Annotated in this window: 100 protein-coding genes, 4 tRNA genes and 1 pseudogene (2 of these 105 cut by a window edge); 34 read left to right on the top strand and 71 right to left on the bottom strand. The window is 61.6% G+C overall.

Going from position 1 to position 114,365, the window contains the following annotated elements:
• On the bottom strand, positions 1 to 541 hold the 5' portion of the coding sequence (locus tag MRBLMS1_RS28785) for a heavy metal response regulator transcription factor (RefSeq protein ID WP_128140556.1). 170 nt of this gene lie to the left of the window's left edge; only the first 541 of its 711 coding nucleotides appear in the window; the start codon lies at positions 539 to 541; the stop codon falls past the left edge of the window.
• Between the two features lie 142 nt (positions 542 to 683).
• On the opposite strand from MRBLMS1_RS28785, the gene MRBLMS1_RS28780 reads away from it, so the two are divergent.
• On the top strand, positions 684 to 1,178 hold the full coding sequence (locus MRBLMS1_RS28780) for a GlcG/HbpS family heme-binding protein (RefSeq protein WP_485883769.1): 495 nt from the start codon (positions 684 to 686) through the stop codon (positions 1,176 to 1,178).
• Between the two features lie 16 nt (positions 1,179 to 1,194).
• Positions 1,195 to 1,605 carry a hydroxyisourate hydrolase gene (uraH, locus tag MRBLMS1_RS28775; RefSeq protein ID WP_034754375.1) on the top strand — a complete coding sequence of 137 codons (411 nt, stop codon included), beginning with the start codon at positions 1,195 to 1,197 and terminating at the stop codon, positions 1,603 to 1,605.
• Positions 1,606 to 1,612: 7 nt separating this feature from the next.
• Here uraH and MRBLMS1_RS28770 read toward each other — a convergent pair whose 3' ends face one another.
• Positions 1,613 to 2,311, bottom strand: a complete 699-nt coding sequence (locus MRBLMS1_RS28770; protein ID WP_128140559.1) for a glutathione binding-like protein — start codon at positions 2,309 to 2,311, stop codon at positions 1,613 to 1,615.
• 178 nt (positions 2,312 to 2,489) lie between these two features.
• Here MRBLMS1_RS28770 and MRBLMS1_RS28765 point away from each other — a divergent pair, with 178 nt between their 5' ends.
• The gene (locus MRBLMS1_RS28765; RefSeq protein WP_139091988.1) at positions 2,490 to 2,915 is read left to right on the top strand and encodes a hypothetical protein; all 426 of its coding nucleotides are present in this window, start codon (positions 2,490 to 2,492) and stop codon (positions 2,913 to 2,915) included.
• 1 nt (position 2,916) lies between these two features.
• Here the strand turns inward: MRBLMS1_RS28765 and MRBLMS1_RS28760 are convergent, their stop codons facing one another.
• A complete protein-coding gene (locus tag MRBLMS1_RS28760) occupies positions 2,917 to 4,563 on the bottom strand; it encodes a methyl-accepting chemotaxis protein (protein ID WP_485883766.1) in 1,647 nt (548 codons plus the stop codon).
• 312 nt (positions 4,564 to 4,875) lie between these two features.
• Between MRBLMS1_RS28760 and MRBLMS1_RS28755 the strand changes: the two genes are divergently transcribed.
• Entirely contained in the window at positions 4,876 to 5,241 is a 366-nt protein-coding gene (locus MRBLMS1_RS28755; RefSeq protein WP_046683244.1) for a hypothetical protein, read from the top strand.
• On the opposite strand, the gene MRBLMS1_RS28750 is transcribed toward MRBLMS1_RS28755, so the two are convergent.
• Positions 5,235 to 5,657, bottom strand: a complete 423-nt coding sequence (locus tag MRBLMS1_RS28750) for a hypothetical protein (protein ID WP_485883764.1) — start codon at positions 5,655 to 5,657, stop codon at positions 5,235 to 5,237. The two genes, MRBLMS1_RS28755 and MRBLMS1_RS28750, sit on opposite strands and share 7 nt — an antisense overlap.
• A gap of 170 nt (positions 5,658 to 5,827) precedes the next feature.
• Between MRBLMS1_RS28750 and MRBLMS1_RS28745 the strand changes: the two genes are divergently transcribed.
• On the top strand, positions 5,828 to 6,670 hold the full coding sequence (locus MRBLMS1_RS28745) for an AraC family transcriptional regulator (RefSeq protein ID WP_456147997.1): 843 nt from the start codon (positions 5,828 to 5,830) through the stop codon (positions 6,668 to 6,670).
• 46 nt (positions 6,671 to 6,716) lie between these two features.
• Here the strand turns inward: MRBLMS1_RS28745 and folE are convergent, their stop codons facing one another.
• Together folE and nudC are read right to left on the bottom strand one after the other, a co-directional pair.
• A complete protein-coding gene (gene folE / locus MRBLMS1_RS28740) occupies positions 6,717 to 7,283 on the bottom strand; it encodes a GTP cyclohydrolase I FolE (RefSeq protein ID WP_034754386.1) in 567 nt (188 codons plus the stop codon).
• A gap of 76 nt (positions 7,284 to 7,359) precedes the next feature.
• Entirely contained in the window at positions 7,360 to 8,193 is an 834-nt protein-coding gene (gene nudC, locus MRBLMS1_RS28735; protein ID WP_485883761.1) for an NAD(+) diphosphatase, read from the bottom strand.
• Between the two features lie 294 nt (positions 8,194 to 8,487).
• On the opposite strand from nudC, the gene MRBLMS1_RS28730 reads away from it, so the two are divergent.
• From MRBLMS1_RS28730 to MRBLMS1_RS28710, 5 genes are all read left to right on the top strand, one after another.
• Positions 8,488 to 10,821, top strand: a complete 2,334-nt coding sequence (locus tag MRBLMS1_RS28730; RefSeq protein WP_485883759.1) for a catecholate siderophore receptor Fiu — start codon at positions 8,488 to 8,490, stop codon at positions 10,819 to 10,821.
• Between the two features lie 391 nt (positions 10,822 to 11,212).
• Entirely contained in the window at positions 11,213 to 12,526 is a 1,314-nt protein-coding gene (locus MRBLMS1_RS28725; protein WP_128140565.1) for a dicarboxylate/amino acid:cation symporter, read from the top strand.
• A gap of 108 nt (positions 12,527 to 12,634) precedes the next feature.
• Positions 12,635 to 13,627, top strand: coding sequence for a porin (locus tag MRBLMS1_RS28720; protein WP_485883756.1), 993 nt, complete (start codon positions 12,635 to 12,637; stop codon positions 13,625 to 13,627).
• Positions 13,628 to 13,736: 109 nt separating this feature from the next.
• On the top strand, positions 13,737 to 15,647 hold the full coding sequence (locus MRBLMS1_RS28715) for a sensor histidine kinase (RefSeq protein ID WP_034754394.1): 1,911 nt from the start codon (positions 13,737 to 13,739) through the stop codon (positions 15,645 to 15,647).
• Positions 15,640 to 16,983 (top strand): sigma-54-dependent transcriptional regulator, encoded by a 1,344-nt coding sequence (locus MRBLMS1_RS28710; protein WP_128140567.1) that lies wholly within the window; start codon positions 15,640 to 15,642, stop codon positions 16,981 to 16,983. The genes MRBLMS1_RS28715 and MRBLMS1_RS28710 overlap by 8 nt, the downstream gene beginning before the upstream one ends.
• Here MRBLMS1_RS28710 and MRBLMS1_RS28705 read toward each other — a convergent pair.
• Both MRBLMS1_RS28705 and MRBLMS1_RS28700 read right to left on the bottom strand, forming a co-directional pair.
• Positions 16,976 to 17,722 (bottom strand): metallophosphoesterase family protein, encoded by a 747-nt coding sequence (locus tag MRBLMS1_RS28705; protein WP_139091996.1) that lies wholly within the window; start codon positions 17,720 to 17,722, stop codon positions 16,976 to 16,978. The genes MRBLMS1_RS28710 and MRBLMS1_RS28705 overlap by 8 nt on opposite strands.
• Complete coding sequence (locus MRBLMS1_RS28700) at positions 17,719 to 18,273, bottom strand: GNAT family N-acetyltransferase (RefSeq protein WP_252867081.1); 555 nt, start codon at positions 18,271 to 18,273, stop codon at positions 17,719 to 17,721. The genes MRBLMS1_RS28705 and MRBLMS1_RS28700 overlap by 4 nt, the downstream gene beginning before the upstream one ends.
• Before the next feature lie 189 nt (positions 18,274 to 18,462).
• On the opposite strand from MRBLMS1_RS28700, the gene MRBLMS1_RS28695 reads away from it, so the two are divergent.
• Complete coding sequence (locus tag MRBLMS1_RS28695) at positions 18,463 to 19,311, top strand: porin family protein (RefSeq protein WP_456148003.1); 849 nt, start codon at positions 18,463 to 18,465, stop codon at positions 19,309 to 19,311.
• A 6-nt stretch (positions 19,312 to 19,317) separates the two neighbouring features.
• Here MRBLMS1_RS28695 and MRBLMS1_RS28690 read toward each other — a convergent pair whose 3' ends face one another.
• Together MRBLMS1_RS28690 and MRBLMS1_RS28685 are read right to left on the bottom strand one after the other, a co-directional pair.
• The gene (locus MRBLMS1_RS28690) at positions 19,318 to 19,824 is read right to left on the bottom strand and encodes a hypothetical protein (RefSeq protein WP_485883752.1); all 507 of its coding nucleotides are present in this window, start codon (positions 19,822 to 19,824) and stop codon (positions 19,318 to 19,320) included.
• 148 nt (positions 19,825 to 19,972) lie between these two features.
• Positions 19,973 to 20,752 (bottom strand): acetoin reductase, encoded by a 780-nt coding sequence (locus tag MRBLMS1_RS28685; RefSeq protein ID WP_034754412.1) that lies wholly within the window; start codon positions 20,750 to 20,752, stop codon positions 19,973 to 19,975.
• Positions 20,753 to 20,984: 232 nt separating this feature from the next.
• Between MRBLMS1_RS28685 and MRBLMS1_RS28680 the strand changes: the two genes are divergently transcribed.
• Positions 20,985 to 21,401: a hypothetical protein gene (locus tag MRBLMS1_RS28680; protein WP_128140571.1), complete on the top strand. Its 417-nt coding sequence runs from the start codon at positions 20,985 to 20,987 to the stop codon at positions 21,399 to 21,401.
• On the opposite strand, the gene MRBLMS1_RS28675 is transcribed toward MRBLMS1_RS28680, so the two are convergent.
• Both MRBLMS1_RS28675 and ssb read right to left on the bottom strand, forming a co-directional pair.
• Positions 21,398 to 21,880 (bottom strand): DUF1203 domain-containing protein, encoded by a 483-nt coding sequence (locus MRBLMS1_RS28675; RefSeq protein WP_139092000.1) that lies wholly within the window; start codon positions 21,878 to 21,880, stop codon positions 21,398 to 21,400. The two genes, MRBLMS1_RS28680 and MRBLMS1_RS28675, sit on opposite strands and share 4 nt — an antisense overlap.
• A gap of 209 nt (positions 21,881 to 22,089) precedes the next feature.
• Entirely contained in the window at positions 22,090 to 22,605 is a 516-nt protein-coding gene (gene ssb / locus MRBLMS1_RS28670; RefSeq protein ID WP_034754418.1) for a single-stranded DNA-binding protein, read from the bottom strand.
• Between the two features lie 381 nt (positions 22,606 to 22,986).
• Between ssb and uvrA the strand changes: the two genes are divergently transcribed.
• Complete coding sequence (gene uvrA / locus MRBLMS1_RS28665) at positions 22,987 to 25,836, top strand: excinuclease ABC subunit UvrA (protein WP_034754422.1); 2,850 nt, start codon at positions 22,987 to 22,989, stop codon at positions 25,834 to 25,836.
• A gap of 276 nt (positions 25,837 to 26,112) precedes the next feature.
• On the opposite strand, the gene MRBLMS1_RS28660 is transcribed toward uvrA, so the two are convergent.
• Positions 26,113 to 27,984, bottom strand: coding sequence for a phosphoenolpyruvate carboxykinase (GTP) (locus MRBLMS1_RS28660; RefSeq protein WP_485883748.1), 1,872 nt, complete (start codon positions 27,982 to 27,984; stop codon positions 26,113 to 26,115).
• Positions 27,985 to 28,341: 357 nt separating this feature from the next.
• On the opposite strand from MRBLMS1_RS28660, the gene MRBLMS1_RS28655 reads away from it, so the two are divergent.
• The gene (locus MRBLMS1_RS28655) at positions 28,342 to 29,355 is read left to right on the top strand and encodes a D-2-hydroxyacid dehydrogenase family protein (RefSeq protein WP_485883746.1); all 1,014 of its coding nucleotides are present in this window, start codon (positions 28,342 to 28,344) and stop codon (positions 29,353 to 29,355) included.
• Here the strand turns inward: MRBLMS1_RS28655 and MRBLMS1_RS28650 are convergent.
• Entirely contained in the window at positions 29,343 to 30,116 is a 774-nt protein-coding gene (locus MRBLMS1_RS28650; protein ID WP_485883744.1) for an L-asparaginase, read from the bottom strand. The two genes, MRBLMS1_RS28655 and MRBLMS1_RS28650, sit on opposite strands and share 13 nt — an antisense overlap.
• A gap of 163 nt (positions 30,117 to 30,279) precedes the next feature.
• Here MRBLMS1_RS28650 and MRBLMS1_RS28645 point away from each other — a divergent pair, with 163 nt between their 5' ends.
• Positions 30,280 to 30,765 carry an asparaginase domain-containing protein gene (locus MRBLMS1_RS28645; protein WP_034754431.1) on the top strand — a complete coding sequence of 162 codons (486 nt, stop codon included), beginning with the start codon at positions 30,280 to 30,282 and terminating at the stop codon, positions 30,763 to 30,765.
• Positions 30,766 to 31,286: 521 nt separating this feature from the next.
• Positions 31,287 to 34,016: a TonB-dependent receptor gene (locus MRBLMS1_RS28640; RefSeq protein ID WP_128140577.1), complete on the top strand. Its 2,730-nt coding sequence runs from the start codon at positions 31,287 to 31,289 to the stop codon at positions 34,014 to 34,016.
• 136 nt (positions 34,017 to 34,152) lie between these two features.
• Here the strand turns inward: MRBLMS1_RS28640 and MRBLMS1_RS28635 are convergent, their stop codons facing one another.
• On the bottom strand, positions 34,153 to 35,049 hold the full coding sequence (locus MRBLMS1_RS28635) for a recombination-associated protein RdgC (protein WP_034754435.1): 897 nt from the start codon (positions 35,047 to 35,049) through the stop codon (positions 34,153 to 34,155).
• Between the two features lie 118 nt (positions 35,050 to 35,167).
• Positions 35,168 to 36,352 (bottom strand): DNA polymerase IV, encoded by a 1,185-nt coding sequence (gene dinB, locus MRBLMS1_RS28630; protein ID WP_485883741.1) that lies wholly within the window; start codon positions 36,350 to 36,352, stop codon positions 35,168 to 35,170.
• Between the two features lie 142 nt (positions 36,353 to 36,494).
• Between dinB and MRBLMS1_RS28625 the strand changes: the two genes are divergently transcribed.
• The 6 genes from MRBLMS1_RS28625 (at position 36,495) to MRBLMS1_RS28600 (ending at position 40,107) form a co-directional block, all read left to right on the top strand.
• Complete coding sequence (locus MRBLMS1_RS28625) at positions 36,495 to 38,663, top strand: S9 family peptidase (protein ID WP_485883739.1); 2,169 nt, start codon at positions 36,495 to 36,497, stop codon at positions 38,661 to 38,663.
• Positions 38,664 to 38,762: 99 nt separating this feature from the next.
• A tRNA-Val gene (locus MRBLMS1_RS28620) sits at positions 38,763 to 38,838 on the top strand.
• 54 nt (positions 38,839 to 38,892) lie between these two features.
• Positions 38,893 to 38,969 (top strand) — tRNA-Asp (locus MRBLMS1_RS28615).
• Positions 38,970 to 39,186: 217 nt separating this feature from the next.
• Positions 39,187 to 39,262 (top strand) — tRNA-Val (locus MRBLMS1_RS28610).
• Between the two features lie 57 nt (positions 39,263 to 39,319).
• Positions 39,320 to 39,396, top strand: a tRNA-Asp gene (locus tag MRBLMS1_RS28605).
• A gap of 363 nt (positions 39,397 to 39,759) precedes the next feature.
• A complete protein-coding gene (locus MRBLMS1_RS28600) occupies positions 39,760 to 40,107 on the top strand; it encodes a CzcE family metal-binding protein (protein WP_485883737.1) in 348 nt (115 codons plus the stop codon).
• Positions 40,108 to 40,175: 68 nt separating this feature from the next.
• Here the strand turns inward: MRBLMS1_RS28600 and ahpF are convergent, their stop codons facing one another.
• The 23 genes and pseudogenes from ahpF to MRBLMS1_RS28485 all read right to left on the bottom strand — a co-directional run bounded on the left by ahpF (position 40,176) and on the right by MRBLMS1_RS28485 (position 68,230).
• A complete protein-coding gene (gene ahpF, locus MRBLMS1_RS28595; RefSeq protein ID WP_436483783.1) occupies positions 40,176 to 41,771 on the bottom strand; it encodes an alkyl hydroperoxide reductase subunit F in 1,596 nt (531 codons plus the stop codon).
• Between the two features lie 98 nt (positions 41,772 to 41,869).
• Positions 41,870 to 42,433: an alkyl hydroperoxide reductase subunit C gene (gene ahpC / locus MRBLMS1_RS28590; RefSeq protein WP_092717461.1), complete on the bottom strand. Its 564-nt coding sequence runs from the start codon at positions 42,431 to 42,433 to the stop codon at positions 41,870 to 41,872.
• Between the two features lie 187 nt (positions 42,434 to 42,620).
• Positions 42,621 to 43,019, bottom strand: a complete 399-nt coding sequence (locus MRBLMS1_RS28585) for a DUF3597 domain-containing protein (RefSeq protein ID WP_034753903.1) — start codon at positions 43,017 to 43,019, stop codon at positions 42,621 to 42,623.
• A 169-nt stretch (positions 43,020 to 43,188) separates the two neighbouring features.
• Positions 43,189 to 45,990 carry an EAL domain-containing protein gene (locus MRBLMS1_RS28580; protein ID WP_485883733.1) on the bottom strand — a complete coding sequence of 934 codons (2,802 nt, stop codon included), beginning with the start codon at positions 45,988 to 45,990 and terminating at the stop codon, positions 43,189 to 43,191.
• Positions 45,991 to 46,124: 134 nt separating this feature from the next.
• Positions 46,125 to 46,517, bottom strand: coding sequence for a D-ribose pyranase (gene rbsD, locus MRBLMS1_RS28575; RefSeq protein ID WP_034780878.1), 393 nt, complete (start codon positions 46,515 to 46,517; stop codon positions 46,125 to 46,127).
• Between the two features lie 4 nt (positions 46,518 to 46,521).
• Positions 46,522 to 47,430, bottom strand: a complete 909-nt coding sequence (rbsK, locus tag MRBLMS1_RS28570) for a ribokinase (RefSeq protein WP_485883731.1) — start codon at positions 47,428 to 47,430, stop codon at positions 46,522 to 46,524.
• Entirely contained in the window at positions 47,427 to 48,485 is a 1,059-nt protein-coding gene (locus MRBLMS1_RS28565; RefSeq protein WP_485883729.1) for a LacI family DNA-binding transcriptional regulator, read from the bottom strand. The genes rbsK and MRBLMS1_RS28565 overlap by 4 nt, the downstream gene beginning before the upstream one ends.
• Before the next feature lie 9 nt (positions 48,486 to 48,494).
• A complete protein-coding gene (locus MRBLMS1_RS28560; protein ID WP_070303783.1) occupies positions 48,495 to 49,466 on the bottom strand; it encodes an ABC transporter permease in 972 nt (323 codons plus the stop codon).
• Between the two features lie 18 nt (positions 49,467 to 49,484).
• Positions 49,485 to 51,038 (bottom strand): sugar ABC transporter ATP-binding protein, encoded by a 1,554-nt coding sequence (locus MRBLMS1_RS28555; RefSeq protein WP_485883727.1) that lies wholly within the window; start codon positions 51,036 to 51,038, stop codon positions 49,485 to 49,487.
• Positions 51,039 to 51,117: 79 nt separating this feature from the next.
• Positions 51,118 to 52,077 carry a sugar ABC transporter substrate-binding protein gene (locus tag MRBLMS1_RS28550; protein ID WP_139092010.1) on the bottom strand — a complete coding sequence of 320 codons (960 nt, stop codon included), beginning with the start codon at positions 52,075 to 52,077 and terminating at the stop codon, positions 51,118 to 51,120.
• Between the two features lie 208 nt (positions 52,078 to 52,285).
• Positions 52,286 to 53,167: an EamA family transporter gene (locus tag MRBLMS1_RS28545; protein ID WP_485883724.1), complete on the bottom strand. Its 882-nt coding sequence runs from the start codon at positions 53,165 to 53,167 to the stop codon at positions 52,286 to 52,288.
• Positions 53,168 to 53,327: 160 nt separating this feature from the next.
• Complete coding sequence (locus tag MRBLMS1_RS28540; RefSeq protein ID WP_485883722.1) at positions 53,328 to 54,416, bottom strand: zinc-ribbon domain-containing protein; 1,089 nt, start codon at positions 54,414 to 54,416, stop codon at positions 53,328 to 53,330.
• An 8-nt stretch (positions 54,417 to 54,424) separates the two neighbouring features.
• On the bottom strand, positions 54,425 to 55,549 hold the full coding sequence (locus tag MRBLMS1_RS28535) for a hypothetical protein (protein ID WP_485883720.1): 1,125 nt from the start codon (positions 55,547 to 55,549) through the stop codon (positions 54,425 to 54,427).
• A gap of 65 nt (positions 55,550 to 55,614) precedes the next feature.
• Positions 55,615 to 56,340: a hypothetical protein gene (locus tag MRBLMS1_RS28530; RefSeq protein WP_128140589.1), complete on the bottom strand. Its 726-nt coding sequence runs from the start codon at positions 56,338 to 56,340 to the stop codon at positions 55,615 to 55,617.
• Between the two features lie 49 nt (positions 56,341 to 56,389).
• Entirely contained in the window at positions 56,390 to 57,400 is a 1,011-nt protein-coding gene (locus MRBLMS1_RS28525; protein WP_485883718.1) for a zinc ribbon domain-containing protein, read from the bottom strand.
• A 281-nt stretch (positions 57,401 to 57,681) separates the two neighbouring features.
• The gene (locus MRBLMS1_RS28520; RefSeq protein ID WP_485883841.1) at positions 57,682 to 59,943 is read right to left on the bottom strand and encodes a YgiQ family radical SAM protein; all 2,262 of its coding nucleotides are present in this window, start codon (positions 59,941 to 59,943) and stop codon (positions 57,682 to 57,684) included.
• Between the two features lie 244 nt (positions 59,944 to 60,187).
• Positions 60,188 to 60,466 (bottom strand): DUF4404 family protein, encoded by a 279-nt coding sequence (locus tag MRBLMS1_RS28515; protein ID WP_034753883.1) that lies wholly within the window; start codon positions 60,464 to 60,466, stop codon positions 60,188 to 60,190.
• 11 nt (positions 60,467 to 60,477) lie between these two features.
• Positions 60,478 to 60,690 (bottom strand): VF530 family protein, encoded by a 213-nt coding sequence (locus MRBLMS1_RS28510; protein WP_034753881.1) that lies wholly within the window; start codon positions 60,688 to 60,690, stop codon positions 60,478 to 60,480.
• Between the two features lie 109 nt (positions 60,691 to 60,799).
• Positions 60,800 to 62,953: a M3 family metallopeptidase gene (locus tag MRBLMS1_RS28505; protein WP_485883715.1), complete on the bottom strand. Its 2,154-nt coding sequence runs from the start codon at positions 62,951 to 62,953 to the stop codon at positions 60,800 to 60,802.
• Between the two features lie 229 nt (positions 62,954 to 63,182).
• Positions 63,183 to 65,324, bottom strand: a complete 2,142-nt coding sequence (locus MRBLMS1_RS28500; protein WP_485883713.1) for a M3 family metallopeptidase — start codon at positions 65,322 to 65,324, stop codon at positions 63,183 to 63,185.
• A 193-nt stretch (positions 65,325 to 65,517) separates the two neighbouring features.
• Positions 65,518 to 65,625, bottom strand: a pseudogene (locus MRBLMS1_RS28495) (Tn3 family transposase); the annotation flags it as partial.
• Between the two features lie 27 nt (positions 65,626 to 65,652).
• Positions 65,653 to 66,627, bottom strand: a complete 975-nt coding sequence (locus tag MRBLMS1_RS28490) for a sensor histidine kinase (protein ID WP_485883711.1) — start codon at positions 66,625 to 66,627, stop codon at positions 65,653 to 65,655.
• A 232-nt stretch (positions 66,628 to 66,859) separates the two neighbouring features.
• Positions 66,860 to 68,230, bottom strand: coding sequence for a sigma-54-dependent transcriptional regulator (locus MRBLMS1_RS28485; protein ID WP_485883709.1), 1,371 nt, complete (start codon positions 68,228 to 68,230; stop codon positions 66,860 to 66,862).
• 197 nt (positions 68,231 to 68,427) lie between these two features.
• On the opposite strand from MRBLMS1_RS28485, the gene MRBLMS1_RS28480 reads away from it, so the two are divergent.
• The 3 genes from MRBLMS1_RS28480 to MRBLMS1_RS28470 are packed head-to-tail and all read left to right on the top strand — an operon-like array spanning position 68,428 to position 72,913.
• Entirely contained in the window at positions 68,428 to 69,720 is a 1,293-nt protein-coding gene (locus tag MRBLMS1_RS28480) for an efflux RND transporter periplasmic adaptor subunit (RefSeq protein WP_485883707.1), read from the top strand.
• Between the two features lie 27 nt (positions 69,721 to 69,747).
• The gene (locus MRBLMS1_RS28475) at positions 69,748 to 70,458 is read left to right on the top strand and encodes an ABC transporter ATP-binding protein (RefSeq protein ID WP_485883705.1); all 711 of its coding nucleotides are present in this window, start codon (positions 69,748 to 69,750) and stop codon (positions 70,456 to 70,458) included.
• A gap of 13 nt (positions 70,459 to 70,471) precedes the next feature.
• Entirely contained in the window at positions 70,472 to 72,913 is a 2,442-nt protein-coding gene (locus MRBLMS1_RS28470) for an ABC transporter permease (RefSeq protein WP_485883703.1), read from the top strand.
• A 319-nt stretch (positions 72,914 to 73,232) separates the two neighbouring features.
• Here the strand turns inward: MRBLMS1_RS28470 and MRBLMS1_RS28465 are convergent, their stop codons facing one another.
• Entirely contained in the window at positions 73,233 to 73,451 is a 219-nt protein-coding gene (locus tag MRBLMS1_RS28465; RefSeq protein ID WP_485883839.1) for a SlyX family protein, read from the bottom strand.
• A gap of 160 nt (positions 73,452 to 73,611) precedes the next feature.
• Here MRBLMS1_RS28465 and MRBLMS1_RS28460 point away from each other — a divergent pair, with 160 nt between their 5' ends.
• Positions 73,612 to 74,010: a type II toxin-antitoxin system RelE/ParE family toxin gene (locus MRBLMS1_RS28460; RefSeq protein ID WP_485883701.1), complete on the top strand. Its 399-nt coding sequence runs from the start codon at positions 73,612 to 73,614 to the stop codon at positions 74,008 to 74,010.
• The gene (locus MRBLMS1_RS28455) at positions 73,994 to 74,350 is read left to right on the top strand and encodes an addiction module antidote protein (RefSeq protein WP_485883699.1); all 357 of its coding nucleotides are present in this window, start codon (positions 73,994 to 73,996) and stop codon (positions 74,348 to 74,350) included. The genes MRBLMS1_RS28460 and MRBLMS1_RS28455 overlap by 17 nt, the downstream gene beginning before the upstream one ends.
• A 7-nt stretch (positions 74,351 to 74,357) precedes the next feature.
• Here MRBLMS1_RS28455 and MRBLMS1_RS28450 read toward each other — a convergent pair whose 3' ends face one another.
• Complete coding sequence (locus MRBLMS1_RS28450; RefSeq protein ID WP_051991465.1) at positions 74,358 to 76,418, bottom strand: UvrD-helicase domain-containing protein; 2,061 nt, start codon at positions 76,416 to 76,418, stop codon at positions 74,358 to 74,360.
• A 209-nt stretch (positions 76,419 to 76,627) separates the two neighbouring features.
• Here MRBLMS1_RS28450 and MRBLMS1_RS28445 point away from each other — a divergent pair, with 209 nt between their 5' ends.
• Positions 76,628 to 77,113 carry an SRPBCC family protein gene (locus tag MRBLMS1_RS28445; RefSeq protein ID WP_046683204.1) on the top strand — a complete coding sequence of 162 codons (486 nt, stop codon included), beginning with the start codon at positions 76,628 to 76,630 and terminating at the stop codon, positions 77,111 to 77,113.
• A gap of 1 nt (position 77,114) precedes the next feature.
• Here the strand turns inward: MRBLMS1_RS28445 and MRBLMS1_RS28440 are convergent, their stop codons facing one another.
• Together MRBLMS1_RS28440 and MRBLMS1_RS28435 are read right to left on the bottom strand one after the other, a co-directional pair.
• A complete protein-coding gene (locus MRBLMS1_RS28440; RefSeq protein WP_485883697.1) occupies positions 77,115 to 78,236 on the bottom strand; it encodes an HD-GYP domain-containing protein in 1,122 nt (373 codons plus the stop codon).
• Positions 78,237 to 78,402: 166 nt separating this feature from the next.
• Positions 78,403 to 79,851, bottom strand: coding sequence for a dihydrolipoyl dehydrogenase (locus MRBLMS1_RS28435; RefSeq protein WP_485883695.1), 1,449 nt, complete (start codon positions 79,849 to 79,851; stop codon positions 78,403 to 78,405).
• A gap of 129 nt (positions 79,852 to 79,980) precedes the next feature.
• Here MRBLMS1_RS28435 and MRBLMS1_RS28430 point away from each other — a divergent pair, with 129 nt between their 5' ends.
• A complete protein-coding gene (locus MRBLMS1_RS28430; RefSeq protein WP_485883693.1) occupies positions 79,981 to 80,871 on the top strand; it encodes an ArgP/LysG family DNA-binding transcriptional regulator in 891 nt (296 codons plus the stop codon).
• On the opposite strand, the gene MRBLMS1_RS28425 is transcribed toward MRBLMS1_RS28430, so the two are convergent.
• Together MRBLMS1_RS28425 and hemE are read right to left on the bottom strand one after the other, a co-directional pair.
• Positions 80,872 to 82,932 carry a primosomal protein N' gene (locus MRBLMS1_RS28425; RefSeq protein WP_485883691.1) on the bottom strand — a complete coding sequence of 687 codons (2,061 nt, stop codon included), beginning with the start codon at positions 82,930 to 82,932 and terminating at the stop codon, positions 80,872 to 80,874.
• 840 nt (positions 82,933 to 83,772) lie between these two features.
• On the bottom strand, positions 83,773 to 84,858 hold the full coding sequence (gene hemE / locus MRBLMS1_RS28420) for a uroporphyrinogen decarboxylase (RefSeq protein WP_071075009.1): 1,086 nt from the start codon (positions 84,856 to 84,858) through the stop codon (positions 83,773 to 83,775).
• Between the two features lie 198 nt (positions 84,859 to 85,056).
• Between hemE and MRBLMS1_RS28415 the strand changes: the two genes are divergently transcribed.
• The 5 genes from MRBLMS1_RS28415 (at position 85,057) to MRBLMS1_RS28395 (ending at position 94,331) form a co-directional block, all read left to right on the top strand.
• Positions 85,057 to 87,000: a dipeptidyl-peptidase 5 gene (locus tag MRBLMS1_RS28415; protein WP_485883689.1), complete on the top strand. Its 1,944-nt coding sequence runs from the start codon at positions 85,057 to 85,059 to the stop codon at positions 86,998 to 87,000.
• A complete protein-coding gene (locus MRBLMS1_RS28410) occupies positions 86,997 to 91,166 on the top strand; it encodes an SNF2-related protein (RefSeq protein ID WP_485883687.1) in 4,170 nt (1,389 codons plus the stop codon). Before MRBLMS1_RS28415 ends, MRBLMS1_RS28410 begins: the two co-directional genes overlap by 4 nt.
• 69 nt (positions 91,167 to 91,235) lie before the next feature.
• On the top strand, positions 91,236 to 91,724 hold the full coding sequence (locus MRBLMS1_RS28405; protein ID WP_070303742.1) for a hypothetical protein: 489 nt from the start codon (positions 91,236 to 91,238) through the stop codon (positions 91,722 to 91,724).
• A 141-nt stretch (positions 91,725 to 91,865) separates the two neighbouring features.
• Positions 91,866 to 93,725 carry a DUF885 domain-containing protein gene (locus MRBLMS1_RS28400; RefSeq protein WP_485883837.1) on the top strand — a complete coding sequence of 620 codons (1,860 nt, stop codon included), beginning with the start codon at positions 91,866 to 91,868 and terminating at the stop codon, positions 93,723 to 93,725.
• 171 nt (positions 93,726 to 93,896) lie between these two features.
• Entirely contained in the window at positions 93,897 to 94,331 is a 435-nt protein-coding gene (locus MRBLMS1_RS28395) for a hypothetical protein (RefSeq protein ID WP_485883684.1), read from the top strand.
• Positions 94,332 to 94,415: 84 nt separating this feature from the next.
• On the opposite strand, the gene tatC is transcribed toward MRBLMS1_RS28395, so the two are convergent.
• From tatC to MRBLMS1_RS28265, 26 genes are all read right to left on the bottom strand, one after another.
• Entirely contained in the window at positions 94,416 to 95,171 is a 756-nt protein-coding gene (tatC, locus tag MRBLMS1_RS28390) for a twin-arginine translocase subunit TatC (protein WP_128140601.1), read from the bottom strand.
• A complete protein-coding gene (gene tatB, locus MRBLMS1_RS28385; protein WP_485883682.1) occupies positions 95,168 to 95,701 on the bottom strand; it encodes a Sec-independent protein translocase protein TatB in 534 nt (177 codons plus the stop codon). Before tatB ends, tatC begins: the two co-directional genes overlap by 4 nt.
• Before the next feature lie 48 nt (positions 95,702 to 95,749).
• Positions 95,750 to 95,986, bottom strand: coding sequence for a Sec-independent protein translocase subunit TatA (tatA, locus tag MRBLMS1_RS28380; protein WP_034753854.1), 237 nt, complete (start codon positions 95,984 to 95,986; stop codon positions 95,750 to 95,752).
• Positions 95,987 to 96,066: 80 nt separating this feature from the next.
• Positions 96,067 to 96,438: a histidine triad nucleotide-binding protein gene (locus MRBLMS1_RS28375; protein WP_128140603.1), complete on the bottom strand. Its 372-nt coding sequence runs from the start codon at positions 96,436 to 96,438 to the stop codon at positions 96,067 to 96,069.
• A 15-nt stretch (positions 96,439 to 96,453) separates the two neighbouring features.
• The gene (locus tag MRBLMS1_RS28370) at positions 96,454 to 96,825 is read right to left on the bottom strand and encodes a phosphoribosyl-ATP diphosphatase (protein ID WP_034753849.1); all 372 of its coding nucleotides are present in this window, start codon (positions 96,823 to 96,825) and stop codon (positions 96,454 to 96,456) included.
• Positions 96,822 to 97,259, bottom strand: a complete 438-nt coding sequence (hisI, locus tag MRBLMS1_RS28365) for a phosphoribosyl-AMP cyclohydrolase (RefSeq protein WP_034753847.1) — start codon at positions 97,257 to 97,259, stop codon at positions 96,822 to 96,824. Before hisI ends, MRBLMS1_RS28370 begins: the two co-directional genes overlap by 4 nt.
• Positions 97,260 to 97,279: 20 nt before the next feature.
• Entirely contained in the window at positions 97,280 to 98,041 is a 762-nt protein-coding gene (hisF, locus tag MRBLMS1_RS28360; RefSeq protein WP_034753845.1) for an imidazole glycerol phosphate synthase subunit HisF, read from the bottom strand.
• A 60-nt stretch (positions 98,042 to 98,101) separates the two neighbouring features.
• Complete coding sequence (hisA, locus tag MRBLMS1_RS28355) at positions 98,102 to 98,875, bottom strand: 1-(5-phosphoribosyl)-5-[(5-phosphoribosylamino)methylideneamino]imidazole-4-carboxamide isomerase (protein ID WP_034753842.1); 774 nt, start codon at positions 98,873 to 98,875, stop codon at positions 98,102 to 98,104.
• 55 nt (positions 98,876 to 98,930) lie between these two features.
• Positions 98,931 to 99,569: an imidazole glycerol phosphate synthase subunit HisH gene (hisH, locus tag MRBLMS1_RS28350; protein ID WP_072457435.1), complete on the bottom strand. Its 639-nt coding sequence runs from the start codon at positions 99,567 to 99,569 to the stop codon at positions 98,931 to 98,933.
• 35 nt (positions 99,570 to 99,604) lie between these two features.
• Positions 99,605 to 100,195, bottom strand: coding sequence for an imidazoleglycerol-phosphate dehydratase HisB (gene hisB, locus MRBLMS1_RS28345; RefSeq protein WP_010402123.1), 591 nt, complete (start codon positions 100,193 to 100,195; stop codon positions 99,605 to 99,607).
• 19 nt (positions 100,196 to 100,214) lie between these two features.
• Positions 100,215 to 101,309, bottom strand: coding sequence for a histidinol-phosphate transaminase (hisC, locus tag MRBLMS1_RS28340; RefSeq protein ID WP_485883677.1), 1,095 nt, complete (start codon positions 101,307 to 101,309; stop codon positions 100,215 to 100,217).
• 22 nt (positions 101,310 to 101,331) lie between these two features.
• Positions 101,332 to 102,273 (bottom strand): DNA-methyltransferase, encoded by a 942-nt coding sequence (locus MRBLMS1_RS28335; protein ID WP_485883675.1) that lies wholly within the window; start codon positions 102,271 to 102,273, stop codon positions 101,332 to 101,334.
• Positions 102,270 to 103,595: a histidinol dehydrogenase gene (gene hisD / locus MRBLMS1_RS28330; protein WP_319993537.1), complete on the bottom strand. Its 1,326-nt coding sequence runs from the start codon at positions 103,593 to 103,595 to the stop codon at positions 102,270 to 102,272. The genes MRBLMS1_RS28335 and hisD overlap by 4 nt, the downstream gene beginning before the upstream one ends.
• A 26-nt stretch (positions 103,596 to 103,621) precedes the next feature.
• On the bottom strand, positions 103,622 to 104,290 hold the full coding sequence (gene hisG, locus MRBLMS1_RS28325; protein WP_070219646.1) for an ATP phosphoribosyltransferase: 669 nt from the start codon (positions 104,288 to 104,290) through the stop codon (positions 103,622 to 103,624).
• A 12-nt stretch (positions 104,291 to 104,302) separates the two neighbouring features.
• Positions 104,303 to 105,553: a UDP-N-acetylglucosamine 1-carboxyvinyltransferase gene (gene murA, locus MRBLMS1_RS28320; RefSeq protein WP_034753826.1), complete on the bottom strand. Its 1,251-nt coding sequence runs from the start codon at positions 105,551 to 105,553 to the stop codon at positions 104,303 to 104,305.
• A gap of 4 nt (positions 105,554 to 105,557) precedes the next feature.
• On the bottom strand, positions 105,558 to 105,794 hold the full coding sequence (locus MRBLMS1_RS28315; protein WP_034753824.1) for a BolA family protein: 237 nt from the start codon (positions 105,792 to 105,794) through the stop codon (positions 105,558 to 105,560).
• Between the two features lie 58 nt (positions 105,795 to 105,852).
• Positions 105,853 to 106,614: an ABC transporter permease gene (locus MRBLMS1_RS28310; protein WP_034753822.1), complete on the bottom strand. Its 762-nt coding sequence runs from the start codon at positions 106,612 to 106,614 to the stop codon at positions 105,853 to 105,855.
• The gene (locus tag MRBLMS1_RS28305; protein ID WP_139092029.1) at positions 106,611 to 107,528 is read right to left on the bottom strand and encodes an ABC transporter ATP-binding protein; all 918 of its coding nucleotides are present in this window, start codon (positions 107,526 to 107,528) and stop codon (positions 106,611 to 106,613) included. The genes MRBLMS1_RS28310 and MRBLMS1_RS28305 overlap by 4 nt, the downstream gene beginning before the upstream one ends.
• Positions 107,529 to 107,739: 211 nt before the next feature.
• Positions 107,740 to 108,087, bottom strand: a complete 348-nt coding sequence (locus tag MRBLMS1_RS28300; protein WP_070219654.1) for an STAS domain-containing protein — start codon at positions 108,085 to 108,087, stop codon at positions 107,740 to 107,742.
• 52 nt (positions 108,088 to 108,139) lie between these two features.
• On the bottom strand, positions 108,140 to 108,775 hold the full coding sequence (locus tag MRBLMS1_RS28295; protein WP_128140606.1) for an MlaC/ttg2D family ABC transporter substrate-binding protein: 636 nt from the start codon (positions 108,773 to 108,775) through the stop codon (positions 108,140 to 108,142).
• Between the two features lie 71 nt (positions 108,776 to 108,846).
• A complete protein-coding gene (locus tag MRBLMS1_RS28290; RefSeq protein WP_485883669.1) occupies positions 108,847 to 109,728 on the bottom strand; it encodes an MlaA family lipoprotein in 882 nt (293 codons plus the stop codon).
• Positions 109,725 to 110,195: an outer membrane lipid asymmetry maintenance protein MlaD gene (gene mlaD / locus MRBLMS1_RS28285; protein WP_034753810.1), complete on the bottom strand. Its 471-nt coding sequence runs from the start codon at positions 110,193 to 110,195 to the stop codon at positions 109,725 to 109,727. Before mlaD ends, MRBLMS1_RS28290 begins: the two co-directional genes overlap by 4 nt.
• Before the next feature lie 80 nt (positions 110,196 to 110,275).
• A complete protein-coding gene (gene mlaE / locus MRBLMS1_RS28280) occupies positions 110,276 to 111,058 on the bottom strand; it encodes a lipid asymmetry maintenance ABC transporter permease subunit MlaE (RefSeq protein ID WP_046683187.1) in 783 nt (260 codons plus the stop codon).
• Positions 111,055 to 111,864 carry an ABC transporter ATP-binding protein gene (locus MRBLMS1_RS28275; protein WP_485883666.1) on the bottom strand — a complete coding sequence of 270 codons (810 nt, stop codon included), beginning with the start codon at positions 111,862 to 111,864 and terminating at the stop codon, positions 111,055 to 111,057. Before MRBLMS1_RS28275 ends, mlaE begins: the two co-directional genes overlap by 4 nt.
• Positions 111,865 to 112,123: 259 nt before the next feature.
• On the bottom strand, positions 112,124 to 113,587 hold the full coding sequence (locus tag MRBLMS1_RS28270) for a glutamate synthase subunit beta (protein ID WP_485883664.1): 1,464 nt from the start codon (positions 113,585 to 113,587) through the stop codon (positions 112,124 to 112,126).
• A 79-nt stretch (positions 113,588 to 113,666) separates the two neighbouring features.
• A protein-coding gene (locus MRBLMS1_RS28265; protein WP_485883662.1) for a glutamate synthase-related protein crosses the window boundary here: on the bottom strand, positions 113,667 to 114,365 show its 3' portion. It continues 4,002 nt past the right edge of the window; 699 of the gene's 4,701 nt are visible here — the last part of the coding sequence; the start codon falls outside the window, past its right edge; it ends in the stop codon at positions 113,667 to 113,669.

The raw sequence follows: 114,365 nt of genomic DNA, 5'->3' as shown, positions 1-114,365 counted from the left end.
ACACTTGCGAGGCGATGATGGAACGCGACAACACCTCGCCCTGGCGCCGCGCCAATAAATGCAGCAAGCCGAATTCCTTCGCCGTCAGGGTGATGCGCTGGCCTTGCCGGCTGACCTTGCGCTTCATCACGTCGATTTCCATGTCGCCGATGCGGATGACGTCATCTTCGCGCGGCGGCCCGCGCCGCAGCAGGGTGCGGATGCGCGCCACCAGTTCGGCAAACGCGAACGGTTTCACCAGGTAATCATCGGCGCCCAGCTCCAGCCCCTTGACCCGGTCCTGTACTTCGTCGCGCGCCGTGAGGAAGATCACGGGCACGTCCGCTCCGCCCTCCTGCAAGCGCAGCGCGCGCAAGACTTGCCAGCCGTCCATGATGGGCAGCATGACGTCGAGCACGATGAGATCGGGTGACTCCGTACTTGCCATGTGCAAGCCGTCGCGGCCATTGCGCGCCAGGCTCACCGTAAAGCCGGACTCGGCCAGGCCGCGCAGCAGATAGTCGCCCGTCTTCGGTTCGTCTTCAATGACCAGGATGCGCATGGGTAGGGGCTTTCTTGTGGGAAGTTGAACCATTTTACGCCGCGTGCAAACCGCTGCGGATGATAAAAATGTCATGCAGCGATCATCTTCTCGTAGGGCAACACTGGCCATACTGGCGTCACTTTACTCAACGGACAGCCACATGAAAACCCTGTTACTCGGCAGTACCCTGCTGTGCCTGCTGGCCAGCCCAGCCCACGCTCAGCTGCGCAAGGTCGATGACCTCTCGCTGACAGCGGCCAACAAGCTGGCCGACGCGGCCATGGCCGCATGCCAGGCGCAAGGACGGCACATCGTCGTCACCGTGCTCGATCGTGGCGGCAATATTGTCGCCGTGCAGCGCGCCGATGGCGTTGGGCCGCACAACACGGATGCCAGCCGGCGCAAGGCCTACACAGCCCTGTCGACGAAAAACGATACCCAGGCGCTGGCCGTGGCCGCGCGCGGCAATCCCGACATGGCCAATTTGACGACCGTGCCGGAACTGTTGCTGCTGGGCGGCGGCCTGCCCTTGCGAGCCAAGGGCGAAGTGGTCGGCGCCATCGGCGTGGCCGGAGGCGGCGGCGCCCTGCAAGACCGCGCCTGCGCCCATGCCGCCCTGGCCGCCATCCCTGAACTCGATTCCCCTACCCTTTAAACTGAAAGATACGACGATGAGCACACTGAAACAAATCACCGCCGCCCTGGCCTTCGCCAGCCTGTCCAGCATGGCCCTGGCCGCCGCCAATCCCTTGAGCGTGCACATTCTCGACTTGCAGAGCGGACAGCCGACGGCCGGCGTAACGGTCACCCTGGAGCAAAAGAACGGTGAAGGCTGGCAACAACTGGGCAGTGCCGTGACGAATGCGCAGGGGCGCATCGCGGCCATGTATCCGGTGGATGCGCCCATGCAGGCGGGCGACTACCGCATCGTGTTCAAGACAGGCGAGCACTATGCACGCCTGAAACAGGAAACTTTTTTCCCGGAAATCCCCGTGCAATTTCATGTGGAAAAGACTGACCAGCACTATCACATTCCCTTGCTGCTCAGCCCTTTCGGCTTTTCCACTTACCGGGGCAATTAACCGTTGATCAGGCTACCGTCTTCGCCGTCTGCCCGAACAGCACGCTTTTCGCGTCGCCGCTGACGGTCGGCTGCACATTGATTTCCGCCGCTCGCGCATACGCGCGCACGGTGGCGGGACGGGCGGCAATGGCCGCGAACCAGCGCGCCAGATGCGGGAAATCTTCCAGCTTCTGGCGCTGGCGTTCGTGCGGCACGATCCACGGGTAGATTGCCATGTCGGCGATGGAATAGCTGTCGCCTGCCACGAATGCACGGTCCGCCAGGCGCTTGTTCAGCACGCCGTATAGCCGGTTCGTTTCGTTGACGTAGCGCGTGATGGCGTAGTCGATCGGTTCGGGCGCATATTGCACGAAATGGTGGTTTTGCCCGGCCATGGGGCCCAGGCCGCCCATTTGCCAGAACAGCCACTGCATGACTTCGGCACGTCCCCGCACGTCGGCCGGCAGGAATTGCCCGCTTTTCTCAGCCAGGTATTGCAGAATCGCACCCGACTCGAACAGCGACAGCGGCGCGCCGCCATCTTCCGGCGCCTGGTCGACGATGGCGGGGATGCGGTTATTCGGCGCGATGGCGAGAAACTCGGGCTTGAACTGCTCGCCCTTGCCGATATGCACGGGAATAAGGTTGTAGGGGATGCCCGCTTCTTCCAGGAACATCGTCACTTTGTGCCCGTTGGGCGTGGTCCAGTAATACAGGTCGATCATCGTGGTCTTTCCAGGTAGATAAGTAGGGGCAGGCGAACTTGGCATAACTATTGTCGCGCCGCAACTGATATGCATGGATATAATGCCACGTAAGCGAAAAACAAGGCGGCGCAAGCACCCACTCGCGCCGTTACGCAGGCATCCCGACATTCCCGAGCACAAACAAAGAAAGCCGACCATGCGCAAACTCCTGATCGTCACGCTGTCCGTCCTGCTGTCAGGCTGTGTCCAGGACTTCGCCATCTACATGTTCGATGGGCAAGACCATTCCCTGACCGTGCGCCGCCAGCAACGTTATTTTTGGCAAGATACCGTGGAAGTGCAGCTAATGGCGACGAATCTGCCGCAATGCCAGCGCCTGCATACCCTGTCGACGGATGCGCCGGCCGACGTCACCGTCGAGCTGTTCGCGGCCGGCGATGGCATCTGGAATATCCGCATGGGCAAGCAGTTGTGGCAGGCGGAAACGAATACCTGCAATGAGCTGACGGAAATGGAAAACGACCCGAAAGCCGACCTGGGCCAGCCGGTCGGGCAATTCGTGGTCGTCGATGACAAGCTGGAATTCGAACCGGCGCCGCCAGCGGCGGCACCAGCCCAGTAAATCAGCGCGCCGCCAGGCTGCGCAGCGGCTTTTTCGCCACGGCGCGTGGCGCGCCAGTCGAAGTGGCCGCCAGGCGCGGCGCCGTGCCCGATTCCTGCGCCGACAGTTTGAAACGCGCCACCAGTTGCGCCAGCACGGCCGCCTGGTCCTGCATGCTCGACGCTGCCGCCGCCGCCTCTTCCACCAGTGCCGCATTTTGTTGCGTCACGCTATCCATTTCCGTGATCGCCTGGTTGACGTGGCCGATGCCCGTGCTTTGCTCGTGCGACGCGGCCGTGATGTCGGCCATGATGTCGGTCACGCGCGAAACGGAAGCGACCACCTGATCCATGGTCGTGCCCGCCTGTGCGACGAGCGTGCTACCGGCCGCGATGCTGTCGACGGAAGCGCCGATCAGCTCCTTGATTTCCTTCGCCGCACCGGCCGAGCGCTGGGCCAGATTACGCACTTCAGATGCCACGACGGCAAAGCCGCGGCCCTGTTCGCCAGCGCGCGCCGCTTCCACGGCCGCGTTCAAGGCCAGGATATTCGTCTGGAAGGCGATGCCATCAATGACGCCGATGATGTCGACGATCTTGCGCGACGAGGCGTTGATGGTGTCCATGGTGCCGATCACTTGCGCCACCACGGCACCGCCCTGGCGTGCCACGGCGGAAGCGGACTGCGCCAGTTCATTTGCCTGCACGGCGTTGCCCGCGTTTTGCGTCACGGTCGAGGTCAATTCCTCCATCGAGGCAGCCGTTTCTTCCAGCGAGCTGGCTTGCATTTCCGTGCGCGCCGACAAGTCCATATTGCCGCTGGCGATCTCGCTCGACGCCGTGGCGATCGTCTCGGCGCTATGGCGGATTTCGCTGATCGCATCGACCAGGTTGGTTTGCATGGTTTTCATCGCATACAGCACGCTGTGGCGATCGTTCGCATGCGTACGCACGACGCCGCTCAAATCGTTATTCGCGATCTTTTCGGCCACGTCGGCCGCATACTCGGGATCACCGCCCAGCGCATGGCGCAAGCTACGGTTGATCACCACGACGACGGCGGCCAGCAGGCCGCATACGAGCACCAGCACGCCCAGCGAGGTCAGCAGCGACTGGCGGAAGGCCGCGTCGATATCGTCCATGTACACGCCAACCACGATGGTCCAGCTCCACGGCTTGTAGGCCACTACGCGGCTCATCTTCGGTTCGGGGGTCTTCTGGCCGGGGCGGGGGAAATAATAGTGGACGAAGCCCTTGCCCGTATCGCTCTTGCCGACGGCCACGATGTCGCGGTACAGATAGGTGCCGTTGGCATCCTTGAAGTCCGACATGTTCTTGCCATCGGTTTGCGGCGCGGCAGGATTCATCACGACGACGGCGTCGAGGTTGATGATGGACAAATAACCGGTCTCGCCGAAACGCATGCTCTTGATGACGGCCGTGGCCTGCTTTTGTGCTTCTTCCTTCGTCAAGGCGCCGCTGGCGGCCAGGTCGCCGAACATCTTGACGGCGCCCAGGCCCAGGTCGGCGGCATTGCTCAGGTCGGCGCTGCGTTCTTCGATGCGGATCTTGCGCACTTCCAGGGCGTTATAGACAAAAATAACGGTGATGCACAACAGGCTGCAAATCAGGGGAATCCATAACTTCTGCTGGAACGTCAATTTCTTCATGCTGTGTCTCCAACTATCTATGTGCGGCGAAAGGCGTGGTCCGCTTCCAGCCCGGCAGGCCAGGAATGCGGCGGCGACGGTGCTCGGACGGCACCGTTCAGACGACACCAGCATACGCTTGAAATACCGATATTTACAATGCTGGAAAGCAATGATTTTTGCCGGGTGTTGTTAATGCGTTGCGACAATTGATGAGAATTGATGCTGCATTGCAGTAAAAAAGCATGCAGATAGGGGGCGGCAAGGCAGGCGGGGGTGGCGTGCCTGTGTCAAAATGCAGCCCGGATATACGATGAATCACGAAAGCACAGCATGACCAAGAATGAAGCCATGAAACGCATCAACGACCGCCTGGGCAAACCCACCTTGACGGACAAGAACACGCATTTTGCCAGCGTCGCCAGCTATGGCACGGACGAAGGCTGGTGGCTGAAGATCCCCTTCCTGACCTTCAAGCAGGAATTGCATTTTATTCTCAACAATGAGAAAACGAAAAGCTTCCAGCACCTGAAAATCGGCGCCAACCAGATCCTCAGCCCCGGCATGAAATTTCGCAGCACGGGCGGCGCCGCCGACGCCTTCATGTCGGCCTCGGCGCCGAAGCGCCTGGTCGACTTGCTCGACGGCGGCAGCAAGTACAACTTCACCAAGCATTTTATTAACGATTATCGTTACTGATGCGCGGCCGTGCCGCCGTCGGCTGGCGGCAGCCACGCCTTGATCAAATGCTGGGCGATGTCGAGCGCGTCGTCGCGGCTGATGCCGAAATGCAGGGGGTAACCCCAGAACTTGCCGAACATCACGGCAAAAGCCTTGCCGGCCAGGCGCTTGGCGGCGCTCGGTTCGACCAGCACCATGCCCTGGATATAGGCGCGGATGGCCGCCTTGTTCTGCTTCATCCAGAGTGACGCCCGCTTGCGCTCTTCCTGCGGGTGTTCATGCCCATCCTCGTCAAAGCCTTCCTCGCTGAGAATGACAAACGCCTGGCGGCGCGCCAGCAGCGCGTCAAACTGGGCAAACAGAATATCGGGCTGGGCAGGCGCTGCCTCGCGGCGCATCCAGACGAGGGGAAAAGCGGATAGATCAAGCTGCATGATGATGACTCCTTCAAGGGGTTGCCGTTCCTCCTTACCTTCATCAGAACACTGGCGGCGGCGGTTGCCGTTGAAGCGGGGCTGCGGATGCCCATACGATAGCGCTGGCGGTGCTGTGCGTCATTGCATAAAATAGCCACAATATTATTCAATCCAGCCAAAGTGTTCTCATGCCCCATCCCCTCTTGCCCAGTGTGCTGACGGCCCAGCTGGGCCTGGACCCTGGCGCCTCCCTCATGGATTTCGACATCGATGGCGTGTTGCGTCCGCTGCTGGCCGTGGGCCTGGCCAGCGTGTCCGAGGAGGCGGAGCAGGCGCCGCACCAGCACCGCAAGGGGCAGTTGCTGTATGCGACGCGGGGCGTGATTCATTGCGAGGTGGACAGCGGCGTATGGATCGTGCCGCCCCAGTGCGCCGTGTGGATACCGGGCGGCCTGATGCATTCCGCGCAGGGCGTGGGTGAGGCCCAATGTTATTGCCTGTTTGTCGAGCCGGCCATGGCGCCGGCCTTGCCCACCGTCTGCTGTACCGTCGCCGTTTCGCCCCTGCTGCGCGAACTGATCGCCAAGGCGGCCAGTTTCCCCACCCTGGCCACGCTGCATGGCGCGCAGGAACGCCTGGTGCTCACCCTGCTCGATGAACTCGCGGCCGCGCCCGTGGAAGACTTGCATCTGCCGATGCCACGCGATGCGCGTTTGCGCCGCCTGGCCGCCCTGCTGCTGGCGCAGCCCGCCGATAAAAGCACCCTGGCCGAGTGGGCCAGCCGCATCGGCATGAGCGAACGCAGCATGACCCGGCAGTCACTGGAGGAACTGGGCATGAGCGTGGGCCGCTGGCGCCGGCAATTGCACGTCATCCTGGCCTTGCGGCGCATGGCGCAAGGCCACAGCGTGAAGGCGGTGGCGCTGGAACTCGGTTATGAAAACACCAGCGGTTTCGTCACCATGTTCCGCAAGGCCGCGGGCAAGCCGCCGGCGCGCTACCTGGCGGAACGGGAATCGGGAAGAACATGAAAAAAGGCGGCATCTGCCGCCTTCGTCAAGCATCGCCGCTGAACAATCAGCTTTCGCGCGCCAACGCCAGAAATTCCGTGCGCAGCGCCAGGTTCGGCTGCATCTCGCCCAGCATGGCCGAGGTGATGGTTTCTTCGCCCGGCGTACGGATGCCGCGGCTTTCCATGCACAGGTGGCGGCAGCGTACGACCACGCCCACCGATTTCGGTTCCAGCACTTCCATCAGGGCATTGGCGATCTGCATCGTCATGCGTTCCTGCACTTGCAGGCGCTTGGAGAAGCAATCGACGAGGCGCGTCAATTTCGACAGGCCGACGATCTTGCCGTTGGGCACGTAGCCGATGGTGGCCTTGCCGAAAAACGGCGCCAGATGGTGTTCGCAATGGCTGTAGACGGGAATCCCGCGCACGACGATGAGCTCGTTGTACTGTTCCGCGCCATCTTCAAAGGCCTTCAGCAAGTCCACCGGATCCTGGCCATAACCGGACGTCCAGTGCTTCCACGCCTTGGCCACGCGCGCAGGCGTTTCCAGCAAGCCGGGACGCTGCGGATCTTCGCCAAAGCTGCTGATCAGCCGGCGCCAGTCGTTTTCGGAGAATTCTTCTTGAGACATGCTACACCACCCTAAAATTTTCAATTGCCGCCAGTATATAGAAAATGCGGCAGGCTGCCCGAGCAGCCCCGGCTTTCTATGCCGTTGGCGGACGGTGAGCGCCGACCAGCAACGCGGAAATCGACACGCTCGAACTCGCTTCCGGCCACGCATCGCCGGGACCGAACCAGCGCGCTTCGGCAATCTCGTTCTCGTCGAGGCGGATCTCGCCATCGAGGTAATCGGCCGTAAACGCGATCATCAGCGAATGGGGAAACGGCCAGGACTGGCTCATGAAGTACTGCAGGTTGTGCACGCGCAAGCCCACCTCTTCCATCACTTCGCGGTGCACGGCTTCCTCGATCGATTCGCCCGCTTCCAGGAAGCCGGCCAGCGGGCTGAAGCGCTGCGATGGCGAGTGCTTGTGCATGGCCAACAACACCTGCTCGCCCTTGCGGATGAGTACCATCATGGCCGGCGAAATGCGCGGATACGCGAGCATGCCGCAGGCGGCGCAGGTGAAACAGCGTTCGCCGCGCGTGCGCTGCATGGGCATGGCGCACACGCCGCAATGGCGGTGCGTGCGCGCCCACTCGGCCAGTTGCACGGCGCGGCTGGCCAGACCCAGGAAAGCGTCGTCGACGGCATTGAACAGCGAGCGCATGCCGTGCCAGGCCAGGCCGGCACCCGGTGGCAACTCTTCGTCGGTCCAGACCGTCTGGCAATAGCGGCCCTGCCACAAGCCCACGGGCTGTGCGCGGCTCAGATCGATATCGAGCGCGGCCGCCTCGGCGGCCGTGGGCAGGGATAACTCGGGCGTACGCAACAACAAACGCCCGCGGTGAAAGACAAACGTCAGCGTATCCGTGGCGGACGGGGCCGGTTCGGGCGCATCGATCAGGGGGACAAAGGCATCGGGAGTCTGCAGCATTCTGAAAGGAAATTTGTAAAGGTTGCTCATCATACTCCCGCCGGCGGACGCTTGCGCGCATAGCAGCGGCCAGGCCGCAAAGCAAGCATTCATCAGCCATGACAGTGTTTTTTTTGCGGCACGCCCAATCCGTTGCGTAAATGATACTGATAACGATTCTCATTTACGAAATAGCGCCCAGTTATTACAATGTGGCCTATTCCGTCTCCATCGCCAGCCACTTGCCCGCGTGCCCAAGCACTGCGGCGCAGAGCCAGCCAGGAACCACTACCCTGACCTTTTCGAAAGAGCAAGATGGCAATCAAGAGCCGCAAACACGCCCCCACCCGTTTCAACCAGCACATCGGCGCCGCCCTGGCCGTGATGCTGCTGCCCGTCGCCGCCCAGGCGGCCGACCCGGCCGGCCAAAGTGCCCCGGCATCGCAGCAAATGCTGAACGAAGTCAAGGTCATTGGTTCCAAGGAAAATGATTTCAAGGCCGAAAAAGCCTCGTCGCCTAAATACACTGAAGAGCTGGTCAATACGCCGCAAACCATCGTCGTGATCAAGAAGGAATTGATCGAGCAGCAAGGTGCGCTGACCCTGACGGACGCGCTGCGCAACACGCCAGGCGTAGGTACTTTTTTCCTCGGTGAAAACGGCAACACGAACACGGGTGACGCCGTCTACATGCGCGGTTTCGATTCGTCGGGCAGCATCTATGTCGATGGCGTGCGCGACGTGGGCTCCATCTCGCGCGACGTCTTCAACATCGAACAAATCGACGTGCTGAAGGGCCCGGCGGGCACGGACAGCGGCCGCGGTTCGCCGACCGGCTCGATCAACCTGGTCAGCAAGACAGCGACCATGGAAAACAAATTCAATTCGCTGCTGACGGCGGGCAGCGGCAAGCAGAAACGCGCCACGGCCGACTGGAACCGCATCCTCGACAGCGACTCGGGCACGGCATTGCGCCTGAACCTGATGACGCAGGACAGCGGCAACCCGGCGCGCGATGAAGTCAAGAACAAGCGCTGGGCCTTCGCGCCCACCGTCACCTTCGGCATCGGCAAGCCGACGCGCATCACGGCCAGCTACCTGCATGTGGACCAGGACAACGTGCCCGACGGCGGCGTGCCGACCATCGGCTTGCCAGGCTACTCGACGCCGGACGTCCCGACGAAGGAGCAACCGGTCATCCGCACCTTCCTGAACAGCGCAGCCAAGGTCGATCCAAAGAATTTCTACGGTTCCACTGCGGACTACGACAAGATCAAGGCCGACATGGGCACCTTGCGCATCGACCATGATTTCTCGCCAACCGTGCAGATACAGAACACCACGCGCTACGGCAAGACCAAGCAGGACTACCTGCTGACGGCCTTCATGGGCAGCATGGCCAACCTGAAGACACCGGTCACCACCGATCCTTCGACCTGGACCCTGGCGCGCTCGCTGCGCACCGTGAAAGACCAGGAAAACACGATCCTGACCAACCAGACCGTGGTCAGCGCGCAATTCGACACGGGCGTGCTGAAGCACTCCCTGGTGGCCGGCGCCGAGTTCACCAGCGAAAAACAGACCAACTACAGCTATGTGCCCGCCACCTTGGGCACCTTGCCGGCAGCGAACCTGTACAACCCGAATCCGCGTGACCCGGTCACCGGTCGCAACCCCGTGCGCAGCGGCGCCTTCACCGAAGGCGAAGTCAACACGCAAAGCCTGTATGTGTTCGACACCATCAAGTTCGGCGACAAGTGGCTGTTCAACGGCGGCGTGCGTTTCGACCATTTCAACACCACGTATGATGCAGTTGCTCTGCAAGGGGCCGTGACCGCGCCCGCGGTACAGCCATTGCCAGTGGGCACGCCGATTCCCACCCATTTGACCCTGAGCGACACCTTGGCCAACGGCAAGATCTCGGCCATGTACAAGCCGACGCCGGACAGCAGCGTGTACGCCTTGCTGGCCACGTCGAAAGCGCCACCGGGCGTCAACTTCGCCCTGAGCGCCGCCGCCAACAGCGCGCAAAACCCGAACTATGATCCGCAGGAAACCATTACCAAGGAAATCGGTACCAAGTGGGACTTCCTGAAGCAAAAACTGTCGCTGTCGGCCGCCGTCTACCAGACCACGGTCAAGAATGAAGTGGAACAAGATCCCGTGATCGCGACCCTTTATTACCAGACCGGCAAGAAGCGCGTGCAAGGCCTGGAACTGGGCGTGGTGGGCGAGATCATGCCGAACTGGCTGGTCAGCGCCGGCTACACGCGCATGAATACCAAGGTCGAGTCGAACAAGGTCTTCACGGCCAGCGGCGACAAGAACCTCACTTACACGCCAAAACAGGCGTTCACCAGCTGGACCTCGTACACCCTGCCGTTTGGCCTGAAGATCGGCGGCGGCGCGCGTTACGTGGGTGAAATGCTGCGCGGCACCGATGGCGCCGTCGGCACGCCGGCACGCGTGGATGCCTACTGGGTCTTCGACGCCATGGCAACGTATCCGGTCAACAAGAACCTCGACTTGCAGCTGAATGCCTACAACCTGGCCGACAAAACCTATGTGGCGGCCATCAACAAGTCCGGCTTCCGCTACACGCCAAGCCAGCCCCGTTCGTTCAGCCTGACGGCCAATATCAAGTTCTAACATCAATAGAACCGCATTGCGCACCATCGAGCCCCTCTTCGGAGGGGCTTTTTTATTGTCCTGATAATCTTGTCTTTTTGACGCACCGCCGCCCATCCGCCCAGCCGCGACTAGCGTATGAAAAGTCATACAGCGATGGCCCGCCGCGTCCAATATTTCGCGCAAGCACGCGAAGTTGCAACATCCTGACAACAAAAAAGCTTCCTTAAATCAACAACTTAAGAAGTTATGCGCCAAATGCCAATTTCAGGCATATCCTTTGCTATGTACAGGTTTTGCTGCAAATAATCGCTAGCACGCAAGGGCTTGTTTTTGAGAAATATTGACTCCAAGCTTGAGTTGCTCGCTATCAATAATCCGCTCACAGCGGCGTTTCACCGGAGGAGTCAAAATGAAAAAGAAACGGCCATTAACCCTGTACATCCTGATTGCCATGGTCCTCGGCATTATTGTCGGCTATGGATGCAACACCGCTTTCCCTGATGCCAAGCTCAGCGCTCAGATCGCTGGCAATATTTCCATCGTCACCGACGTCTTCCTGCGCCTGATCAAGATGATCATTGCGCTGCTGGTGTTCTCGACCCTGACGGTCGGTATCGCCCACATGGGCGACGGCAAGACGGCCGGCCGCATCGGCCTGAAAGCCATGTGCTGGTTCGTCGTTGCCTCGCTGGTCTCGCTGGCGCTGGGCATGGTGCTGTCGAACCTGATGCAGCTGGGTACCAACCTGGGCTTGCCATTGCCGGATGTACACGCTTCGACGAATTTGAAAACGGCCGCCTTCACCTTGAAAGATTTCTTCACGCACCTGGTGCCGAAGTCGCCGATCGAGGCCATGGCCAACAATGAAATCCTGCAAGTGCTGGTGTTCTCGATCTTCTTCGGCGGCGCACTGGCCGGCCTGGGCGAATCGGGCAAGACCCTGACGGCCGTCGTCGACCAGCTGGCACAAGTCATGCTGCGCATCACCGGCACCATCATGAACCTGGCCCCGTTGGCCGTGTTCGCCGCGATGGCTTCCGTCATCACCACGCACGGCCTCGGCGTGCTGGTCACGTTTGCCAAGTTCATGGGTGGCTTCTACCTGGGCCTGATGTGCCTGTGGGCACTGCTGATCGGCGCCGGCTTCATCGTCATCGGTCCGCGCGTCTTCAAACTGGTCGGCCTGATCCGCGAACCGTTCCTGCTGGCATTCTCGACGGCCAGCTCGGAAGCGGCCTATCCAAAACTGCTGACGGCGCTCGACCAGTTCGGCGTGGACCGCAAGATTTCCAGCTTCGTGCTGCCGATGGGCTACTCCTTCAACCTCGATGGCTCGATGATGTACTGCACCTTTGCCGTGCTGTTCATCGCGCAAGCCTACGGTATCGACCTGTCGATCGGCACGCAGATCACCATGCTGCTGCTGCTGATGCTGACCTCGAAAGGCATGGCCGGCGTACCGCGCGCCTCGCTGGTGGTGATTGCCGCTACCCTGAACCAGTTCAATATTCCAGAAGCGGGCTTGCTGCTGCTGATGGGCGTCGACCAATTCCTCGACATGGGCCGTTCGGCCACCAACGCGGTCGGCAATGCCGTCGCCACGGCTGTCGTCGCCAAGTGGGAAGGTGGCCTGGCCACCGAGGAAGAAGCAGCCGCGGCCAACGCGGCCAGCCAGAACACGGAAAGCCATTGGGGTGAAGCGGATCACGCTAGCAAAGCCTGATAGCGCCATGGCCCGCCACAAGCGGGCCATTTATTTGTTGTCCATGTTGAGTAACAAGCAGTCAGGTAGTGCGATCAGTAGTCATTCCAACTTATTAGAGAGATTTTCATGAAAAAAGTCCTGTTTACCCTGCTGACCCTCGGCGCAGCCTCCACCGGCGCCATGGCCCAATCGAGCGTGACCGTCTACGGCGTGGCTGACGCCGGCCTGGTATTCGACAAGGATGCGGCCGGAGACCGCCTGAACCGCGTCGCTTCCGGCGTCGCCTCGGGCTCGCGCATCGGCTTCAAAGGCAAGGAAGACTTGGGCGGCGGCCTGGCCGCTACCTTCGTGCTGGAAAGCGGTTTCAATATCGATACCGGTACCTCGGGCCAGGGCGGCCGACTGTTCGGCCGCCAGGCGTATGTGGGCCTGACCGGCAGCGCCGGCGCCCTCACCCTGGGCCGCCAATATACGCCGTACTACCTGGCCCTGCGCGACGTGGCCGATCCGTTCGTCATCGGCCTGGCCGGCACGGCATCGAATCTGATGGCGACGAATTATCGCATCGACAACATGGTGCAATACAGCACGCCGACCTGGAGCAAGCTCTCGGCCGACCTGGCGTATGGTTTTGGCGAAGTCGCCGGCGACAATTCGAAAAACCGCAGCATGGGCGGCGCCGTGCATTACATCGACGGCCCGCTGAACGTGACCCTGACGCATCACCGCCAGGAAAATGCGCTGGCGACCCAGCAAACGCGCAACACCCTGCTGGCCACACGCTACGACTTTGGCGTGGTGCAAGGTAACTTCGGCTACGCCGACAACCGCGCCCTCGACAACAGCAAGAGCAACGACATCCTCGTCGGCTTCAGCGCACCGTTCGGCGCCGCCAAGCTGGTCGCGTCGTACATCCGCCACAACGACAAGAGCAATGCCAACCGTGATGCCCAGCAGTGGGCCATAGGCGCCTTCTACGCCCTGTCCAAGCGCACCGACCTGTACACCGGTTACGGCCACATCAGCAATAAAAATGGCGCCACCTACACCGTCGGCAATGCCACGGACGATGGCACCGGTAATAGCGGTTTCAACTTAGGTATGCGTCATACGTTCTAATCGCGGCTAGTTTCAGCGCAGGCCGCCGGATGCACATCCGGCGGCTTTTTTATTTCCGTGATTACTTAAATGCGATACTGTGGGTTCTTGCAAGTTGGCAGCTGATTTTATGAATAGCAGTACTACCAAACCCTCCCTTTCCTGGCGCCAGCGCCTGTCGCAACGGTCGGGCCGCGAAACGCTGGCCTGGGGCGTGGTGCTGGCCGCCTGTCTGGCCACCGTCTGGCTCGTGTATTTCTGGACCGAACGTATCGCCATCGGCAAGCTGCAGGCCAGCGGCGCGCAGCGCCTGGAAGTGTATGTCAGCAGCCTTGAAAATGCGCTGGAAAAATACGACTTCCTGCCCAAGACGCTGGAGCTGAACCGCGACGTGATCCGCCTGCTGCAGCACCCGGAAGATCCGGTACTGGTCGATACGGTCAACCATTACCTCGAGCAGATGAATGCCCAGGCGAAATCGTCGACCATTTTCATCAGCAACCTCGATGGCAACACGCGGGCCGCCAGCAACTGGCAGCAGCCCGACAGCTTTATTGGCGACAATATCTCGTTCCGCCCCTACGCCCAGGATGCGCTGCGCGGCACGCCGGGCCGCTTCTATGGCGTGGGCACGACACGGCTGGAACCAGGTTACTTCTTTGCCCACGGCATTTACCAGAATGGCCACATGCTGGGCCTGGCAACGGTGAAGGTGAACCTGGAAACCCTGGAAAAACGCTGGGTGCAAGGCGCCGACAAGGTCATGCTGGCCGACGAGCACGGCGTCATCTTCCTCAGCTCCATGGCGGACTGGAAGTACAAGACCCTGGCGCCGCTGTCGCCCGCCATCGTCGAAGAACTCAACCGCACGCGCCAGTACTATTCGAAGCAGCTGGCCGCCATCCCTTTCGTTTCCGACCGCCAGCTGGGCAATGGCGCCCGCGTGATCAGCGTGCGCGAGCAGGAACACGCCGACACGCCGCCGAAGATCAGCTCCAGCGTCATGACACAGATCAAGCTCAAGTCGCCGCAAGGCTGGACTTTCATTTATTTGTCCGACCTGGCTCAGGCCAAGGCCAGCGCGCGCGCGGCGGCCGCCTTCTCGTGCGTGCTACTGGGCTTTTTCATGCTGCTGTTCTTTTACCTGCGCCAGCGCCGCGCGGCCGTGGCGCAAAAATTGCGCGCCCGCGAAGACTTGCAGCATGCCTATGATAACCTGGAAGCCATGGTCGAGGAACGCACGTCGGAACTCAATGCCATGACGCAAAGCCTGAGCCAGGAAATCGAGGTGCGCAGCAAGGCCGAGCAAAAGCTGCACATCACGCAAAACGAACTGTTCCAGGCTGGCAAGATGGCTGTGCTCGGGCAAATGTCGGCCAGCATCACGCATGAACTGAACCAGCCGCTGACGGCGCTGCGCACCATGTCCGACAACGCCGTCATCCTGCTCGAGCGGGGGCGGCTCGACGATGCGCGGCGCAACCTGGCGAAGATATCGCAAATTGCGGCCAGGATGGGGACCATTACGGGCCAATTGAAGATTTTTGCGCGCAAGTCGACGACCAGCCTGACCTCCGTGTCTATCCCCACAGCGATCAGTAATGCCCTGTTCCTCGTCGAACGCCGATTGCAGGTGGAAAATGTGCGTTTTACTTTGCAACTGCCGCCCGAAGACATCTTCGCCATGTGCGAAAGCAACCGCTTGGAACAGGTGCTGGTGAATCTGTACGCCAATGCGCTTGACGCCATGAATGGCAGCGACGTGCGCAGCCTGCGCGTGTCCGTCGAATGCACGCCCGAGCATGTGCTGATCCACGTGGCCGACACGGGACCGGGCCTGTCGACGGAAGTGTATGAACACCTGTTCGAACCATTCTTCACGACAAAACCGCAAGGCCTGGGCCTGGGCCTGGGACTGGCCATTTCCGAACAGATCACGCGCCAGTTCGGCGGCGTGCTGCGCGCCGAAAACGCCCCCGGCGGCGGCGCCATCTTCACCATCGAACTACAGATAGCAACGCAGGAGGAAAAACATGTTTGACGGCTTGAAGGTCTTGCTGGTCGAAGACGACCCCACCGTACGCGAAGGCAGCGAGCAGGCATTGCAACTGGCCGGCCTGGACGTGCTGGCCTTTCACTCGGCCGAGCTGGCCTATAAACTGCTGACGCCCGATTTCCCCGGCATCGTCGTGAGCGACGTGCGCCTGCCCGGCATGAGCGGCCTGGAATTGCTGCAAGCGGTCAAGACGCTCGATGCCAACCTGCCCGTGATCCTCGTTACAGGCCATGGCGACATCACCATGGCCGTGCATGCCATGCGCACAGGCGCCTATGATTTCATCGAAAAACCGTATTCGTCCGACCAGCTGGTCGACGTCATCCTGCGTGCGCTGGAAACCCGGCGCCTGACCCTGGAAGTGCACAGCCTGCGCCGCCAGCTCGAGGACGGCGGCGGCATCGAAGCGCGGTTATTGGGAAATTCCGTGGCGATGCGCGACATACGGCGCTTGATACTCGACGTAGCCGACGAACCGGCCGATGTGCTGATCTATGGCGATACGGGCACGGGCAAGGAAATGGTGGCCCGCTGCCTGCACGACTTCAGCCACCGCCGCAAGCACAATTTCGTCGCCGTCAACTGCGGCGCGATTCCTGAAAGCATATTCGAGAGCGAAGTCTTCGGCCACGAACCGGGCGCGTTTACGGGCGCGGCCAAGCGGCAGGTGGGCAAGATCGAGCACGCGGACCAAGGCACTTTCTTCCTCGACGAAATCGAAAGCCTGCCCCTGTCGCTGCAAGTGAAATTGCTGCGCGTGCTGCAGGAACGCTATATCGAACGGCTCGGTTCGAACGTGGCCACGCCCGTCGACGTGCGCGTCATCGCGGCGGCCAAGCTGGACCTGGAAGACTTGTCGCAGCAGCAAAAATTCCGCAGCGACCTGTACTACCGCTTGAATCTGATCGTGCTGCACCTGCCGCCGCTGCGCGAGCGGCGCGAGGATATTCCCATCCTGTTTGAACACTTCGTGCTGGCCGCCGCCGCCCGCTACAACCGCGCCGCGCCCGTCGTCTCGAGCGCGCAGATGCGCAACCTGATGGCCCATTCCTGGCCCGGCAATGTGCGCGAACTGCGCAATATCGCCGACCGCTTCGTGCTCGGCATCGCCGGTGGCGCCTCGAGCCTGCTGGCGAGCGGCCAAGCCAGCCCGCTGTCGCTGGCGGAGCAGGTGAACGGCTTCGAACGCGCATTGATCGAGCAGGAACTGCGCGCATATGCGGGCAACGTCAGCGAAGTGAGCGCGGTGCTCGGCTTGCCGAAACAGACTTTGTACCACAAGATGCAGAAGTACAACTTGGTGGCGGAAGAGTTCAGGTAAGCACGCCAACCCGGCCCGTGCGCAAGGGCGTGGCCCAGTCGGGCCGGCCGTTGGCCAGCGCCAGCCGGGCCGCCTTTTCCCAGTCATATTCCACGGCGTATAACTGCGCCGTCCAGCGGCCATCGGCGCCCTGTTCGGCAATCGCATAGCGCGCATGCGGCGTGCCGTTTTCCATCACGTGCGGATAACCATGGTCGTCGTCGTAGGCTTGCAAGCCGACGCTGCCCGGGTTGACGATCATCCGCCCATCATTCAGGCGTACCTGGCGCGGCATGTGCGTGTGGCCGCACAGGATCAACGCGGCGTCGGCCTCACCGGCACGTTCGGCCACTTCTTGCGGCGTGGCGGCGCGGCTGCCTTGCGGCGTGACGCTGTCGAGAAAATACACGAGGTCGCTGGCGGGCGTGCCATGCACGAGCAGCACATCGTGTCGCAGGCGCAAGGTGGCGGGCAGTGCCGCAATCCAGTCCAGTTGTTCCGGCAGCAGTTGCGCGCGCGCATAGGCGTCCGACACACCCATGCGGGCCGGATCGCCCAACAGCTGGCGCTCGTGGTTGCCGCGGATGGTGGGCAGGCCGAGCGCCATCAGGCGCGCCGCCGTGGCGCGCGGCTGCAGATGGCCCGAGACGATATCGCCAAGGTTGACGGTCACATCCACGCCACGCCGGGCGATGTCGGCCAGCACGGCGTCAAGCGCTTCGAGGTTGCCGTGGATATCGGATATGGCGGCGATTCTCATGTTCCCTCCTGTGCACACCATTCTGCGCGCGTCAGACGATACAAGCAATGCGTGCGCAATGCGTGTCCTGGCGCCAGGGCCGGATGCTCGAAAGTGTCCACATCGCGACGCATGCCCAGGCGCGCCATCAGCGTGCTCGAGCGCAAGTTGGGCAGCGCCGTGAACGCGACGATTTCCGGCAGCTGCAAGCGCGCAAAACCTGCCTGCAGGGCGGCCCGTGCGGCTTCCTGTGCATAACCTTGCCCCCAGTAATCGAATGCCAGGCGCCAGCCGATTTCCACGCACGGCGAACATGGCAGTTGCACAGCAGGAATATGCAAGCCCGTCATGCCGATGAGGGCATCGTTTTCTCGCAAAGCCACGGCCCACAAGCCCCAACCCCGCTCGGCGATCAGGCCGCTGCAGCGCTTCGCCATGATGTCGCTGGCCTCGCGCGACAGGGCCGCAGGAAAATAGGCCATCACGCGGGGATCGGCATTCAGCGCCGCGAACGGCGCGAAGTCGCTGTCGCGCCATTGCCGCAGTACCAGACGCGGCGTCAGCAGTTCCATGATTTCCTGCATCGTTGACATCCCTTCATTACCAGTTTTTACAGTTGCTTGACCGGCGGTAGGACAAGTCCGACGGCAATTTGCGCCGTGCGGCTACGTGATCTAAATGTAACAATTGCTACCATTTCCTCATTGCACTGCCGCCCAAAGCGTCGCGACAGTTTTCACTTTATTTTGAGGAGTTGCCCCATGTCTGCCATGTCCGTGTCCACCCGCCTGTCCCCACCCCGCCCGCACCACCTCGCCTTGCGCGGCGCCATGATGCTGGGCGTGCTGGGCATCGCCACGGCGGCCGCCACTGCACGGGCCGAGCCATCTCCCACTCTGGATCGTGTCAGCATTTCAGTAGGCGCCTTTTCCGCCGATCCGCGCATCAATATCGGCGCCGACACGCAATTTGGCCGCATCGACGCGCCCGAATCGAAGCCTGGACACACCACGATTCCCCGCGTAAAAGCGGACTTGCTGATCGGCGACCGCCATGGCCTGGCCTTCGATTACTACCGCTACGACAAATCCTACACGCCCACCTTGACGGGCGAAACCATCATCAATGGCCAGCCCGTGACGGGCACGGCCACGGCGAATGCCGATCTGAAGCTGGACCTGGCCAAGCTGGCGTATAAATGGTGGCTCGGCAGCGGCAACGACACCTTTGGCATCGGCCTGGGCGCCGCCTACTACCATGCCAACCTGAAAGGCACGGCCACCGGCGTCGTCAATGGCGAAACGGCCACGGCGCGCGATTCCATCGGCGAGCACGCGTTTGCACCGCTGCTGGAAGTGGGCTGGCGCCATGCCTTCACGCCGGACTTGCGCATGTATGCGGAAGCGTCGGGCATCAAGAAAAACGGCGGACGCATCAACGGTCACATCTACGGCGGGAATGTCGGAGTGGAATGGTTCCCGTTCAAAAATATCGGTTTCGTGGCCGATTACGGCATCTCGAAAATCAAGCTGCACCGCGACAGCGAACGCGATGCCGACCTGAACATCCGCCTGACGGGACCGTCGGCGTATGTGAAAGTACGCTTCTAATCCAGCTCAGGCCGCCGGTTTCAGCAACGTCAGCTGAAACTGCGGCAAGTCCGGATCGTCATAGGCCTCGATCCTGGCAAACGGCAGGCGCGCAAACGCCTGCCGCCAGAACGCGCAGGCGGCGGCATCGGCGCGGAACGTCGCCACCATCCACGTTTGCTCGCTGCCCAGCAGCACGCGCCGGACCACTTCCAGCGCCAAGCCCCGGCGCCGGTACTTATTCAAAATAAAGAAATCGCTGAATTCCTGCACCGGCAGCTTGCCCGCCATGCCGGGCTCGGTGATGAAAAAACCGGCCAGCGCACCGTCGACCTCGATCCAGACGGCCGTATGCCCGGGCGCATGCACATACTCGGCCAGCCCGGCATCGCACACGTCGTAGCGGCCATCGGCCAGCACGTCTTCGCCGCTCCAGGCGGCGTTGTCGTAACAGTACAGCTGGAACAGCTGCGCCAGCGCCCTTTCTTCGCCGGGGGCAACGGCGCGTAATGTCATGTTCTGGGCTATCGGCATGGTCCGTCTTTCCGCCGCATGGCGTCGCTGAAATGACGAGTGTAGCACCACGTCACTCCTCCCTCCGCCCTGTCGGGGAAGCCCAGAAGAGGACCCTGAAACGCTATCTGCAGGGCAAGGACGGCCCGCTGCATCCCCGTTCATGGCATCAACGGTACACCAATCCCCCATCGATCAGCGGCGCCTGGCCCGTCATGTAATCGGCATCGGGCCCCGCCAGGAAGGAGACGAGCCCTGCCACGTCGTCCGGCGTCTCGGCGCGTCCCAGCGCGATGCCGTCCACATATTTTTTATACGTCGCGCCCAGCTCGGCGCCCGTCACTTCGGCCATGCGCTTGTCGATCTCGGTCCACATGTCCGTGCCGACGACGCCAGGGCAATACGCGTTGACGGTGATGCCGTCGGCCGCCAGTTCCTTGGCGGCCGCCTGCGTCAGCGCGCGCACGGCAAACTTGGTGGCCGAGTACACGCCCAGCAAGGCAAAGCCGTCGTGCCCGGCGATGGAGCAGGCATTGATGATCTTGCCCTTCTGCTTGCGCTTCTTGAAGGTCTTGGCGGCCGCCTGGATGCCCCAGAGCGTCCCTTGCACATTGATGCGCATGATGCGGTCGACCTCTTCCGGCGTGACGTCGAGCAGCGGCTGCACTTGCGCGATGCCGGCATTGTTGACGATGATATCGAAGCCGCCCAGCTCCTGCTCGGCAAACGCCACCGCTTCGGTGACCTGAGCGAGCTGCGACACGTCAGCAATGAAAGTGACGGCGCGGCGGCCCAGCGCACGCACTTCGGCGGCGGCCGTGTCGAGCTTTTCCTGGTTCAAATCCACCAGCGCGATATCGGCGCCATCCTTGGCCAGGCGCAAGGCGATGGCCTTGCCGATACCTTGCGCGGCACCTGTGACCAGCGCGACTTTTCCGGAAATACCCATGCTGCGTTCCTTTCAGAGTAGTGAGAAGAGACGCTTCAGCCTACCTGAATTTCGTCTTTTTCCGCGCTTTGAAACGTGCGCGCCCGGAAAAAGCGCACAGGTCAAGAAAGGAGAAAAAAAATGCACCGAAACACGCTATGCGAGCGCTGCCGTACTGGCCAATGGCGGCACCTGGGGTAACATGGCCAGCATCGCCGGCGAGCGCGCTGGCACCACTTCAAAGGACGTCCCCATGCCGCATCGCCACCTGCCCATCCGCGCCAGCCTGCTGCTGGCGGCCCTCGTTTTCACCACGCCCGCCTGGAGCGCCGACCCGGTCCACAAGGAAACAGTGGAACTGACGGCAGGAAAAACCGTGCACAGCGTGAAAGGCAAGATCAAGGGCTACGCCACAGCCGAATACACGGTAACAGGCAAGGCCGGCCAAACCCTCAGCGTCAAGCTCAAGACCAATCAACCGTCGAATTACTTCAACATCCGCCAGCCAGGCCAGGATGAAGCCCTGTTCATCGGTTCATCCGGCGGCAACAGCTACCAGGCAAAACTGCCGGCCGATGGCGAGTACACGGTACAGGTTTACCTGATGCGCAACGCTGCGCGCAGGAATGCCGTGGCCAGCTACAGTCTGGAGATGGGCTTGCGCGATTAAGCAAGAGAGCCGCCGACGCGGTCGATACGGCCCGCGTAACAGCCCCGCTTGGCATTATGAACATGAATATAACTGACGTCCGCATTGGCGAATAGTCGTGCAATGAGGGCTTCCATGGCAGTGCCGTCCACCACGTCGGCATCGAGCATCATGCCATCGGCAGCATAGGCGCGCAGCGACAACAGGCGCAGCCGCATCGATTGCGGCACCTGGTTGACGGCATCGTACGCTTGCGTGGCGCCCTCGCGGACAAAAATGGCGTGGCAAGCCCGGTAAGGCGTCATGGCGGGCTGGCACACATGATTCAATAACAGCACGGTCTCGCCCAGTTCGGCGTCCACCAGCGCTATGCGGTCAGGAAATCCGGGGTGTTGGTCGACCACCTGGCGCCGCATGCCGAGCGCCGTTAACTCGGCATCGGACAAGGAAAAAAACGGCAGAAAAGGTTCGGGCGACAAGCCCGTAATACGAAAATCCATGCTGTTCTCCGGCGTCGTCAAAACCACCATCAGACCAGCATCGGGACGGCGCCGCCATCCGCTTCTTGCTATGGAATGTGACCATGCGTCACGGAGTGCCTTCTAGCGCCCGTGCGCATAAAACGCCCGTACGCATAAAAAAAGCCTGCTTCACGGAGGAAGCAGGCTCTTGTAGACAGTGTCTGACGGCAGGCGTCAGAACGGCGTACTTAGAACGGAATGTCGTCATCCATATCCGAGAAGTTCGGAGCTGGCTTCGGTGCCGGGCGTGGCGCCGGTGCCGGAGCTGGACGCGGGGCTGGCGCCTGGCGTGGGGCCGGGGCATCGTAACCGCCGCCACCGCCACCACCGTAGCTGTCATCGCCACCGCCGGCGTCGCCGCCCATGCCGGAACGGCCGCCCAGCATTTGCATCTGTTCCGCGATGATGTCGGTTGCGTACTTCTCGACGCCGTCCTTGTCCGTGTACTTACGGGTTTGCAGACGGCCTTCGACGTAGACGGACGAACCTTTTTTCAGGTATTGGCCGACGATTTCCGCCAGGCGGCCGAAGAACGAGATACGGTGCCACTCTGTCAATTCTTTTTGTTCGCCCGTGTTGCGGTCCTTCGATTTGTACGAAGTGGCCACGGCGATGTTGGCGATCGCGTCGCCGCTAGGCATGTAGCGGATTTCCGGGTCACGGCCCAGATTGCCGACGATGATGACTTTGTTGACTGATGCCATGAATAACTCCTGATGAACTGCAGCGGGAGCCGGTGTCCCGCGCGTTAGTTTAGTGTACTAAACGAGGATTATAAGCGACCACGCGGCGCAAAGCACCCGCTTTCTGGCGGACGCCATCTCCCGTGCGGCAGCACGTTTTTTTCACGGCAGGGGAAAACAAGAAACTTGAATACTGGTATTATATACAGTATTCAAACGTCAGTACGCATCTGCATCAAACTTTGTCAGGGCACGTTCGCCCGGCGGCGCAATCCGCCCATGGACGCCTCAGGCATGCAGAGCAAAACCCGGCTATAGTTACAGGTTGACCCGTTGTGGCCCCTCATCCGCACCCAGGCACAATGCGCCGGCCGCACCACTCACTGAAAGCAAGGCAATCACATGGAACAGATCCGCATTCGCGGCGCTCGCACGCATAACCTCAAGAATATCAATCTCGATTTGCCGCGCAATAAGCTGATCGTGATTACCGGCTTGTCCGGATCCGGCAAGTCGTCGCTGGCCTTCGACACCTTGTACGCGGAAGGCCAGCGCCGCTATGTCGAGTCGCTGTCGGCCTATGCACGCCAGTTTTTGCAGTTGATGGAAAAGCCCGATGTCGACCTGATCGAAGGCTTATCGCCGGCCATCTCCATCGAACAGAAGGCAACGTCGCACAATCCGCGCTCGACGGTGGGCACCGTGACGGAAATCCACGATTATCTGCGCCTGCTGTACGCGCGCGTGGGCACGCCCTACTGCCCCGACCATCCAGAAAACGCGCTGGCCGCGCAATCCGTGTCGCAAATGGTCGATGCCGTGCTGGCCATGCCGGAAGACACCAAGCTGATGATACTTGCGCCCGTCGTTGCCAACCGCAAGGGCGAACACGTGGACCTGTTCGAGCAGATGCAGGCGCAGGGCTTCGTGCGCTTTCGCGTGCAGAGCGGCACGCATGCGGCCAAGATCTATGAAGTCGATGACCTGCCGAAACTGAAGAAAACGGAAAAACACACGATCGACGTCGTCATCGACCGGGTCAAGGTGAACCAGGAGATCAAGCAACGCCTGGCGGAAAGTTTCGAAACAGCCCTGCGTCTGGCCGATGGCCGCGCCATTGCCTACGAAATGGATACCGCCCAGGAGCATGTGTACTCCAACAAGTTCGCCTGCAATGTGTGCGGCTATTCGCTGCAGGAACTGGAACCGCGTCTGTTCTCGTTCAACAACCCCATGGGCGCCTGCCCCGAATGCGACGGCCTGGGACATATTGAATTCTTTGACCCGAAACGCATCGTCGCGTTCCCGAACCTGTCGCTCGCTTCGGGTGCCGTCAAGGGCTGGGACCGCCGCAACCAGTTTTACTTCCAGATGCTGTCGAACCTGGCCGCGTATTACGAGTTTGACCTGGACATGCCGTTCGAGCAGCTGGACTTGAATTCACAGCAAGCCGTGTTGTACGGTTCCGGCAAGCAAGTGATTCCATTTACCTATGTCAACGAACGGGGCCGCACCGTCATCAAGGAACACACGTTCGAAGGCGTGGTCAACAATCTGCAGCGCCGCTACCGCGAGACGGATTCGATGGCCGTCAAGGAAGAATTGGCCAAGTTCATCAATGAAAAATGCTGCCCCTCATGCGATGGCGCGCGCCTGCGGGTGGAAGCGCGCTTCGTCAAGGTCGGCACGGGCAAGCAGCAGCGCGCCATCTATGAAGTGGCGGGAAAACCGCTGCGCGAGACCCTGGAATTTTTTGAAAAGCTGAAACTGACGGGCGCCAAGAAAGAGATCGCCGACCGCGTGGTCAAAGAAATCATTTCGCGCCTGAAATTCCTCAACAATGTGGGCCTCGACTACCTGTCGCTGGACCGCAGCGCCGACACGCTCTCCGGCGGCGAAGCACAACGCATCCGCCTCGCGTCGCAAATCGGCTCCGGTTTGACGGGCGTCATGTATGTGCTCGATGAACCGTCGATCGGCTTGCACCAGCGCGATAATGACCGCCTGATCGAAACCTTGAAACACTTGCGCGACATCGGCAACAGCGTGCTGGTGGTCGAGCATGACGAAGACGCCATCCGCACGGCCGACTACATCGTCGACATGGGCATCGGCGCGGGCGTGCACGGCGGCGAAATCATCGCCGAAGGCACCCTGCAAGACATTCTCAAAAACAAGAAATCGCTGACGGCGCAATACCTGAACGGCAAGCTGAAGATCGCCGTGCCAGCCAAGCGCCACGCCAGCAATCCGGAAAAACAGCTGGTCATTACTGGCGCGACGGGCAACAACCTGAAAAAGGTGTCGCTGAGCTTGCCTGTGGGCTTGATGACATGCGTAACGGGCGTGTCCGGTTCAGGCAAGTCGTCGCTCGTCAACGATACCCTGTATCCGGCCCTGTCGCGCCATTTGTATGGTTCGCAGACGGAACCGGCGCCGCACGAGTCGATCAGTGGCCTGGAACACTTCGACAAGGTCATCTCCGTCGACCAGGCGCCGATCGGCCGCACGCCGCGCTCGAATCCTGCCACGTACACGGGCTTGTTTACGCCGATCCGCGACTTGTTCTCCACGGTGCCGACGGCCAAGGAACGCGGCTACAGCGCGGGCCGCTTCTCGTTCAACGTGAAGGGCGGGCGTTGCGAAGCGTGCCAGGGCGATGGCGTGATCAAGGTCGAGATGCATTTCTTGCCCGACGTCTACGTCCCGTGCGATGTGTGCCACGGCAAGCGTTACAACCGCGAAACCCTGGAAGTGCAATACAAGGGCAAGAACATCACGGAAGTGCTGGGCATGACGGTGGAGGAAGCGCATGAATTCTTCAAGCCCGTCCCCTTGATCGCGCGCAAGCTGCAAACCCTGCTCGACGTGGGCCTCGGCTACATCAAGCTGGGCCAGAGCGCCACCACGCTGTCCGGCGGCGAGGCGCAGCGCGTGAAATTGTCGCTGGAATTGTCCAAGCGCGATACGGGCCGCACCCTGTACATCCTCGATGAACCGACGACGGGCTTGCACTTCCACGACATCGACTTGCTGCTGAAAGTCATCCACCGACTGCGCGACCAGGGCAACACTCTGGTGATCATCGAGCACAACCTCGACGTCATCAAGACGGCCGACTGGATCGTCGACCTCGGTCCGGAAGGCGGCGCTGGCGGCGGCCAGATCATCGCGACGGGCACGCCGGAAGACGTATCATTGAACCCGGCCAGCGTGACGGGTAAATACCTGGGGCCGCTGCTCAAGCAATAACGACGGCAGCGCAATAAAAAACGGCGCGGATTGCTCATGCAATCCGCGCCGTTTCTCTTTTTGATAGCACCCCAGTCATTGCCGGCGTGTCATTTATCGCACGCCAGTCTTTGCCGGCGTGTTTCTCCCCCACTACAACTCTCAACACCTGACAAGCTACTGCGCGGCGCGCTTTGCGGCATGCGATGCTCACCGTGCTTCAGCACGGTTGCGCTTCTTAGCCATAAATCACTGCCGCTCGCTACGCTTGTCAGATGCCGCTTTACGCTAACTTAATTACGCACTCAGCCGCTTTTCCAGCGCAGCCTTGTTGTCTGCCAATTCCTGCGGCAGATGATACGCGAGTTTTTCAAACAACTCCGTATGCAATTTCAATTCTTCCACCCACGCGGCCTTGTCGATCGAGGTGATGGTGTCGAACTGTTCTTGCGTGAATGGCAAGCCATCCCAGTTCAGGTCGCCATACTGCGGCGTCGTGCCGAACAGATTTTCCACGCCGCCGGCCTTGCCTTCGATACGGTCCAGCATCCATTTGAGCACGCGCATGTTGTCGCCAAAGCCAGGCCAGACGAACTTGCCAGCCTCGTCCGTACGGAACCAGTTGACGCAATAGATCTTCGGCAGGGCGGCCGGGTTGACTTTGCCCACCTTGACGCCCATGTCCAGCCAGTGCTGGAAGTAATCGCTCATGTTATAGCCGATAAATGGCAACATGGCAAATGGATCGCGGCGCACGACGCCCATCTGGCCCACGGCAGCGGCCGTCGTTTCCGAGCCCATGGTGGCGGCCATGTAGACGCCTTCGATCCAGTTGCGCGCTTCCGTGACCAGCGGCACGGTGGTCGAGCGGCGGCCGCCGAAGATGAAGGCCGAGATCGGCACGCCAGCCGGATCGTCCCAGGCAGCATCAATGACCGGGTTTTGCGTCGCCGCCACCGTGAAGCGGGCGTTCGGGTGCGCCGCCTTGGTGCCGGACGCTGGCGTCCAGTCCTTGCCCTGCCAGTCGATCAAATGGCTAGGCGCTTCCTTGGTCAAGCCTTCCCACCAGACATCGCCATCGTCCGTCAGCGCCACGTTGGTGAAAATCGTGTTGTCGCGCATGGACGCCATGCAGTTGTAATTGGTTTTTTCGTTGGTGCCCGGCGCCACACCGAAGTAGCCCGCTTCCGGGTTGATCGCGTACAGACGGCCATCGGCACCTGGCTTGATCCACGCGATATCGTCGCCGATGGTGGTCACTTTCCAGCCATTAAAACTTGCCGGCGGGATCAGCATGGCGAAGTTGGTCTTGCCGCAAGCCGATGGAAACGCTGCCGCCACATAATGCTTCTTGCCTTCCGGCGATTCCACGCCGAGGATCAGCATGTGTTCGGCCAGCCAGCCCGGGTTGTCGTCCGATGCTTGCGCTTCCTGGTAACCCATGTTCGAGGCGATGCGCAGGGCGAAACATTTCTTGCCCAGCAAGGCGTTGCCGCCATAGCCGGAACCGAAGGACCAGATTTCACGCGTTTCCGGGAAATGCACGATGTACTTGGTGCTGTTGCACGGCCATTTCACGTCGGCCTGGCCGGCAGCCAGCGGTGCGCCCACGCTGTGCACGCATGGAACGAATGCGCCATCGGTGCCCAGCACGTCGTACACGGCACGGCCCATGCGGGTCATGATCTTCATGTTGACGGCGACGTAAGGCGAGTCGGACAGTTCCACGCCGATGTGCGCGATTGGCGAGCCCAGCGGGCCCATCGAGAATGGCACGACGTACATGGTGCGGCCGCGCATGCAGCCATCGAACAGGCCGTTCAGGGTGTGGCGCATTTCGCCAGGCTCGGTCCAGTTATTCGTCGGACCGGCCGCTTCCTTCGTTGCCGAGCAGATATACGTGCGGTCTTCGACACGGGCCACGTCGCTCGGGTCGGAGCAGGCCAGGTAGGAATTCGGGCGCTTGTCGGCATTGAGCTTTTTCATGGTGCCGCTGGCAACCATTTCGGCGCACAGGCGCTCGTACTCTTCTTGCGAACCATCGCACCAGTAAATGCGGTCTGGCTTGGTGAGCGCGGCAATGTCGGCCACCCAGTTGATCAGTTTCTGTTGTTTAATATAAGCTGGAACGTTGAGTGCGGCGACGCCACCCATGACGGGCTGATTCATATTACCTCCAATACCAATAAAAGAAATTCTGGTCGTTCCGGCAAGACAGGCAGCATCGTTGAGAGGTGGCTGCGGCTCACTGCGGGCGGCGTGTTCACGCGGGCAGGGCTCTGGTGTCGTGTCCGCCGCGGCGCTCGCGCCGGCGGCATTTACCTGGATCATGCTCCCGGGCTGCAGGAACAGTTTGCGCTATCACTATAATCAGGAAGCTGCAAAAGTGCCGGCGATTGTACACCCGCATAACAGCTATTCTCGCAAAAATGTAGGAGAATAGCTTGACTAATGTAGTAGGCTATTCAGCATTTCCCGTATCCTGTTATTTCCCTACCAAATCCTCACTAAAATCGGCCATCCACCATGAAAATTGCCATACTCGATGATTACCAGGATGCCGTGCGCGGCCTCGATTGCTTCCAGTTGCTTGCCGGCCACGAGGTCAAAGTGTTCAGCAATACGGCGCGGGGCCTGGGCCAGCTGGCGATCCGCCTGGCGCCGTTCGACGCGCTGGTACTGATACGCGAACGCAGCAGTTTCAACCGGGCCTTGCTGTCGAAACTGCCGAATCTGAAACTGATTTCGCAAACAGGCAAGGTCAGCGGCCACATCGATGTGGCGGCCGCCACCGAGCTGGGCATCGCCATTGCGGAAGGCATCGGCTCGCCTACGGCGCCAGCCGAACTGACATGGGCGCTGATCATGGCGGCGCAGCGCAAGATCGTGCCGTACGCGCAACATTTGCAAGAGGGGCTGTGGCAGACGTCGTCGCTGGAACCAGCGCGCAACACGCTCGGTACGGTATTGAAAGGGCGCACCCTGGCGATCTGGGGCTACGGCAAGATCGGGCAATTGATTGCCGGCTATGGCCGCGCCTTCGGCATGAGCATCCTCGTGTGGGGCAGCGAAGCGAGCCGGGCGGCGGCTGTGGCGGCTGGCGATACGGCGGCAGAGTCGCGCGAGGCCTTCTTCGAGCAGGCCGACGTGCTGAGCCTGCACCTGCGCCTGTCCGACAAGACGCGGGGACTGGTAACGGCCGAGGACCTGGCGCGCATGAAGCCGGCTTCCCTGTTCGTCAACACCAGCCGCGCCGAGCTGGTGGCCGATGGCGCGCTGGAAGCAGCCCTGCCGCAGGGGCGCCCGGGCGCCGCCGCGCTGGACGTGTTTACGGACGAGCCGCTGCCGCCAGGCTCGCCACTACTGCAGCTGCCAAACGTGCTGGCCACGCCCCACCTGGGCTACGTCGAGCGTGACAGCTATGAACTGTATTTCCGCTACGCCTTGCAAAACATCGTCGATTTTGCGCAGGGTCAATGCACGCGCCTGCTCAATCCCGAGGTGTTGCAGCACCCGCGGCAAGTCCCTCAGGAGCGCTGAAAGCCTTTCAACAGATCCGGCTCGCCCGTGATGCGAATGGCGGGCGCCGACAGCACGTGCCGGCCGCGCCACAGCCCGGCCCAGCCGGGCGGCCACGCGATCTGAGGGCCTGCATATGGCGCCACGCTGGCGCGCACGACCACGACCGGTACGGGCGGCATGTCTTGCAGCGGCTCGCCTGCGGTGCGCTGCATATCCAGGCTGTACATGTAATTGGGCAATAAAGCGTCGCAGACGCGGCCAAACCACTCGCTATGGTCGTCGTCGCGGCCCAGCGCCTGCGCCAGCCCCTGCGGGTCGAAACGGGCCAGGGCATCGATCAGCTCGCCAGTGGTGGCGCCCGGGGAATCGCCCCAGCCCATCACGGGGTTGACGTTGTAATCGGCACCCGAGCCATACCAGCCTTCGCGCCAGGGCCGCTGCATCCAGTCGCGCGGCCCCGTAAACAAATGCCAGCGCCAGTGCAGGCCGGACGGCTTGGGCCAGGAATACAGATACAGTTTTTGATAGCCTGCCTGGTGCAGTTCGCGCACCATGGCCATCAGGCGCGCGTGCGGCATGCGGTCCGGCGGCGCGCGGCGAAACAGGATCGCTTCGCCATCGGCAAACTGCACGTCATCGGTCGACAGGTTCAGGTCCAGGGTACGCGCTTCGCTGCCGAAACGGGCGGCGATCCAGCCCGTCAGCAGATTGACGGACGTGATCACCCCGTAACCGCGGTGGCGGTGAAAAATGACGGTGCCGGGAGCGAGCGCTTTCATACGGAGTCGGGGGTGGCAGGCAAACAAAGAAACCAGTGTACTCACAGATGGCCAAATTTTCCAGATGCGATCTGCAACGGCCCGCAGCGGGCCCGCCATTCACGCAACGCTGCCAATCCACGCTATCATGCGCGTCATTCTCCACTGACATCGTGACCACATCATGACATTGCGCATACTCGCCACCGGCGGCACTTTCGACAAGCACTACAACGAATTGAACGGCACCCTGGGCTTTTCCGACAGTCATTTGCCGGCAGCGATTGCCCGCGCGCGCATGACGGCGCCCGTGGCGCTGGAGCAATTGCCCCTGCTCGATTCGCTCGACATGCAGGATGCGGACCGCCAGCGCGTGCTGGCCTCGTGCCGCGCGGCACACGAGAAAGCCATCGTCATCATCCACGGCACCGACACCATGCGCGAAACGGCGCAAGTGCTGGGCGCGGCGAACCTGCAGCAAACGGTGATTTTGACGGGTGCCATGATTCCCTATGAAATCGACAACTCCGATGCCCTGTTCAACCTGGGCTTTGCCTGCGGCGTGGCGCAAACCTTGCCAGCCGGCGTGTACGTAGCCATGAATGGCCAGATCTTCGCCTGGGACAATGTGCAAAAGAACCGCGCCGCCGGCGTGTTCCAGCCCTTGTAAGCCGATGGCGGGACGGGGCGCAAAAGCCGAGCGGCCAACGCTCTGACTGACACTCTGTCACAATTTGGCCAGCCCGCTTTCAGCGGGCTTTTTTACGTTTTTTCGCTTTGCATAAATTCTACAATACAACCTTTTTCATCTAATTATTGCTGGCAAAACATCAAATTGCCAATACAGTAATTTTATGTTGCAAAAAAACGCCATCAATCATTTTTAAAAACGTAGATATTTATAAATATAAAATCTATATTTAACATTTAAATCAAATATTCTTCAGTATCTCGAATTTATTGCCAAATCCGACACGGTTAAGGTGCATTTTTTCTTGCTGAGACGACATAATGTTTGCCTCGACAAGTTAAAAGTGCATTTATAACAATATTGCACCAAGTAGTCTTCCACCTCCCACCGACGTGGTTCCGCCTACCGTACACGAGCACCGCAGACCATCTACCCAATGGCTATATCGGTGCTCGTGTACCGCTTGTCGTTATTAAAACTACTACGGAGTAATTGTTACAATGGCATTTAAAGAAAAAATTGGCGTACGCAGCGTACGTCTGGCCCTGACCGTACTGGCAGGTAGCGTCTTGTTCTCCGGCCAATCCATGGCGGACGAAGCAATCCAAAAAGTTGAAATTACCGGTTCGAGTATCAAGCGTATCGCTGTGGAAGGCGCACTGCCTGTACAGCGCCTGTCGCAAGAAGCGATCGCCAAATCGGGCGCCACTTCGGTAGCCGACCTGATCCAGGCCCTGCCAGCCATGCAAGGCTTCACCATCGGCGCAGTTGCTGCCGGCTCCGACTCGGGCGGCAATACCAGTGCATCGCTGCACGGTATCGGCGAGTCCTACACCCTGGTACTGCTGAACGGCCGCCGCATCGCGCCACAAGGTTCCGGCACCACGGTCAACCTGAACGCCATTCCGATGAGCGCTGTTGAGCGCGTCGAAATCCTGACCGACGGCGCTTCGGCACTGTACGGCTCGGACGCCATTGCCGGCGTACTGAACTTCATCCTGAAGAAGAACCAGCAAGGCGCCACCCTGGAAGCCACCTACGGCGGTCCGGAAGACAAAGGCGGCAACGCCTGGAATACCAGCGTCACCTACGGTTTTGGCGACCTGGACGAAGACCGCTTCAACGTGCTGCTGTCGTACCGCCATGACGAGCAATCGAAACTGCGCGCCACCGACCGCGATTTCGCCGCTACCTCCTTCGTGCCATTCAGCCGCAACGGCAAGAACTACACCTGGGATCGCACCAGCACCTCGGGTTCGCCAGCAGGCGCCACCGTGGCCTACAAGAGCGGTGCTACATCGACCGCGTTTTCGCCTTACCTGGCTCAAAATGGCAAGTGCCCTGACGGTTTCGAAGTCACCACCGCCAATGCACGCGCTTGTGGCTTCGACACGGGTTCCACCGTGGAAATCGTGCCGCAATCGAAGCGTGACAGCCTGTTCTCCAAAGCAACGTACAAGCTGAACGACAACCTGAACGCCTTCGCCGAACTGGCTTACTCGCGCTACGACCTGACGGCGCGTATCGCCGCCAATCCGATCCCGATTGCGATCGCCAAGGACAGCGCGCTGTACAACACCTATGTATCGCCATACCTGACGCCAGCGCAACGCGCCGACGTCAAATCGGTGACGGCAAACTACCGCAGCACCGACTTCGGCCTGCGCGCCAGCAACACCATCACCGAAACCAAACACATGGTCGTTGGTGTGGAAGGCGAACTGGGCGCATGGAACTTCGAAAGCGGCCTGACCTGGTCGCAAAACTCGATCGACGAGCGCTACACGGGCGGTTACCAGAAGAGCCAGGAGTTCAAGAACATCCTCGCCAATCCGGACTTCAACCCGTTTGCAGCGACGCAAAAACCATCGGTGCAAGCGCAAGTCGCTGGCGCGCAGTTCGTTGGCTCCGTGCGTACCGCATCGACCACGATGCGCGGCGTCGACACGCACGGCTCGCGTGAACTGTTCAGCCTGCCAGGCGGCAAGGCCAGCCTCGGTATCGGCGGCGACTACCGCACCTATACCTATGAGCAATCGCCAGGCAGCAATGCCACCGGCGACGATATCTACAACTTCAACACCAAGGCCGCATACGACATGAGCCGCGACACCTACGGCGCGTTCGTCGAGTTGCTGGCTCCGCTGACCAAGTCGTTCGAAATGACCGTTGGCGGCCGTCACGATGCCGTCAAGGCGATCGATGACAAGCTGAACAACAAAACTGTCGGCAAAAAAGACAGCGCCAATACCTACAAGGTATCGGCACGCTGGCAGCCGGTACAGACCGTGTTGATCCGCGGTTCCTACGGCACGGGTTTCAAGGCGCCAAGCATGCTGGAAATTGCTCAGCCACTGGTCAATGCAGGCTTTACCGCCAAGAAATTTGACTGCCCATACCCAGGCAACGCACTGTGCCGCGCGGAAGCAACGCAATACAATGCGGTATCGCAAGGCAATCCGGATCTGCAATCGGAAAAGTCGAAGCAGTTCACCCTGGGCTTCCGTGTCGAGCCTAGCGCGGCCTTCTCGTTCGGCGCCGACCTGTGGGACGTGAAACTGCGCAACGCCGTGTCGGAAGTGTCCGAAGAGCAGGCATTTGCCGATCCGGTCAAGTATGCGTCGAGCTTCGGCGAATACATCGAACCATCGACCGGTATCGCTTACTACGCGTTCAAGAAACTGTCGGTCAACATCGGCAAGAAGGAATACCGTGGTATCGACTGGGATCTGTCGGCCAACCACAAGTTTTCCTTCGGTAAGCTGACCGCCCAATTGAGCGGTACGCACATGTTGCACGCTAACTACACCAAAGCAGGTAGCGACAATATCTACACCAGCAACATGAACTTCTTCGGCGACACCAATGAAGTCACGTTCCGCAATCTGATGAAGCTGACGACGACCCTGGACACAGGCCGCCTGAGCAACACGGTAACGGTCAACTACCGTAACGGCTACACCGATGCAGCCGCTACCGTGTACGACGTGGCAGCCGCAAAAGAAGTGAAGGGTTTCCGTCTGCAAGTACCGTCGTACACGACGTTCGACTGGCAAGCACGTTTCGCCTTTGACAAGCAAACCACGATCCGCGCAGGCATCAAAAACCTGTTCGACCGTGCACCACCGCTGTCGCTGCGCGCTTCGTCGGGCCACCAGATCGGTTTCGACCCACGCTACGCCGATCCAATGATGCGTTCGTTCTACGTCACCGGCAACTACAAGTTCTAATGTGACGTTGTGAATTAGCTTGTCTGAAAGCGCCTTGCACTTCACCGTGCAAGGCGCTTTTTTTTATGGCGCGACATATTGCGCAGACGAAAAAAAAGGAGCCGCAGCTCCTTTTTTTGTACCGGCATGACGGCGGTTACGCCGTCGCTTCACCGCCCAAGGCTTCGACCACGTCAGCCATCAGCTTGGAGAGCTCGCCCGTCATCAGCATCACGTCGCCGTCGAAACGCTCTTCGTCGTTCTTCGTGCTCGATTCCGTTTCCTTGATCACGTCCAGCGGCTTGACGCTCTTGATGGCCAGCGACTCCGTCAGCACGAACGAGATCTTGTCGTTCCACGTCATGGCCAGGCGCGTGCACTGCTTGCCGGCCGCGATGTGGCGGCGCACGTCGTCCGCTTCCAGGGTGTGGCGCACGTAGCGCACGGTGGCCTTGCTTTCGCCCGTGGCGCGCAATTCCGTATCCATGTCGACCGTGAAGCCGGCCGGCGCATCGTCCGCTTGCAACCATTCCGTCATCACCGCCACGGGCGAACGCTGCACGCGCAGGCTTTCCAGCGGCAGTTTGTCGACGGCTTTCAACAGCAGCTTGATGACTTCATCGGCTTTTGCCGGGCTGGCGGCATCGACCACCAGCCAGCCATTGACGGGGTCGATCCACGTCCAGACGTTGCTGCGGATGCTGAAGGCGCGCGGCAGCAGTTCGTCGGCCACGCGTTCCTTCAATTCCTTCATGGCTTTCTTGCCTGGGGCAAAGCCTTGCGCTTCTTCCATCTCGGCGGCGCGGGCCTTGGCCACCTGGTTGATGACGGTCGCTGGCAGCAGTTTCTTTTCCGTGCCCAGCAAGATCAGCATCTGTTTGTTGACCACGTGGACCAGGCCGCCGTTCGGGCGTGGCGTATCCCAGCCCTGGCGCATCAGATCCATGCTGGTCGCCGGCGTAAATTTGTTCGAGGACAGCGCCTCTTCCAGTTGTTCTGGCGTGTAAGCCCACGGTGCGGGCAGGCGGTAAATCTGAAGATTCTTGAACCACATAGTTTTTGTCTTCCGTTTGTTTCAGTAGTGCCAGGGGAACGCCATTCTACACTTTCGACACGGGAATGCCGTCAAAAGCGCGGACTGGCGCGGTGTTGTTGCTGCGTGGGGAAAGTCGCTACAGGGCGGGAAACAGCTCCGCCTGGGCTGGCGCCTGCCGCGTCACGAGGGCCGGGTCGGACAAGGTCGAGATGCGCACGCCCAGCAGGCGGATTTTCTTGTCAAATGGCACGCGCCGCAAGCAATCGCGGCTGGCGCGCAGGATGGCGGCGGCATCCGCCGTGGCGCTGGGCAAGGTAATGTCGCGCGTGACGGTGCTGAAATCCTCGAAGCGCAGCTTGATGCCCACCGTGCGCCCCGCCAGCGACTGTTTATCGAGGTCGCCCGCTACGCGCGTGCACAGGCTTTCCAGCTTTTCCGACAGGGTGGCGCGGTCGCGCACCACCTGCAAGTCGCGCTCGAACGTCGTTTCGCGGCTGACGGACTTGGTTTCCCGGCTCGTCTGCACGGGCCGGTCATCGATGCCCAGCGCCGCCTGGCGCAGCCAGCCCGTGTACAGGTCGCCGAACTGCGTGCGCAGCATGGCCATGTCGGCCCGGGCCAGCTCGCCGATGGTGAAAATACCTAGCGCTTCCAGCTTGGCCGTCGCTTTCGGACCGATGCCGTTGATCTTTTTCGCCGGCAAGGGCCACACGCGCGTTTCAATATCTTCCGGGTTCAGGATGGTCAGGCCATCCGGTTTTTCCAGGTCGGAACAGATTTTCGCCAGCAATTTGTTCGGTGCCAGGCCGATCGAGCACGACAAGCCCGTCGCCTCGGACACGGCCGCCTTCAGGCGCGCCGCCATGGCCGGCGCCTGCTCGCCGTATTCGGTGAGATCGACATAGATTTCATCGATGCCCACGTTCTGGATGATGGGGCACAACTGGGCCACGGCCTGCTTGAAGCGGGCCGAATACTCGCGGTAGGCTTCGAAATCGGCCGGCAGCAGGATGCTGTCGGGCGCCAGCTTGGCCGCCTTCATGATGCCCATGGCGGAAAACACGCCGAACACGCGCGCCGCATAGGTCGACGTGGTAACGACGCCGCGCCCCACGTAGTCGCGCATGCGCGCAAACTGCCGCGTGCCGTCTTCCTGCAACACGGGCTGCTGCAAGCGCCCGCCGCCAATGACGACGGCTTCGCCACGCAGTTCCGGATATTTCAACAGTTCCACGGAGGCAAAGAAGGCATCCATGTCCAGATGGGCAATCCAGCGACGGGCGGCGGGTGGCTCGGGAAGGGGGGAGGCAGATGTGGTCAAGGACACCTCGCGGCGGGATACTGTAGTTATATACAGTATCGCTGGAAATGCCCGTGGACGCAAGTTGAAACGCACGCGCAAGGCGGTTGCTTTTCCCAATAGCAAGATTACAATCCTGACACAACTATTCAAAGGAGTCGCCTTGTCTATCGCCCATCACGCTGCGCGCCGCCGGTCCGCCTGGTTATCCATCCTGCCGGCCCTGCTGCTGTCCTCGCTGGCGCCATCCGCGCTGGCCGCCGATGCCGCCACTGTCGCTACCGCCGCCGCACCTGTCGCCGCCAAGACGGCCTGGCAGGAAACGCGCCACGGCACAGTCGTCACGGACGACTACCGCTGGCTGCAAAAGAAGAGCGATCCTGCCGTGATCGATTACCTGAATGCGGAAAATGCCTACACGGCCGCCGTCACGGCCCCGATCCAGCCGCTGGCCGACAAGGTGACTGCGGAAGTGAAGGGACGCATGCAGGAAGTGGACCTGTCCGTGCCTGCGCGCCAGGGCAATTTCTACTATTACACGCGCACGGAAGCGGGCAAGCAATACCCGATTCACTGCCGCCGTCCTGTCGGCAAGAGCGGCGCCCACGATGCGCAAGCGCTTGAAGAAATCCTGCTCGATCAGAATCAATTGGCCGAAGGCCACAAATTCTTTGCCGTACGCGCGTTTGCCATCAGCCCGAATGAACAGTTGCTGGCCTACACTACCGACACGACGGGTTTCCGCCAGTACGAACTGCATGTCAAGGATTTGAAGACGGGCAAGCTGCTGGGCGATACCATGCCTAGAGTCACGTCCCTGGCCTGGGCGGCGGACAATGCCACCCTGATGCTGACGCAGGAAGACGCCACCACCAAGCGCGCGGACCGCTTGTTCCTCCTGCCTCTGGGTGGCACCTTGCAGCAGGTCTACCACGAGCCAGTGGAACAGTTCGCCATCGGCGTGAGCCGCACGCGCGACCATCGCTACTTCGTGCTCACTGCGCGCAGCACGGATACGAGCGAAGTGCTGCTGCTGCCAACGAGCAAGCCGGAAGGCAGTTTCCAGTCCGTGCTGAAACGGGAAAAAGGCCACCGCTACGGCATCGAACACCGCGACGGCCAGCTGTATATTCTGACCAACAAGGAGGCGAAGAATTTCCGCGTCGTCAGCGCGCCAGTGACCGCCCCGCAGCCGAAGAACTGGAAGAGCGTCGTGCCGCACAACAAGGACGCCGTGATCCAATCCATCGACGTCTTCCAGGGCTACCTGGTGGTGATGGAAAAGGCCCGTGCCCTGAACCGCGCCCGCATCCATGATTTCGCGCGGCATAACTGGAAGACGGTGCAGTTCGACGACCCCGTCTACCTGGCCACGGCGGCCGGTACGCCGGAGTTTTCCGCCACACAATTTCGCATGTCCTACCAGTCGCCCGTCACGCCCCCCACCGTCATCGACGTCGGCATGCAAGACGGCAAGCGCACGGTGCTCAAGCAGCAGGAAATCGTCGGCGGCTTTGACGGCAGCCGCTACACGACACAGCGCCTGTGGGTGACAGCGCGCGATGGCGTGCAAGTGCCGCTGTGGATCGTCTACAAGAAAGGCGTCAAGCTCGACGGTTCCGCGCCGCTGCTGCTGTACTCGTATGGATCGTACGGCATCTCGACGGAAGCCAGTTTTGCCATCAGCCGCATCAGCCTGCTGGACCGTGGCGTCATCTATGCGCAAGCGCATATCCGCGGCGGCACCGACATGGGCGAAGCCTGGCATGAAGACGGCATGCTGATGAAGAAGAAAAACACCTTCAATGACTTCATCGACAGCGCCGACTACCTGGTGCGCGAAAAATGGACGAGCCCGAACCGCCTGATCATCCAGGGCGGCAGCGCCGGCGGCCTCTTGATGGGCGCCGTCGTCAACATGCGCCCCGAGCTGTTCCACGCCGTGCACGCGGCCGTGCCCTTCGTCGACGTGATGAACACCATGATGGACGCCAGCCTGCCGCTGACGACGGGCGAATACCTGGAATGGGGCGACCCGAACCAGAAGGCGGCCTACGACTACATGCTCAGCTACTCGCCTTACGACAACATTGCGCGCAAGAATTACCCCGCCATGCTGGTGACGACGGGCCTGAACGACAGCCAGGTCATGTACTGGGAACCGGCGAAATACGTGGCCAAGCTGCGCGCGTACAAGACGGACGGCAATCCCCTGCTGCTGAAAACGAATATGGGCGCCGGCCACGGCGGCGCTTCGGGCCGCTATAACGCCATCGCCGAAAACGCATTCAATATGGCGTGGATGCTGTCGCAGTGGGGTATTACAGAGTAAAGTGAAAAAAGCGCTTGCAGAAGGATTTTTTCCGTCCTATAATAGCGCCTCTTCCAGACGTGGTGACAAACGTCGGGATGGTTTTCTGAGACAAGCAACGGGTGCTTAGCTCAGTTGGTAGAGCGGCGCCCTTACAAGGCGTAGGTCGGGAGTTCGAGCCTCTCAGCACCCACCAAATCAGAAAACTGTCCAGTGCTTCATGGATCAGCAATACAGATCATACGAGCTTGGAGTGGTAGTTCAGTTGGTTAGAATACCGGCCTGTCACGTCGGGGGTCGCGGGTTCGAGTCCCGTCCGCTCCGCCAATAAAAGAAAAGCCCTTTGGTTCTCTGAACCGAAGGGCTTTTCCCATTTCAGAAGCAGAAAACACGTCGGTTCCCCCTTCCCTGAATATTTTTGCGCTTTTCAGCAAAAAAACTGCTGTTCCCCCTCAAGAATAGTTGCACAAGCACGAAAGCGCCCCCTATAATAGTGCCTCTTCCAGACGTGGTGACAAACGTCGGGATAGTTTTCTGGGTATGCGGGTGCTTAGCTCAGTTGGTAGAGCGGCGCCCTTACAAGGCGTAGGTCGGGAGTTCGAGCCTCTCAGCACCCACCACCAATACAGAAAATTATCCAGTGCTTCATGGATCAGCAACACAGATCATACGAGCTTGGAGTGGTAGTTCAGTTGGTTAGAATACCGGCCTGTCACGTCGGGGGTCGCGGGTTCGAGTCCCGTCCGCTCCGCCAATAAAAGAAAAGCCCTTTGGTTCTCTGAACCGAAGGGCTTTTCCCATTGTGGGACCGCAAATGCTCTAGAATCAGCGCTACCCCGATTCTGCCCCTGCCCCGCAGCTTTTCTCTCTACCGCGTGCTGCGCTTGCGTCTGGCCCATCATGCTTTGCTGCAATTTGCCGCCAGCGCATCGTGCTGACCAGCCATTTGGCGCCGGACGTGCCGCTGGCGGCGACCATGCAATTGTGAAATAGGACTTTGCAGATCCGACAAGAAACGCTTAGGATGCCGTGTTGCAAAAACCGGCGATCCCGGTGCAGCCACAACGACAATATGGCGCGGCTACTCGCTGCGCCAGGCTTATTCTTGGAGATGACTATGTTGAACACCCACCGCAGCGCCCTGGCGATTTTGTGCGCCGCTTTTGCCACCCTTGCCACCTCGGCCCTCGCGGCCGGCCCCACGGGCACGGCCGCCGACTATGGCAGCAGCGCCCCGCACGCGGCCGCCCAGCGCAGCATCGAGCTGCAACCCGATACCCGCCACATCAACGTCACGCGCGGCGAAACCGTCACCATCGCGCGCGCCGGCCAGCGTTTTACGTGGCACGTGCAAACCTTCAACAACAAGACCGTCTTCGCCCTGGCAGAGATTGCGCCGAAGGACATGCCCGTCGACGGCGTGCAAGTGTATGTGGCCAGCAACCCGCTGTACGCGGGCAGCTAAGTTTCTTCTACACATAAAAAAAACCGGAACCACCTCGCGGCCGTTCCGGTTTTTTTCAGCGTAAAGATTTACGCCGTCAATGCTTCTTTCGATGCGGACTCTTCCACCACTTCCTCGTCGTCCGAGCGGATCAGGTGGTCAAAGGCGGACAAAGCTGCCTTCGCGCCTTCGCCGGTGGCGATGATGATCTGCTTGTACGGCACCGTGGTGACGTCGCCGGCCGCGAACACGCCGGGGATCGAGGTCTGGCCACGGGCGTCGACTTCGATTTCGCCATGGCGCGACAGTGCCACAGTGCCTTTGAGCCACTCCGTGTTCGGCACCAGGCCGATTTGCACGAAGACGCCTTCCAGCTCGACCTTTTTCGACTCGCCGCTGACGCGGTCCGTGTAGCTCAGGCCATTGACGATCTTGCCGTCGCCGTGGATCTCGGTCGTTTGCGCCGACGTAATCACGGTCACGTTAGGCAGGCTGTGCAGCTTGCGTTGCAGCACCGCATCGGCGCGCAATTCCGCGCCGAACTCGATCAGGGTCACGTGTTTCACGAGACCGGCCAGGTCGATCGCCGCTTCCACGCCCGAGTTGCCGCCGCCGATCACGGCCACGCGCTTGCCCTTGAACAGCGGGCCATCGCAGTGCGGGCAGTAGGCGACACCGTGGTTGCGGTATTCCTTCTCGCCCGGCACGTTGATTTCGCGCCAGCGGGCACCGGTGGCCAGGATGACGGTCTTGGCTTTCAACACGGCGCCATTCGCCGTCTCGATCTGCACCAATTTGCCCGGCGTCAGTTTCGCGGCGCGCTGGGTGTTCATGATGTCGACTTCGTATTCCTTGACGTGCTGTTCCAGCGCCATGGCGAATTTCGGACCATCCGTTTCCTTGACCGAAATAAAGTTTTCGATGGCAAGGGTGTCGAGCACTTGGCCGCCGAAACGCTCGGCCAGCACGCCCGTCTTGATGCCTTTGCGGGCAGCGTAGATGGCCGCTGCCGCGCCGGCAGGGCCGCCGCCGACGATCAGCACATCAAACACGTCTTTCTTGTTCAGCGCTTCGGCCTGGCGGGCGCCGGCGTTGGTGTCGAGCTTGGCGAGGATTTCCTCGACATTCGTGCGGCCCTGGCCGAAGTGCTGGCCATTGAGGAACATCATCGGCACGGCCATGATCTGGCGCTCTTCCACTTCTTTCGGGAACACGCCGCCATCGATGGTGGTGACCTTGATGCGCGGGTTGATCACCGCCATCGCATTCAAGGCCTGCACCACTTCCGGGCAGTTATGGCAGGAGAGCGAAATAAACGTTTCAAATTCGTAGTCGCCGTCGAGGTTGCGGATCTGCTCGATCACGGCCTCGTCGAACTTGATGGTGTGGCCGCCCACTTGCAGCAGCGCCAGCACCAGGGAGGTAAATTCGTGGCCCAGCGGCACACCGGCGAAACGCACGCCGATGTCGGAGCCTGCACGGTTGATGCTGAACGACGGGGCCCGTACGCCAGCGTCAAGGCGCTCGACCAGCGTGATCTTGTCGCTCAACAGGACTATCTCCTGGAGCAATTCCTTCATCTCGCGGGCTTTTGCGCTGTCATCGAGAGAAGCGACCAGCTCAAGCGGATACACCACTTTTTCCAGGTAGGATTTCAGTTGGGTTTTGAGGGTTGCGTCTAACATGATTTTTTCTTCCTTTACAAATATTTAGGCGAATGCCGGGCCGGACGCCCGGTCCGGCATCGCGGTAACTACTTGTTTGCTACGTGTTGCATCGAGACTTAGATCTTGCCGACCAGGTCCAGCGATGGGGTCAGGGTTGCTGCGCCTTCCGTCCATTTGGCTGGGCAAACTTCGCCTGGGTGAGCGGCAACGTATTGAGCTGCCTTAACTTTGCGCAACAGTTCCGATGCGTCACGGCCGATGCCGTTGTCATGCACTTCCAGCACTTTGATGAAGCCGTCTGGATTGATGACGAAGGTACCGCGCAGTGCCATGCCTTCTTCTTCGATCATGACTTCGAAATTGCGCGACAGGGCGCCGGTTGGGTCGCCGATCAGTGCGTATTGCACTTTCTTGATCGCGTCCGAGGTGTCATGCCATGCTTTGTGCGCGAAGTGCGAATCGGTCGAGATGCCGTAGACATCGACGCCCAGTTTCTGGAATTCAGCGTGGTGATCGGCCAGATCTTCCAGTTCGGTTGGGCAAACGAAGGTGAAGTCGGCTGGGTAAAAGACGAATACCGACCACTTGCCTTTCAGCGACGCTTCCGTCAGATCGACGAATTTGCCATTGTGGTATGCGGTTGCCTTGAATGGTTTAACTTGGGTATTGATCAGCGACATTTCATTTCCTCTCGTGTGGTGAATCAGTAAGACTCTAGTGTAAGGGGTTTTAACCCATATGCAAAATTGATTGTCACAATAGTTTCAATTGGTTTTAGCTATCATGACACCATGGGAACTCCATGATAGGCAGTTCCCACGCGATTGGATAGCGGTGACAGTGGATACCCCTGCCGCCGCCAGGTGTTTAATTCTTGAGTTCTTCCGGTACCTTGCCACCGTTTTCGGCCAGCTTGATCATTACCTGGCGGTGCAGCCAGATATTCATGCTGGCCGAATCGTTGGTGTCGCCCGTGAAGTGCAGCTCTTGCGCCAGTTCCTTGCGCGCGGCCAGGCTGCTGTCGAGTTGAAGCAGTTTCATCAGGTCGACGATGGACGTGCGCCAATTAAGTTTTTCCGCGTTCTTGCTGGCCAGGTCGACCAGCACCACTTCCACGTCCACCACGGGCGCGGCAGCGGCCGGAGCGGCAGCAGGAGCGGCCGGTGCTGCGGCAGGTGCTGTCGTGGCGGCGGCCGGCGTGGCAGCCGGTGCGGCATCGGACGAATGGTGGAAGATCTTGTTATAGATATTGCTGAAAATGCCCATGAGGTCACCTCGAGTTGAGTGAATGGAAGAAGATTGCCTGCGCACCCGGTGTAGGTACCGGTGACAGCAAAGCCGGGCGCAGGCGCCAGCCCATCGAGTATAAGCCCGTTCAAGCCGGGAGCCCCGTCCCGCAGGCCTGGATGAAATCTGGTGGCAGGCTGGGCCTGTTTCAAGGGCGCAAGGGCCGCCGGGCGTGCAGCAGCGCGTCGAACGCTTCGATGGCCAGCGGCGGCGCAAACAGCTCGCCTTGCGCGAAATCGCAGCCGATCTCCAGCAGCCGCGCGCGCTGCTCTTCGGTCTCCACCCCTTCGGCAATGACCTGCAAGCCCAGCTTGTGGGCCATGGTGACGATGGCTTCGCACAGCACCAGTTCGCTGGCGCCGGCCGCCAGTTTGCGCACCAGCACGCCGTCGAGCTTCAGGTAGTCGATGCCGCATTGCTGCAGCTGCGTCAGCGAGGCATGGCCGCTGCCGAAGTCGTCGAGGGCGATTTGCAGGCCCGCTTCGCGCAGGTGCTGCAGGCGTGGCGCCATGCTATTGCCGTTGGGTAAAAGTACATCTTCGCGCATGTCGAGCACAATGGCCGAGGCCGGCACATCGAGCGCCATCAGCTGGCGCAGCCAGGTGCCGGGTGCCTCCACTTCGCGCTGCAATTCCAGCGGCGACTGGTTCAGGCACAGTTGCAGTCCCGGCAAGCCGATGACCTGGCCCTGCGCGCGCCAGTGCAGCAGTTGCGTGGCCGCCGTGCGTAGCACCCAGTCGCCGATCTCCACGATCAGGCCGCTGCTTTCGGCCAGCGCGAGGAAATCGGGCGGATACACGATGCCTCGCTGCGGATGATGCCAGCGCAGCAAGGCTTCCGCCTTGGCAATATTGCCGCTATGCAGTTCGACGATGGGCTGGTAATACAGCTGCATCTGCTGTTCGCGCAGGGCCGTGCGCAAGTCCGCTCCCATGCGCATGCGGTTGACGGCCGCCACTTGCATGGCCGGCGTAAAGTAGCTGTAGCGGTTGCGCCCCGCGCCTTTCGACACATACATGGCCTGGTCCGCCTGCTTGAGCAAGTCCTCGATCGTGCCCGCATCATCGGGATACAGGGTGATGCCAATCGAGGCCGAGACGAAGGCCTGCTCCTGTCCCAGCAGGAACGGCGCCAGCAAGCCGTCGAGTATCTGCCGGGCGATGCGGTCGACTTGCTGCAGATCATCGATGTCGGACAGGATCACCGTGAATTCATCGCCGCCCAGGCGCGCCACCGTATCCGTCTCGCGCACGCCCACGCGGATGCGCCGCGCCGCCTCGATCAGCAAGATATCGCCCTGGTGGTGGCCGAGCGTGTCGTTGACTTCCTTGAAATGGTCGAGGTCGATGAACAGGATGGCCACGCGGCTCGCATCGCGCCGCCCCTGGGCCAGTGCCAGGCGCAAACGCTCGTGGAACATGCGGCGGTTCGGCAATTGCGTCAGGGTATCGAAATTGGCTTGCTGCCAGATCAACGCTTCCGTTTGCCGCTTGTCCGTCACGTCTTCCAGCATGCACAAATGGTGCGGTCCGCCATGGCGGGCCGTGGCGATGGCCGTCACCGAGGCATCGACCCACACCACGCCGCCATCGGGACGCACGATGCGCTTGGCGTGGCGGAATCCCTGCAGGCGCCGCGCCAGCAGCTGCGCCACGTGCGCCTGCTCGCCGGCCACATCGTCGGGATGGCTGATCTCCATCCAGCTCGAGCGCTTCATGTGCTCCAGAGTGCGTCCGGCGATGGCCAGATAGCGCGGATTGATATCGAGAAACTGTCCGCTCACGGTATCGATCAGGGCGATGCCCATGGGCGCTTCCTCGAACATGGTGCGAAAGCGCAATTCCCCCTGACGGATGGTTTCCTCGGTGCGGCGGCGCTCGCGCGCCAGGTTGTTGAAGTGGAAGCCGGCCGACACGGCCAGCAAACCGCCCGCCAGGCCCAGCGACAAATACAGCCAGCCCAGGTCGGCGCCTGGCACGGGGCGGTACAGGAAGCCCTTGTAGGCGCGGCTGTCCGTGGCCTTGGGCGGCAGCACGCCCATAGCCGCATACGTGTCGGCAATATGCTGCCAGCGCTGGGGATTCATGTAGCCGAGCTCCACCAGCACGGGCTGCAGCAGCAGTTCCATCTGCTGCGCCTCGTACAGCAGGTGCGCGCGGTCGTGGCGCTGGCTGTATTTGACGTGGATCAGTTGCGCCATTTCCTCGCGGTGCGCCATCGCGTATTGCCAGCCGCGCAGACTGGCCGCGCGGAACGCTTTGACACGCTCGGGATGGCGGCGCAGTTCCTGCTCGCTGGTAAACAGGTTGTCGCCGTAGAAATCGATGCCGGCCGTGCGCGGCGTAAACTGGTAATAGGAAAATCCCGCCCGGTCCAGGTAGTCCGGTTCGTTGGTGGAGTACGCGGCAATCGCATCGACTTTGCCATCGATCAAATCCTCGATCCGGTAGCTGGGCGGCAAGTGCTGCATCTGCTGCGGCGCGACGCCCATTTTCCCCAGGAACAACGACACTTCATCGGAGGCGGCCGCCACATTGACGGCCGCACCGATCATCACGGGCGCCCCCACCAGCTTGCGCACGTCGGGGGCACCGCCCTGCTGGCGCATCAGCAGCACGCTGGGCGAATGCTGGAATACCACGGCCAGCACCACCACGGGCTTGCCCGCCAGGCGGCTGAGCAACAAGGTGCTGTTGCCCACGCCATATTCGGCCTGGCCCGCCAGCACGGCCGCCTCGGCAGGCGGCACACCGCTGCCTTCGACCAATGTCACCTCCAGCCCCGCCTCGCGGTAATAGCCTTGCTCGATGGCCGCGTAATAGCCGGCGAACTGGAACTGGTGCGTGAAATTGAGGTGCAGGGAGACGGCTTCCAGCGCCCGGACGGGCGTGGCCAGGCACAGCAGCAGAATGAAACAGCAGCGGAAAGCGTCGGAGGCTTTCATCGGCATGGCGGGACACCACAGGAAGCTGCCGCGTTGGCAGGGATAAGGCTATTGTAGCCGCCCCTTTTGCCGATGGATAATTATTTCAATGCGGACAATAGCGTTGATGTTTTTAGCAAACAATCGCGCCATTGTTTGCGTTAGAACACGACGCCAGCCACCAAAATGACATTGGCGTACGGACTGCACTCGCCCGTGCGCACGATGGCGCGCGCGCCCTTGCTCAATTGCTTGAACTCGTCATGCGTCACCTGGCGCGCATCGGGCAAGGCCAGGGCCGCCACCTGCGCCGCCATGGCCGGATTATGCTGCGGCAACTCGCTGGCGAGCAAATGGTATTCCACCTGCATTTCGCTCAGCACGGTGTTGACGGTATCGATGAAGCCGGGGATGCCGCGCGTCAGGGCCAGGTCGATCAAGGGCACGCCCGGCTGCGACGGCAAGCCCGCGTCGCCGATGACGAGCATGTCGCCATGGCCCAGCGAGGCAATCAGTTGCGACAGTGCGATATTAAGCAGCGGTGATTTTTTCATGGGTTCAGAACAGCTCGTGCAAGTGGGGGATCGACGTTTGCGCGCCGGGTTTGGTCACGCTCCAGGCGGCCGCGCGCTGGCCTTGCTGGATCGCTTCCGCCTCGTCCATGCCGGACGCCAGGCCCGCCACAAAACCGCCGATAAACGTGTCGCCGGCGGCCGTTGTATCGACGGCTTTCACCGCTTCGGCCGGGAACGTGAAATCGCCGCCATACAGGGCCGCGTGCACGCCCTTGGAACCCAAGGTAATGATGACGTTGTCGCTGCCCAGCTTTTGCAGCGCGGCGGCCAGCGCCTTGACGTCCGCGCCTTCCGGGCTGACGCCGGCCAGCATGGCCGCTTCGATTTCATTCGGAATCAGGTAGTCGACCAGTTCCAGCACGCCTTCCGGCAAGCTGGCGGCCGGGGCCGGGTTCAGCACCACGGTCTTGCCCAGCGAACGGGCCAATTTGATCGCGTGCACGACGGTGGCCATCGGCGTTTCCAGCTGCAGCACGATGATGTCGGCCTGCTCGATCAGCTCTTTTGCCGCGTCGATGTGCGCGGGGCTGAGCAGATCGTTGGCGCCGCCGGCGATCACGATGCTGTTCTGGCCGTTGTCATCGACAAGGATCGAGGCGATGCCGGACGCGACACCTGGCAAGGTCGTGATGTGGCTGTCGATGATGCCGTCGCCGACCAGCGCCGCGCGCAGGGTCGCGCCAAACGCATCGTCGCCCAAGCAAGCGACCATGGCCACTTGCTGGGCACCGGCCACTTTGCCGCTCAGGCGCGCGCAGGCCACGGCCTGGTTCGCGCCCTTGCCGCCAGGAATGGTTCTAAACGCGCCGCCCGTCAGGGTTTCGCCGGGGAGGGGCATGCGCGGCACGCGCAAGACCAGGTCCATATTGATGCTGCCGATAACCACGATCATGATGTCATTCCCATCAGTTCAGTTGCAGGTGAAGAAGTAGGTGCGGTAGAAGTTACAGCGGCGACGACGCTGGAGCCGCGCACGTGCAGTGCCGGCGCGATGCTGCGCTGCTGGCGCGGCAAGGCGGGGTCGGCGATGCGCGCCAGCAGGCAGGCAGCCGTGATGTGGCCCAGCTCGCGCGTATTTTGCGCCACGCTGGTCAAGGCCGGATGCACGAAGCTGGCCAGGTCGATATCGTCGAAGCCGACGACGGCCAGTTCTCCCGGCACGGCAATGCCACGCTCGGCGGCGGCGCGCAGCGCGCCAAAGGCCATCAAGTCATTGCAGCAGAACAAGGCGTCGGGGCGCTGGCCTGGCGGCAGCGCCAGCACGTCCAGCGCGGCCGCATAGCCGCCCGCGCTCGTAAAATCGCTATGGCGGCACAGCGCGTCGTCCAGGGCCACGCCCGCGTCCGCCATGGCGCTGCGCACACCGTCGATGCGCTCATTGGAAATGCTCACTTCACGGGGACCGGCGATGCAGGCGAAGCGCCGGCGTCCGAGGCCCAGCAAATGGCGCGCGGCCAAGGCACCGCCAGCGCGGTTGTCGACGGCCACGGCATCGATGGACAGGTCGCTGGGCGCGCGGTCGAGCAGCACGGCCGGCACCTTCATCTTGCGCAGCAATTCGCCATCGCTGTCGGCCAGCGCGGACAAAATCAGGCCGTCGCAGCGCTTGGTCAAGAGCACGTTCAGATAGTCGCGCTGCTTGACGGGGTCGTCATCGGAATTGCATAAAATCACGCTGTAGCCGGCCGCGTAGCAGCTGTCCTCGATACCGCGCGCCACTTCCGAAAAATACGGATTCGTATTGTTGGGGATGATCAGGCCGATGGTGCCCGTGCTGCGGCTGCGCAAGGACCGCGCCAGTGCGCTGGGCACGTAATGCAATTGTTCCACGGCCGCCAGCACGGCGCGGCGCGCCTCGTCGCTGACGGGGCGGGTATTGTTGAGGACGTGCGACACGGTGGTAAACGACACCCCCGCCGCCTGCGCCACTTGTTTGATGGTTGCCATGGGCCAGTATTATGAACGCTCGCCGCGGCGGCGGTAGGTGTCGAGCACCACGGCCGCAACGATCACCAGGCCCGTGACGATGCGTTTCACGGGTTCGGACACGCCCACTTGCGCCAGGCCCGCTTCCAGCACGGAAATAATCAACACGCCAATAAACGTGCTGATGACGGAACCGCGCCCACCCATCAGGCTCGTGCCGCCGATCACGACGGCGGCGATCACTTGCAATTCCATGCCCACGCCGCCGTTCGGGTCGGCCGCTTCCAGGCGCGACACCTGGAACAGCGCGCCCACGCCGGCAAGAAAGCCCATCAGTGCAAACACCAGCACCTTCGACGGTTTTGTGTTGATGCCGGACAAACGCACGGCTTCTTCATTCGTGCCGATGCCGATCCAATGGCGTCCCAGCACCGTGCGCGTGAGCACCAAATGGCCGATGACAACGATGGCAATCGAGGCAATGAAAGCGGGCGACAAGCCGAACGCGATCGGCGAGCTGATGCCGTCAACGGCGCTGCCGATGTATTCCGTGCGCGAGTTCGTCACTTGGTACGCCATGCCGCGCGCCATTTCCAGCACGCCCAAGGAAACGATGAACGAGGGAATGCGCCAGCCGACGGAAATCAGGCCCGTCGTGGCGCCGCACAGGGCGGCAACGAACATGCCCAGCAGGGCCGCGCTCCACACGGGCCAGCCCCAGTGCACGACGGCCAGCGACAGTACGGAAGCTGCCAGCGCCATCACGGAACCGACCGACAAATCGATGCCGCCGATGATCAGCACGAAGGTCATGCCGACGGCCATCACGACCAAGGTCGGAATATTGTTCGACAGGGTGCTCAAGGTGGCCAGGGTAAAGAAGTTTTCGCTGGCGAACGAGAACAGCACGCACATGGCGAGCAGGGCGCCGATCAGGCCCGCATAGTTTTTCAGGTCGGCCAGGCTGCGCTGCAGATACGAAGGAGAGGAATTGGTGGTCATGGGAATCTTTCCGGCGGATCAGGCCGCAGCTGGAGTGGAAGTGGGAGTCAAATAGCCGGAGAAGGCGGCCGACAGCAGCGCGTCCTGGCTCCAGGCGCCGCGCTCGAAGGTGTCGACAATGCTGCCCGCGCTCATGACGGCGATGCGGTCGCAGATCAGCATCAGTTCGCGCAAGTCGCTCGAGACGATGACGAGGCCCTTGCCCTGGCGCGCCTGCTCGGCCAGCACCTGATAAATATCAAACTTGGCGCCGATATCGATGCCGCGCGTGGGCTCGTCAAACAGCATCACGGGGCAGTCGCGGTACAGCCAGCGGGCGATCACCACTTTTTGCTGGTTGCCGCCAGAGAGCTCGGCCACCGTTTGCGCGCTGTTGCGCGAGCGGATGCCCAGGCGCTCGATGTAGTCGTCGGCCACCGACGCTTCGGATGCATCGTTGAGCCAGCCCGCGCCGCTGACGGTGTCGAGCGAGGCCAGGGTCGTGTTGACGGCGATGGACTGGCGCAACAACAAGCCTTGTCCCTTGCGGTCTTCCGTGATCATGGCGATACCGGCTTTCACCGCTGCCTGCGGCGAGGCCAGGGCGGCAGGTGTTTCGCTGTCGCCAAGGAACACGTCACCGGCGTCGGCACGGTCGGCGCCGAAGATCAGGCGCAGCAATTCCGTGCGGCCCGAGCCGATCAGGCCGGCGATGCCGAGGATTTCGCCGGCACGCAAGTCGAACGAGGTCGGGTTGACGACCTTGCCGCGCGCCAGGCCACGCACGCGCAGCAGCGGTGCGCCCAGCGTGCGGCCGCTCAGGTCGACGGCATCATCGGCCGAGCGGCCCACCATCAGGCTGACCAGATCGGCGGCCGAGTGGCCCGCGATATCGTCGTCGCACACGAGCTGGCCGTCGCGCAGCACGGCGATGCGGTCGGCCACGCGCTTGAGTTCTTCCAGGCGGTGGGAAATATAGATGATGCACACGCCTTCGGCTTTCAGGCGTTCGATTTGCAGGAACAGCAACTCCACTTCGCGGTGCGTCAGCATGGCCGTCGGCTCGTCGAGCACCAGCAGGCGGCAGGCGCCGATCAGATTGCGCGCGATTTCGATCATTTGCTGGTGGCCGATGCCCAGTTCGCCCACGAGGGTCCACGGATCGAGGCCGCCCAGGCCCACTTTTTCCATCTGTTCACGCGCGTCGCGTTCGAGGCGCGTACGGTCGATAAAGCCGAAACGCTGCGGCAGATTTTTCAGGTACAGGTTTTCCGCGATCGACAGGGTGGGAATCAAATTGAGTTCCTGCATCACCATGCGGATGCCCGGCGCCTCGGCGGCGCCGCGCGAGGCGGGTTGATAGGGCTTGCCGTCGAGCAGCATCGTGCCCGTGGTGGCTTGCTCCAGGCCGCAGATGATCTTCGACAGGGTGCTCTTGCCAGCACCGTTTTCGCCCGTCAGCGCCAGCACCTGGCCGGGGGCAAAGCGCAAGCCCACGCCGCCCAGCACGGGGCCGACATAGGACTTGCCGATGTTATCCAGGGTCAATAGAGGGGTGGCGGCTGATGGCGCCGGGGGGATGTCGGTAGGCATGATAAAACTCCGCGGAATAAGACGGCGGAGCCGGCGCCAGCAATGTTGCTATGGCGCCGGCCCCGGCGGGATCAAACGATCAGGACTTGGCGGCCTTGGCGACCAGTTCGACCTTGGTTTCGATGACGCCACCGAGCTCGGCCTGTTTCTTCTTCTGCGCCAGCGCTTTCAGCACGGTGTCGATACCGAACACGGCTTGCTGCGAACCGAACTGGTCGGCGGTAGCCAGCACGCGGCCATCGGCCAGCATCGGCTTGATGGCGTTGATGTTGTCGTAGCCGACGACGATGACTTTGCCCGTCTTGCCGGCCGCCTTGATGGCGGACACGGCGCCGATGGCCATGTTGTCGTTACCGCACAGCAAAGCCTTGATGTTCGGGTTGGCGTTCAGCATGGCGGCCGCCACCGTATTGGCAGGAGCGATTTCCCACTGGCCCGACTGCACGCTGACAACCTTGGCACCGGCCGCGTTCATGGCGTCCTGGAAGCCCAGGGTGCGCTGCTGCGCGTTGTAGGTCGTCGACACGCCTTCGATGATGCCGACCGGGTCGCCCTTCTTGATCTGCTTGGCCAGGAAGTCGCCGACCACCTTGGCGCCCTTGCGGTTGTCCGGACCGACGAACGGCACGCTGATGCCCTTCTCTTTCAGCGCGCCTTCGTCGAGCTTGTTGTCGATATTGACGACGATGATGCCCGCATCGATGGCTTTCTTCAGCACCGGCACCAGCGCTTTCGAGTCGGCCGGGGCGATCACCAGCGCGTTGACGCGCGAGACGATCATTTGCTCGACCAGCTTGATCTGGCTCGACGTATCCGTCTCATCCTTGATGCCGTTCGACAGCAGGTCGTACTTGGCGGCATTGGCCTTCTGATGCGCCTTGGCGCCATTTTCCATGGTCAGGAAAAATTCATTGGCGAGCGACTTCATCACCAGCGCCACCTTCGGTTTGGCAGGTGTCTGCGCCATCGCCGGCACGGCGGGCAAGGCACACACCAGGACAGCGGCGGCAATCATTTTCAGGCGAATACGGGATGTCATGAGCGTCTCCAGAGTTGTTGGTCAAGCACGTCTACATCATGCTTTTATGAAATTTCACGGCGCGCAAACGTTTGCGCGAAGCGAATAGTGCCTCAATGCCCTATTACAGTGCAAGCAAAACTGTATGTGCGGTGCAGCAAAAAGGGCGCGCCCACAGGGAAACGATCAGGCCGATGCGATCAGCCTGCCGAGGAGAAATGCGTAGAAATCAGGCGTTTGTTGCGGAACGGGCGCTGGCCCACTGCACTGCCAGCACGCTGGCCAGCACCAGCAGCAAGCCCAGCATCGACCAGCCCGTCATGGCCTGGCCCAGCAAGGCCCAGCCCAGCACGACGGCCATCAGGGGACTGAGCAGTCCCAGCGAGGAGACGGCCACGGGCGACAGCCTGGCGATGCCGCGAAACCACAGCGCATATGCCAGCAGGGCGCCGGCCAGGCACAGGTAGGCGTAGGCCAGGACTTGCTGCCAGGACAGCGCCGGCAAGGGCGCATCGGCCAGCCAGGCGACGGGTGCCAGCATCAGGCCGCCGAGCAGCAATTGCCAGCCCGTCAGCGCCAGCACGGGCAAGTCCGGCTTCCAGCGCCGCGTCAAATAGGTACCGGCCGCCATGCAGGCCGTGCCGCCCAGCGCGGCGGCGATGCCGATCGGTTCCCACACGGTGCGCGGCGACAACAACAAAATGCCCATGCCCGCCACGCCCAGCACGCTGGCAAGCAAGGCCAGGCGGGCCGGACGGCGCCCTTCCACGCCCCAGGCCAGGCCCATCACCAGCAGCGGCTGGATGGCGCCCACCACGGCCGCCAGGCCGCCTGGCAAGCGGTAGGCCGCCACGAACAGCAGCGCCTGGAACACGCCGATATTCAGTGCCGACAGGATCAGTACGCGGGCCCAGTCGCGCCGCGCGGGCAGGCGACGCATCACAAACAGCAACAGCAGGCCGGCCGGCAGCACGCGGATCAGGGCAGCAGTGAAGGGCCGGTCCGGCGGCAGCAATTCGGACGTGACGATATACGTGGAACCCCAGATCAGGGGCGCCAGCGCCGTGAGCACGATATCGCCCCAGGCGGGACGGGCAGGAGAGGCGGACATGCACTATCTCGACATGAAGATAAAAATGGAGTGTGGACGCGAACTATCTTGATGTCAAGATAAGTTGGCTTGCGCCGCTGTCGGGCGGGCGTAAAAAAGCCCGGCATTGCCGGGCTTGGTGAACTGCGCCAGACGGCACGCCGCGCCGCCTGCCTGATGCTTAATCGCGCACGCGCCGCAGGGTCGTTACCCGCATGCCGCCCATGCTGATCTGCGCCGTGCTGCCATCGTCGCTGACGATAATATCCATGGCCGCTTCGCCCGCGCCTTCCGGCGCGATCGTCACGGTATTGCCCTTGGTGGTGAAGGTGGCCTTGGTCGAGGTGCCGTTATTGATCACGCTGTCACTTGTAAATTCCAGGACGTTGCCCATCGCCGCCTGCCATTTCCCCACCGCCGGGTGGCCGCCAAAGCTGAACACGCTTTTCAGCTTGTCCAGCATGCCCGCACCCTGCACGGCTGACGCTTTGCCTATCGCACCGGTCATGGCCGCCTGGCTCATGTGCGCTTCGTCGATGACTTGCCATTGCTTGTCGACCAGCGCCATCGGCAGTCGCACTTGCAGGTCGCCGTCCGGCAAGCGCTGCAGGATCAATGCGCGGTCCGGCGATTTGGCGAACCACGCCGCCTCATCGGTCAGCGTCAGGGTGGCCTTGGCCATCGCCACTTGCTGTGCGCCCAGGTCGCGCACCTGATCGTAGCCGCTGACCTTGGCCACTTTCACGCCCTTGGCCACGCACAGCTTGTCGCCACGCAAGGCCGCCTTGCCCGGCGCGGCCAGCGCGTAGACAAATTGCGATTGCGCAATCCAGCCACCGCTGCTTTGCTCGACGGGAGCGTTGTACAGGCCGCCACGCACGAGGATATCGAGCCATTGCCGAGTGGAACTGTCGTACGACGCCACGCGGATTTCTTCCTTCTGGTACGGCAAGTTGGACAAGCACAGCAGCTTGTCGCGCGCCGCCTCGTCGGCCGCCAGGTGGGCGTCGATGGCGCGGCTGAAACTGCTGGCCGAGGCTGCCTCGGGCGCCAGCAGCCACGCCAGCGCGCCACCGGCCACGATGACCGCCGCCAGCACACCGCCGGCGATCATGACGTGGCGCCGCTTCACACCGGGCAGCGCCGGCGTCGCGGCCGGTGCAGGCGCCGGTGCTGGGGCTGCGGCGGCGTTGACGGCCTTGCCGCATTCATCGCAAAAGCGCGCGTCGGGCGCGTGGGCGGTGCCGCACTGTTTACAGAATTGCGCCATGGTCTGCCTTACTTGAGTTTATGCGCGCATTCGCCGCAGAACACGTCATCGGACGCGACCGGCGCTTTGCAGCTCGGGCATTGCAGGCTGTCAGCCGGCGCAGCGGCCGAAGCAGCGGGAGCGGCTGGCGTGGCCGGTGCCGCAGCTTGCTCAGCCAGGGCACGCGCGCGTTCACGCGCTTCCTCGGCTTTTTTCTTGACCGTGGCTAGGCCGTCGTTCAGGCTCGCTTCCGAGGCGCTGAAATCGACATTGCGCGTAGCGTTCAGGTAAATGATGCACACGCCCTTGGTAAAGATCAGGCCCGGTACCACGGCCGCGGCCGCCAGCAACAAGCCGCCACCCAGACCGGCTGCGATGATGTAGCCGGAACCGCCGCTCAGGCCCGAAGCGAGGGAATACATGTTCATCTGGCCGCCCAGGCCCAGGATGCCGGCCGACATGCCGCTCGTCAGCGACACGCCGGTACCGATCACGCCAAAGATCAGCAGCGCGACAAACGAGGTGATCAGGAACAGCAGCACTTCCAGCAGGATCACCGAAACCAGCTTGGTGCGCACGATCAGGTTCAGGCGGGCAATGATCTGGAAGACGGTGGCGCCCGACCAGGCGGCAGGGCCGGCCAGTGGCAGCATCACGTAGAACAGCGCAAACACCAGCACGCCCAGCACGATGGCCGACAGCGGGAAGACGACCGTGTACAGCACGGGGCCGAGCACGGGGATCTTGCAGACGAACAAGATGATGGCGATGGCGAGCATGGCCGCCAGCACGATCAGAAATTCCAGGAAGACGACCGCGATCAGACGGTGGCTCGTGTACAGCGAGACGAGCACGGCATCAACCAGGCTCATGCCAGGCTGGCCTTGTACATCGCGCATCAGCAAAATGCCCACGGCGTTGGAACCGTAAAACATCACGAGGAAGGCCATCAGGCCGCCCAGGAAGCCCAGCAGCACGCTGCTCATACTGCCGGCGAGCATCGTCAGTACGCCACCGACGAGCACGGCGCCGATAAAGGTCAGGGCCAGCAGGGCAATCGCGCGGAAGTTCTTGATGGCGTCGGTCGCTTCGATCAGCGAACCGAGCGCGGAGGAAAAGGGAAGAGATTTAGGTACTTCTGTGGAAATGGTCATGTCTAGCCTGGAAGGGGGAAATCGGAAGGGGACGGCCTGCCTGGCCGCCCCGTGGTCATGCTGTGTTAGTAGGCCAGCGCCAGTTGCAGGTCGGACGCAGGCGCCTGGCGCTGGACGATCTGCAGCTTGACGTCCTGACCACCGACGCGCTTGCTATTCAGGTACAGCGCCGTGCGGACAGGATAAATGCCTTGCGGCACGCCTTCCGGCATGGGAATCGAGAAGCCACCCTTGTAGGCGCCGCTGCCGTTGTTGCTGCTGACCACCTTGCGCACGGTTTTGATCAAGTCGCCATTGGGCTTGTACAGGCTCAATTCTTCTTCCACCAGCGGGTTCGGATCGCGCGTGCCGGCCGCCACTTCAATATACGAATTGGTCTGCGCCTTCTGGCCCGGACGTACGGACGACGGCGTAAAGCCCGTCTCGTATTTCACCAGGGTCGATTGCTCGGGCAGCTTGCCCTTGTTGGCCACTTTGTAGTCAGTCTGCACCTGCTGTGCCGTCTTGACTTGCTGGCTTTGATAATTCAAGGCCACGCAAGCGAGCGCGCCCAGGCTGGCGCCCAGGGCCGCACCGCGCACGGTGTTGTTGCCGCCGCCCAGCAAGCCGCCCACGACGGCGCCGATGCCGGCCAGCATGGCCGTATTGCATTCGCCGCTGGCCGCGTCCGTGCCTGCGGTGGTGGTATTACTCGTGGCGCCAGGCCCGCCCGGGGCGGCGCAGCCGGCCAGCATCGAAGACACGACCAGCAGCGCCACCATGGGCTTGGCAATTTGTTTCAAGTTTTTCACGTTATTCTCCGGAAAGATCAAAATAGGAATGGGAAGCAAGCCGCGCGGCTTACTCGATCTGGATTTGCGACAACGCCTTGTCTTGCGCTTCTTTCGCCTTGCGCTTGATGTCGAGTGCATGGCGGTTGCCCGTGTCCATGCGCAGCACGGCATTCGCATTGGCAATGGCACAGTCGTATTTGCGCTGGCTCATGCAGTGGCTCGCTTCGGACAGACTGTCCGTGATCACGCTTTCCAGGCCGCTAGTCTGTTTGGCGGGCGCCGGCAGCGGTGTCACCTTGGCGGGCTTGACCGGCTTTTCCACGACGGGGGCGGGTGCGGGTGCGGGTGCCGGCTCCGGTGGTGGAGCAGGAACGGCGACCGGCACTGGCGCCGGTTCGGCTGCGGCCGCCGCAGATGTCGTGGCAGACTCGGTCGCCGTGGCGCCATCAAGCACAGGGTCGCTGATGGCCAGCGGCTGCTCGGCGGCAGGCGCAGGGTTCGCCTGCGCGGGCAAGGCTGGCGCGGCTTCTGGCGCCGCGACAGTCGGCTTGCCTGACAGAAAATAGTAAGCGCCCGCACCGCCCAGCAGTACCACCGCTGCGACGGCGGCGGCGATCAGTTTCGTGCGGTTGCCAGCCGGTGGGCTGTCCGTCTGCACATCGGAGGCGGGAGCTGGCTCGGGTACAGGCTCGGGTGAAGCTTCGGGCACGGGCTCGGCACGGCGCTTTTCCAGCACGGGCGGTGGTGGCGGTGGCGCGACCGGTTCCGGCACCGCCACCGGCGCCGGGGCAGGCTCAACAACAAGCTCAACGGCGGGCTCAGTCACTGGCTCGATAGCGGGCGCAATGACGGGTTCCGGCAACGGCGGCGGCACCGGCACGGCAACGGGCGCCACGGCAAAGCTGAACGCGCACTTGGGGCAGAACTTGGCGTCAAGCTTGCAATCATGGCCGCACTGGCCACAGGCTTTGCCTGGTACGGGAGCGGCTGCGGCAGGAGCAACGGCAAACGTCGTGCCGCAGGAAGAACAGAATTTGGCGCCCGGCTTATTCTCGGCCTGGCAGGAAAGGCATTTCAATTGGCTTCTCTTTTCATATCAACGCTGGGAGTCGCGTACGCTGGTGCTTGCCAGAATGGCAGCTTTGTTGCTGTACGGCTAAATATTCAACGAGTATATTTTCAAACCCCAAGTTGCCACAAGGGAAAATTGCCTTTTGCTCTATCCAATTTTTAAATATTGGTAAAAATCCCGCCACCACGGCAGTCCGCCGCCCCATCTTGGTGCGCAGATAGCAAAAAACCCGGCAACGCTGTACGCATTGCCGGGTTTTCAGTCGATGCCCGAGGGCACAGGGGCGTTTACTTGCGCCCGCCCCGTGCTGGCGCCCCATGGCTACCCTTGGCTGGCGACTTGCTGCCACGGCCCATCGGCGCGGCGGCCGGCTTGGCCTTGGTCTTGATGGTCGACAGGATCGATGGGCGCACCTTCGACTCGGCGGCCGACGCTTTGGGCGCCGCTGCCGTACCGCCCAGGGCGATGCGGTTCTTGCCTGGCGTGACCTTGAACTTGTCCGGCGTGCCGGCGCCATGCGTCTGGCGGCTGCGTTCGCCTGCCGCCAGGCCGCCCGACTCCGACGACGTCCAGGCGGGTATCAAATGCTTGTCGCCATTGCCGATCAAGTCGCCACGGCCCATGTTGACCAGCGCTTCGCGCAGGATCGGCCAGTTGGCCGGGTCCTGGTAGCGCAGGAACGCTTTGTGCGTGCGGCGGATCTTGCCGCTGCGCGCCGTTTCCACCACTTCCGAATCCGCTGTCACCTTGCGCAAAGGATTCTTGCGCGTGTGGTACATCGTCGTCGCCATGGCCATCGGCGTGGGCATGAAGGTTTGCACCTGGTCCAGCTTGAAATTGTTTTTCTTCAGCCACAGAGCCAGGTTCAGCATGTCCAGGTCCGTCGTGCCAGGATGGGCAGCGATGAAATACGGGATCAGATACTGCTTCTTGCCCGCTTCCAGCGAGAAGCGGTCGAACATTTCCTTGAACTCGTCGTACGCGCCAATGCCGGGCTTCATCATCTTCGACAATGTGCCCTCTTCCGTGTGCTCAGGAGCAATCTTCAAGAGGCCGCCGACGTGGTGCGTGACCAGTTCCTTCACATACTCGGGCGAACGCACGGCCAGGTCATAGCGCAAGCCCGAGCTGATCAAGACTTTCTTGATACCAGGAATGGCGCGCGCCTTGCGGTACAGCGAGATGAGCTTGCTGTGGTCCGTACCCAGGTTGACGCAGATGGACGGGTACACGCACGACAGGCGGCGGCACGACACTTCGATCTCTTTTTCCTTGCAGGCCAGACGGTACATATTCGCCGTCGGGCCCCCCATATCGGAAATGGTGCCCGTAAAGCCTTTGGTTTTATCGCGGATATGTTCGATTTCACGCAGGATCGACGGTTCCGAGCGGCTCTGGATGATGCGGCCTTCATGTTCCGTGATCGAACAGAAGGTGCAGCCGCCGAAGCAGCCGCGCATGATGTTGACGGAAAAGCGGATCATTTCCCAGGCCGGGATATGCGCCTTGCCATAGCTCGGGTGCGGGGCGCGCGCGTAGTTCATGTCGTACACGCCATCCATCTCGTCCATGGCCAGCGGCAGCGGTGGCGGGTTGAGCCACACGTCGCGTTCGCCATGCGCCTGCACCATGGCGCGCGCATTGCCGGGATTCGATTCCAGGTGGAACACGCGCGACGCGTGCGCGTACATGACGGGGTCATCCTTGACGACGTCGTAGGCGGGCAGGCGCACGACCGTCTTGTCGTGCTTTTCCTTGGCCATGGCCAGGCGCTCTTCGCGGCTCATGATGCGGATCGGTTTGATGACTTCGGCCGATTTCGACGCATTTTCCGTGGCGCAGGCGGTCTTGTCTTCCTGCACCATCTCGTAGGGGCTGTAGTGCGGATCGATCTTGCCGGGCACGTCGACGCGGGTGGAATTGTGCACGCCCCAGTCGTCGCCGGGCAACCAGCCGGACGGCACCATGAAGGCCGTGCCGCGCAAGTTGCGGATATCCTTGATCGATTCGCCGGCGGCCAGGCGGTGCGTCAGGTCGACCAGCGCCCGCTCGGCATTACCGAAGATCAGCAGATCGGCCTTGGAATCGGGCAAGACGGAACGGCGGACCTTGTCCGACCAGTAATCGTAATGGGCGATGCGGCGCAGCGATGCTTCGATGCTGCCGATGACGATGGGCACGTCGGGATACGCTTCGCGCGCGCGCTGGGCGTACACGGTGACGGCGCGGTCCGGGCGTTTATTCGGTTCCGCATTCGCCGTGTAGGCGTCGTCGGAGCGGATCTTGCGGTCGGCCGTGTACTGGTTGACCATGGAATCCATGTTGCCGGCGGTAATGCCGTAATACAGGCGCGGCTTGCCGAGGATGCGGAACGCGTCAGCCGACAGCCAGTCCGGCTGGCTGATGATGCCGACTCGGTAGCCTTGCGCTTCGAGCAGGCGGCCAACGAGGGCCATGCCGAAACTCGGATGGTCAATGTAGGCGTCGCCCGTGACGAGGATGACGTCGCACTGGTCCCAGCCCAGCGCGTCCATCTCGGTACGCGACATCGGCAGGAAAGGCGCCACGGCAGCGCGGGCAGACCGCTTGGGAACGGTCGCAAATAAATTGGTAGGGGAGCTCATAGGGTACGGATTGTACCGGAATTGGCCATTTCCAACCTGACGGCCTGCTTTTTACTGTTGGATTTCAGTACAAAAAACGTTTATTTTTCAATCACTTGGGGTCAGACCCATTGGGTCTGACCCCAGAATTTTTGACTGCTGGGGTACGACCCGGCGGGTCGGACCCCGATCAAATTCCCATATTCGCCAAAATCTCACCAAGCTCCCGCAACGCCGGCTCCAGTTTCGGGTGCTTGACGGCAAACTTGGCCGACAATTCCTGGCTGCGCTCGGCCAGGCCATAGGTGGTCGACTCTTCTTCCTGTTCCTGCGCGGCGCGCTTTTCCATCAGCAACTTGATGTCGACATCGAGTTTTTGCAGCAAACCATGCAGTTCTTCATCGACGGGGCCGCTGGTTTCCAGTGTCGAATGCAGTTGTTGCAGCGATTCCTTGAGTTTGCTATCCATGTTTTTTCCTGTCAGTCAGTAAATTGCGTGTCCAAGAACAATTGTTCCACCTTGCTCCTGGCCCACGGGGTCTTGCGCAAAAACTTCAGGCTCGATTTGATGCTGGGATCGCTGATGAAGCAATTGATATCGATGTGCTTGGCCAGGCCGTCCCAGCCGTAGTGGGCTTGCAGGCGCGTCACGATACCTTCCAGGGTGATGCCATTCAAATCTTGCTGACTCATATACTCTTTCGACTGCCTTCTTGTTTACATCTTACTCAATTCTACGCCGCCGGCACGGAAAGCTTGCGTGCGCCAGGTCAACGCAACGCAAGCTTCTGATGAGGACGGCTTACTTCGCGTTCAAGCCGCGGCGTTCCAGCAGCGGTTCCACGGTGGCATCGCGGCCGCGGAAGTCACGGAACAGTTGCAGCGCATCGACGCTGCCGCCGCGCGACAGCAATTTGCTGCGGAACCAGTCGCCATTCTTGCGCGTCAGGCCGCCGTTTTCCTTGAACCAGTTGACCGATTCCGCATCCAGTTTTTCCGACCACAGGTAGGCGTAGTAGGCCGCCGAGTAGCCGCCCGAGAAACTGTGCGAGAAGTAGCTGGTGCGGTAGCGCGGCGGCACGGGCGCGTAATCGACACCCGCGTCTTTCAGCGACGCCGCTTCAAAGGCCAGCACGTCGGTCGGGATCTGGCTCGGCGTCAGCTGGTGCCAGCGCTGGTCCAGCAGGGCCGCCGACAGGTATTCCGTCGTCATGAAACCCTGGTTGAATTTCTTGGCCGCCGTCACCTTGTCGAGCAATTCCTGCGGCATGGCCGCACCGCTCTGGTAGTGTTTGGCATAGTTTTGCAGCACTTCCGGCCAGACGGCCCACATTTCATTGACTTGCGATGGATACTCGACGAAGTCGCTCGGCACGCTGGTGCCGGCAAAGCGCGGGTATTTCACGTTCGAAAACATGCCGTGCAGCGCATGGCCGAATTCGTGGAACATGGTCGTCACTTCATCGAACGTCAGCAAGGTCGGCTGGCCAGCCGGCGGCTTCGGAATGTTCAATTGGTTGGCGACGACCGGATGCGTGCCCATCAAGGACGATTGCGACACGTATTCATTCATCCACGCGCCGCCATGCTTGTTGCCGCGCGCATAGAAGTCGGCAATGAACAGGGCCAGCGGCTTGCCGTTGGCGTCCGTCACGTCGTAGACGCGCACGTCCGGGTTATACACCGGCAGATCTTTACGTTCCTTGAAGCTGATGCCGTACAGTTTATTGGCGGCAAAGAAGACGCCGTTGTTCAGCACGCTGTTCAATTCCAGGTATGGTTTCAGCTCGTTTTCATCGAAGTTGAAACGCTGCTTGCGCAGCTTGTCCGTGTAGATGGCCCAGTCGGCCGCCGCCACCTGGAAACCGCCTTTTTCCGCATCGACCACTTGCTGCAGGTCGGCCGCTTCGCGGCGCGCGTTGGCGACGGCCGGTTTCGCCAGTTCCGACAGCAGTGTATTGACGGCCGTCGTGGTCTTGGCCGTCTGGTCTTCCAGCGAATACGCGGCATAGTTGGCGTAACCGAGCAAGGTGGCCCGTTCGGCGCGCAGTTTTGCCAGTTTCAAGACGATGGCGCGGTTGTCGAACTCGCCGCCCTGGCTGCCACGGTTCAGCGACGCATCCATCAGGCGCTGGCGTGTCTTGCGATCCGTCAGCACGGCCAGCGGCGGCTGGCCGCTCGTATTCACGAGGGCGATGACGAACTTGCCCGTCAAGCCGCGTTCCTTGGCGGCGGCGGCAGCCGTATCGATATCGCTGTCCGTCATGCCGGCCAGTTCGGCGCGCGTGTCGACGACGATGCTCTTGGCATTCGTTTCCTTCAGCACGTTTTGCGCGAAGGCCGTTTCCAGGCCCGCCTGCTCGGCGTTGTAGGCTTTCAATTTTTCCTTGTCCGCATCGGACAGCTTGGCGCCGGCGCGCACGAAATCCGTGTGATAGCGGGCCAAGAGGCGCAGGGATTCGGCATCAAGACCCAGCTTGTCGCGCTTGGCGTACAGGGTATCGATGCGGGTAAACAGTTTTGGATTGAGGGTAATCGCGTCGCCATGCGCGGCCAGTTTCGGCGACACGTCCACTTCCACCGCTTCCAGCACGGCATTGGTATTGGTCGACGTCATGTTGCTGAAGATGCTTTGCACGCGGTGCAGCAACTGCCCCGTGCGCTCGAGGGCCACGATGGTGTTTTCGAACGTGGGCGCCTGGCGGTTATTGGCGATCGCATTGACTTCGGCCAGCTGGCGTTTCATGCCTTCGGCAAACGCCGGCGCGTAGTGCTCATCCTTGATCAGGCCGAACTGCGGCATCTGGAATGGCAGCGGACTGGCTTTCAGCAGAGGGTTCTGGGCGCTGACGGCGGCGGCGGGCGCGGATTTTGCAGTGGCGGCAGCCATGGCGGATGGAGCGGCGTGGGCCAGCATGACGCTGGCGGCGATGACGAGCAGTTGTGGACGGATCATGACATCTTTCAGAAAGCGCGGGGAAGAGCCGCGATCGCGTCGCGGGCCAGTGGCAGATCATAGCAGCCTGTCACACAGGCGTCATCCAAGATGGGCGATCCTGTGGTGCATCGCGCCAACTGCGCGGTTTACCACGGTTTGCGTGGCGGTTCGCCAAATAAAAATGGCCGCCCATTGCATGGCGGCCACTGATGGTCATCACCGGCCAGGCCGGTGACGGGTACGAGGATTACTTGCCGTTCAGGCCACGGCGTTGCAGCAGCGGCTCGATCTTCGCATCGCGGCCGCGGAAGTTGCGGTAGATGTCGAGCGCGTCGGCGCTGCCGCCGCGCGACAGCAGTTTATTGCGGAACCAGTCGCCGTTCTTGCGCGTCAGGCCGCCGTTTTCCTTGAACCACTCGACCGTGTCGGCGTCGAGCTTTTCCGACCACAGATACGCGTAGTAGCCGGCCGAGTAACCGCCCGCGAACGCGTGCGAGAAATAGGTGGTGCGGTAGCGCGGCGGCGCCGGGGCGAAATCGACGCCAGCATCCGTCAAGGCGGCCTTTTCAAAGGCCAGCACGTCGGTCGGGATTTGCGCCGGGGTCAGCTGGTGCCAGCGCTGGTCCAGCAGGGCCGATGCCAGGTATTCCGTGGTTTTGTAGCCCTGGTTGAAATTGTCGGCCGCCGTCACTTTCGCCAGCAGCTCGGCAGGAATAGCCGCGCCCGTCTGATAGTGCTTGGCATAGTTTTGCAACACTTCCGGCCACAGCGCCCACATTTCATTGACTTGCGACGGGTATTCGACGAAGTCGCGCGGCACGCTGGTGCCGGCGAAGCGCGGGTATGTCACGTTCGAAAACATGCCGTGCAGCGCATGGCCGAATTCGTGGAACATGGTGTTGACTTCGTCAAACGTCATCAGGGTCGGCTGGCCCGCTTCCGGCTTCGGAATGTTGAGGTTATTCGCGATCACCGGCTTGCGGTTCAGCAAGGTCGATTGGCCCACGTAGGCATTCGCCCAGGCGCCGCCGCGCTTGTTGCTGCGCGCGTAAGGGTCAAGCGTAAAGATGGCCAGCTGCGTACCGTCTTCATTGAAGACGTCGTAGACCAGCATGTCGGACGTGTAGACGGGCAAGTCGGTGCGCTGCTTGAACGTGAGGCCATACAACTTGCCTGCAGCAAAGAACACGCCCTTGGTCAGCACGCTGTGCATTTCAAAGTACGGTTTCAATTGCGTCTCGTCGAAGTTATAGCGTTCGGCGCGCACCTTGTCGCTATAGAAGGCCCAGTCGGCGGCACCCACCTTGAAGCCGCCTTTGCCTGCATCGATGACCTTCTGGATATCGTCCGCTTCACGGCGCGCATTGACGACGGCCGGCTTCGCCAGCTCGCCCAGCAGGGCGTTCACGGCGGTCGTGTCGTGCGCCGTCTGGTCTTCCAGCGAATACGCCGCGTAGTTCGGGTAACCCATCAGCGCGGCACGTTCGGCGCGCAGTTTTGCCAGTTCCAGCACTTCCTGGGTGTTGTCGAACTCGCCGCCACGGCTGCCGCGCGCTTGCGAGGCGACCATGATGCGTTCGCGCAAGGCGCGGTTGGTCAGCAGCGACAGCGGCGCCTGGCCCGTCGTGTTGACGAGAGCGATCACATATTTACCGTCCAGGCCGCGCTTCTTGGCCAGGCCGGCGGCCACTTCGATGGCGGCCGGCGACAGGCCGTCCAGCTCTTCGCGCGTGTCGACGACGACGGCCGACGCATTCAATTCCTTCAGCACGTTCTGCGCGAACTTGGTCGACAGGGCAGCGAGCTGGCCGTTGTAGGCGCGCAGCTTTTCCTTGTCCGCGGCCGACAGCTTGGCGCCGGCGCGCACGAAGTCCGTGTGATAGCGCTCGAGCAAGCGTTTCGATTCGGCATCGAGGCCCAGCTTGTCGCGCTTGGCGTACAGGGTATCGATGCGCTTGAAGAGTTTGTCATTGAGCATGATCGCATCGCTATGGGCCGCCATTTTCGGCGCCAGCTCGCGTTCCAGGCCCTGGATCGTGTCATTCGTATTCGAGCCGGACATCACGGAAAACACGGTGCGTACACGGCTCAGCAACTGGCCCGAGCGCTCCATGGCCACGATGGTGTTGTCGAACGTGGCAGGTTTCTTGTTGTTCGCAATCGCACTGATTTCCGCCAGGTTGGCGGCCATGCCTGCCGTAAAGGCGGGCGCGTAGTCGGCGTCCTGCACCTTGTCGAACGGCGGATAGTTGAATGGCAGGCTGCTCGCTTGCGCAAACGGGTTCGAGGCGGGCAGTGTTGCCGCCGCGGTAGCGGTGGAGGCAAAAACGGCGGCGGCTGGCGCCAGCATCAGGCTGGCGGCGATGACGAGCATTGTTGGACGGGTCATGTCTTCTTTCAAGAAACGCAAGAGAGCCGCGATTGTGTCGCGGGCCAGCCTGAAATAATAACAGCCTGAAACACTTGCGTCACCAGCAACTACCGATGGTAGCGATATGGCCATACATGAAAGGTTTTCATGCCCGATCATCCGTCAGGCGCTCCCCTGCGGCAGGTCCATACCCATCACGCTCGGTGCCGGGTTCCCCTTTGTTCAGTCCCGCATGGACGCGCCGGCGTAGCTCGACGCTTTGGAGCCAGTCCAGAATGAACAGCGTGCGCTCGATGCGGCCAAGTTCACGCAGCGCGATTACTGAAAATATGCGAGATGCCTTGATCTAGAATGTGATGATGAAGTGAGCGCCATCGTTGACCGGGCGGGCGTAGCGCACGGTTCCGCCGTTCAACTGAATTAGCTGCCGCACCATTGCAAGGCCGATACCGCCTCCCTGTTTTTTGGTCGAGAAAAATGGCGTAAACATTTCCGCCGCTACCCCATCGGCAATGCCATGTCCATTGTCACGCACATCGATGCGCAACCGGCCACCTGTCGTGAGGCGCGCATCGACGGCCACTTGCGGCACCAGACTCGCGGTGGTTGCTTCTACCGCATTCTGGAGCAGGTTAACCAGAGCTTGTTCGATCTGGCCAGAGTCAGCCCGTAATGCCAGCGTGCTTGATGCGACGACGAAAGTCGCGCTTCCTCCGCGGGCCTGCCAGCTCGGTGCCACCAAAGCCGATAACCGTGCAAACAAGTCTTTGATTAGGAATTGTTGCGGCAGAGGCGTCGGTAGGCTAGCCAACACGCGGTAATGGCTGACGAAATGACCCAGACTTTCAGCGCGACGGCTTATTGCGTCTAGCGCGACGTCAAGGTCTGCGGCCACGTCGGGAGCAAGAGAGCCTGCTGCCTCAGCGAGCAGCGTGCGCGACGTTTGCGAAAGGGACGCCACTGGTGTCAGTGAATTCATGATCTCATGGGTCAATACATGGACGAGCTTGCGCCAGGCTTGCATGGCTTCAGCGGATAGTTCGTCCTCCAGCGGCAGCAGTGCAACGAGGGACTGCGGCGCACCATCGACGGTCAAAGCATTGCGCACGGCTAGGGCACGTTCAGTGCCATGCTCACTGTCGAACTGAACCAGCGTCCGCGTGCCAACGGCAAGGCCGGCTAAAGCCGTACTTAGGGGAACCGTGTCAGTGACACGTCCAGGCGCCAGAAGCCGCCGCGCGCTTGCATTCAATGGTTCCATCCTGGTCGGAGTCATGTTGAACAGCGGGACCGGTGCATGTTCAAGGCGTGCTTCAAGCAAGAGCAGTCGGAGAGTCTCAGGCGCTTGCAAAGTCGGGAGTTGAAACTGTCTCTCTGGCGTCATTGCCGTAACGTGTACGATTGAAGGCCAAATCAGCGCTGCAGCGAGCAGCACTGTCAGGACGAGCAAAACGGCGGCACGTGCTCCCAGACCATCAACGCTCCCATTTAGCGCACCACCTACCCACCCAGCCGCAGCAAGCAGTGTCCCGCCGAGGGCGACGCGAGCCTGTCTATAACCCATGTTTGTCCAGCTTGCGATACAGCGCTGCCCGGCTTACACCCAGCGTCTTGGCGGCCTTGCTGATATTTCCCTTAACTTCCAGCAGCGCCGCGGCGATGGCGGCACGTTCGAGTGTACCCAGTTCACGTGGGACATCGATGGTCAGCGGGGACGATAACGCAGGCGCAGCTGTCTTCGCAGAAATACCGAAGTCAGCGATGGTATAGACATCTTCCCGACCTAGGATGACAGCGCGTTCACAGGCATGGCGCAGGGAGCGAACATTGCCTGGCCATGCATTCGTGCACAGTACATCGAATGCAGTCGCTGCTATGGCGCGCGCGGGTTTGCGATATTGGTGCTCGTAGTGGGCCAAATAATGGCGCAGCAAGTCCGGAATGTCGCCCGCGCGCTCGCGTAAGGGCGGCACGCGCAGGACGATAGTATTTAGGCGAAACAGAAGGTCTGTGCGAAAAAGCGCAACGTCGTGCAGCCGGTCTTCTTCGAGATTGGTGGCACTAATGACGCGCACGTCAACGCCCTCGGGAGTGTCCGCGCCCAAGGGCGTCACTTGGCGTCGTTCGAGCACTGTTAGCAGCTTCGCTTGTGCTGTCAAGGGCATATTGCTGACTTCGTCAAGAAACAATGTGCCACCGCACGCTGCCTGGAAGCGGCCCGCGCGGTCATTGCGTGCATCGGTGAACGCGCCGCGCCGGTGTCCGAACAATTCGCTTTCCAGCATTGCCTCTGGCAGGCTCCCCATATCCACTGCGAGAAACTGCCGGGATGCCCGGTGTGAAGCCCGGTGAACGGCTCGCGCCACCAGTTCCTTGCCCACGCCGTTTTCTCCCAGGATCATGACGTTTGCCTCGGTGGGACCCACACTGGCGATCATGTCACGCAAGGCAGCCATCGCAGTCGAGTTTCCGAGCAATCCATCGGCGTCGGCTGGCGCCGCGTCAGATGCTTTGGCATGAATAGGCTGACGCAAGGCCTGTCGCGCAAAGGCTGCCTCGACAGCATGCACCAGGCGAACGTTATCCCACGGCTTTGTCAGAAAATCGCTTACGCCGCCCTGCATCGCCGCAACGGCCAGAGGAACATCAGCGTACGCGGTCATCGCGATGATATCGGGTGGGTTGGGCAGCGCCCTCAATTGCGCCAAAACCTGCATACCTTCGCCACCATCCGTCCGTCCCGCCGAAAAATTCAAATCGAGGAGAACAACGTCAGGACGATTGCTTGCGAGCCATGTGGGCAACTGTGCAGGATGGTCAAGTGTCGCGACCTGCGCAACGTGCCGGCGCAGCAGCATACGCGCTGCCAGCGCCACGTCTGCATCGTCGTCGAGGATCAGTACATTTGCGTGCTTGCCGGACATTGGAAATAAAAGAATTAACAGAACTCGAGTTTATCAGCATGCTTTGCATGATTCCACAGCGCGATATCACTTTGCCCAAAGTGTCCGGAAGTGGACAGTTTGCATGTGCGTTTGCGAACGAATGAGCGGGCAATTGAAAAAAATACCGGTCGATTGGGCCGAAACCGCGTGGCACGGATGTTGCGACAGTAGAAATCATGACAAAAGACGACAACGCAAATGCATCACGCCCTACGGGTGCGGCGATGGACCAACCGGTCCTACGACAGCGCGGCCGGCGTTGGCGCACGGCAATAGCGATTTTGCTCATCTTGATTGGCCTTGCTGCACTAGCGTGGTGGCTCTGGCCCAGCGGACTGCAGGTACCCGCTGCCAGCGTGCGCATCGCTGTCGTCGAGCGCGGCATCCTGCGCGACGACGTGGCCGCGCGTGCAACGGCCCAGCCGCTGCACTCGGTCGTACTGGATGTGGTGGAAAATGGCCGGGCCGAAGAGGTGATGGTGCGCGATGGCGCGCTGGTACGCCAAGGCGAATTACTGTTCCGGCTGTCGAATCCACAGCGCCGGCTTGAGGTGCTCGCACGCGAAGCTGAGCATGCGCAGCAGATTTCAAACCTGTTGAACCTGCGCCTCGCGGGTGAAACCAGCCGGGCGGAAAGTGCGCGGCGCAGCGCCGACCTCGCGTTTGCAGTCGCTCAGGCTGAGAAGCAATTGGCGAGGAGCGCGGCACTGGCCAAGCAGGGTTTCGTGTCGGGTTCCGCACTGGAAGAAGTAGCCGACCAGCTGACGCGGCAGCGCCACGCGCTAGCCAGCGAAGACGCCGCTGGGAAAAGCGAAGAGGCAGCCCGGCGCGACGCCATCGGACAGATTGCCCAGGCGGTATCCAGGCTGGAAGATGGCCTGAAGTTGGTCAATGCTGGCGTCGATGCACTGGCCGTGCGCGCGCCCGTTGCCGGCCGCCTTGCAGATTTCAAATTGCAGGTAGGGGAAACAGTCCGATCAGGACAGCGCCTTGGACGCATCGACGACATCGCGCAATTTTGTTTAGCGGCCCAGCTCGACGAATACTATTTACGGCGCCTTGCCACCGGCCGACCGGCGACAGCCGTGATCGATGGCCAGACCAAGCACGTGGTTGTCAGCCGCATATATCCGCAAGTGAGCGACGGCAAATTCACGGTTGAGTTGACGTTCGTTGATGGCCAGCCGGCCACCCTCAGCCCAGGCCAGAGCGTCGACGTCCTGATCACGCTGGGTGCTGCGCGGACTAGCTTGCTTCTTCCAAACGATGCGTTCAGCAATGACACCGGCGGCGGCTGGGTATTCGTCGTGCGCGCTGACGGCGTACAAGCGGAGCACCGGGCCGTGCGTTTTGGCCGGCGCAACAGCACGCAGATCGAAGTACTCGACGGCCTGGTCGCCGGCGAGCGCGTCATCGTGTCATCCTACACGCCGTATGCAACGGCGCGGCATCTTCAGCTTACTCACTAACAGGTCTCTCACGGAAATGACAAAATCATGCAATTGAATCGTACACAACAGCAAAGCATGTTCAGGCTCGTCAACCTAACGAAAACGTATCGTGGCGGCGAGGTGCAGACAACGGCGCTTGACCGGATTGACCTCACCATCGCCGCGGGTGAATATGTGGCGATCACCGGGCCGTCCGGCTGTGGTAAGTCTACACTCCTGGGTATGCTGGGACTGCTGGACACGCCCGACGGTGGCGAATGCTGGTTCGACGGTCGCAATGTGGCGGGCTGGAGCGAGGCACAGCTCAACCGATTACGGCGCGGACGTATCGGCTTCATTTTTCAGAATTTCAATCTAATCGAAGAATTGACGGTTGCCGAAAATGTGGCATTGGCACTTGACTACCTGGATGTGCCTGCAGCGCAACGAAAGGTTCGCGTCGCCGCGATGCTCGATCAACTAGGCGTGGCGCATCGCGCCGGTCACCGTCCGTCGCAACTTTCCGGCGGACAGCAACAGCGTGTAGCCATCGCGCGCGCGCTCGTGGCCAGTCCAGCGCTGCTGCTTGCTGATGAGCCAACGGGCAATCTTGATACAGCACACGGCGACGAGGTGATGCGCATTCTGCGTCAGATCAATGCAGATGGCACGACCATCGTCATGGTGACGCACTCGCCGACGCACGCCGCGCAAGCTTCTCGTACGATACGGCTGCTGGACGGCCGTATCCTGATCGACGCCCTGCAGCCCGCCTGACCGGAGAGCGAACATGTTATTGACCACGATGCGCCACAGCGCACGCGCACTGCGACGGGAACCCGCCTACGCTGCCATTGCCATACTCACCCTGGCTATCGGCATTGCTTCAGCCATACTGATTCTCGGCTTAGTGCGTTACTGCTGGCAATATAATGCCGAAGTGCCCGATGTGGAACATGTCTACATCGTGAAGCAACGCGACAATGTCGATCCCACGGGCCCCTGGTACGACCAGGCGCCGCTGCTGCTGCGCTCTGTTGCAGCGGCAGCACCCGGTGTGGCTGCGGCCACCGGCTACTTGCCATCACGTCCCGAGACAGCAGGCTTGACGGTCAACGTCGACGGCAAGCTGCATGCCCTGAAAAGCCTGACTGTCTTGCCTGGGTTTGTCGAGATGCTGGGCCTGAGGGCAATGCGGGGCGATCTTGCCACGGCATTGGGAGTGCCGGATCAGATCGCGGTCACCGAATTAACCGCAATGCGGCTGTTTGGCACCAAGCAGGCCCTGGGCCGCAGTCTGTTTGCGGAAGGTAAATTGTTACGGGTTGGCGCGGTGCTGCGTACGCCGGCTGCGAATACCACCATGCCATTTGAAGCACTGCTAGGCACCGATTCAACGCTCGCGGCCGATGTCCGCGATGAAATGCGAACCGGCCTCAAAGGCTGGTCAGGCAAGCTCCTGGTGCGTGTGAACACCGGCGCGTCCGTGCCGATGCTTGTCCGACAGCTGCAGGACGCAGTCGACGGTGCACCAGCATTACATCAGCAGGCCCCCGATATCAAGGCGCGCCTGGGCGTGCGCCCAGTAATGGACATTGCGCTAGCGCGGCTCGACGCAGCCTATTTCGATACGGGCATCAAGGGTAATTTCATCGCCAGCGCGGGCCAGCGGGGCGATCCGGTGGTCGTTGCCGGCCTTGCCGCTGTCGCCGTGCTCATCCTTGTTCTGGCTTCGATCAATTTCGTGAACCTGGCGACTGTGCGGGTAGTGCGGCGCCAGCGTGAACTGGCCATGCGCAAAGTGCTCGGCGCCTCAGCTTGGAGCATTGCGCTGGAATTGCTGGCGGAGGCATGGCTGATCACGTTCTTGGCGGCCTCTGTCGGCCTACTCCTGGCATGGCTGGCACTGCCGCTGTTTTCGACCCTGGTCGACCGCCAACTCAACCACGCGTTCACAGTTGGCGACCTGGGTTGGGTCGCTACCCTTGTCGTCGGGCTCGGGCTGTTGACGGCGGCCTGGCCGGCGTGGATCGCCTGGTCTGTCCCTTCGGCACAATCATTGGCCGGGCGCACGGCAACTGAATCGCGTGCGACTGCACGCCTGCGGCGCAGCATGACCGTGGCGCAGCTAACGGCAGCGATTGGATTTGCCAGTGTGACGTTAGCCATCGCCTGGCAGACAAGTTACGCCATGCGTGCTTCGCCCGGATTCGACCCGGCCTCCATACTCATCGTAGATATGCCTGAACAGGTCAAATACAGCGCGCCAGCGCGCGGCCTGATGACGGCTTTGGCGGCTGCGCCCGGGGTACAAGACGTCGCTGTGTCGGATGACGCGATCGGCCGTCATAACGACACGTGGCGCCGCGACCTGAAACGTCCGGATGGCACCAGTGCCACGATGGAAATCAAGCAAGTTAGCCGCAATTTTTTTATGCTTTACGCCATCAAGCCAGAAGCCGGGCGCTTATTCGATCGAGCACTGGACCGTGACGACGACCCCGTGCCGCTGGTCCTAAATGCACTTGCAGCACGCCAGCTCGGCTTTGCCGACGCCAGAGCAGCACTTGGTCAAATCGTCATCACGACAAATTTTGATAACAAGCCGGTCCCAGGTCGTGTCATCGGGATCGCGCCACCACTGCGGTTCCAGTCATTGCGCGAAGCACCGGCGCCGATGGCGTTCCAATTGAGCACAGGCGGTAGTGCCTTGAGCGTGCGCACGAATGGCGACGCCGCCAGGGTGGTGAATGTCATCAGGTCCATATGGCCAAGTTATTTTCCCTCGGCCATTCCGTCCATCCAGCCAGCGTCGAGCGTCCTCGCCGCCAATTATGCTGACGATGCGCGCATGGCCAGCCTACTCGCACTGGCAACAGGTATCGCCCTAACCCTTGCAGCATTTGGAACCTACGTTCTGTCGGCCGATACCGTGCAGCGCCGCGCTCGCGAAATCGTCTTGCGCAAGCTGCATGGTGCAAGTGACACTGCTATCGGCCTGCTGGTCTTGCGCGGCGTCGGAACTATGCTGTTGGTAGCCGCGTTAATTGGATTGCCGGTTGCAGCAGTGGCCATCGCACGTTATCTGTCTACTTGGGTCGAAACGGCACCTGTCGGGTACTTGCCCCTACTGCTCGCGTTCGTCGTGACCAGCGTCGTTGCATTGGCGGCAGCCAGTCGACAAGCGTGGATCGCGATGAAGGTCCGTCCCGCCAATGCCCTTCGAATGTAAGGCATCAATGTTCGTTACGAACACGCGACGTAAGCAAAACGCAGCCTTTGAAAGGCTGCTTTGCGTCCAGGCTGTGTGAAAACGCAAAAACACGAAATTTTCATGGGTAGGGTGACCATTCCCCACGCCGAAAAAATCGCGTAGCGGGCGTTTTAAGAGACCGTTTTTTTGCGGGGCCGAATTTTTCTGCGTTTTCACACAGCCTCGGTCGAAAGCAGTCCTTCATTGAAGGACACGTTGCCTTGGCGCCCGATTTTTTCCGAGTTCTCTGTTCTCCCCTGGACGACCAACAAGCGGCGTCGCCAGGCTAGTTCCAGTCTCAGTAGTGCGGCGGACGCTCGTTGACCAATCCGCCATTGGCCTGCTGCGCGCCGTCGCGCACGTGTTCGCCCAGCTTGTGCAGCAGCGCTTCGAGCTGGTCGATGCGCTTGCCCTGCTGGTACACCATCTGGTTCAGCGATTCGACCAGGTCCTCCTGCTGCGCCAGCTTGATTTCGATATCGACGAAACGTACTTCCATCTGTTCTGCATTGTCCATGGTGCTCACGGTGACTCCTGACTGAAAGCGGCATTTTACCGCCGCAGCGGCGTGAGCCAGGACAAACAAGCGGCATTCTTGCCGAAGCGGTGCCGATTTCTGCCTATTCTCTCCGTATGGCTGAATCAAACCGCTTGACGAATGAGAACAAACGATTACAATGGACGTATCCACTTTGCCTGACCTGACCGACACGCGCAAGACGGCTGAATACCGCCGCTGGGAAGACTCGCTGCACGACGTGGCGGCTGCCGCCATCGATGCGCGCATCAAGCATTTGCAGCACGGTAAAAAGGGCGACTGGCGGCCAGTGGGCGAAGGCGTGTGCGAGCTGCGTTTTTTACAGACGGGACCGGGCTGGCGCGTGTATTTTCACGAAACCAACCTGGGCACCCTGATCTTGCTGCTATTGGGTGGAAACAAATCGAGCCAGCAACGCGACATCAGGCACGCGCAAGCGATACTGCAAACATTGAAGGCCCAACAGGCGGCCATCCGGAAGCAAAAAGCGGCGGCCAGCCCATCGACAGGAGCACGAAAAAATGAAAGACCATACTGACGCTGACGGCTTCGACCTCGACGACCTCGACGCACTGGGATTGAGCAAATTTGATCCGACGCAACACCTGACCAGCAAGGAAGCCGTGGCCGCCTACATGAGCGAAATCGTCGCCACCGGCAACGCCGAACTGTTCCAGTCGGCCATGAACGACGTGGTACGCGCCTACGGCATGGGCAAGGTGGCGGCCCGGGCCGACATCACGCGCGAAGGCGCATATAAAGCATTGCGCGAAGGCAGCAAGCCGCGCTTTGAAACCATCTTAAAGATGCTCGATGCGCTGGGCATGCAGCTGGCCATCGTGCCGAAAACCACGCCAGACGGCGCCGTGGAAGCGTGAACGCCCCTTAACCCTTCGGCGCGGCCAGCAAGGCCTTCATGCGCGCCAGACGTTCTTTCGGCGAAATCACTTCCGCCTCCGTCGGCACGGCGTCGCCCACGTCGAGTTCCATTTCCTTGATGAAGCGCGACGGGTCGCAATGGACTTGCTCGCCAGCCCGCTTGCGCTTCTTGCACCACGTGATGTGCAAGGTGCGCTGGGCCCGCGTGATGCCCACGTACATCAGCCGCCGCTCTTCCTGGATGCGCGCGGCGATGGTTTCGGCCGGCGCGTCAGGGTCGCCCTTGTGCGGCAAGATGCCCTCTTCCACACCGACCAAAAACACGTGCGGAAACTCGAGACCTTTCGACGCGTGCAGGGTCGACATGCGCACGGCGTCCTGCTCCTCGTCCTTGCCTTCGAGCATGGTCATCAGGGCCACCATCTGCGTCAGTTCCAGCACGTTCTTTTCTTCGCCGTCGCGGTCCTTGCCACCCCGGCCCCGTTCCTTGAGCCAGTTGACGAATTCCAGCACGTTCTGCCATTTGCTTTGCGCTTGGCGTTCCTCGAAAGCATCGTACAGATACGATTCGTAGTGGATTTCCTTCATCATGTCGTCCAGCACTTCGGCCGCGTTGTCGCCGCTGCCGGCCGCGCCGGGACGGCTGGCGCGCGATTCGAGGTCGTTGATGAAGTTGCAGAAGTCGCGCAGCGGTCCCAGCTGGCGATCCGTCAGCTTGGCCTCGATGCCGCCTTTGAACACGGCCTGGAACAGCGAGCACTGCCACTGCCCCGAAAATGCGCCCAGCACCTCCAGCGTCGATTGCCCCACGCCACGGCGCGGCGTCGTCACGGCGCGGATGAAAGCCGGATCGTCATCTTCGTTGGCCAGCAAACGCAGATAGCTGATGATGTCCTTGATCTCGGCCTTGTCGAAGAAACTCTGGCCGCCCGAAATCGTGTACGGGATGCGTTCCTTGCGCAAGCATTGCTCGATGATGCGCGCCTGGTGGTTGCCGCGGTACAGAATCGCGTAGTCGGAAAATTTGTTCTTGCGCTCGAAATGGTCGGCCGAAATCATGATGGCGACCTGCTCCGCCTCCTGCTCGTCCGTCTGCATGCCCAGCACCTTGATCGGTTCGCCCAGGCCGTGTTCGGACCACAGCGACTTTTCAAACAGTTTCGGGTTGTTGCCGATGACGGCATTGGCCGCGTTGAGCACGCGCATGGTGGAGCGGTAATTCTGCTCGAGCTTGATCACGCGCAGATCGGGGAAATCCGTTTCCAGGGTCTTCAGGTTTTCCACGGTGGCGCCACGCCACGCATAAATCGCCTGGTCGTCGTCGCCCACGGCCGTAAACATCGGCTTCTTGCCGATGCCCGTCACCATCAGTTTCACCAGTTCGTACTGACAGGTGTTCGTGTCCTGGTATTCGTCGACGAGCAGATAGCGCAGGCGGCGCTGCCACTTGTCGCGCACGGGGCCGTTGTTGCGGAATAGTTCCACCGGTAAACGAATCAGATCGTCGAAATCGACGGCCTGGTAGGCGGACAAAGTCGCCACATAGCTGCGGTAGATGCGCGCCGCGTTCGCCTCATCCTCATCCTTGGCTTGCGCCAGCGCCATGTCCGGATCGATCAGGCCATTTTTCCACAGGGACATGGCATTCTGGATGCCACGAATGACCTGTTTATCGGTGGTAATGGCGAGGTCTTGCACGAGGGAAAAGCAGTCGTCGCTATCCATGATGGAAAAGCGGTCCTTCAAGCCCACGCCATTGGCTTCCTGGCGCAGGATTTTCACGCCCAGCGAATGGAAAGTCGACACCGTCAACTGCTTGGCCTGGCGCGGCTGTTTTAATAACTTGGCGATACGTTCCTGCATTTCCAGCGCCGCCTTGTTGGTGAAGGTCAACGCGGCGATGGTGCGCGGGTCATAGCCCCGGTCTTCGATCAGATGGGCGATCTTTTGCGTGATCACGCGCGTCTTGCCCGAACCGGCGCCCGCCAGCACGAGGCAAGGGCCGTCGAGGTAGGTAACCGCTTCGCTTTGGGGCGCATTCAGACCGAACTGTGGTGCTTTGGACATCAGGGTATTTCCGCAGGGAACAGCAGTCCATTGTAACAGCGTCGCGCAGGCTATTTGCACGGCGGACCATGCCTGAAAAACAGGCATAGTCATTGATATATCGCCATATGCCGCCATCTTGGCCGATTCAATGCGTGCGGCGATGCCACGCCTGGAGTACCATTCCGCCTATATCGCCCGTGCGCGCCCACTTACCGAATGGCAGTCCCATGAAATTTGAACACCTGATTGAAATCAACGATCCCTTGAACCCGCTGATCGACACCTTGACTCTGGAACAGGTCTGGCGCGGCCTCGTCTTGCGCGCCGAGTCGCCGAAGCTGTTCGTGCCGCACCTCGACGAATGCCAGATCAGCGAGCGCAGCGATGCCGGTTTCGCGCGCAGCCTGCGCTATGGCGAACTGGTCATCAACGACAAGGTGGTGCTGATACCGCAACTGCAGGTGCGCTACGAAGTGCCGGCGCAGCAGGATATCAGCGCCTCCTCGCTGGTGATGACCATCGAAATGCCTGACGAAGCGAGCATGTGGGTGCGCTTCCAGTACGACGACGGCCACGACGCGGCCACCGACGCGGCCAACGCCCTGTACGACGACTTCCGCCGCTCGGCCTACAAGGAGTCCGACATCGACACGGTGCGCATCATGCGCGAGCTGGCGCTCGAGGGACGGCTCGATGCTGGTCTGCTGAATTAAATCAAACTCGCGCGCTGCGGCCCCACAGCTGATCGGGGCGAAACTGCAGTCCCGCCTGCTCCGCGCTGAGCACTTCGCGAATCGCATGCAAATCCACGCGCGTATCGCGCCGCAGCGGCACGTCCAGGCGCGCGCCGCGGGGGCCGATCAGTGACTGCACATGGGGCGTGGTGGCATTCAAGCCCTTGCGCGTGACCACGCCGATTTCCCCATTCAACAATTTGACGAAAGTGCCGACCGGGTAGATGCCCAGTTCGCGCACCAGCAGGGACGCCAGCGGCGCATCGAGGGTGGCCTTGTCGGCCATCAGCATTTCGCGCAAGGCCACGTTCGGCAGCAAGGGCTGGCGGTAGCTGCGCTTCGACACGCGCGCGCAATAGCGGTCGGCCAGCATGATCAGGCGCGCGCCGATGCCGATCGCCTCGCCTTGCGTGCCCAGCGGATAGCCGCTGCCATCGATATTTTCATGATGCTGCAGCACGGCTTGCAGCCAGACGGCGTCCGTGACGCCCGCCGCGCGCAGCAAGTCGACACCGGCTTGCGGATGGGCGCGCAAATAGGCGCGTTCCTGCGCATCCAGCGGCCCCGCCTTGTGCTGGAAATGGGCGTGGCGTTCCAGCATGCCCACATTCATGCTCAGCGCGGCCAGCACCACGCTGCGGATCACGCCGTCATCGAGTTTCAGGGCACGCGCCAGCAGAGCCGTGATGACGGCCGTGTCGACGCTGTGGCGCACGGCAAAGTCGCCCGCGCCCTGGTTGTGCAGGATGCAGGCCAGCGCCACGTCGGCGTCCAATGCAACGGCCTCTTCCACCAGCTGCGCCAGCGGCGCGAGGGATAAATGGCTGTCCTCCTGCCCGGCGGCAATGACCGGCAAGACGAGGGCCAGGCCAGCCGTGACGAGATTCAGCATGCGCAGGGCCGACGGTACTTCCGTGGCCGTGCGCGGCACGTCGGCACTGGTATCGGCGATGACGCCGCGCGCCAGCAGCAATGCGATCTGGTTCTCGCTGCTGATGACATGGCCCAGCCTGGCCAGCAAGCCGCCCGTCTCGCTGTGCACGTCCCAGGGCAGGGCCACGCCCAGTGCGAGTTCTCCCGCATAAATGCGCCGAATTTTCACATCGTCTCCGTGTCATCGCCAGCCGCTACCCTTTTTACCATTGCGGCATGGGCGGCATGTGCCAATTGAAATGTTTTTTGCTTTTAATCAATATTTCAATGTGGCAGCGATGATCGCGCAATCATGTGAGCTTGTCTACAAAATTATGTAAATCATAAAGTTGCCTTCAAGGTCCCGGTGTGCAATCGGCGCAGCCGGGCGCGTGTTCCGGGTCTTTTTCCAGGTGCAGCGCCAGTTCGCGCAAGGCCGTGCGCACGCCTTCCTCGATGACGGGGTGGTAGAACGGCATCTCGAGCATGGCCGGCACCGTCAGCTGGGCTTGGCAAGCCCAGGCGAGCAGATGGCCCAGGTGTTCCGCCCGTGGGCCGATCAGTTCGGCGCCGAGAAAGCGCTTGCTGCTGAACTCCGCATATACGCGCAGCAAGCCCTGGTTTTGCAGCATCACGCGGCTGCGGCCCTGGTTGCCGAACGACACGGCGCCGACGGCGAAGCGGCCCGCGTGGCTCACGCACAATTGCTGGTACGTCGCGCCCACGGTGGCGATCTGCGGTTCCGTGAAGGCAATCGTCAACGGCGTGCGGCGCAAGCCCGATTTGACGTCAGGAAAGCGCGCCGCGTTGTCGCCCGCGATGCGGCCCTCGTCGGCCGCTTCGGGCAGCAGCGGTAGTTCGTTATCGGCATCGCCGGCGATGAAGATGGCGCTCTTGCCGCACTGCATGGTATGCCGGTCATGCAGGGGAATGCCGTGACGGTCGAGCTCGATTTGCGCCGCCTCCAGGCCGATCTTGTCCACGTTCGGCGCGCGGCCGATGGCGGCCAGCACATACTCGAACTGCTCGGTTTTTTCCACGCCGGCGTCATCGCGGCTGGTCAGCAAGATGCCGCTGCCGTCAGGCGTTTTTGTCATGTGCGCGACCTTGGTCATGAAACGGATATCGAGTTCGCGCGCCAGCACGGCATCCGCCTCGCGCAGCACCAGCGGGTCCGTCAGCTGCGCGACTTTATTGCCGCGCGCAAACAAGGTCACGCGCACGCCCAAGCGGGCCAGCGCCTGGCCCAGTTCCAGGCCGATGACGCCGCTGCCAACCACGGCCACCGAGCTGGGCAAATCCGTCCACTCGAACACGGCGTCGCTGGTGATGAGGCGCTCGCCCGCCGCCTGCCACTCGGGCGGCACGATGGGCGTGGAACCGGTGGCGATCACCACGCTGGCGGCCTCGACGATCGTATGCTCATCCACCTGCAGCTTGCCTGGGCCGATGAAGCGCGCATGGCCGCGCAGTTTTTCTTCGTCGGGAATCGCATTGACGCCGTCGAGCACGAAGCCGACAAAGCGGTCGCGCTCGCTGCGCACCCTGGCCATCACTTGCCGGCCATCGACGCGCACGGGACCCGGATGCACGCCGAAAGCGGGCGCCGCTGCCACGGCATGGGCCGCCTCGGCCGCCGCGATCAGGAGTTTGCTGGGCATGCAGCCCACACGGGCGCAGGTTGTGCCGTACGGTCCGCTTTCGATCATCAGCACGCGCTTGTCATGCATGCGCGCCGCTCTGTGCGCCGTCATGCCGGCCGTGCCGCTGCCGATCACGGCCACATCCACTTGTATCGTCTTCATGGTGCTGTCCATCCTACTGAGGTTGCTCACAGCGTTCGATACTACCCGTTTGCCAAAAATAAGGTTTTACTTTGCAGCAATATATGCATTAGTATAACTAATCATTTTCAAAATTTATAAGCTGAGCTAATGGGATCACTCGATTATCGCGCGCTGGCCGTGCTGGACGCCGTGGCCAGTCATGGCAGTTTCGACAAGGCCGCCCTGGCGCTGGGCATCACCCAGTCGGCCGTCTCGCAGCGCATCAAGGCGCTGGAAGACGCCAGCGGGCGATTGCTGATCATCCGTGGCCAGCCCGCCGTGCCGACGGGCCTGGGCCAGCGCCTGATCGTGCATCACCGCAATGTCAAGCTGATGGAAGCGTCGCTCGACATCGACCTGGGCAACAGCGTCAGCATGCCGGAAATCGCCATCGCCATCGATGCCGACAGCCTGGCCACGTGGTTCCCCGACACCTTGTCCGCCCTGCTGGCGCCGCCGCGCTGCCAGCTCGACGTGCGCCTGGCCGACAGCGACAGCGCCTTGCAAATGGTGCGCGACGGCTCCGTGTTTGGCTGCGTGGCGGCCGGGTCCGGCACAGCGATCGACGCGGCAGCGGCCACCAGCGTCACGCCACTGGGTACCTTGCGCTATGTCTGCGTGGCGACACCCGTGTTTGCCGGGCACTGGTTCGGCGATGGTTTTATTACCGAGGCGGTGCAACTGGCGCCGGCTGTCGTAGGCCAGCACAGCTTGCTGGCGCGTTTCCTCGCTGAACAATTGAGCATGCGTGAACCATTCCCCCACCACACCTTGCCGGTGGAAGCGGCGCGCCGCGGCTGCGTCCAGGATGGCCTCGCCTACGGCCTGATGCCGCAGCGCCTGGCCGCGCCAGCGCTGGCGACGGACCGTCTCGTGGATCTGATGCCGGGCAGCACCCTCGACGTAGCACTGAGCTGGCATGCGTGGACCCTGGACACGCCGTTTACCAAGCTGCTGTCGGAACAGATCGTCAAGTCGGCGCGCGATTACCTGAACTAGTCAAATATCCAGCGGGTCCACTTCCAGCGACCATTTCACACGCGTCTTCATGGCGCGCAGCTCGGCTAACCATTCCTTCAAGAACGCCTGCAGCGCGGGCCGCGAGGGCGATTCCAGCAGCAGCTGGGCGCGGTCCACGTTGTAGACGCGCGTCATGCTCATGGGAATCGGGTCATTGATGGTCACCTGCGGGTGTTCCATGCACTCTTTCGCCACCTGCAGGAATTCGATGGCCGTGGCCAGCTCGGGTGCCTCGGCGCGCAGCAGGGCCTGGAACAGGTAGGGCGGCAGCGCCGCCTGCGCCCGCTCTTCCAGCAAGGTCGTGGCGAAATGGTCGTAATCATGGTTGACGACGGCGTCGTACAGCGGATGGCGCGCATAGCGCGTCTGGATCAGCACTTCACTGACGCTGCCCCCTTCCGTCTGCGCGGCCCGCCCGGCGCGGCCCGCCACCTGCATCAGCTGGGCGAACAGCCGTTCGCTGGCGCGGTAATCCTGCGAAAACAGTGCCGTGTCCGGGTTCAAAATGCCGACCAGGGTCAGCTTTTTGAAATCGTGGCCCTTGGCCACCATCTGCGTGCCGATCAGAATATCGACTTCGCCCCGGTGCACGGTGTCGAACGCCTCCTGCGCGCTGCCCTTCTTGCGCGTGGAATCGGCGTCGATGCGCAAAATCCGCGCCTCGGGAAACAATTGCTGCAAACCTTCTTCCACGCGCTGCGTGCCGCGTCCCAGCGGCTGCAAGTCGACGTTGCCGCACGTGGGGCAATGGCGGGGAATGCGCAGTTCCAGGCTGCAATGGTGGCAGCGCAAGCGGTGTTCGGGCTTGTGCAGCACCATGAACGAGGTGCAGCGCGTGCAATTGCTGATCCAGCCGCACGATTCGCAGCAGATGACCGGCGAATAGCCGCGCCGGTTCAGGAACAGCAGCGACTGCTCCCCGCGCTCCATGCGCAGTTTCAAGGCGGCTACCAGATGCGAAGTCAGGCCATCTTTCGGCTTGTCGCGCTCCATGTCCAGGATCTTAACGCGCGGCAACACCGCATTCCTGACGGCCCGTTCGCGCAATTCCAGCTTGCGGTAGCGCCCCGTCTGTGCGTGGTGCCAGCTTTCCAGCGAGGGCGTGGCCGAACCGAGCACGATGGGAATCTGCAATTGCCAGGCACGCCACACGGCCAGGTCGCGCGCCGAGTAGCGCAAGCCTTCCTGCTGCTTGTAGGAAGGGTCGTGTTCCTCGTCGATGACGATGAGCTTGAGCTTCGGCAACGACGCCAGGATGGCCAGCCGCGTGCCGAGCACGATGCGCGCCTGGCCCTGGTGGGCGGCCAGCCAGTGCAGCATGCGCTCGCCCTCGGACAGGCTGCTGTGCAGGGTCGCCAGCATGACGCCGGGAAAGCGCGCGCGGATATTGCCTTCCAGCTGGGGCGTGAGGTTAATTTCCGGCACCAGAATCAGGATTTGCGCATCGTCCTCGCGCGCCAGCACCTGGGCGCAAGCTTGCAGATACACTTCCGTCTTGCCACTGCCCGTCACGCCGTACAGCAGGGTCGGCTTGAAGCCCTGGGCGCCGCCGATGGCGTCCGCCGCTTCCTGCTGGGCGGCATTCAGGGCCGGCATGTTCAGCGGCGTGCCGTCGTGCGCGTCGGCCAGCTTGCCCAGCTTCTTGATGGCGCGGTCGAGCGCCACGGTGGTGAGCACGCGCAAATTCTTCGGCAAACCGGGCAGCGCCACTTCACCGAGCGGGCGCTGGTAGTAATCGGCGGCAAAGGCGGCCAGCGCCAGCCACTGTTCCGACAGCGGCGCCAGCTGGCTGCGCACGGCCAGCACGTCCTTCAATTTCGCGGCCGGCACGTCGGTGCTGTCGGAGACGCCGACGATCAGCCCCATCACTTCGCGCCGGCCGAACGGCACCAGCGCCAGCTGCCCCACTTGCGGCAGCGGCGCGGCAGCGTCCGCGCCGGCCTCCGCCACCGCCGCGTTCCAGCGGTAGTCGAACAGGGCGTTCAAGGGCGTGTCGAGCGCGATTTTCAGGATGCACGACGTCAAAATGCACTGCGACATGGGAGGTGGGCCTATCTCAATAAAAAAGCGCGCCGCAGGATCGGTGGCGCGCGGGATGTCCGGCATCAAGCCAGCGGGCCATGATACTTGTTTCGCCCATCAAACACCTAACGGCAGGCAGGACAGCGTGTCATCGTGCCTGAAGAAAATTCTGTGGATAACTTTGTGGACAAAGCAAAATTAACTTTCAGAAAAATGTGGACAGAAAATTTCGATCGCCGTCAAGAGCGGCACGCAAGAAAAATTAATCTTTTAAAATCAATGGCTTAAAAATTGATGCCCGGGAAGCCATAAATCCACAGGGCATTTCCGCCGCTGTGCATAACTGAACCATTTGTAATGTATTTATACAGAAATCAGCACCGTTTTGATGCATGCGATCCGCAAAAATACGGGAGGAATGAAGCAAAGTTGACAATTGCCGGGCAAGCGTTCGTTTTTAGCTGACGAGCGGCGAAACATTGTTCAATTATCATGCACTGCAACATGCACTTCAGGTGAAACCTGAACATCGGCGCTAAGTATCGGTTAACAAAATACTTTTCAATTTTATCCACAGAATCTGTTGATAACTTTGTGGACAATGAAGGAATAAGGCAAGCGAACGAAAGAATAACCTTATCAATAGCAACAAAGTCCGCCGAACAATGGATTTTTTATGTCTTAATAATCAAGCACTTGCAGAGTATCCCCGGGCATGGCTTTTACGGTGCCTCTTATTTCCGCAGCAAAAAAAATTGTGCATAAGTCGGTATTTCTTGCTAGGGCGCAGCAAAGAAAAAGGCAGGCTTCCGCTGGAAAGCCTGCCTTGACTGCCCCTGACCAGGGGGAAGCGAATACTTACTGGCCGCTGCGCATGGCGCGGCTCATGCTGTGCACGGCTTCCACCATGGCTGCCACGGATTCCGGCGGCGTGAACTGGGAAATACCATGGCCCAGGTTGAACACGTGGCCCGTGCCTGCCGATGGCGCGCCAAAGGCGTTGAGCACTTTCGCCACTTCGGCGCGGATCTGCTCCGGGCTGGCAAACAGGATGGCCGGGTCGAGATTGCCCTGCAAGCCCACTTTATGACCGACCAACTGGCGCGCGCGCGTCAGGTTGACGGTCCAGTCCAGGCCCACGGCATCGGCGCCAATGTCGGCGATCTGCTCGATCCACTGGCCGCCGCCCTTGGTAAACACGATGGCGGGAATCTTGACGCCATCCTTGTCGCGTTTCAGCTGCGCCACCACTTGCTGCATGTAGGCCAGCGAGAATTCCTGGTAGGCGCCGTCGGCCAGCGCACCGCCCCACGAGTCGAAAATCATCACGGCTTGCGCGCCGGCATCGATTTGCGCATTCAGGTATTGCGCCACGGAAGTGGCGTTGATCGCCAGGATGTGGTGCATCAGGTCCGGGCGGTTGTACAGCATCTTCTTGATGGTATGGAACTCTTTCGAGCCGCCGCCTTCCACCATGTAGCACGCCAGAGTCCACGGGCTGCCGGAAAAACCGATCAGCGGCACGCGGCCATTGAGTTCCGTGCGGATTTGCGTGACGGCCTTGAAGACGTAATCGAGCGACTCCAGGTCCGGCACTTGCAGCGCCTTCACGTCCTGTTCCGTGCGCAGCGGGCGCTCGAACTTCGGGCCTTCGCCATCGGCGAAGTACAGGCCCAGGCCCATGGCGTCAGGCACCGTCAGAATGTCGGAGAACAGGATGGCCGCGTCGAGCGGGAAGCGCTCCAGGGGCTGCAAGGTCACTTCGGTCGCGTAATCGGGATTCTTTGCCAGCCCCAGGAAAGAGCCGGCCCGCTCGCGCGTGGCGCGGTATTCGGGCAAATAGCGGCCCGCCTGGCGCATCAGCCAGACAGGGGTGTGCTCGGTTGGCTGGCGCAGCAGGGCGCGCAGGAAAGTATCATTCTGGAGCGGAGCAAATTGTGGCATGGCAGGCAATCGAGCTTGGAGAAGCGGTATTATCGCATCCAATCGCTGCCATTTCATTGATTCCGGTGCCGCTTTGCAGCATTTGCCACGCACAGCGATGACTTTCGTTGTGCCTGCCCTTCCATTATGATGATGCACGCCGCCGCGCGCCCTGACCCTGCCTGGCGGCCCTTGATTCCCTCACTACACGGAGCCCGCATGACCTCGACCGCATCCAGCACCCCTTATGGCATCTGGCCATCGCCGATCAGCGCGGCCATCGTCGCCGCCGGCGCCTCGCCGCTGACGCAGCTGGCCCTGGGCGGTGCGGATGGGGCCGACGTGTTCTGGCTGGCCGGGCGCGCCAGCGAGGCGGGCCGCAACACCCTGCTGCGCCAGCGCGGCGCCAAGGTTGATGAATTGACGCCGGCGCCGTTCAACGTGCGCACCCGCGTGCATGAATACGGCGGCGGCGCGTATGCCGTGGCCGGCAATACCGTATATTTTTCGCATTTCGCCGACAATTGCCTGTACCGCGTGGCCGGCGACGGCGCGCCGGAAGCGTTCACCACGGGCGGCAACACGCGCCACGCGGACTTCGTTGTCGATGCGGCCCGCGCCCGCCTGATCGCCGTGCGCGAACAGCACCCGGCGGAAGGCCATGCGCATCCGGAAAACAGCCTGGCGGCCGTCGGCTTCGACGGGCGCGAAACGGTGCTGGCGCGCGGTCACGATTTTTATGCGGCGCCGCGTTTGTCGCCGGACGGCAGCCAGCTGGCCTGGATCAGCTGGGATCACCCGCGCCTGCCGTGGCAAGGCACGGAACTGTGGCTGGCCGACGTGCAGGCGGACGGCAGCCTCGGGTCGCCACGCCTGATCGCCGGCGGCGCGCGCGAGTCGATTTGCCAGCCGGAATGGTCGCCGAACGGCTTGCTGCACTTCGTTTCCGACAGCAGCGGCTGGTGGAATTTGTACCGTCTGCACGGCGCCGACATCGAGGCGCTGTGCCCGATGGAAGCGGAATTTGCCACGCCGCACTGGACCTTCGGCGGCAGCATGTACGGTTTCCTTTCCGACGACGAGATCGTCTGCACGTATATCCAGGCCGGCGTCAGCTACCTGGCGCAATTGAACGTGGCGGCGGCCAAGCTCGAGCCGATACCGCACCCCTACCAGGAAATCCGCGAACTGCGCGTGGGCCCCGGCTTCGTCGCGCTCTTGGGCGGCAGCCCGACTATTGCGCTGGAACTGGCGCGCATCGATTTGTCCAACCATGAGCTGGAAGTGCTGGCGCAGTCGATCGCACAATTGCCCGCGCTCGAGTATTTGTCCGTGCCGCGCAGCTTGAGTTTCCCAAGCAGCAATGGCCGCACGGCTTACGCCTTCTTTTATGCGCCCACCAATGGCGACGTGCAGGCGCCCGCAGGAACGTTACCGCCCGTCATCGTCATCAGCCACGGCGGCCCTACCAGCATGGCCAGCAATACCTTGAAACTGGCGACGCAGTACTGGACCAGCCGCGGCATCGGCGTGCTCGACGTCAACTACGGCGGCAGCAGCGGTTTCGGCCGCGAATACCGCGACGCGCTGCGCGGGCTATGGGGCATCGTCGATGTGGAAGACTGCATCGCCGGCGCGCGCTACCTGGCCGCCAACGGCCTGGCCGACCCGGAACGCCTGATCATCCGCGGCGGCAGCGCGGGCGGCCTGACGACCCTGTGTGCACTGACCTTCCACGACGTCTTCAAGGCCGGCGCCAGCTACTATGGCGTATCCGACCTGAAGGGCCTGGACGACGATTCGCACAAGTTCGAATCGCGCTACACCGATTACCTGATCGCCTCGCAGCCGCAAGCCGAGGCGCTGTACCGCGAGCGCTCGCCCATCCACCACACGGATAAACTGTCGCGCCCGATGATCTTCTTCCAGGGCCTCGACGACAAGGTCGTGCCGCCGCAGCAGTCGCAACTGATGGTCGACGCACTGCAGGCGCGCGGCGTGCCGGTGGCCTACGTGCCGCTCGAAGGCGAGGGACACGGCTTCCGCAAGGCGGAAAACATCGTGCGCACCCTGGACGCGGAACTGTATTTCTACCAGCGTGTATTCGGCTTGCCCGTGGCGGCCGGCACAGCCCCTGTCCACATTGCCAATTTGCCCGAATGACAGACCAGCTCTTGCTTGACGAATTTGCCGCCCTGGAGCAGCACGAACAGATGATCCTGGCCCTGCTGGCCATCGCGGGCGAACCGGTGGGCAAGCATGCCGTGTATGAACACTTGCAGCGCGCCAATGTCGTCGAGCCGGATGGCACGCCGTTCGCCCTGCTCACCGTCACGAACATGCTGCAGCATTTGACGCGGCACGCGCTGGCATCCGAAGTGGTGGGACGAGGCTTTGCCTGCGAAGCGAAATTACGCTGGCCCGCCATGCGCGCGGCCATCGAGCACCTGGTGTTTCGCGACCTGTGCCAGGCCATCGAGCTGATCAACCCCGTGCGCCGCAACTGGGATGGCTATGTGGAATTGCGCAGCTACCGGCAAGGCGTGGCGCGCCTGCGCATCGCCCTGCTGCGCAACGACGAAGTGCGCCACGTGGCCGCCATTCTGGCCGCCTGCATGGCGTGCTACGAAGCGCAGCAGCTGCATCCGCTGATCGAGATTTTCGGCCGGCCGTTCGAGCCGGAAATGCTGTCTTTCGTCATGCCGCAACTGCAGGATGACATCCTTGCCGTGCTGCTGGGCAATGCCTCGCGCGAGCCGGCCACGGCGCACGCCATCCGCACGTACGCGCGCGCCCACCATGCGCGCCAGGCGGCCGCCGGCGACCATATCGGCGCCGCCTTGCCGCTGGCCCTGGCCGAAGACGCCCTTCTGTGCGGCGAGCTCGACGCGGCCGCCCGCTACCTGGCGGGCCAGCAGGGGCCGCAGGCGCTGTTTGTCGACAGCAGCATCGCCTTGTTGCGCGGCGAACATGCGCACGCCGTGGCCGGCTACGAAACGGCCTTGAAGGGACTGCGCAAGGAAAGCGGCAAGCGCAAGCTGTGCTTTACGGGCATCGGCGGTCACCTGTACGTGCTGGCCCTGCTGCGCGGCAACGACGCCAAGCTGCTGAAAAACGCGGAAACCTATCTCGATATCGCGCTGCACGCGCAGCCGAACCACGACAGCATCGTCTATCAGCAACTCAATACCTTGCGCCTCGTGCGTGCCGGCGTGCAGCAGGCGGAAAGCATCCCCACGCGCAGCTGGGAAACGGGACTGCAGGCACAGCTGTTCCAGGCCTTGCTGTACTACTGGCTGGCGCTACCACAACTGGCCGAACGCAAGGACCAGCTGCGAGCGCTGGTGCAGCAAGCGGACGCCGCCGGCTACGATTTGATCGCGGCGCAGGCGGCCGGCCTGCTGGGCTTGATGGGCGAACCGCAGCAGGAGCGCTATGCCACGGCCAAGCGGGCGCAGCACGGCCTGACGGACATGGCGCCGTGGTTCGAACGCCAGGAAGCGTGGCAGCGCCAGCTGAGCGCGCTCATCAACCTGCAGCAGAGCGCCCCCGCCGAAGCACTGGGCGGCGTGTCGCGGCTCGTATGGCTGGTGGCGTTCGATCCGCGCTTTGGTCTCACGGCAGTGGAAGTGCGCGAGCAGAAACGCGACGCACGGGGCGGCTGGAGCAAGGGCCGCGCCATGGGTCTCAAACGCCTGGCCGAGGAAGCGGGCGACATCGATTTCCTCACGCCGCAAGACGCACGCGCGGCCGGCAGCATCGCGCCGTTCAAACAATACTATTCATCGGCGCCCCGCTATGAAGTCGAGCTCGACAAAGCCGCCATCTTGCTCGTGGGCCACCCGCTCGTCTTCTGGCTCGACAATCCCGACACGAGAGTGGAACTGATCGCCGGCGCGCCGGAGCTCCTGATCAAGTCGCACGAGGGGCAGCTGTGGCTGGGCATGCAGCCGCCCCTGCCCGACAGCGGCAGCAATGTCGTGGTGCAAAGGGAAACGCCGACGCGCTTGCGCGTGGTGCACATCCTCGACGAGCACCGGCGCATCGGCGCCATCGTGGGCCTGGGCCTGTCCGTGCCGCTGCACGCGGAAAAACAGGTGATGCAGGCCATCGGCGCCATCTCGTCCATGGTCACCGTACAGTCCGACATCGGCGGCGGCGCCGGCGACGCGGAAGCGATCACGGCCGACCACCGCCTGCACGTGCATTTGCTGCCCTACCAGCAGGGTCTCAAGATGCAAATTCTCGTGCGGCCATTGCTCGACAACGGCGCCTATTATGCACCGGGCAGCGGCGCCGAAAGCGTGTTTGCCGACGTGGCGGGCCGGGCCGTGCAAGCGCGGCGCGACCTGAACGCGGAACGCGAAGCGCAGCGCCAGCTGATCGGGAAATGTCTGGTGCTGGAAGAGGCGGAAGAAGAGCATGGCGAGTGGCTGCTGGGCCAGCCGGCGCTGGGCCTGCAACTGCTGGTGGAGTTGCAGGCGCTCGATCCCGCCGGCATGGTATTGGCGTGGCCCGAGGGCGAAACCATGCGCGTGTCGAAACGCATCGACAGCGGACAGATGCGCCTGAATATCAAGAGCGAAAAAGACTGGTTTGCCGCCAGCGGCGAAGTGCAGATCGACGAAGACAAGGTGATGGATTTGCGCGCCCTGCTCGACTTGATGCAGAACAATAAAAGCCGCTTCGTGGCCTTGGGCGACAACCAGTTCCTGGCCCTCAGCGATGAACTGCACCGGCGCCTGTCGGAACTGGCCGCGTATGGCGAGACGCATGCCGACGGCGTGCACATCCACCCGCTGGCCGCGTTTGCGCTGGAAGAGCTGGCCAACGATGCGGGCGGCGTGAACGCCGACAAATTGTGGCGCGAACACTTGCTGCGCCTGCGCGCGCTCGACGACTATCAACCACAGTTGCCCAGCACCTTGCAGGCGGACTTGCGCGACTACCAGCTGGCCGGCTACGAATGGCTGGCGCGCCTGGCGCACTGGGGCGTGGGCGCCTGCCTGGCCGACGACATGGGCCTCGGCAAGACCTTGCAGGCGCTGGCGCTGATCCTGGCGCGCGCGCCGAACGGCCCCACCCTCGTCGTCGCCCCCACGTCCGTGTGCATGAACTGGATCAGCGAAGCGCAGCGCTTCGCGCCCACCTTGAACATCAAACTGTTCGGCAGCGGCGACCGCGCCGACATGCTCGATACATTGCAACCGTTCGACGTGGTGGTGGCCAGCTATGGCTTGCTGCAGCAGGAAGCGGCGATGTTTGCCGGCGTGCACTGGCATACGATCGTGCTCGACGAAGCGCAGGCGATCAAGAATGGCGCGACCAAGCGCTCGCAAGCCGTGATGGCCCTGCAAGGCGATTTCCGCATGGTGGCCAGCGGCACGCCGCTGGAAAACCATTTGGGCGAATTGTGGAACCTGTTCCGCTTCATCAACCCCGGCTTGCTGGGCACCCTCGACCAGTTCAATTTGCGCTTTGCCGGGCCGATTGAGAAGGACCAGGATAAACGGGCGGCGGCCGGTGCGCGCTTGCGGCTGCGCCGCCTGATCGCGCCGTTCATCTTGCGCCGCACGAAGACGCAAGTGCTGTCGGAATTGCCGTCGCGTACGGAAATCGTGCTGGAAGTGGAATTGTCGCCGCAGGAAACGGCGCTGTATGAATCCTTGCGCCGCGAAGCGCTGGAAAAGCTGGCCATGGTGGAAGGGCCGGCGTCCAAGAAAGCCATCCAGATCCTGGCCGAGATCATGAAGCTGCGCCGCGCCTGCTGCAATCCGCAACTGGTGGCGCCGGAATTGGGCCTGGCCAGCAGCAAGCTGGCGGCGTTCGCGCAACTGCTGTCGGGCTTGCTGGAAAACCGCCACAAGGTGCTCGTCTTCAGCCAGTTCGTCGACCATCTGACCCTGATCCGCCAGCATCTCGAGCAGCATGGCGTGCGCTACCAGTATCTCGACGGCAGTACGCCGATGCAGGAACGCAAGCGCCGCGTCGATGCTTTCCAGGCGGGCGACGGCGACGTCTTCCTGATCAGCCTGAAGGCGGGCGGCATGGGCATCAATTTGACGGCCGCCGATTACGTGATCCACATGGACCCGTGGTGGAACCCGGCCGTGGAAGACCAGGCCTCGGACCGCGCCCACCGCATGGGGCAATTGCGCCCCGTCACCATCTACCGCCTGGTGGCCAAGCACACGATCGAGGAAGGCATCGTCGAATTGCACCAGCACAAGCGCGACCTGGCCGACAGTCTGTTGGAAGGCAGCGATGCGGCCGCGCGCATGTCGGCCAATGACATGCTGGGCATGCTGCAGGAAGGGTTGAAGCGATGAGATTGAAAAAATGAGCGGGGCCACCGCGTTCCATGCGATGATCCATTTTCCCTGTTGCCCTCCCACGCCATGACCGACTATATCGCCACCAGCGCCGGCCAGCGCGCCACCTTTTTGTGCGGCAAATCCTGGACCGCCTACGTCAGCACCTTCCTCATTGCCGTGCTGCTGTTTTTTGCCGCCCTGCCGCTGGCCTTCAAGTACAACACGCGCGCCGCCTTCATCGTGCTGGTCGGCTCGGCCCTGATCGTCGGCTACCGCCTGCTGACGATACGCAGCTACCAGCTGTACTACGATGAGGCGGGCGTGTGGCTGGCGTCCGGCATCTTGCCGTGGAAAAAGAAACTGACGGGCGTCAAATGGCGCGACATGGATGAAGCCGTCTATGAAACGAACTTCTGGAGCTGGCTGTTCCAGTCCTACACGGTGCGCGTCAGCCAGCGCTACACGCAGGAAACGGAAATCCACGCCACCGGCATGGCGCGCGGCAAGGATGCCGTGGCGGCCATCAATGCGCGCCACCAGGAACTGCTGCACGGCAGCGCCATCGTCGTCTAGCGCCGCAGGGGCAATTAGTGCTAATCTTTGGGCCGCCCAGGCAAGCAAGGCCAACCTATCAATAGTTGTTTGCTACTTATATTATCAGTTTATTATTTTCTGATGAGGGCAAACGACAAAATATTCAAGAGATAAACTATGCTGATAAAAAATAAAGTTGCGCTCGCCGCATTGATGATGGCCTTTACCCTGACACCGGCCAGCGCCGCGAAGAAGCCGCAGAAAAACGGCAAGGCCAGCACCAGCAGCAGCAAGAAGAAAACCGTCGCCAAGAAAGCGGCCGTCGTCACGGCGGCAACGGCAGCCACGGTCGCGGCCGTCGCCAGCGAGAACAGCAGCGACCGCTCCATGAATAACCTGAGCGGCCAGTTCCTCACGGCCCTGTGGCGCCTGGACCCCGAAAGCGCGATTTCCGTCGGCAAGTACGATGGCGCCGCCAACCTGAGCATTCCCGACGCGGCCAGCCGCCAGAAGCAACTGGCCTTCATCGAAGAATGGCTGGGCAAGTTCGGCAAGCTCAACGCCGGCAAAATGTCGGACAAGCAACGTACTGACCTGGCCTTGCTGACCAATAAACTGCAATCGGACCGCTGGTATCTGACCACCTTCCGCGAATTCGAATGGAATCCCGCCCAGTACAACGTGGCCGGTTCCATCGACTTCATCCTGAACACGGAATACGCGGCCCAGCCACAGCGCCTGCGCACCTTGCTCAAGCGCATCGCCACCGTGCCGCAATACTATGCGGCCGCGCGCGCCAGCATCGTCAACCCCACGCGCGAACACACGCAGCTTGCCATCGCCCAGAGCGCCGGTGTGCTCAGCGTGCTTGACGACTTGAACAAGACGGCACAGGGTTCCATTCTGACGCCGGCGGAAAAACAGCTGTACAACGCGCGCATCGCCGCGGCCCGCACGGCCGTGCAAGGCTATGCGGCCTGGCTGACGGAACAGGATGCGGCGCTGGCGCAGAACGGCAATGCGCGCTCCTTCCGCATCGGCAAGGATTTGTATGAGCAGAAATTTGCCTACGATATCCAGGCCAGCGTAAGCGCCGAGCAGATGTACCAGAAAGCCCTGGCCGCGCGCGAAAAGCTGCTCGAGCACATGGATAGCCTGTCCGACGAGCTGTGGGTAAAAACCATGGGCGCCACGGCCAAGCCGACGGACCGTACGGCGAAGATCGGCATGGTGATCGACAAGCTGTCGAGCAACCACGTAGCGGCCGCCGATTTCGTGCCGGAAATCCGCCGCCAGATCCCGGAACTGCAGGAATGGGTGACCAGCCACAACCTGCTGACGATGGACCCGAAAAAGCCCCTCGTCGTGCGTGAAACGCCCGCTTACCAGCGCGGCGTGGCCGGCGCCAGCATCGAGGCGCCCGGCCCGTACCGCCCGCAAGACCGCACCTATTACAACGTGACGCCGCTCGATGGCGAAACGCCGGAACAGGCGGAAAGCAGCTTGCGCGAATACAACCACTGGATCTTGCAGATCCTGAACATCCACGAAGCCATCCCCGGCCATTACACGCAGCTCGTGTATGCCAACAAATCGCCGTCGCTGGTCAAGTCCATCTTCGGCAACGGCGCCATGATCGAAGGCTGGGCCGTGTATGGCGAGCGCATGATGCTCGAATCGGGCTATGGCAACAACGCGCCGGAAATGTGGCTGATGTATTCGAAGTGGAACTTGCGCAGCGTCACCAACACCATCCTCGATTACAGCGTGCACGTGCTGGGCATGACGGAAGCGCAAGCGCTCGACCTGCTGACGCGCCAGGCTTTCCAGACCCAGCGTGAAGCGAAGGAAAAATGGCGCCGTGTGCAGCTGAGCTCGGTGCAACTGACCAGCTATTTCAGCGGCTACAGCGAAATCATGGACTTACGCGAACAGCGCAAGCAAGCGCTGGGCAGCAAATTCGTGCTGAAGGATTTCCACGAGCAATTCCTCAGCTACGGCAGCGCGCCCGTGAAAGTCATCAAGGAACTGATGAATTAACTTGTACGCATCCTCTCCTTGCAAAGGGCGCCGTGGCGCCCTTTTTGCATGCGTTTGCGCCACCGCAAACCGCCGGCGTGCCTGTCCATTACGCTGACGGGAAGGCAGGCGCCACCGCACTCCTCACTGGCAATTGCCGATTTTCCTGCTAGGCTGGATACAGGAGCGTCCATGCATATGCCCATCCAGTTCGACACCCTCGATTACGCCAAACGCCTCGCCTCGGCCGGCGTGCCCACGCAGCAGGCGGAAGCCCATGCCACGGCCTTGGGCGAAGTACTGGGTTCGGCTGTCGTCGTGCATGGCGAACTGGCGGCGCTGGAGCGCAATCTGCTGGGGGAAATCAAGCTGGTGTCGCACAACGTCGATACCAGGGTGGACGCCCTGGAGGTGAAGATCGATGCGCTGGAAGTCAGGCTCAATAGCAGAATAGATACGTTGGAACAGAAGTTCGATGCCAGGTTCGATAACTCCGAGCACAAATTCGACGCCCGCCTGGAACGCCTGGACTTGCGCCATGGCGCGGATATGAAACACGTGTACTGGATGATGAGCACCCTGATCTTGCTCAACTTGGGCATCCTCAGCAAACTGATGCTGCAGTAAGCACCCACCAACTTTCCGGACGATAAAAAAGCCGCTGCTCCCGAAGGAGGTCAGCGGCTTTTGCCTGTACGTGTAGTCAATCGTCTAGGACACTTCTTCCGGCGCCTGGGTGGCCTTGACGAAGATGGGCGCTACCAGCAGACCCAGCTCGAACAACAGGCACATCGGAATGGCCAGCGAGAACTGGCTGACCACGTCCGGCGGCGTGACGATGGCGGCAATCACGAAGGCGCCGACGATGATGTAGGGACGCACTTCCTTGAGTTTCGCAATAGAAACAATGCCCATGCGCACGAGGATCACCACCACCACGGGCACTTCGAACGTGGCGCCAAAGGCCAGGCACATCGACATGACGAAATCGAGGTAGTTTTCGATATCGGGCGTCACCGCGATCGACGATGGCGAAAAGTCGCTGATGAAGTGGAAGACGCGGCCAAACACAAAGAAATAGCAGAAGGCCACGCCGGCCATGAACAGCAGGGAAGACGAGATGACGAGCGGCGCGATCAGGCGCTTTTCATGCGTATACAGGCCGGGGGCGATGAACGCCCACATCTGGTACAGCACCCAGGGCAAGGCGACGATGAAGGCGATCACCAGGGTCACTTTCATCGGCACCAGGAACGGCGAAATGACGCCGGTGGCGATCATTTTCGAGCCGGCCGGCAGCGAGGCGATCATCGGCGCCGCGATAAAATCGTAGATCTGCGAGGGGCCGGGCCAATAGAACAGTACGGCGCAGACGACGGCGATGCCGATCGACGCCTTGACCAGGCGGTTGCGCAGCTCGACCAGATGCGAGATAAAAGTTTCTTCCACCGGGGATTTGCTACTCATGAGTAAAAGGAGGAGGAACTGGCGCGCGGACGGAAGCGCGCCACGCGGGCGGCCGCCGACTGCACGTGCAGCTTGCCGCCATGGCGCTGCTTGTACCAGCCAGGGATGGCGGAATTGCGCACCAGCTTCTTGCGGCGGAATTCGCGCGCCTTGCGGGCCAGGTCTTCATTGGTGGCGCGCAGCATGGCTTCATGGGCATCGTGATGCCCGTCATACGAACTCGAATCGCCGCGCCAGGCGTTTTCCACCTCGGCCAGGTTGCCGGAAATCGAGTTTTCAACGCCATGCATGGACTTCTCCACGCTTTGCTTGACGGAATGGGCCGCATCCTGCACTTCCTTCTGCAGGTTTTTCAGCTCTTCCATTTCAATTTCGCGCGAGACTTCGGATTTCACCTGGTTCAGATAGCGTTGCGCGCGGCCATACAGGGTGCCGGCCATGCGCGCCACTCTCGGCAACTTTTCAGGGCCGATGACTATCAACGCAACCACGCCGATGATGGCGATTTTAGAGAGACCGAGATCGATCATAAGCGGACAAGGGCCGTTACCGGACGAGGCAAGCGCCCCGCCACGCTATCAGGACTTGCTTTTCTCTTTCGTCTCGACGTCGATGGTGCTTTTGTCGGCCACTTGCGATGGCGCAGCAGGAGGGGTATTGGCTGCCGGGGCGTCATCTTCGCCCTTGACGCCATCCTTGAAGCCTTTGACGGCCTTGCCGATATCACCGCCGATATTGCCCAGTTTCTTGGTGCCGAAGACCAGCATCACAATGACCAGAACGATCACCCAGTGCCAAATACTCAATGAACCCATCACATTCTCCTTGCGGGACGGTGCCCGAATAGCGTCAACCAATGCCGGTAGTATACACGTGAACCCGGCGCGCAGCGAAATCAGTGTTGACCGCGCCAGGGACGGGGACCGCCGTACACATGCATGTGCAGGTGATACACCTCTTGCCCGCCGTTCGGACCGCTGTTGATCATGGTCTTGAAGCCGCCGGCAGGCGCGCCATCGGCGTCATACGTGACGGCGCAACCGAACTCGGCAGCAAGTTTCGGCGCCAGGCGCAGCAGCTTGCCCAGCATGTCCGTATGGCTGTCGTCGCAGTCGGACAGGCTGGCCACGTGGCGCTTCGGGATCAGCAGCAGGTGCACGGGGGCGGCCGGGTTGATGTCCTTGAAGGCCAGCAAGTCCTCGTCTTCATACACGATGGTCGAGGGAATTTGTTTTGCAGCAATCTTGCAGAAAATACAGTTATCCACGCACGCTCCAGTAGGTCAGTGTTTGTCTGTTTCGCCGGCATCGCGCAGCTCATCCTTGCGCGCCGCCTTTTCTTCCAGGCCGGACAGGCCTTCGCGGCGCGCCAGCTCGTCGAGCACCTGCTGCGGCGTCAGGTCGAACTGCGCCAGCATCACCAGCGAGTGGAACCACAGGTCGGCGCATTCATACAGAACCTTCGACGGGTCGTTGTCGCGGCGCGCATCTTTGGCGGCCATCACGGTTTCCGTCGCCTCTTCGCCGATTTTTTTCAAAATCGCGTCATCGCCCTTGGCAAACAGGCGCGCGACATACGACGTAGCGGGGTCGCCGCCGTTGGCCAGCTTGCGCGATTCGATCACGGCGGCCAGGCGCTTCAGGGTTTCGCTCATTTGCTCTTGCTTTCCGCGTAAATCGTCTCAGGGTCTTTCAGGACGGGGTCGGTGACTTGCCATTCGCCCGTTTTTTCGTCGCCTTCGAATTTCTGGAAGAAGCACGAATGGCGGCCCGTATGGCAGGCGATGCCGCCCGCCTGCTCGATTTTCAACAAGACCACGTCTTCGTCGCAATCGAGACGGATTTCCAGCACCTTTTGCGTGTGGCCAGACTCTTCGCCCTTGTGCCACAGTTTCTTGCGCGAACGGCTCCAGTACACGGCTTCGCCCAGCTCCACCGTGCGCGCCAGCGCATCGCGGTTCATCCAGGCAAACATCAGCACGTCATTGCTGCCCGCTTCCTGCGCGATCACGGGCACGAGGCCGTGCTCGTCCCATTTGACCTTTTTCAGCCACTTGGCATTGCTTGCTACGATGGTTCCGTTTTGCATGTTCTTCTATCCTGCTGATTTTACGCGAGACGCATGGGAATGCCCTGCTGCGCCATGAAACGCTTGGCTTCCTGCACCGTGTGCTGGCCATAGTGGAAAATGCTGGCGGCCAGCACGGCATCCGCACGGCCCACCTTGATGCCGTCAACCAGATCCTGCAAACCGCCCACGCCGCCCGAGGCGATGACGGGAATGCTGACGGCGTCGGACACACCGCGCGTCAGGCCCAGGTCGAAGCCGACTTTGGTGCCGTCGCGGTCCATGCTGGTGAGCAAGATCTCGCCAGCACCCAGGCTTTCCATTTTACGCGCCCATTCGAACGCGTCCAGGCCCGTGGCGGTGCGCCCGCCATGGGTAAAAACTTCCCACTTGCCGGGCGACACCTGCTTGGCGTCGATGGCGACGACGATGCACTGCGAGCCGTGCTTTTGCGAGGCCTCGTACACGAGCTGGGGATTCGTCACGGCCGAGGTGTTGATGCTGACCTTGTCGGCGCCCGCGTTGAGCAGCCGGCGCACGTCTTCCACCACGCGCACGCCGCCGCCCACCGTCAGCGGAATGAACACTTGCGACGCGACGGCTTCGATGATGTCGAAGATCAGGCCGCGGTTGTCGCTGGACGCGGTAATGTCGAGGAAAGTGATTTCATCGGCGCCCTGCTCGTCATAGCGGCGGGCGATTTCCACCGGATCGCCGGCGTCGCGCAATTCCGTGAAATTGACGCCTTTGACGACGCGGCCATTGGTCACGTCGAGGCAGGGGATGATACGTTTTGCAAGCATGATGGTATCCAGATTGTCGCCAGGCCAGGGCGTGCGCAGGCACGCTCCCGGCCGGCAGGCTTAAACGGCGGCGTCGGTCAGTTCGTCGGCGCGTTCTTGCGCCTGCGCCAGGTCGATCGTGCCTTCATAGATGGAACGGCCGCAAATCACGCCTTCGATGCCTTCGGCCTGAACCGCGCACAGCGCTTCCACGTCGCCGATATTGTGCAGGCCGCCCGAAGCGATGACGGGGATCTTGACGGCTTGCGCCAGCTTGACGGTGGCGTCGATATTGATGCCGCCCATCATGCCGTCGCGGCCGATGTCCGTGTAGATGATCGATTCGACGCCGTAGGCTTCGAATTTTTTCGCCAGGTCGATCACTTCATGGCCCGACATCTTGCTCCAGCCATCCGTTGCCACTTTACCATCCTTGGCATCGAGGCCGACGATGATGTGGCCTGGGAAGGCGCTGCAGGCGTCGTGCAGGAAGCCGGGGCTTTTCACTGCCGCCGTGCCGATGATGATGTAGGTGATGCCGGCGTCGAGGTAGCGCTCGATGGTGTCGAGGTCACGAATACCGCCGCCCAGCTGCACGGGGATTTCCTCGATGTCGTTTTCCACGGCGAAATCTTGCACGGCCTTCAGGATGGCCTTGACGGCGCCCTCGTTCTTCGGCTTGCCGGCAAAGGCACCGTTCAGGTCGACCAGATGCAGCCGGCGCGCGCCTTGCATCAGCCAATGGCGGGCCATGTCGGCCGGGTCTTCGGAAAATACGGTGGCAAGTTCCATATCGCCTTGTTTCAGGCGTACGCAGTGACCGTCTTTCAGGTCGATGGCGGGAATGAGCAGCATGGTCAGTGTGATTTAAAAGTGAGTGAGGGGCGGAAAAAAAGCCGGAGAGCTAACGTTAAGGTTGCCAGTGAACGAAGTTCTTGTACAGCTGCAAGCCAGCGGCAGCACTTTTTTCAGGGTGGAACTGTGTGGCGAAAATATTATCACGGGCGACGGCGCAAGCGAACGGCGCACCATAGACAGTCTCGCCCACCGTGTGCAACGCCTCTTGAGGTTGAGCAAAATAGCTGTGCACAAAGTAAAAATAGGCGTTGTCGGCGATGCCATCCCACATGACATGGGACGCCGTTTGCCGCACTTGGTTCCAGCCCATTTGCGGCACCTTGAAGCGCGAGCCGTCTTCCTGCACCTGGCCGTCGAGCTGGAAGCGCACGACTTTGCCTGGCAACAAGCCCAGACCGGCCGCATCGCCCTCTTCGCTGCCGTCAAACAGCATCTGCTCGCCGATGCACACGCCCAGCACGGGCTTGCTGTCGGCGGCGCGCAGCAGCGCTTCGAGCACGCCCGATTCGCGCAGGCTGCGCATGCAGTCGGGCATGGCACCCTGGCCCGGCAAGACGATGCGGTCGGCGCTGTCGATGTCTTGCGCCAATCCGGAAATGCGCACGTCGGCTTCGGGCGCCACGGCGCGCAGCGCTTGCGCCACCGAGCGCAAATTGCCCATGCCGTAATCCACCACCACAATTTTATTCATGTTTGATCTCGGAATCTACAGTGGTTCGCGGGCGCTTACAGGCTGCCCTTGGTCGATGGAATGATGCCGGCCGCGCGCTCGTCGAGCTCGGCAGCCATGCGCAGCGCGCGGCCAAAGGCCTTGAACACGGTTTCGCATTGATGGTGGGCATTCGTGCCGCGCAGGTTGTCGATATGCAAGGTCACGCCCGCATGGTTGACGAAGCCGCGGAAAAATTCCAGGGTCAGGTCGACGTCGAAGCCGGCGATCATGGCGCGCGTAAACGGAATGTGGTATTCGATGCCAGGGCGGCCCGAGAAATCGAGCACCACGCGCGACAGCGCCTCGTCCAGCGGCACGTATGCATGGCCGTAGCGGCGGATGCCCTTCTTGTCGCCGATGGCCTTGGCCACAGCCATGCCCAGAGTGATGCCCACGTCTTCCACCGTATGGTGGTTGTCGATATGCACGTCGCCCGTCGCTTCGATGTCGAGGTCGATCAAGCCGTGGCGGGCGATCTGGTCCAGCATATGGTCGAGGAAGGGCACGCCAGTGTTCAGCTTTTGCTGACCGGTGCCATCGAGGTTGAGGGCGACGCGAACTTGCGTCTCATTGGTGTTGCGCGTGATTTCTGCGGTGCGGTTCATGGGAGGCTCTGGCGGTAGGCTAAACGAGGGATGCCTTGAAGGCATCGTAAAAAAGGGAATTCTCTTCCGGGGTGCTGACGCTGATGCGCAGGCAATTGGCCAGCGCAGCATGCATTTTACTCATATTTTTAATTAAAACCCGGCGGGCAAGCAGTTTTGCGCAAACATCGTCGGAATCAGCCACACGAATCAGAAGAAAATTTGCCTTCGAGGGGAATACCGTCACGCCGGGCAGCTGCGCCAGGCGCTGCGCCAGCGCGTCGCGCGCGCTGTTGAGCAAGGCCGCCTGGGCATTCAACACGTCGAGGTGATCGAGCGCGAATTCGGCCGCCGCCTGCGTCAGCACATTCACATTGTACGGCGGGCGCACTTTCTCGAATTGCGCCAGCAGGGCCGGCGCGGCCGACATGTAGCCGAGGCGAATGCCGGCCAGGCCCAGTTTCGACACGGTGCGCATCACCACCAGGTTCTCAAACTCGGGCAAACGGCCCATGAAGCTGTGCTGCGCGAACGGCTCGTAGGCTTCGTCGACGACGGCGATGCCCGTGTCGCCGAGCGCCGCGAGGATGCGTTCGATGTCGGCGCTGGCAAACAGGTTGCCCGTCGGGTTGTTCGGATAGGCGAGGAAGACCAGCGCCGGGCGGTGCTCTTCGATGGCCGCCAGCATGGCCGGCATGTCCAGGCTGAAGTCCGCTTGCAACGGTACACCGACGAAATCCATGCCGGCAAACTGCGCCGAGCGTGCATACATGACGAAGGCGGGAACGGGCGCCAGCAGCACGGCGCGCTTGCCCGGCTCCTGGTGCGCGCAGGCCATGGCCAGGATGGAAATGAGTTCATCGGAGCCGTTGCCCAGCATGACGTCGTAGCCGGCGGGCACGCCCAGTTTGGCGCAGATGGCCGCCTGCAGGCTGGCATACGACGGCGGATAGCGGTTCAGCGCCACGGCGGCCAGGCGCGCGCCCAGTTCCTCGCGCAGATGCGGCGGCAGCGGATACGGGTTTTCCATCGCATCGAGTTTGATGTAACCGCTGGCATCGGCTACCTGGTAGCTTTTGACGGCCCGCACATCGGCGCGCACGGTGTTGCTGATTAACTGATCGAGGAAAGACATGCTGCAAACACTCCTGATGGAATTAAATGGATACGTCTTCCGGCACGGCGGCGCTGCGCGCCTTGCGGGCCGGCGCTTTTTTCACGGCGGGCGGTTTCTTCACGGCGGGCGGCTTCCTGGCAGCCGCCGGCTTTTTCGCTGCCGCCTTGGCGGCTTTCGGCGCGGCCAATGTGACCGGTTCGGCCAGCTCCTGCGTCAACGCCGCCAATCGCTGTTCGATGATGGCGCAGTAGTCGGGGTTCAATTCAAAGCCGACGAAATCGCGCCCGCAGCGCTTGGCCGCCAGGGCCGTGGTGCCGCTGCCCATGAACAGGTCGAGCACCACGCCGCCGGGCGGGCACGACGCCTTGACCATGCGCTCGATGATTTCGAGCGGCTTTTGCGTCGGGTGGTCGGCCCGTTCCGGGTGTTCCTTGTGCAGGCGCGACACGCTCCACAAGTCTTTCGGGTTGTAGCCCACTTCCAGCCATTTGGCGCCGATGAAGATCGAGCGCGAACGGGCTTTCTTGGTGGCCGCGTCGTAGGCGATGCGCACCGCGTCAAGGTCGAAGTAGTAATCCTTGCGCTTGACGAAGAAGCCGATGGTGTCGTGCACCGATGAAAAGCTGCGCACGCTGCCGCCCATGGACGGCACGCGGCGGTCCCAGATGATTTCATTCATCATCGCCATGCGCTGCTTCAGCATGACGAAGATTTCCGGCGAATAGCGCCAGGTGAGGAAGATATACAGGCTGCCGTTGGCTTTGAGCTTGGGCAGCGCCGCATCGATCCACTGTTCCGTCCAGCGCAGGTAGTCGGCCACCGACTGCTGGTCCGAGGCATTGCCGTAATCCTTGCCCAGGTTGTACGGCGGATCCGTCAGGATCAGGTCCACCGAGCCATCGGGAATACGCGCCAGCCCCGCCAGCGCATCTTCGCAATAGACCCGGTTGACCCAGTCCGGCTGCTCCGCCAACTTCGTCATGGCTGCGGCTTCAGGCGCAGTTCGGCGCTGCGCGCGTGCGCCTGCAAGCCTTCGCCGTACGCCAGCGTGGCGGCGACACGGCCCAGGGTTTGCGCGCCCGCTTCACTCACGTGAATGATGGACGAGCGCTTCTGGAAGTCGTACACGCCCAGCGGCGACGAAAAACGCGCCGTGCGCGACGTCGGCAGCACGTGGTTGGGACCGCAGCAATAGTCGCCCAGCGATTCGGACGAGAAGCGACCGAGGAACATGGCGCCCGCGTGGCGGATCTGCTCGGCCCACTGCTGCGGATTCTCGGCCGAGATTTCCAGGTGCTCGGCCGCGATGGCATTGGCGATCTCGCACGCCTCTTCCATGCTGCGCACCTTGATCAGGGCGCCGCGGTCCGCCAGCGAGGTGCTGATGGTGGCCTGGCGCGGCATCGTCGGCAGCAGCTTGGCGATGCTCTCTTCCACTTTCGCGATGTAGTCCGCGTCCGGGCACAGCAGAATCGCCTGCGCCAGTTCGTCGTGCTCGGCCTGCGAAAACAGGTCCATCGCGACCCAGTCCGGGTCCGTCGTGCCGTCGCACAGCACGAGGATTTCGGAAGGCCCCGCGATCATGTCGATGCCGACGATGCCGAACACGCGGCGCTTGGCGGCGGCCACATAGGCGTTGCCGGGGCCGACGATTTTATCCACGGCGGTGATGCTCTGTGTTCCATACGCCAGCGCGCCGACGGCTTGCGCGCCGCCGATCGTGATCACGCGCGTCACGCCCGCGATCGCGGCGGCGGCCAGTACCATCTGGTTTTTCACGCCATCGGGTGTCGGCACCACCATGATGATTTCGCCCACGCCCGCCACGTGCGCGGGAATGGCGTTCATCAGCACGGACGACGGATACGCGGCCTTGCCGCCCGGGACGTAGATGCCGACCCGGTCCAGCGGCGTGATCTTCTGCCCCAGCACCGTGCCATCGGGCTCGGTGTAGGTGAAGCCGCGCAATTCCTCGCGCTGGCGTTCGTGGAAGGCGCGGATGCGCTGGGCGGCAATCTGCAGCGCCTCGCGCTGGGCCGATGGCAAGCCGTTCAAGGCCGCCTGCAATTCGGCTTGCGAAATATCGAAGGCCGCCATTTCCGCCGCGCCGCCATGCGGGATGCGGTCGAAACGGTTCGTGTATTCCAGTACGGCGGCATCGCCGCGCGTTTTCACGTCGGCGAGGATTTTTGCGACCGACGTTTCAATCGCTGCATCGGTGCCCGCCTCGAACGCCAGCAAGGTGTCGAGCGATTGTTGGAAACCATCCTGGCTTGAATCGAGCTTGCGTATCTGTATCGGCATAATCGGCTTTCTGCTACTGAAGGTGTCTAGGCTTGCGAAGCGCGTTCAAACGCCTCGATAATCGGCTGCAAGCGCTCGCGCTTGAGCTTGAGCGCGGCCTGGTTGACCACCAGGCGCGACGAAATTTCCATAATGTGCTCGACCTCGACGAGGTTGTTCGCGCGCAGGGTGCTGCCCGTGCTGACCAGATCGACGATGGCGTCGGACAGGCCGACCAAAGGCGCCAGCTCCATCGAGCCATACAGCTTGATCAGGTCGACGTGCACGCCCTTGGCGGCGAAGTGCTCGCGCGCCGTGTGCACGAACTTGGTGGCCACGCGCAATCGCGCGCCCTGGTGCACGGCCTTTTCGTAGTCAAAACCGGCCTGCACCGCCACCGACATGCGGCAAGAAGCGATATTCAGGTCGATCGGCTGGTACAGGCCTTCGCCGCCGTGCTCGAGCAAGACATCCTTGCCCGCCACGCCGAAGTCGGCCGCGCCGTACTGCACGTAGGTCGGCACGTCGCTGGCGCGCACGATGATGACGCGCACGTTCGGATCGTTGGTGGCCAAAATCAGCTTGCGCGAGGTCTCCGGGTTTTCCAGCACCTTGATGCCGGCCGCTTCCAGCAGCGGCATGGTGTCCTCAAAAATGCGGCCTTTCGACAGCGCCAGAATCAGCTGGGAGCTGTCACCGTTGTTCGATCCGTTCATGCTCGTTCCTTGTTATTTGATGCGTACGATATTCGCGCCGACGGCCGACAGCTTCACTTCCATGCGGTCGTAACCACGGTCGAGGTGATAGATGCGGTCGATCAGCGTTTCGCCATCGGCGGCCAGGGCCGCGATCACCAGCGACGCCGACGCGCGCAGGTCGGTCGCCATCACGGGCGCGCCGCGCAGCTGCTTGACGCCGGCGATGATGGCCGTGTTGCCCTCGATGGTGATGTCGGCGCCCAGGCGGTTCATTTCCTGCACGTGCATGAAGCGGTTCTCGAAGATCGTCTCGGTGACGCGGCTGGCGCCATTGGCAATCGTGTTGACGGCCATGAACTGCGCCTGCATGTCGGTCGGGAAGCCCGGGTATTCCGTCGTACGGAAGCTGACAGGGTTCGGGCGGGCCGACATCTCGGCGCGGATCCAGTCGGCGCCGAAGGTCATCGTCAGGCCCATGGCGCGCAGCTTGTCGAGCGCAGAGTCGAGGATATCGGTGCGCACGTTGCGCAGGGTGATATCGCCGCCGGTGGCCGCCACGGCGCACAGGAAGGTGCCCGTTTCGATACGGTCGGCTATGACCGCGTGCGAGGCGCCGTGCAGGGCGTCCACGCCCTGGATCACCAGGCGGCTGGTGCCGATGCCGTCGATCTTCGCGCCCATGGCCACCAGCAGGTGGGCCAGGTCCGTCACTTCCGGTTCGCAGGCGGCGTTTTCCAGGATGGTCTCGCCTTCGGCCAGGGTCGCGGCCATCAGCAAATTCTCGGTGCCGGTGACGGTGATCATGTCGGTGACGATGCGCGCGCCTTTCAGCTTGGCGCACTTGGCGTAGATGTAGCCCGCTTCGATGCGGATCTCGGCGCCCAGCGCCTCCAGCCCCTTGATGTGCTGATCGACGGGGCGCGAACCGATGGCGCAGCCGCCCGGCAGCGACACCTTGGCTTCGCCGAAGCGCGCCAGCATGGGACCGAGCACGAGGATCGAGGCGCGCATGGTTTTCACCAGTTCATACGGTGCTTCCAGGGTGTCGATGGCGCTGCCGTTGAGCACGACGCGGTCGCCGTCCTGCCGCACTTTCAAGCCCGTCTGGCCCAGCAGTTTCAGCATGGTGGCCACGTCGTGCAGATGCGGCACGTTCGTCAGGTCCAGGTCGCCCGCGGTCAGCAGGCCGGCGCACAGGATGGGCAGGGCGGCGTTTTTCGCGCCGGAGATGGCGATGTCGCCGTTCAGGCGGTTGCCGCCGTTGATGAGGAGCTTGTCCATGTGCTTATCCTTGGAATTCTTCAGGTGTCAGGGTTTTCATCGACAGCGCGTGGATTTCCTCGCGCATGCGGTCGCCCAGCGCCGCGTAGACGATCTGGTGGCGCTGGATCAGACGCTTGCCGGCAAACGCGGGCGAGACGATCACGGCCTGGAAGTGCTGGCCATCGCCCTCCACTTCGAGGTGCGTGCATTCGAGGCCGGCCGACAGATAGCCGTGGATCAGTTCTGGAGTGGTGGTCACGATAAGTCCTTGATATTGAATAGTGTAGTGATGTGATGTGCCGCAATCAACGGCGCAATTAGTGTCGCAGTCGGTAGCCGCTTTTCAGCAGACGGATCGACGCCAGCGCCAGGATCACGAGGAAGCCGGCGACGATGGAAAGACTGAGCCATGGGCTGACGTCGGACACGCCGAAGAAGCCGTAGCGGAAGCCGTCGATCATGTAGAAGAAGGGGTTCAAATGCGATACCGTCTGCCAGAAGGCGGGCAGCGAGTGGATCGAATAGAACACGCCCGACAGGAAAGTGGCCGGCATGATCAGGAAGTTCTGGAAGGCGGCCAGCTGGTCGAATTTCTCTGCCCAGATGCCGGCGATCAGGCCCATGGTGCCCAGCATGGCGGCGCCGAGGAAGGCGAAGACGACGATCCACAGCGGCGCAACAAACGACAGGTCGGCGAACCAGCAGGTGATGGCGAACACGCCAAAGCCCACGGCCAGGCCGCGCGCGACGGAAGCGAGCACATACGCCGAGAAGATTTCCCAGTGCGACAGGGGAGTGAGCAGCACGAACACCAGGTTGCCCGTGATCTTCGACTGGATCAGCGAGGACGAGGAATTGGCGAACGCGTTTTGCAGCACGCTCATCATCACCAGGCCGGGAATCAGAAAGGCCGTGTAGCTGACGCCGGGGCTCGGCTCCACGCGGCCGTCGAGCACATGGCCGAATACCAGCAGGTACAGCATCGACGTGAGCACGGGCGCGGCCACGGTTTGCGTCGCCACTTTCCAGAAGCGCAGCGTCTCTTTGTAGACGAGGGTGCGAAATCCTGTCGAAATCATACGGTACCTTTATCCATGATCTGCAAGAAGATATCTTCCAGGTCGGCTTGTTGCAATTGCATTTCATCGATCTCGGCACCCGCTACGCGCAGGCGGGCGAGGATTTTCTCGACTTCGCTGTATTCGTTGACGCGCAGGCTGAACTTGTTCGGCGCCTGCTGCTCTTCCGCATGCAGCACCAGGTGCCGCAGGTCGTCCGGCAGGCTGCCGTTTTTGAGGTGCACCTGCAGCTGCGAGCCGGCGATGCGGCGGATCAGGGCCGACATGGTGTCGAGCGCCACTACCTTGCCGGTTTTCAGCATGGCCACGCGCTGGCACATGGCTTGCGCCTCTTCCAGGTAATGGGTGGTCAAGACAACCGTGTGGCCGCCTTCGCGGTTCAGGCGCGAGATGAACTTCCACAGGGTCTGGCGCAGTTCCACGTCGACGCCGGCCGTCGGCTCATCGAGCACGATGACGGGCGGCTTGTGCACCAGCGCCTGCGCCACGAGCACGCGGCGCTTCATGCCGCCGGACAGCGCGCGCATGTTGGTGTCGGCCTTGCCGGTGAGGTCGAGGTTTTCCATGACCTCGTCGATCCACTTGTCGTTGTTCGGCAGGCCGAAATAGCCGGACTGCAGGCGCAGGGTTTCGCGCACGGTGAAAAACGGGTCGAACACCAGTTCCTGCGGCACCACGCCCAGGTTGCGGCGCGCGTTGCGGAAATCCTTGACCACGTCGTGGCCATGGATCTTGACGGTGCCCGCATCGGGACGTATCAGGCCGGCGATGATGGAAATGAGGGTGGTCTTGCCGGCGCCGTTGGGACCGAGCAGGCCGAAAAACTCGCCTTCTTCGATGGCCAGCGACACGCCGCCCAGCGCCTTGAGCGATTTATAGCTCTTTTCTACATTCGTTATTTGAATTGCGGTCATGTGCTTGTTTCAAGTGTAATGCGTCTGGTGTGATGCGCCAGTTGCCGGAGACATCGAGGCCGGCAGGCCGGTGCAGGGCGCCACCTTCAGGCGAGGACGGCGCAACAGTCAATTATAGTTGGAAAATTCGTGGAACACTTGGAGATCAATCCGGCGGCGCTGCTGGCCTGCCGGCTTGAAAGCTACTGCTGATGCGGGGAGTGGGACAGGATCAATGATGATGCAGATCGGACGGGCTGCGTTCGGCGTGGCCGCCGGCGCTGGCGCAGTCGTCAGCCGTCAGCGTGCTCGAGACGAGCGAGCAGACGCCATACAGCTTGGTGAGGTTTTTCAGGTTGTTCGGCAGGTTTTTCAGCTCCAGCACGCCGCCGGCATCCTGCGCGGCGCGCTGCCACGTCAGCATGACGGAAACGGCGGCCGAATCGACGGCCTTGACGTTGCGCAAGTCAAACTTCGTCTGACCCGAGCGGATGGCGTCCAGACCCTGCTCCAATGCCGAAGTGGCATTGTGCACGGTCAGGGAAGTCAGGGACTGCAAGGTGTCGAGAGAGTCGGGCATGGCGTCGGGCTGCGCTGGTCTGGAGCTGGGTCAGGAGCTATATGATAGCCGATTATTTGGCTTTGGCAGCGGGACGGCTGGCAAGGGCCTTGTTTTTCGCAGCCAGGGTCTTGATCAGGCCATCGATGCCGCCCTTGCTGATCTCGCTGGCGAAGCTGCTTTTGTACGTTTCCACCAGCCACGCGCCCAGCACGTTGATGTCATAGATCTTCCAGCCGGACGGGGTTTTCGCCACGCGGTAGTTCAGGGGCACGGGTTCGCCGCGCGCCACGTTCACTTGCGAACGTACTTCCACTTCCGTGTCGGCCGGGTCGGCGCGCAGCGGCTTGAATTCCACGGTTTCGTTCTTGATCTGCGACAGGGCGCCCGAGTACGTGTAGATCAGCAAGGTGCGGAACTCCGCGGCCAGCTGCTTTTGCTGGTCGGGCGTGGCATCGCGCCAGTGGCGGCCGGCGGCCAGCGACGTCATGCGCTGGAAATCCACGTACGGCAGGATCTTGCTTTCCACCAATTCGGTGACGCGCTTGATATCGCCAGCCTGGATGGCCTTGTCGGCCTTGGCCGTGTCGATCACGTCCTGGCTGATGCGTTTGACCAGGACATCCGGTGCTTCGACAGCAGGGGCGGCCTGGGCGGCGGTGGCAAAGGCGATGGTGGCCATCGCCAGCAGTTGTTTCATCAATTTCATGGTTCTACCTTTCATGATGTTGCTATGCACCGGCTGGCGTTCATCGCAGCCGTGGTGTTCTTGCGTCCAGTTTACTCCTGCGGCCTGGCCTGGGAAGCAACGGTATTGCTACCAGATGTTACGAGGTCCGCTGGCGCCACATCGGCGGCGGCCGTGGCCGCAGGCGCGTCATTGGCAGGCTGCGGTTTTGCCTCGTACTCCGGCTCGTAATCGCTGGTGTCGTTTTTTGGCACTTTGCGGTCGCGGCGGTCCGTATCGCCATCGAACACCTTGCTTTCGCGCGCCTGCAGGAAGCCGTCGCGGATGAACTCATAACGGTCCAGTGCAGCCGCTTCCATCAGGTTCGTCGCGTCGAGCAGCGCGGCGCGCTTGTCAACCACGCGCGTCACCGTGCCGATATTGCGCACATAAGCCGGATCCTTGTAGCGCCATGGGTCGCCCGCGATATCGAGCGGCAGGGCCGCCGTGTCGCGCACGGTCGATGGGCCCAGCAGCGGCAGCATCACGTACGGACCGGACTGGACGCCATACCAGCCCAGGGTCTGGCCAAAGTCTTCGTTATGCTTGGGAATGCCGGCCTGCGAGGCGATGTCGATCAGGCCGAAGATACCGAAAGTCGAGTTCATGCTGACGCGCACGACATCTTGCAAGCCCGCTTCGCCCTTGCCTTGCAGCAAGTTATTCATGGCGCTCCACACATCGGACAAGTTGCCGAAGAAGTTGCCCACGCCTGTTTGCACGAACGATGGCGTGACCTTCTTGTAGGCCGTGGCGACCGGCTTCAAGGCCACCTGGTCGACGGTGTCGTTGAACTTGAACATGGCGCGGTTATACCCTTCCAGCGGGTCGCGCGGATTGGTGCCGGTGGCGCAAGCGCTCACGCTGGCGGCGATGGCCATGGCCAGGCCGATACGTACCAGACTGCCTTGGGATTGCTTGTTCGACTCGCTCATTTGCTGTCCTTTCCTTCCGCTGCCTTGCTGTAGATGAACTGATTGATCAGGTCTTCCAGCACTGTGGCCGATTGAGTACGGGCGATCTTGTCGCCCTCTGCCAGGTTGGCCAAATCGCCGCCTGCTTCCAGGCCGATATATTGCTCACCCAGCAAACCGGCCGTCAAAATCTTGGCCGAGCTGTCTTTCGGAAATTTGTAGCCATCTTCGATGTCGAGTTTCACCAGCGCCTGGTAGGTCTTGTCGTCAAAGACGATTTCCGAGACCCGGCCCACCACCACGCCAGCGCCCTTGACGGGCGCCTGCGGCTTGAGGCCGCCAATATTGTCGAACTTCGCACTAATGGTATACGTCTTGCTGAAAGACAGCGAGCTCATATTGCCGGCCTTGAGCGCCAGAAACATCAATGCCGCCACACCGAGCAAGACAAACAAGCCGACCCAGACATCCAAAGATTTACGTTGCATAAACAATCCTAAATAATTTTTACTTGCCGCCACCTGCGCAGAACACTGCCCAGGCCGATAATTTTGTCGCCTATCGGCAATTACTTGCTAAACATCAAAGCCGTCATCATGAAGTCGAGCCACCACACCATCAACGACGAAATGACCACCGTGCGCGTAGTGGCGCCGGATACGTCTTCCGGCGTCGGCTGTGCCTGGTACCCCTGGAACAGCGCGATGAAGGTCACCGCGATGCCGAACACCAGGCTCTTGATGGTGCCGTTGCCCACTTCTTTCCAGACATCCACACCGCCTTGCATCTGCGACCAGAACGAGCCTTCATCGACACCGATCAGCACCACGCCGACCAGGTAGCTGCCGATGATGCCGACGGCCGTGAAGATGGCGCCCAGGATCGGCATGGCGATCACGCCGGCCCAGAAACGGGGCGCCAGCACGCGCTGGATCGGGTTCACGGCCATCATTTCCATGGCCGACAGTTGCTCGCCCGCCTTCATCAAGCCGATTTCCGCCGTCAGCGACGTGCCGGCACGACCGGCGAACAGCAGCGCCGTCACAACGGGGCCCAGTTCGCGCGTCAGGGACAGCGCGACCAGCAAGCCCAGCGACTGCTCGGCGCCATACGTGGTCAGGGTGTAATAGCCTTGCAAACCCAGCACCATGCCGACGAACAGGCCGGAGACGGCGGTAATCACCAGCGAGCGGTTACCGATAAAAAACAGTTGCTCAATCACCAGGCGCGGACGGCGCCACAGGCCGCCCGACGAAGCGATGATGATGAAAAACGAACGCACGGCAAAGCCGAGGTCTTGTACCGAACGACGCAACCACGCTCCGATCGACGCCAGGAAACGCGCGATCATCGGCCGTCCCCCGCCTGCAGACCCAGGTCGTCGGCCAGCGACTTGCCCGGATAATGGAACGGGACGGGGCCATCGGCCTCGGCATTGACGAACTGCTTGACGTACGGATGCGTCGACACGGCCATCTCGGCCGGCGTGCCGTGCGCCACGATCTTGCCCGATGACAGAAAATAGACGTAATCAGCGATGGCGAAACACTCCTTCACATCGTGCGATACCAGGATAGACGTGGAGCCCAGCGCATCGTTCAAATTGCGGATCAAATTGGCCGTCACGCCCATGGAAATCGGGTCCAGGCCGGCGAACGGCTCGTCGTACATGATCAATTCGGGGTCGAGCGCGATGGCGCGCGCCAGCGCGACGCGGCGGCCCATGCCGCCCGAGATCTCGGCCGGCTTCAACTGCGCCGCATTGCGCAGTCCCACGGCGTGCAGCTTCATCAGCACCAGGGTGCGGATCAGCTCTTCATTCAAGTCCGTGTGTTCGCGCAGGGGGAACGCCACGTTCTCGAACGCCGTCAAGTCCGTAAACAGCGCGCCGTGCTGGAACAGCATGCCCATCTTGCGGCGCAGCTGGTATAACTCGTCGGTGCCCAGCGTATGCACGATCTGGCCGTCCACATTCACGGAACCGGAACTGGGGCGCAGCTGCCCGCCGATCAGGCGCAATACGGTCGTCTTGCCACTGCCGGAGCCACCCATGACGGCCACAACTTTTCCACGTGGGAAATCCATTTGAAGGCCCGATAAAATCGAACGTTCTCCATAGGCAAAGTGTAAATCACGGATCTCAACAAGATTTGGCACGACGAAGCTCACTATTTTAATGGCGTATTGTAGTGCAGAAACGCCAACCTCTGCTGAGACACCCCTGCTTACAGCCCCGGACAGGGGAAGAATACAACACTAATGAATCGAAAGTCAGATATTGTAGTGGAAATTCGGCCGCCATATCGCGTCCCCATCGAGCCGCGTTCACGGCCATTGACCTGACAGGCAAAAATAACAAAAGCCACGTCGCGATCCGCGCCGTGGCCCTGTCAAAAAACGAACAATTGCTCGTTTTTTAGCGTGGCAGCAGCGATGCCCCCATCAGGAACTCATCGACGGAGCGCGCGCACTGGCGCCCTTCGCGGATGGCCCACACCACCAGCGACTGGCCACGGCGCATGTCGCCGGCCGCAAACACCTTGGCCACCGACGTCTGGTAGCAGCCGGCGCCATCCGTTGTCGCCTTGACATTGCCGCGCGCATCTGTATCGACGCCGAATGCTTCCAGCACTTGTTGTACAGGTGAAACAAAACCCATGGCCAGGAAGACCAGGTCGGCCTTCATCTCGAATTCCGAGTTCGGCACTTCGCTCATCTTGCCGTCTTTCCACTCGACTCGGCAGGCGATCAGCTTTTCCACCTTGCCGCCCTTGCCTTCGAAACGCTTGGTGGCCACGGCCCAGTCGCGCTCGCAGCCTTCCTCGTGCGAGGACGAGGTACGCAGCTTGGTCGGCCAGTACGGCCAGACGAGCGGCTTGTTTTCCTGTTCCGGCGGCTGCGGCATCAGTTCGAACTGCGCCACCGAGGCGGCGCCATGGCGGTTCGAGGTGCCGACGCAGTCGGAACCCGTGTCGCCGCCGCCGATCACCACCACGTGCTTGCCCGTCGCCTTGATCTGGTCCTTGAGCTTGTCGCCCGCGTTGACCTTGTTTTGCAGCGGCAGGAAATCCATGGCGAAATGCACGCCTTTCAGTTCGCGGCCCGGCACGGGCAAGTCGCGCGGCTGCTCGGCGCCGCCGGCCATGATGACGGCGTCAAATTCTTTTTCCAGGTCTTCCGGGAAAATGGTTTCCTTGGCCCAGTTGTTCACGTGGGCAGGGAAATCCTTGCCAACCAGCACGCTGGTGCGGAACACCACGCCTTCGGCTTCCATCTGTTTCACGCGCAGGTCGATGTGCGATTTTTCCATCTTGAAGTCGGGGATGCCGTAGCGCAGCAAGCCACCGACCCGGTCGCTCTTTTCAAACACGGTGACGGCATGGCCGGCGCGCGCCAGCTGCTGCGCCGCCGCCAGGCCGGCAGGACCGGAACCGACGATGGCCACTTTCTTGCCCGTGCTGAATCCCGCCGGCTGCGGCGTGACCCAGCCGTGCTCCCAGCCCATGTCGATGATTTTATGTTCGATCGACTTGATGCCGACCGGATCTTCGTGGATGCCCAGGGTGCAGGCCGATTCACACGGCGCCGGGCAGATGCGGCCCGTAAATTCCGGAAAGTTATTCGTCGAATGCAAGACGTCGAGCGCTTCGCGGTAGTTACCGCGGTACACCAGGTCATTCCAGTCGGGAATGATGTTATTCACGGGACAACCCGTGGTGCAGAACGGGATGCCGCAGTCCATGCAGCGCGCGCCTTGCACGGTCGCTTGCGCATCCGACAGGTGCAGCACGAATTCCTTGTAGTTCTTCAGACGCGCGGCAGGCTCCAGATAGTGTTCGTCCTGGCGCTTGAATTCCATGAAGCCGGTAATTTTACCCACGATAGTTCCTTTGTATTTGGCTGGCGGGGAGCGGCCGGGCCGCTCCCTGGTCATTCATTTGGCAATGAGCTTGGCTGGCTCAGGCGGCGACGGCTTGGACTTCCATGGCGGCGTCAGCGGCCATTTCAATCAGCGCACGCTTGTATTCGTTCGGGAAGACTTTCACGAACTTGCCGCGCGCCGCAGCCCAGTCGTCGAGCAAGACGCGGGCGCGGGTACTGCCCGTGTGCTTGAAATGACGCTCGATCAGGCGCTTGAGGATGACCTCGTCCGCTTCCGGCACGCCATCGCGGTGCTGCGTATGCCAGGCATCGCGGTCGACGTGCTGTTCCGCTGCCGACACGACCTTGTCCAGGCTGACCATGGCCGTGTTGCACTTGCTGGCAAAGTCGCCGGCTGGGTCATACACATAGGCGATGCCGCCCGACATGCCGGCCGCGAAGTTGCGTCCCGTGTTACCCAGCACCACCACCGTGCCGCCCGTCATGTATTCGCAGCCATGGTCGCCCAGGCCCTCGACCACCGTGGTGGCGCCCGAGTTGCGCACGGCAAAGCGTTCGCCTGCCACACCATTGAAGAAGGCTTCGCCGGCGATGGCGCCGTACAGCACCGTGTTGCCGATGATGATGTTGTCCACGGCCCAGCCGCGGAACTCGGTATTCGGCCGCACGATGATGCGCCCGCCCGACAAGCCCTTACCGACGTAATCGTTGCCTTCACCCACCAGGTCGATCGTGATGCCGTGCGCCAGGAAGGCGCAGGCCGACTGGCCCGCCGT

Origin of the sequence: Massilia sp. LMS1-1-1.1 (assembly GCF_040815535.1) — a bacterium.
Classification (GTDB): Bacteria; Pseudomonadota; Gammaproteobacteria; order Burkholderiales; family Burkholderiaceae_D; genus Janthinobacterium; species Janthinobacterium aestuarii.
Note: the sequence above shows the minus strand (reverse complement) of the source record. Positions and strands in the feature narration are given on the sequence as shown.

Excerpts from the sequence above, each read along its gene's own strand:
- hisD (WP_319993537.1), bottom strand. The coding sequence starts at position 103,595 with ATGCCGATACAGATACGCAAGCTCGATTCAAGCCAGGATGGTTTCCAA.
- MRBLMS1_RS28635 (WP_034754435.1), bottom strand. The coding sequence starts at position 35,049 with ATGTGGTTCAAGAATCTTCAGATTTACCGCCTGCCCGCACCGTGGGCT.
- tatC (WP_128140601.1), bottom strand. The coding sequence starts at position 95,171 with ATGAGTAGCAAATCCCCGGTGGAAGAAACTTTTATCTCGCATCTGGTC.
- MRBLMS1_RS28455 (WP_485883699.1), top strand. The coding sequence starts at position 73,994 with ATGAAAGACCATACTGACGCTGACGGCTTCGACCTCGACGACCTCGAC.
- MRBLMS1_RS28410 (WP_485883687.1), top strand. The coding sequence starts at position 86,997 with ATGACAGACCAGCTCTTGCTTGACGAATTTGCCGCCCTGGAGCAGCAC.
- hisC (WP_485883677.1), bottom strand. The coding sequence starts at position 101,309 with ATGTCTTTCCTCGATCAGTTAATCAGCAACACCGTGCGCGCCGATGTG.
- uvrA (WP_034754422.1), top strand. The coding sequence starts at position 22,987 with ATGGAACAGATCCGCATTCGCGGCGCTCGCACGCATAACCTCAAGAAT.
- MRBLMS1_RS28465 (WP_485883839.1), bottom strand. The coding sequence starts at position 73,451 with ATGGACAATGCAGAACAGATGGAAGTACGTTTCGTCGATATCGAAATC.
- MRBLMS1_RS28405 (WP_070303742.1), top strand. The coding sequence starts at position 91,236 with ATGACCGACTATATCGCCACCAGCGCCGGCCAGCGCGCCACCTTTTTG.
- MRBLMS1_RS28765 (WP_139091988.1), top strand. The coding sequence starts at position 2,490 with ATGCGCAAACTCCTGATCGTCACGCTGTCCGTCCTGCTGTCAGGCTGT.
- MRBLMS1_RS28710 (WP_128140567.1), top strand. The coding sequence starts at position 15,640 with ATGTTTGACGGCTTGAAGGTCTTGCTGGTCGAAGACGACCCCACCGTA.
- MRBLMS1_RS28745 (WP_456147997.1), top strand. The coding sequence starts at position 5,828 with ATGCCCCATCCCCTCTTGCCCAGTGTGCTGACGGCCCAGCTGGGCCTG.
- nudC (WP_485883761.1), bottom strand. The coding sequence starts at position 8,193 with ATGCTGCAGACTCCCGATGCCTTTGTCCCCCTGATCGATGCGCCCGAA.
- MRBLMS1_RS28450 (WP_051991465.1), bottom strand. The coding sequence starts at position 76,418 with ATGTCCAAAGCACCACAGTTCGGTCTGAATGCGCCCCAAAGCGAAGCG.
- MRBLMS1_RS28645 (WP_034754431.1), top strand. The coding sequence starts at position 30,280 with ATGACATTGCGCATACTCGCCACCGGCGGCACTTTCGACAAGCACTAC.
- MRBLMS1_RS28750 (WP_485883764.1), bottom strand. The coding sequence starts at position 5,657 with ATGCAGCTTGATCTATCCGCTTTTCCCCTCGTCTGGATGCGCCGCGAG.
- MRBLMS1_RS28695 (WP_456148003.1), top strand. The coding sequence starts at position 18,463 with ATGTCTGCCATGTCCGTGTCCACCCGCCTGTCCCCACCCCGCCCGCAC.
- MRBLMS1_RS28560 (WP_070303783.1), bottom strand. The coding sequence starts at position 49,466 with ATGACCACCAATTCCTCTCCTTCGTATCTGCAGCGCAGCCTGGCCGAC.
- MRBLMS1_RS28310 (WP_034753822.1), bottom strand. The coding sequence starts at position 106,614 with ATGATTTCGACAGGATTTCGCACCCTCGTCTACAAAGAGACGCTGCGC.
- MRBLMS1_RS28585 (WP_034753903.1), bottom strand. The coding sequence starts at position 43,019 with ATGGGCATTTTCAGCAATATCTATAACAAGATCTTCCACCATTCGTCC.
- MRBLMS1_RS28650 (WP_485883744.1), bottom strand. The coding sequence starts at position 30,116 with ATGAAAGCGCTCGCTCCCGGCACCGTCATTTTTCACCGCCACCGCGGT.
- MRBLMS1_RS28725 (WP_128140565.1), top strand. The coding sequence starts at position 11,213 with ATGAAAAAGAAACGGCCATTAACCCTGTACATCCTGATTGCCATGGTC.
- MRBLMS1_RS28660 (WP_485883748.1), bottom strand. The coding sequence starts at position 27,984 with ATGAATCAGCCCGTCATGGGTGGCGTCGCCGCACTCAACGTTCCAGCT.
- MRBLMS1_RS28300 (WP_070219654.1), bottom strand. The coding sequence starts at position 108,087 with ATGCCCGACTCTCTCGACACCTTGCAGTCCCTGACTTCCCTGACCGTG.
- MRBLMS1_RS28480 (WP_485883707.1), top strand. The coding sequence starts at position 68,428 with ATGACAAAAGACGACAACGCAAATGCATCACGCCCTACGGGTGCGGCG.
- MRBLMS1_RS28555 (WP_485883727.1), bottom strand. The coding sequence starts at position 51,038 with ATGCCTACCGACATCCCCCCGGCGCCATCAGCCGCCACCCCTCTATTG.
- MRBLMS1_RS28515 (WP_034753883.1), bottom strand. The coding sequence starts at position 60,466 with ATGGATAGCAAACTCAAGGAATCGCTGCAACAACTGCATTCGACACTG.
- MRBLMS1_RS28760 (WP_485883766.1), bottom strand. The coding sequence starts at position 4,563 with ATGAAGAAATTGACGTTCCAGCAGAAGTTATGGATTCCCCTGATTTGC.
- MRBLMS1_RS28705 (WP_139091996.1), bottom strand. The coding sequence starts at position 17,722 with ATGAGAATCGCCGCCATATCCGATATCCACGGCAACCTCGAAGCGCTT.
- MRBLMS1_RS28730 (WP_485883759.1), top strand. The coding sequence starts at position 8,488 with ATGGCAATCAAGAGCCGCAAACACGCCCCCACCCGTTTCAACCAGCAC.
- hisF (WP_034753845.1), bottom strand. The coding sequence starts at position 98,041 with ATGCTTGCAAAACGTATCATCCCCTGCCTCGACGTGACCAATGGCCGC.
- MRBLMS1_RS28295 (WP_128140606.1), bottom strand. The coding sequence starts at position 108,775 with ATGAAATTGATGAAACAACTGCTGGCGATGGCCACCATCGCCTTTGCC.
- MRBLMS1_RS28305 (WP_139092029.1), bottom strand. The coding sequence starts at position 107,528 with ATGACCGCAATTCAAATAACGAATGTAGAAAAGAGCTATAAATCGCTC.
- tatA (WP_034753854.1), bottom strand. The coding sequence starts at position 95,986 with ATGGGTTCATTGAGTATTTGGCACTGGGTGATCGTTCTGGTCATTGTG.
- MRBLMS1_RS28680 (WP_128140571.1), top strand. The coding sequence starts at position 20,985 with ATGCCGCATCGCCACCTGCCCATCCGCGCCAGCCTGCTGCTGGCGGCC.
- MRBLMS1_RS28425 (WP_485883691.1), bottom strand. The coding sequence starts at position 82,932 with ATGTCGCAGTGCATTTTGACGTCGTGCATCCTGAAAATCGCGCTCGAC.
- hisA (WP_034753842.1), bottom strand. The coding sequence starts at position 98,875 with ATGCTGCTCATTCCCGCCATCGACCTGAAAGACGGTCACTGCGTACGC.
- uraH (WP_034754375.1), top strand. The coding sequence starts at position 1,195 with ATGAGCACACTGAAACAAATCACCGCCGCCCTGGCCTTCGCCAGCCTG.
- MRBLMS1_RS28415 (WP_485883689.1), top strand. The coding sequence starts at position 85,057 with ATGACCTCGACCGCATCCAGCACCCCTTATGGCATCTGGCCATCGCCG.
- hisI (WP_034753847.1), bottom strand. The coding sequence starts at position 97,259 with ATGCAAAACGGAACCATCGTAGCAAGCAATGCCAAGTGGCTGAAAAAG.
- MRBLMS1_RS28550 (WP_139092010.1), bottom strand. The coding sequence starts at position 52,077 with ATGACATCCCGTATTCGCCTGAAAATGATTGCCGCCGCTGTCCTGGTG.
- ssb (WP_034754418.1), bottom strand. The coding sequence starts at position 22,605 with ATGGCATCAGTCAACAAAGTCATCATCGTCGGCAATCTGGGCCGTGAC.
- murA (WP_034753826.1), bottom strand. The coding sequence starts at position 105,553 with ATGGACAAGCTCCTCATCAACGGCGGCAACCGCCTGAACGGCGACATC.
- MRBLMS1_RS28655 (WP_485883746.1), top strand. The coding sequence starts at position 28,342 with ATGAAAATTGCCATACTCGATGATTACCAGGATGCCGTGCGCGGCCTC.
- MRBLMS1_RS28335 (WP_485883675.1), bottom strand. The coding sequence starts at position 102,273 with ATGACGAAGTTGGCGGAGCAGCCGGACTGGGTCAACCGGGTCTATTGC.
- rbsD (WP_034780878.1), bottom strand. The coding sequence starts at position 46,517 with ATGAAAAAATCACCGCTGCTTAATATCGCACTGTCGCAACTGATTGCC.
- MRBLMS1_RS28780 (WP_485883769.1), top strand. The coding sequence starts at position 684 with ATGAAAACCCTGTTACTCGGCAGTACCCTGCTGTGCCTGCTGGCCAGC.
- MRBLMS1_RS28545 (WP_485883724.1), bottom strand. The coding sequence starts at position 53,167 with ATGTCCGCCTCTCCTGCCCGTCCCGCCTGGGGCGATATCGTGCTCACG.
- MRBLMS1_RS28535 (WP_485883720.1), bottom strand. The coding sequence starts at position 55,549 with ATGACCATTTCCACAGAAGTACCTAAATCTCTTCCCTTTTCCTCCGCG.
- mlaD (WP_034753810.1), bottom strand. The coding sequence starts at position 110,195 with ATGCAACGTAAATCTTTGGATGTCTGGGTCGGCTTGTTTGTCTTGCTC.
- MRBLMS1_RS28485 (WP_485883709.1), bottom strand. The coding sequence starts at position 68,230 with ATGTCCGGCAAGCACGCAAATGTACTGATCCTCGACGACGATGCAGAC.
- mlaE (WP_046683187.1), bottom strand. The coding sequence starts at position 111,058 with ATGATCGCGCGTTTCCTGGCGTCGATCGGAGCGTGGTTGCGTCGTTCG.
- MRBLMS1_RS28460 (WP_485883701.1), top strand. The coding sequence starts at position 73,612 with ATGGACGTATCCACTTTGCCTGACCTGACCGACACGCGCAAGACGGCT.
- hisG (WP_070219646.1), bottom strand. The coding sequence starts at position 104,290 with ATGAACGGATCGAACAACGGTGACAGCTCCCAGCTGATTCTGGCGCTG.
- MRBLMS1_RS28370 (WP_034753849.1), bottom strand. The coding sequence starts at position 96,825 with ATGAGCGAAACCCTGAAGCGCCTGGCCGCCGTGATCGAATCGCGCAAG.
- MRBLMS1_RS28755 (WP_046683244.1), top strand. The coding sequence starts at position 4,876 with ATGACCAAGAATGAAGCCATGAAACGCATCAACGACCGCCTGGGCAAA.
- MRBLMS1_RS28500 (WP_485883713.1), bottom strand. The coding sequence starts at position 65,324 with ATGACCCGTCCAACAATGCTCGTCATCGCCGCCAGCCTGATGCTGGCG.
- MRBLMS1_RS28690 (WP_485883752.1), bottom strand. The coding sequence starts at position 19,824 with ATGCCGATAGCCCAGAACATGACATTACGCGCCGTTGCCCCCGGCGAA.
- MRBLMS1_RS28520 (WP_485883841.1), bottom strand. The coding sequence starts at position 59,943 with ATGTCGCGTACCGAGATGGACGCGCTGGGCTGGGACCAGTGCGACGTC.
- MRBLMS1_RS28505 (WP_485883715.1), bottom strand. The coding sequence starts at position 62,953 with ATGATCCGTCCACAACTGCTCGTCATCGCCGCCAGCGTCATGCTGGCC.
- hisB (WP_010402123.1), bottom strand. The coding sequence starts at position 100,195 with ATGAACCGCACCGCAGAAATCACGCGCAACACCAATGAGACGCAAGTT.
- MRBLMS1_RS28430 (WP_485883693.1), top strand. The coding sequence starts at position 79,981 with ATGGGATCACTCGATTATCGCGCGCTGGCCGTGCTGGACGCCGTGGCC.
- MRBLMS1_RS28675 (WP_139092000.1), bottom strand. The coding sequence starts at position 21,880 with ATGGATTTTCGTATTACGGGCTTGTCGCCCGAACCTTTTCTGCCGTTT.
- MRBLMS1_RS28565 (WP_485883729.1), bottom strand. The coding sequence starts at position 48,485 with ATGGCAACCATCAAACAAGTGGCGCAGGCGGCGGGGGTGTCGTTTACC.
- rbsK (WP_485883731.1), bottom strand. The coding sequence starts at position 47,430 with ATGATCGTGGTTATCGGCAGCATCAATATGGACCTGGTCTTGCGCGTG.
- hemE (WP_071075009.1), bottom strand. The coding sequence starts at position 84,858 with ATGCCACAATTTGCTCCGCTCCAGAATGATACTTTCCTGCGCGCCCTG.
- MRBLMS1_RS28435 (WP_485883695.1), bottom strand. The coding sequence starts at position 79,851 with ATGAAGACGATACAAGTGGATGTGGCCGTGATCGGCAGCGGCACGGCC.
- MRBLMS1_RS28720 (WP_485883756.1), top strand. The coding sequence starts at position 12,635 with ATGAAAAAAGTCCTGTTTACCCTGCTGACCCTCGGCGCAGCCTCCACC.
- MRBLMS1_RS28540 (WP_485883722.1), bottom strand. The coding sequence starts at position 54,416 with ATGGCGCAATTCTGTAAACAGTGCGGCACCGCCCACGCGCCCGACGCG.
- MRBLMS1_RS28445 (WP_046683204.1), top strand. The coding sequence starts at position 76,628 with ATGAAATTTGAACACCTGATTGAAATCAACGATCCCTTGAACCCGCTG.
- tatB (WP_485883682.1), bottom strand. The coding sequence starts at position 95,701 with ATGATCGATCTCGGTCTCTCTAAAATCGCCATCATCGGCGTGGTTGCG.
- ahpC (WP_092717461.1), bottom strand. The coding sequence starts at position 42,433 with ATGTCGCTGATCAATACCCAAGTTAAACCATTCAAGGCAACCGCATAC.
- hisH (WP_072457435.1), bottom strand. The coding sequence starts at position 99,569 with ATGAATAAAATTGTGGTGGTGGATTACGGCATGGGCAATTTGCGCTCG.
- MRBLMS1_RS28600 (WP_485883737.1), top strand. The coding sequence starts at position 39,760 with ATGTTGAACACCCACCGCAGCGCCCTGGCGATTTTGTGCGCCGCTTTT.
- MRBLMS1_RS28770 (WP_128140559.1), bottom strand. The coding sequence starts at position 2,311 with ATGATCGACCTGTATTACTGGACCACGCCCAACGGGCACAAAGTGACG.
- MRBLMS1_RS28700 (WP_252867081.1), bottom strand. The coding sequence starts at position 18,273 with ATGGAACTGCTGACGCCGCGTCTGGTACTGCGGCAATGGCGCGACAGC.
- MRBLMS1_RS28470 (WP_485883703.1), top strand. The coding sequence starts at position 70,472 with ATGTTATTGACCACGATGCGCCACAGCGCACGCGCACTGCGACGGGAA.
- MRBLMS1_RS28510 (WP_034753881.1), bottom strand. The coding sequence starts at position 60,690 with ATGAGTCAGCAAGATTTGAATGGCATCACCCTGGAAGGTATCGTGACG.
- MRBLMS1_RS28290 (WP_485883669.1), bottom strand. The coding sequence starts at position 109,728 with ATGAGCGAGTCGAACAAGCAATCCCAAGGCAGTCTGGTACGTATCGGC.
- ahpF (WP_436483783.1), bottom strand. The coding sequence starts at position 41,771 with ATGTTAGACGCAACCCTCAAAACCCAACTGAAATCCTACCTGGAAAAA.
- MRBLMS1_RS28685 (WP_034754412.1), bottom strand. The coding sequence starts at position 20,752 with ATGGGTATTTCCGGAAAAGTCGCGCTGGTCACAGGTGCCGCGCAAGGT.
- MRBLMS1_RS28580 (WP_485883733.1), bottom strand. The coding sequence starts at position 45,990 with ATGCCGATGAAAGCCTCCGACGCTTTCCGCTGCTGTTTCATTCTGCTG.
- folE (WP_034754386.1), bottom strand. The coding sequence starts at position 7,283 with ATGTCTCAAGAAGAATTCTCCGAAAACGACTGGCGCCGGCTGATCAGC.
- MRBLMS1_RS28640 (WP_128140577.1), top strand. The coding sequence starts at position 31,287 with ATGGCATTTAAAGAAAAAATTGGCGTACGCAGCGTACGTCTGGCCCTG.
- MRBLMS1_RS28475 (WP_485883705.1), top strand. The coding sequence starts at position 69,748 with ATGCAATTGAATCGTACACAACAGCAAAGCATGTTCAGGCTCGTCAAC.
- MRBLMS1_RS28395 (WP_485883684.1), top strand. The coding sequence starts at position 93,897 with ATGCATATGCCCATCCAGTTCGACACCCTCGATTACGCCAAACGCCTC.
- MRBLMS1_RS28715 (WP_034754394.1), top strand. The coding sequence starts at position 13,737 with ATGAATAGCAGTACTACCAAACCCTCCCTTTCCTGGCGCCAGCGCCTG.